70 protein-coding genes and 1 tRNA gene are annotated in these 84814 nt (G+C 58.3%); 43 read left to right on the top strand and 28 right to left on the bottom strand.

The annotated features are described in order from the left end of the window. Nucleotides 1-127: IS66 family insertion sequence element accessory protein TnpA (tnpA, locus tag L1249_RS17685; protein WP_442908429.1), on the bottom strand; the 127-nt coding region annotated here is incomplete at its 3' end. 924 nt (nucleotides 128-1051) lie between these two features. Here tnpA and L1249_RS09825 point away from each other — a divergent pair. Continuing rightward, entirely contained in the window at nucleotides 1052-1906 is an 855-nt protein-coding gene (locus L1249_RS09825) for a UTP--glucose-1-phosphate uridylyltransferase (protein ID WP_235253541.1), read from the top strand. 66 nt (nucleotides 1907-1972) lie between these two features. Continuing rightward, complete coding sequence (gene cysQ, locus L1249_RS09830; RefSeq protein WP_235253542.1) at nucleotides 1973-2737, top strand: 3'(2'),5'-bisphosphate nucleotidase CysQ; 765 nt, start codon at nucleotides 1973-1975, stop codon at nucleotides 2735-2737. Between the two features lie 218 nt (nucleotides 2738-2955). On the opposite strand, the gene rfaH is transcribed toward cysQ, so the two are convergent. From rfaH to L1249_RS09865, 7 genes are all read right to left on the bottom strand, one after another. Beyond that, nucleotides 2956-3471, bottom strand: a complete 516-nt coding sequence (rfaH, locus tag L1249_RS09835) for a transcription/translation regulatory transformer protein RfaH (RefSeq protein ID WP_235253543.1) — start codon at nucleotides 3469-3471, stop codon at nucleotides 2956-2958. Between the two features lie 388 nt (nucleotides 3472-3859). Further along, nucleotides 3860-5188: an aminotransferase class I/II-fold pyridoxal phosphate-dependent enzyme gene (locus L1249_RS09840; RefSeq protein ID WP_235253545.1), complete on the bottom strand. Its 1329-nt coding sequence runs from the start codon at nucleotides 5186-5188 to the stop codon at nucleotides 3860-3862. Then, nucleotides 5185-12510 (bottom strand): type I polyketide synthase, encoded by a 7326-nt coding sequence (locus L1249_RS09845; protein ID WP_235253547.1) that lies wholly within the window; start codon nucleotides 12508-12510, stop codon nucleotides 5185-5187. Before L1249_RS09845 ends, L1249_RS09840 begins: the two co-directional genes overlap by 4 nt. Further along, complete coding sequence (locus L1249_RS09850) at nucleotides 12507-14126, bottom strand: LTA synthase family protein (protein WP_235253548.1); 1620 nt, start codon at nucleotides 14124-14126, stop codon at nucleotides 12507-12509. Before L1249_RS09850 ends, L1249_RS09845 begins: the two co-directional genes overlap by 4 nt. 1 nt (nucleotide 14127) lies before the next feature. Beyond that, nucleotides 14128-14916, bottom strand: a complete 789-nt coding sequence (locus L1249_RS09855; protein WP_089675762.1) for an SDR family NAD(P)-dependent oxidoreductase — start codon at nucleotides 14914-14916, stop codon at nucleotides 14128-14130. Between the two features lie 17 nt (nucleotides 14917-14933). Next, nucleotides 14934-16169, bottom strand: a complete 1236-nt coding sequence (locus tag L1249_RS09860) for a capsule biosynthesis protein (protein WP_089675763.1) — start codon at nucleotides 16167-16169, stop codon at nucleotides 14934-14936. Between the two features lies 1 nt (nucleotide 16170). Beyond that, nucleotides 16171-18189, bottom strand: a complete 2019-nt coding sequence (locus tag L1249_RS09865; RefSeq protein ID WP_235253549.1) for a capsular polysaccharide biosynthesis protein — start codon at nucleotides 18187-18189, stop codon at nucleotides 16171-16173. 225 nt (nucleotides 18190-18414) lie between these two features. Between L1249_RS09865 and L1249_RS09870 the strand changes: the two genes are divergently transcribed. After that, complete coding sequence (locus L1249_RS09870; protein ID WP_235253550.1) at nucleotides 18415-20430, top strand: sensor domain-containing diguanylate cyclase; 2016 nt, start codon at nucleotides 18415-18417, stop codon at nucleotides 20428-20430. Here L1249_RS09870 and L1249_RS09875 read toward each other — a convergent pair. Further along, nucleotides 20427-20678 (bottom strand): EAL domain-containing protein, encoded by a 252-nt coding sequence (locus tag L1249_RS09875; RefSeq protein WP_290443988.1) that lies wholly within the window; start codon nucleotides 20676-20678, stop codon nucleotides 20427-20429. The two genes, L1249_RS09870 and L1249_RS09875, sit on opposite strands and share 4 nt — an antisense overlap. Before the next feature lie 84 nt (nucleotides 20679-20762). Here L1249_RS09875 and L1249_RS09880 point away from each other — a divergent pair, with 84 nt between their 5' ends. Both L1249_RS09880 and L1249_RS09885 read left to right on the top strand, forming a co-directional pair. Beyond that, nucleotides 20763-21710, top strand: coding sequence for an AEC family transporter (locus L1249_RS09880; RefSeq protein WP_044629048.1), 948 nt, complete (start codon nucleotides 20763-20765; stop codon nucleotides 21708-21710). Nucleotides 21711-21775: 65 nt separating this feature from the next. Then, nucleotides 21776-21852 (top strand) — tRNA-Arg (locus L1249_RS09885). Nucleotides 21853-21883: 31 nt separating this feature from the next. Here L1249_RS09885 and L1249_RS09890 read toward each other — a convergent pair. Then, nucleotides 21884-21982 (bottom strand): hypothetical protein, encoded by a 99-nt coding sequence (locus tag L1249_RS09890; RefSeq protein WP_228168672.1) that lies wholly within the window; start codon nucleotides 21980-21982, stop codon nucleotides 21884-21886. On the opposite strand from L1249_RS09890, the gene L1249_RS09895 reads away from it, so the two are divergent. From L1249_RS09895 to L1249_RS09910, 4 genes are all read left to right on the top strand, one after another. Then, nucleotides 21947-22459, top strand: a complete 513-nt coding sequence (locus tag L1249_RS09895) for a DUF333 domain-containing protein (RefSeq protein ID WP_228168685.1) — start codon at nucleotides 21947-21949, stop codon at nucleotides 22457-22459. The two genes, L1249_RS09890 and L1249_RS09895, sit on opposite strands and share 36 nt — an antisense overlap. A gap of 174 nt (nucleotides 22460-22633) precedes the next feature. Beyond that, on the top strand, nucleotides 22634-24319 hold the full coding sequence (locus L1249_RS09900) for a GGDEF domain-containing protein (protein WP_235253551.1): 1686 nt from the start codon (nucleotides 22634-22636) through the stop codon (nucleotides 24317-24319). A gap of 249 nt (nucleotides 24320-24568) precedes the next feature. After that, a complete protein-coding gene (locus L1249_RS09905) occupies nucleotides 24569-25387 on the top strand; it encodes a methyltransferase domain-containing protein (RefSeq protein ID WP_089674813.1) in 819 nt (272 codons plus the stop codon). Then, complete coding sequence (locus tag L1249_RS09910) at nucleotides 25384-26373, top strand: methyltransferase (protein ID WP_089674815.1); 990 nt, start codon at nucleotides 25384-25386, stop codon at nucleotides 26371-26373. The genes L1249_RS09905 and L1249_RS09910 overlap by 4 nt, the downstream gene beginning before the upstream one ends. Before the next feature lie 3 nt (nucleotides 26374-26376). Here L1249_RS09910 and greB read toward each other — a convergent pair whose 3' ends face one another. Next, nucleotides 26377-26910 carry a transcription elongation factor GreB gene (greB, locus tag L1249_RS09915; protein ID WP_074210417.1) on the bottom strand — a complete coding sequence of 178 codons (534 nt, stop codon included), beginning with the start codon at nucleotides 26908-26910 and terminating at the stop codon, nucleotides 26377-26379. A gap of 196 nt (nucleotides 26911-27106) precedes the next feature. Here greB and L1249_RS09920 point away from each other — a divergent pair, with 196 nt between their 5' ends. The 6 genes from L1249_RS09920 (at nucleotide 27107) to cysN (ending at nucleotide 32247) form a co-directional block, all read left to right on the top strand. Beyond that, nucleotides 27107-27751, top strand: a complete 645-nt coding sequence (locus L1249_RS09920; RefSeq protein WP_228168669.1) for a hypothetical protein — start codon at nucleotides 27107-27109, stop codon at nucleotides 27749-27751. A gap of 107 nt (nucleotides 27752-27858) precedes the next feature. After that, entirely contained in the window at nucleotides 27859-28506 is a 648-nt protein-coding gene (locus L1249_RS09925; protein ID WP_228168668.1) for an NUDIX domain-containing protein, read from the top strand. A gap of 12 nt (nucleotides 28507-28518) precedes the next feature. Beyond that, nucleotides 28519-28965 carry a DUF1249 domain-containing protein gene (locus tag L1249_RS09930; RefSeq protein WP_058576390.1) on the top strand — a complete coding sequence of 149 codons (447 nt, stop codon included), beginning with the start codon at nucleotides 28519-28521 and terminating at the stop codon, nucleotides 28963-28965. A gap of 27 nt (nucleotides 28966-28992) precedes the next feature. Then, a complete protein-coding gene (locus L1249_RS09935; RefSeq protein WP_058576391.1) occupies nucleotides 28993-29727 on the top strand; it encodes a phosphodiesterase in 735 nt (244 codons plus the stop codon). Between the two features lie 115 nt (nucleotides 29728-29842). Continuing rightward, nucleotides 29843-30802: a sulfate adenylyltransferase subunit CysD gene (gene cysD, locus L1249_RS09940; RefSeq protein ID WP_044629057.1), complete on the top strand. Its 960-nt coding sequence runs from the start codon at nucleotides 29843-29845 to the stop codon at nucleotides 30800-30802. Then, nucleotides 30802-32247, top strand: coding sequence for a sulfate adenylyltransferase subunit CysN (gene cysN / locus L1249_RS09945; RefSeq protein ID WP_058576392.1), 1446 nt, complete (start codon nucleotides 30802-30804; stop codon nucleotides 32245-32247). The genes cysD and cysN overlap by 1 nt, the downstream gene beginning before the upstream one ends. Nucleotides 32248-32401: 154 nt before the next feature. Here the strand turns inward: cysN and L1249_RS09950 are convergent, their stop codons facing one another. Genes L1249_RS09950 through L1249_RS09960 form a run of 3 tightly spaced genes read right to left on the bottom strand, consistent with a single transcriptional unit; the run spans nucleotide 32402 to nucleotide 34695 of the window. Continuing rightward, nucleotides 32402-33217, bottom strand: a complete 816-nt coding sequence (locus tag L1249_RS09950) for a substrate-binding domain-containing protein (RefSeq protein WP_228168667.1) — start codon at nucleotides 33215-33217, stop codon at nucleotides 32402-32404. A 39-nt stretch (nucleotides 33218-33256) separates the two neighbouring features. Beyond that, a complete protein-coding gene (locus tag L1249_RS09955) occupies nucleotides 33257-33994 on the bottom strand; it encodes an ATP-binding cassette domain-containing protein (protein WP_228168666.1) in 738 nt (245 codons plus the stop codon). Beyond that, nucleotides 33991-34695, bottom strand: coding sequence for an ABC transporter permease (locus L1249_RS09960; protein WP_228168665.1), 705 nt, complete (start codon nucleotides 34693-34695; stop codon nucleotides 33991-33993). Before L1249_RS09960 ends, L1249_RS09955 begins: the two co-directional genes overlap by 4 nt. Before the next feature lie 168 nt (nucleotides 34696-34863). Here L1249_RS09960 and L1249_RS09965 point away from each other — a divergent pair, with 168 nt between their 5' ends. The 4 genes from L1249_RS09965 to L1249_RS09980 all read left to right on the top strand — a co-directional run bounded on the left by L1249_RS09965 (nucleotide 34864) and on the right by L1249_RS09980 (nucleotide 38296). Further along, nucleotides 34864-35745: a helix-turn-helix transcriptional regulator gene (locus L1249_RS09965; protein ID WP_228168664.1), complete on the top strand. Its 882-nt coding sequence runs from the start codon at nucleotides 34864-34866 to the stop codon at nucleotides 35743-35745. A gap of 121 nt (nucleotides 35746-35866) precedes the next feature. Beyond that, complete coding sequence (locus L1249_RS09970; RefSeq protein WP_228168663.1) at nucleotides 35867-36430, top strand: type 1 glutamine amidotransferase domain-containing protein; 564 nt, start codon at nucleotides 35867-35869, stop codon at nucleotides 36428-36430. Then, complete coding sequence (locus L1249_RS09975; RefSeq protein ID WP_058576395.1) at nucleotides 36430-37548, top strand: App1 family protein; 1119 nt, start codon at nucleotides 36430-36432, stop codon at nucleotides 37546-37548. Before L1249_RS09970 ends, L1249_RS09975 begins: the two co-directional genes overlap by 1 nt. Nucleotides 37549-37621: 73 nt before the next feature. Next, nucleotides 37622-38296: a zinc metallopeptidase gene (locus tag L1249_RS09980; RefSeq protein ID WP_058576396.1), complete on the top strand. Its 675-nt coding sequence runs from the start codon at nucleotides 37622-37624 to the stop codon at nucleotides 38294-38296. A 56-nt stretch (nucleotides 38297-38352) separates the two neighbouring features. On the opposite strand, the gene cmoB is transcribed toward L1249_RS09980, so the two are convergent. Both cmoB and cmoA read right to left on the bottom strand, forming a co-directional pair. Beyond that, nucleotides 38353-39363, bottom strand: a complete 1011-nt coding sequence (cmoB, locus tag L1249_RS09985; RefSeq protein ID WP_228168662.1) for a tRNA 5-methoxyuridine(34)/uridine 5-oxyacetic acid(34) synthase CmoB — start codon at nucleotides 39361-39363, stop codon at nucleotides 38353-38355. Nucleotide 39364: 1 nt separating this feature from the next. Continuing rightward, nucleotides 39365-40108, bottom strand: a complete 744-nt coding sequence (gene cmoA, locus L1249_RS09990; RefSeq protein ID WP_228168661.1) for a carboxy-S-adenosyl-L-methionine synthase CmoA — start codon at nucleotides 40106-40108, stop codon at nucleotides 39365-39367. A 114-nt stretch (nucleotides 40109-40222) separates the two neighbouring features. Here cmoA and pgi point away from each other — a divergent pair, with 114 nt between their 5' ends. From pgi to serB, 4 genes are all read left to right on the top strand, one after another. Further along, nucleotides 40223-41926, top strand: a complete 1704-nt coding sequence (pgi, locus tag L1249_RS09995) for a glucose-6-phosphate isomerase (protein ID WP_213262946.1) — start codon at nucleotides 40223-40225, stop codon at nucleotides 41924-41926. A 169-nt stretch (nucleotides 41927-42095) separates the two neighbouring features. Beyond that, complete coding sequence (parE, locus tag L1249_RS10000) at nucleotides 42096-43991, top strand: DNA topoisomerase IV subunit B (protein WP_228168660.1); 1896 nt, start codon at nucleotides 42096-42098, stop codon at nucleotides 43989-43991. 7 nt (nucleotides 43992-43998) lie between these two features. Further along, nucleotides 43999-46251 carry a DNA topoisomerase IV subunit A gene (gene parC / locus L1249_RS10005; protein ID WP_058576401.1) on the top strand — a complete coding sequence of 751 codons (2253 nt, stop codon included), beginning with the start codon at nucleotides 43999-44001 and terminating at the stop codon, nucleotides 46249-46251. Between the two features lie 3 nt (nucleotides 46252-46254). Then, nucleotides 46255-47175: a phosphoserine phosphatase SerB gene (serB, locus tag L1249_RS10010; RefSeq protein WP_054645033.1), complete on the top strand. Its 921-nt coding sequence runs from the start codon at nucleotides 46255-46257 to the stop codon at nucleotides 47173-47175. Between the two features lie 53 nt (nucleotides 47176-47228). On the opposite strand, the gene L1249_RS10015 is transcribed toward serB, so the two are convergent. The 7 genes from L1249_RS10015 to L1249_RS10045 form a co-directional block, all read right to left on the bottom strand. Further along, a complete protein-coding gene (locus L1249_RS10015) occupies nucleotides 47229-48065 on the bottom strand; it encodes a DUF6694 family lipoprotein (RefSeq protein ID WP_323133908.1) in 837 nt (278 codons plus the stop codon). Between the two features lie 186 nt (nucleotides 48066-48251). Further along, nucleotides 48252-48638, bottom strand: a complete 387-nt coding sequence (locus L1249_RS10020) for a Na+/H+ antiporter subunit G (protein ID WP_054641008.1) — start codon at nucleotides 48636-48638, stop codon at nucleotides 48252-48254. Nucleotides 48639-48660: 22 nt separating this feature from the next. Continuing rightward, nucleotides 48661-48930 carry a K+/H+ antiporter subunit F gene (locus L1249_RS10025; protein WP_044629074.1) on the bottom strand — a complete coding sequence of 90 codons (270 nt, stop codon included), beginning with the start codon at nucleotides 48928-48930 and terminating at the stop codon, nucleotides 48661-48663. Further along, nucleotides 48924-49421 carry a Na+/H+ antiporter subunit E gene (locus L1249_RS10030; RefSeq protein WP_044629075.1) on the bottom strand — a complete coding sequence of 166 codons (498 nt, stop codon included), beginning with the start codon at nucleotides 49419-49421 and terminating at the stop codon, nucleotides 48924-48926. The genes L1249_RS10025 and L1249_RS10030 overlap by 7 nt, the downstream gene beginning before the upstream one ends. After that, complete coding sequence (locus L1249_RS10035; protein ID WP_044629076.1) at nucleotides 49418-50929, bottom strand: monovalent cation/H+ antiporter subunit D; 1512 nt, start codon at nucleotides 50927-50929, stop codon at nucleotides 49418-49420. The genes L1249_RS10030 and L1249_RS10035 overlap by 4 nt, the downstream gene beginning before the upstream one ends. Beyond that, nucleotides 50926-51258, bottom strand: a complete 333-nt coding sequence (locus L1249_RS10040; RefSeq protein ID WP_044629077.1) for a Na+/H+ antiporter subunit C — start codon at nucleotides 51256-51258, stop codon at nucleotides 50926-50928. The genes L1249_RS10035 and L1249_RS10040 overlap by 4 nt, the downstream gene beginning before the upstream one ends. Then, complete coding sequence (locus tag L1249_RS10045; protein ID WP_235253552.1) at nucleotides 51258-54089, bottom strand: monovalent cation/H+ antiporter subunit A; 2832 nt, start codon at nucleotides 54087-54089, stop codon at nucleotides 51258-51260. Before L1249_RS10045 ends, L1249_RS10040 begins: the two co-directional genes overlap by 1 nt. Before the next feature lie 160 nt (nucleotides 54090-54249). Between L1249_RS10045 and L1249_RS10050 the strand changes: the two genes are divergently transcribed. From L1249_RS10050 to L1249_RS10075, 6 genes are read left to right on the top strand one after another with little or no spacing between them, the layout of a single operon-like run. Further along, nucleotides 54250-55116: an ion transporter gene (locus tag L1249_RS10050; RefSeq protein ID WP_044629079.1), complete on the top strand. Its 867-nt coding sequence runs from the start codon at nucleotides 54250-54252 to the stop codon at nucleotides 55114-55116. Nucleotides 55117-55129: 13 nt separating this feature from the next. Next, nucleotides 55130-56836, top strand: coding sequence for a 2-isopropylmalate synthase (gene leuA, locus L1249_RS10055; RefSeq protein ID WP_228168658.1), 1707 nt, complete (start codon nucleotides 55130-55132; stop codon nucleotides 56834-56836). A gap of 37 nt (nucleotides 56837-56873) precedes the next feature. Further along, on the top strand, nucleotides 56874-58376 hold the full coding sequence (locus L1249_RS10060) for a DUF3375 domain-containing protein (protein WP_082051429.1): 1503 nt from the start codon (nucleotides 56874-56876) through the stop codon (nucleotides 58374-58376). Nucleotides 58377-58378: 2 nt separating this feature from the next. Further along, nucleotides 58379-59137 (top strand): DUF4194 domain-containing protein, encoded by a 759-nt coding sequence (locus tag L1249_RS10065; protein ID WP_172416288.1) that lies wholly within the window; start codon nucleotides 58379-58381, stop codon nucleotides 59135-59137. Beyond that, nucleotides 59134-62478: an ATP-binding protein gene (locus L1249_RS10070; RefSeq protein ID WP_044629082.1), complete on the top strand. Its 3345-nt coding sequence runs from the start codon at nucleotides 59134-59136 to the stop codon at nucleotides 62476-62478. Before L1249_RS10065 ends, L1249_RS10070 begins: the two co-directional genes overlap by 4 nt. Beyond that, nucleotides 62462-63607 (top strand): Wadjet anti-phage system protein JetD domain-containing protein, encoded by a 1146-nt coding sequence (locus L1249_RS10075; RefSeq protein WP_172416287.1) that lies wholly within the window; start codon nucleotides 62462-62464, stop codon nucleotides 63605-63607. Before L1249_RS10070 ends, L1249_RS10075 begins: the two co-directional genes overlap by 17 nt. Before the next feature lie 261 nt (nucleotides 63608-63868). Here the strand turns inward: L1249_RS10075 and epmB are convergent, their stop codons facing one another. Next, on the bottom strand, nucleotides 63869-64891 hold the full coding sequence (gene epmB / locus L1249_RS10080) for an EF-P beta-lysylation protein EpmB (RefSeq protein ID WP_137093446.1): 1023 nt from the start codon (nucleotides 64889-64891) through the stop codon (nucleotides 63869-63871). A 137-nt stretch (nucleotides 64892-65028) separates the two neighbouring features. Between epmB and efp the strand changes: the two genes are divergently transcribed. After that, nucleotides 65029-65595 (top strand): elongation factor P, encoded by a 567-nt coding sequence (efp, locus tag L1249_RS10085; RefSeq protein ID WP_054641005.1) that lies wholly within the window; start codon nucleotides 65029-65031, stop codon nucleotides 65593-65595. Between the two features lie 99 nt (nucleotides 65596-65694). Further along, nucleotides 65695-66675 (top strand): EF-P lysine aminoacylase EpmA, encoded by a 981-nt coding sequence (epmA, locus tag L1249_RS10090; protein ID WP_228168657.1) that lies wholly within the window; start codon nucleotides 65695-65697, stop codon nucleotides 66673-66675. Nucleotides 66676-66693: 18 nt separating this feature from the next. Here the strand turns inward: epmA and asd are convergent, their stop codons facing one another. From asd to rsgA, 3 genes are all read right to left on the bottom strand, one after another. Continuing rightward, nucleotides 66694-67536 carry an archaetidylserine decarboxylase gene (asd, locus tag L1249_RS10095; RefSeq protein ID WP_137093441.1) on the bottom strand — a complete coding sequence of 281 codons (843 nt, stop codon included), beginning with the start codon at nucleotides 67534-67536 and terminating at the stop codon, nucleotides 66694-66696. A 10-nt stretch (nucleotides 67537-67546) separates the two neighbouring features. Next, complete coding sequence (locus tag L1249_RS10100) at nucleotides 67547-68389, bottom strand: sulfurtransferase (protein ID WP_074210443.1); 843 nt, start codon at nucleotides 68387-68389, stop codon at nucleotides 67547-67549. A gap of 72 nt (nucleotides 68390-68461) precedes the next feature. Further along, nucleotides 68462-69484 carry a small ribosomal subunit biogenesis GTPase RsgA gene (rsgA, locus tag L1249_RS10105; RefSeq protein WP_062361218.1) on the bottom strand — a complete coding sequence of 341 codons (1023 nt, stop codon included), beginning with the start codon at nucleotides 69482-69484 and terminating at the stop codon, nucleotides 68462-68464. Between the two features lie 146 nt (nucleotides 69485-69630). Between rsgA and orn the strand changes: the two genes are divergently transcribed. Continuing rightward, the gene (gene orn, locus L1249_RS10110) at nucleotides 69631-70215 is read left to right on the top strand and encodes an oligoribonuclease (protein WP_128082392.1); all 585 of its coding nucleotides are present in this window, start codon (nucleotides 69631-69633) and stop codon (nucleotides 70213-70215) included. A 3-nt stretch (nucleotides 70216-70218) separates the two neighbouring features. On the opposite strand, the gene queG is transcribed toward orn, so the two are convergent. Continuing rightward, nucleotides 70219-71373, bottom strand: coding sequence for a tRNA epoxyqueuosine(34) reductase QueG (gene queG / locus L1249_RS10115; RefSeq protein ID WP_084812726.1), 1155 nt, complete (start codon nucleotides 71371-71373; stop codon nucleotides 70219-70221). Between the two features lie 130 nt (nucleotides 71374-71503). Here queG and L1249_RS10120 point away from each other — a divergent pair, with 130 nt between their 5' ends. The 11 genes from L1249_RS10120 (at nucleotide 71504) to L1249_RS10170 (ending at nucleotide 84637) form a co-directional block, all read left to right on the top strand. Next, the gene (locus tag L1249_RS10120) at nucleotides 71504-72997 is read left to right on the top strand and encodes a bifunctional ADP-dependent NAD(P)H-hydrate dehydratase/NAD(P)H-hydrate epimerase (protein WP_058576418.1); all 1494 of its coding nucleotides are present in this window, start codon (nucleotides 71504-71506) and stop codon (nucleotides 72995-72997) included. Between the two features lie 11 nt (nucleotides 72998-73008). Then, on the top strand, nucleotides 73009-73506 hold the full coding sequence (tsaE, locus tag L1249_RS10125; protein WP_058576419.1) for a tRNA (adenosine(37)-N6)-threonylcarbamoyltransferase complex ATPase subunit type 1 TsaE: 498 nt from the start codon (nucleotides 73009-73011) through the stop codon (nucleotides 73504-73506). Beyond that, nucleotides 73497-74975 (top strand): N-acetylmuramoyl-L-alanine amidase, encoded by a 1479-nt coding sequence (locus tag L1249_RS10130; RefSeq protein ID WP_442908426.1) that lies wholly within the window; start codon nucleotides 73497-73499, stop codon nucleotides 74973-74975. Before tsaE ends, L1249_RS10130 begins: the two co-directional genes overlap by 10 nt. 74 nt (nucleotides 74976-75049) lie before the next feature. Continuing rightward, a complete protein-coding gene (gene mutL, locus L1249_RS10135; RefSeq protein ID WP_235253553.1) occupies nucleotides 75050-76966 on the top strand; it encodes a DNA mismatch repair endonuclease MutL in 1917 nt (638 codons plus the stop codon). Between the two features lie 33 nt (nucleotides 76967-76999). Beyond that, nucleotides 77000-77938 carry a tRNA (adenosine(37)-N6)-dimethylallyltransferase MiaA gene (miaA, locus tag L1249_RS10140; protein ID WP_058576422.1) on the top strand — a complete coding sequence of 313 codons (939 nt, stop codon included), beginning with the start codon at nucleotides 77000-77002 and terminating at the stop codon, nucleotides 77936-77938. 135 nt (nucleotides 77939-78073) lie between these two features. After that, nucleotides 78074-78322 (top strand): RNA chaperone Hfq, encoded by a 249-nt coding sequence (gene hfq, locus L1249_RS10145; RefSeq protein WP_044629095.1) that lies wholly within the window; start codon nucleotides 78074-78076, stop codon nucleotides 78320-78322. A gap of 36 nt (nucleotides 78323-78358) precedes the next feature. Continuing rightward, the gene (gene hflX, locus L1249_RS10150; protein ID WP_044629096.1) at nucleotides 78359-79669 is read left to right on the top strand and encodes a ribosome rescue GTPase HflX; all 1311 of its coding nucleotides are present in this window, start codon (nucleotides 78359-78361) and stop codon (nucleotides 79667-79669) included. Nucleotides 79670-79804: 135 nt separating this feature from the next. Continuing rightward, complete coding sequence (hflK, locus tag L1249_RS10155) at nucleotides 79805-81073, top strand: FtsH protease activity modulator HflK (protein ID WP_044629097.1); 1269 nt, start codon at nucleotides 79805-79807, stop codon at nucleotides 81071-81073. After that, nucleotides 81074-81958 carry a protease modulator HflC gene (hflC, locus tag L1249_RS10160; protein ID WP_044629098.1) on the top strand — a complete coding sequence of 295 codons (885 nt, stop codon included), beginning with the start codon at nucleotides 81074-81076 and terminating at the stop codon, nucleotides 81956-81958. Between the two features lie 190 nt (nucleotides 81959-82148). Then, the gene (locus tag L1249_RS10165; RefSeq protein ID WP_044629099.1) at nucleotides 82149-83342 is read left to right on the top strand and encodes an ATP phosphoribosyltransferase regulatory subunit; all 1194 of its coding nucleotides are present in this window, start codon (nucleotides 82149-82151) and stop codon (nucleotides 83340-83342) included. Continuing rightward, nucleotides 83342-84637 carry an adenylosuccinate synthase gene (locus tag L1249_RS10170; RefSeq protein WP_044629100.1) on the top strand — a complete coding sequence of 432 codons (1296 nt, stop codon included), beginning with the start codon at nucleotides 83342-83344 and terminating at the stop codon, nucleotides 84635-84637. Before L1249_RS10165 ends, L1249_RS10170 begins: the two co-directional genes overlap by 1 nt. Nucleotides 84638-84814 lie beyond the last annotated feature (177 nt).

The following is an 84814-nucleotide window of genomic DNA, read 5'->3' on the forward strand; positions in this document are numbered from 1 at the left end:
TGCGCCAGTTACAGAAACTGGCGTAGCCGATGTTCTCTTGTTTGCAGAACTTCGAAGCTGACAGACCACTGTCACGCTGCTGATTGACCAGAGCCTGCCACTGTTCGGGTGTGCGGTGCTTTCTCATGGGGGTAACCTCGTGTTGGAAAGTGTGAGGTTACTGTAGGGCGATTTTCAGCAGGGTGGCAGAACGTCGTGGAATGAACGCTTACCTCGCTCTTTCGTTACGCCGCGCTACGGGGCGGTCAGACACTCGTAGCGCGTGGTAAGCGGAGCGCACCCGCGAAGCACTCCGCCAGGAGTGCCGATGGTGGTACCTAGGTATGATCATTCACGGTGGCCTTATCCAGGCGGCTACCCGCCGCCTTCGCGGGTGCCTCCTTCGCTCGTTGCTCTCGCTCATTCGTTACGCCGCGCTACGGGGCAAGCACTCCGCTCTAATGATCCGCGGCACTCTAGGTAGGAACCCGTAGCGCGGTGTAAGCGGAGCGCACCCGCGAAGCACTCCGCCAGGAGTGCCGACGATGGCACCTAGATGTGATCATTCACGGTGGCCTTATCCAGGCGGCTATCGCCGCCCTCGCGGATGCCTCCTTCGCTCATTGCTCTCGCTTATTCGTTACGCCGCGCTACGGGGCGGTCAGACACTCGTAGCGCGTGGTAAGCGATAGCGCACCCGCGAAGCACTCCGCTAGGAGTGCCGATGGTGGTACCTAGGTATGATCATTCACGGCGGCTTTATCCAGGCGGCTACTCGCCGCCTTCGCGGGTGCCTCATTTGCTCGTTGCTCTCGCTCATTCGTTACGCCGCGCTACGGGGTAAGCACTCCGCTCTAATGGTCCGCGGCACTCTAGGTAGGAACCCGTAGCGCGGTGTAAGCGGAGCGCACCCGCGAAGCACTCCGCTAGGAGTGCCGATGGTGGCAGCCAGGCTCGCGCCGGTAGCTGCGTTCCTGCTATATTGTTCGGCATGTCTATTGCATATCGTTTGGCGTGGTTTGTTAGTTGAAAGTTCACATTGGAAAGCACGCTCAATAAAAGGACGTTAATGATGACTCAAGTACGCAAAGCGATTATTCCAGTGGCCGGGTTTGGTACGCGCCTGCTGCCAATCAGCAAGGCGATTCCTAAAGAGATGGTGCCGGTGGTGGATCGCCCGTTGATTCAACACGTAGTGGAAGAAGCGCTGGCCGCGGGCATCAATGAAATCATTTTGGTCACGCGTGCCGGAAAATCGGCCATTGAAGACCACTTCGATGTCCACTTTGAACTCGAACACTCGCTGGCCAGCAAGGGTAAAAATGCGTTGTTGGAAACCCTTTCGGCCATTTCCCCTAAAAAGCTGAAAGTGACCAGCGTTCGTCAGCCCAATGCGAAAGGGCTAGGCCATGCCATTTACTGCGCTTCCCACCTGTTAGACAAAGACGAGCCGTTCGCGGTGATACTGCCGGACGTACTGGTCAAACCCCAGGTAGGCAGCAGCGCGTGTGATTTAGGCAGTATGGTCGAGCGCTGGGAAGCCTCCGATGCGTCGCAAATCATGGTAGAAGCGGTGCCGCAAGAAGACGTTTACCGTTACGGTATTGTGGATTGCGACGAGCCAGCGGCGGGAGAAAGCGCTACTATGCGTGGCGTAGTGGAAAAGCCCAAACCGGAAGACGCGCCGTCGCGCCTGTCTGTCATTGGCCGCTACGTGCTGCCGTACCGCATCATGGAGCTGCTACGCGATCAGCCGCCGGGTGCGGGTAATGAAATCCAGCTCACCGATGCCATCGACCGCTTGATGCAGGAAGGGCAAACCGTGCAGGCGTTCCGCATGCATGGCCGCACCTTCGATTGCGGACACATCGAAGGCTGGCTGCAAGCCAATACCACGCTCGCTCGGGAAGCGGGCTACGACGTTTGACGAGCTGTTGAACGATGAGTGTTTGAAAACCGTCCTATGGGCGGTTTTTTACTATCTGGGGGGAGTATGCGGGAATTACTCGAACAGGTGTTGGCCATTGCCAAGGATGCTGATCGCGCCATTATGGCCGTGTATGCTCGTGAGTTTGATGTCACGCTTAAAGAAGATAACAGCCCGCTCACAGAGGCGGATCGAGCGGCGCATCAAGTGATACGGCGCGGCTTGGAGGCGCTATCGACGACGCTGCCGATCTTGTCGGAAGAGGATATAGAGGGCTTTTCAGGCGTGGGGAATGAGGGCCGCTATTGGCTAGTCGACCCGCTGGATGGCACCAAAGAGTTCATCAAGCGAAATGATGAGTTTACGGTGAATATTGCGCTGATTGAAAACGGTGTGCCTATTTTGGGGGTCGTCACGGCGCCTGCGCTGGGGACGGCTTATATCGCCGCAGGCGGTATGGGGGCTTTTAGAATCGACGCTGATGGACAGCGCCATGTGATTCAAGTGGCCGGCAAACCTTCACCAGGAAGGGCATGGCGGGTACTGGGCAGCCGCTCCCATGCAAGCCCCGCCTTGTCCGCTTGGTTGGAGACGCTGGGCGCTTATGAGATTCAGCCCATGGGAAGCTCCTTGAAAAGTTGCCTGATTGCGGAAGGTAAAGCCGATGTGTACCCACGGTTAGGCCCCACTAGTCTCTGGGATACCGCTGCCGCCCATGCCGTCGTGCGTTATGCAGGTGGTCGAATAGAGACCCTGGAAGGGCAGCCGCTTAGCTACGCCAACCCTGCCGAGACCTTGAACCCCTCCTTTGTTGTATGGGGATATTTGTAGCGCGGCGTAAGCGGAGCGCACCCGCGAAGCACTCCGCTAGGAGTGCCGATGGTGGCACAGAGCTTTGATGATTCACGGTGGCTTGATCAGGCGGCTATCGCCGCCCTCGCGGGTGCCTCATTTGCTCGTGCCTCACAAGATACGTTACGCCGCGCTACGGTTGATCATTCACCGTTTACCATCATTCGCCATTCGCCATTCGCCATTCGCCATTCGCTTCACCGCTTTTCCAAGCTTTCAACCGGTAGTTCTACGTGTTGTGGGCGTTGAAGGACGTTGAGCAATACGATGGCGCGTTCTTCGCCTTTGCAGCGGGTGAAGATGGCTTCTAGATCTTTGAAGGGGCCGTCGGTGATGGTGACTTTTTCGCCAGCGGTGAAGTAACTGTGGCTGCCTTCTTGGCGATGGGGTTGGGCACGCAGGGTGTCGACGAGGGCGTCGGGGACGGCGATGGGCGTGTTGCCAAAGGTGAGCAGGCGCAGGACGCCACGCGTAGAGCGGATGGGCCGCCAGTTGCTGACGACCTGGTCTAAACGGATGAATAGATAGTAGGGAAACAGCGGCTCGGTGACGGTAGTGAGCTTGCCTTGCCGTTTGCGTTTTACATCCAGCACCGGGTGAAACACCTCGTAGCCTTGGTTGGCGAGGTGTTCGGCGGCGCGGAAGGATTCGCTGCCTTTGCATTGAATGACGTACCAGTGTGCAGTGCTGGTCTCGATGGTTTCTTCTGCCATGTTGCTACCTTCCTATTGCCCAGGTGGTTCTTCAGGTTAATGTGCCACCTTCCAGGCGGCTATCGCCGCCCCCGCGGGTGCCTCTATCGCTCGTTGCTCTCGCTCTTTCGTTACGCCGCGCTACGTGGCTCCATTGCACTTAAGCGGGCACCTGTAGCGCGGTGTAAGCGATAGCGCACCCGCGAAGCACTCCGTTAGGAGTGCCGAAGTTGGCACTGTGGTGTGATGATTTGCAGTGGCATCATCCAGGCGGCTATCCGCCGCCTTCGCGGGTGCCTCATTTGCTCGTGCCTCGCAAGATTCGTTACGCCGCGCTACGGTGTTGGCATTCACCATTCACCATTCACCATTCACCATTCACCATTCACCATTCACCTCTCACCACCATTCACATCCCTTCGGCTAACAGCTTCTCCAGTACCTCTAGCGTCTCGTCGATGTGCGCTTGGGTGTGTTCGCAGGAGAGGAAGAAGCGCAGGCGGGCGCTTTTTTCCGGCACGGCGGGGTACAGGATGGGCTGTACGTTGATGTCTCGCGCGAGCAGTGCGTTGGAGAGGTGCGCTGCCAGTGGCGAGCTGCCAACGATGACGGGAACCACGGCGGAGCCGATGCTGTGGCCGGTATCCATGCCGCGTGCTTGCGCCTGTTCGAGGAAGTAACGGGAGATGGCCTGTAGCTTGGCGACCCGCTCGGGTTCCTGGGCCATGAGTTCCAGTACCTTGAGCGAGGGGGCGGCGACCTGGGCGGGCATACCAACGCTGTACAAAAAGCCCGGTGCGAAGTAGCGCAGCGTCTCGACTAGAGCAGTGCTACCCGCAATGTAGCCACCGCAGCCGGAGAGCGTTTTGCTCATGGTGCCCATCCAGATATCGACATCGGTGGGGTCGATGGCAAAGTGTTCCCGCAGGCCCAAGCCGGTTTTGCCCATCACGCCGAAGGAGTGGGCTTCATCCACCATGAGCCAGGCTTGATGGCGCTGTTTGAGGGCAATGAAGCGCGGCAGGTCGGGTATGTCGCCGTCCATGCTGTAAAGCCCTTCGATCACCACCAGGACGCGCTCGAATTGATGGCGGTGCTGGACAAGCAATGCCTCCAAAGCGTCGGGGTCGTTGTGGCTGAACGACATGCGCTTGGCCCCGGAGAGCTGGGCACCGACCAACGAGCTGTTGTGGATGTACTCGTCGTGGAGGATCAGATCCTTGGGGCCTAGCAGGTAGCCTAGCGTGGAGACGTTGGTGGCGTGACCACTGACGAAGGCCACGGCATCTTCCACGGCATACGCCTTGGCGATGGCCTGTTCCAGCTCGCCATGAATGGGCCGTTCGCCCGAGACCACACGGCTGGCAGATACCGAAGTGCCGTAGTGCTGGGCGGCCTCGCAGGCGGCGTGGATGACCCGCGGGTCGCCGGAGTAACCCAAGTAGTTATAGCTGGCAAAGTTGATGCAGGTGCGGCCATCCATCACGCTCGTGGCCCCCGCCAGGCCGTCGTGCACCTTGAAGAACGGCACCTGCAAGCCCAGCTGTTGCGCGCCCTGACGCATCATCATGAGCTGCTGATAGCCTGGGTGCGCATCGAAGCGCGTAAAGCGCTCGGGCACGGAACGGGTTGCCCCTGCGCTGGTGGCAGGGGCAGTGGGCTGGCTGGCTCTTGCGGTAGGGCGCTTGCGCGCCTGTTCCAGTAGCTGGCGTTTTAACTCAGAACGCTTGGCGGTCATGGTGTCTCTGTCGCTGGGGAGGATGCGGGCTCACTGGTAATGCCGTCCGCGCCGTGGCGGGCGGCCAGAGAGGCTAACGCATCTTGCGGCGACTCTTCAACGTCTTCATCGTGCTGGTGGAGCTTCTGGATCAGCACGCCTGCCAGCTTGTCGAGGGTGGAGGCTTCGCTGAGGACCATGACCGGCACTTGAACGCCCAGGCGGTTCTCGATGGCGGTCATCAGTTCCACGCCCATCAGCGAGTCGAAGCCCATGTCGTACACCGAGCGGTTGACGTCGATCTTCTCTTCGTCGATGAGCAGAATGCTGGCAAGCTCGGCGCGCAGCAGTTCGGTGATGGTGCTGTGCAGCTCTTCTGGCGAGAGGTCGGCCAGCAGGGCGCTGATGTCGTCGTCGTGGTCTAGGCTGCCGTCGTCATCGCTGGCGCGGGCAATTTCGTCGAAACGCGGGGTGTCGGAGGTGGGCAGGAAGCGCGCCAGTGCGCCCCATTCCAGCTCCAGCACGCCCAGGCTTGGCCCGGGGGTCAGCAGCATCTGTTCCAGCACCTTCAGGGCGTCGTCGGAACGCAGCGCCGAGCCTCCCAAACGCTCTTGGAGGGCATCGCGGGTGCGGGTGTTGCGGGCCAGGAAGCCGACGTCTTCGATGGCACCCCAGCGTACGCAAGTGGCCGGTAGACCTTGGGCCCGGCGGCGGGCCGCGAAGGCTTCGAGCCAGTGGTTGGCAGCCACATAGTTGGCTTGGCCTGGGTTGCCGAACAGGGTGGTGGCCGATGAGTAGAGCACGAAGAAGTCGAGGGTGTCGTTGGCCGTCAGCGCCTCTAAGTGTTTGGCACCGTCGATCTTCGGTGAGAGCACGTTTTGAATCCGCTCGGCATCCAGGTTGCGAATCAGGCCGTCATCGATGACCGTGGCGGCATGCACGATACCGCGCAGCGGACTGAGCTCGCGTTTGGCGCGCTCGAGTACCTGTGCCAGGGCATCGCGGTCGGTAATGTCGCATGCCGCCGCCAGTACGTTCACACCTTGCGCTTCGAAGTCAGCCACGGCTGCTTGCGCTTCTTCACTGGCCGGGCCGCTGCGGCTGAGTAGAATCAGCTCGCGTGCGCCTTTATCGACCAGCCATTGTGCGGTTTTTAGGCCAAAGCCACCCAGGCCGCCGGTCACCAGGTAGCTGGCATCGCTGGGTAGCTGCATGCTGGCGGTGCCTAGCTGCTCCTGGCGCGGCGGGGCAATGGGCTGCTCGTAGGTGACGACGACCTTGCCGATCTGGCGCGCCTGCTGCATGTAGCGGAAGGCATCGATGACTTGGCTATGGCTAAAGGCGGTAAACGGTAGCGGGCTCAGCGTGCCGTCGTTGAACAGTGCCATCATTTCGCCGAACAGGCGCTGGGTGAGGGCCGGTTGCACTTTCATTAGCTGGTCGGAGTCGATGCCGAAGTAGCTCAGGTTGTTGCGGAACGGCCGTAGACCGATATGGGTATTTTCGTAGAAGTCGCGTTTGCCAAGCTCCAGGAAGCGACCGAATGGGCGCAGTGCGCGCAGGTTCTGGTTGATCGCTTCACCTGCCAGGGAGTTGAGGACGACATCGACGCCCTCACCCTGGGTGTCTTCGAGGATCTCTTCGGCAAAGGTGAGCGAGCGGGAGTCGTACAGGCGCTCTTCGCCCATTAGGCGGAGGAAATCACGCTTCTCTTCCGAGCCCACCGTGGCGTAAATCTCGGCCCCCATCCACTGGGCGATTTGTAGCGCGGCAATGCCTACACCGCCTGCAGCGCCGTGAATCAGCACTTTTTCGCCGGGTTCTAAACGCGCCAAGTGTTTTAGCGCGTAGTACACGGTAAAAAAGGTCGTCGGGATGGTGGCGGCAGCGGCGTAGCTGACGCCTTCGGGCAGCGGGGCCACGGCGTGCTGGCTGGCGACCAGGCGGTCGCTGAAGCTGGCAGGGCCGAAACCGACCACGCCTTGGCCGGGAGTCAAGTGGGTGACGTTGCTGCCGACGGCCACGATTTCCCCGGAGAACTCCAGGCCCAGCGTGGGGCCAGCAAAGCCGTTTTCGATGGCTTCATCGGAGAGCAGCCCGAGGGTATACATGACATCGCGGAAGTTGAGGCCGGTCGCTTTGACGCGTACCTCGACGTCGTCAGCGCCAAGCTCGGGCAACTGGCGAGGCCGCCACTGTAGCTGGCGCAGCTGGCCGGGCAGGGTGAAGCCGAGCGTCATGGCTTGGCGCGGTGCGGGGTTGCTGGCGGTATGCGGATGCGGCGCGGGCAGGGTACGCAGGCGGGTGGCAAAGCGGGTGCCTTGCGGGTCAATGACCAGCTCATTTTCACTATCCGGTTCCGCAATAGAGGCCGCGAAGGTGGCGAGCGCAGACGCACTGGGGGCATCTGGCAAGTCAACGAGGGTGACGCTGTGGCCCACGGCCTCGTTGGCCAGCGAGCGGCCAAAGCCCCATAGCGCGGCGTCGTCGGCACGCTGGTAACCTTGAGTGGTCAGCCATAAGGTCACATGGCAGCCTTGCGCGTCCAGGCCGCTCGCTTCCAGCGCCAACGACCACTGCTGCGCGGCGAAACAGCGCTGCGTTTGAGCCTCGGTGGTCGTGCTGCCTAGCTCACGCAGATCGAGCACGTTCAGTGCCGTCGGTGTGTCGGTGAGGTCGGCCAGCGCTTCATTGAGTAGCGTTTGCGGTGCTGCGTCGCTGATCCGACGCCATACGCGGTGGCCCGTGTGGTGGCTTAGATGCTCCGCCAGCTGTGCAGCAAGCGCTTCTCGTGATGCATCGGCTACCACCAAGGTCTGCGCGCTGGCTACCTGCGCGTCGGTGTCACCAAGCTCTGGGTGTTGCGCATGCAGCAAGTAAGCGCCCGCCTCCTCTAGTTCGATAGGCGCGGAAACGCTCAGCCCCTGGTGGCTCAGCCACTCGATCAGCGTGCTCTGTTCGAGCGCCGCTTGGTCGATACCCGGCGTTGCCAGCAGGTCGTCCAGCCAACGGCTCGGATGAAGGCCAATCACCATGATCTGCGCGCCGGGCGCCAATTGCGCGGGTAGGGCCTCGATCAGTTGGCGTGTGCGTTCGGGTTGGGTGACATCTGCGCTGACGAACGCAAGCTGTGCCTTTTGCGCGGCTGTCAGCGCCGGTAGCGCCTCGTCTAATGACTGAATGTCCATCAGCGGGTAGCGCTCTTGCAGCTGTTCCGCCTGGTGGCGCGCCGTGTCGCTCGTGGTGAGCGCGCGGTAGCGATAACGGTCGTTCGTAGCCGGGGCGCCGTGGGCAAGCTGTTCCAGCAAGCGCTGGCCCAACGCGGGCGCGCAGGGGCCTGCTTCCAGTAGATTGAGGTGCTGTCCATCCGGCAAAGTAGCCAGAGAGGCGTCCATCAGCGCGCCTAGCTCGCGCGCCAGTACTTGCCAGCCATTTTCACCGATCAGTACCCGGTTGATGCCAGCCAAGTGCTCGGCACTAATGCCCAGGCTTTCCAGCGTATCACGGCCATTGAGTAGCGGTTCACGGTGCAGGCCCAAGCGGCCGACGAGGTGAATGGGCGCGAAGTAGTCGGGATACTCCTGCACCAAGAGCTGCCAAATGGTCTCTGGCGCTGGGGGTTCGTCGTCGCCGCCGCCATTAGCCTGCTGGACGAAGGCCTCGCTAAGGCTATCGAGCAGGGGGGCAACTTCTTGCGCATAGCGCTGGCCAGTGCTGGCGGTGTAAGCATCGCTCAAGCCCATCAGGCGCGTCAGTGCGTCTGCGGGAAGCGGTAGCGCGGCGGCTTTCAGCGGTGCGGGCGTGAGCTCCACGTCTAAATAGCTAAAGTGTTGGTGGTGCGCGCGGTTGAGGCGAATGGCCTTGAAGCGTGTTTGGCTCAGCACCGCCACGGCGCGGCCTTGGGCATCGTAAAGCTCGAAGTCCGCCGTGAAAGAGTGCGGAGCGCGCTTGCCCATGACCGCACGCGCCAACACCGGCGCGCCTGCCTCGGCATTGACCTGAATGCGACCCACGCGCACCGGTACAAAGGCGAGCTGGGCGGCAAATTCACTGTGCTGTGCCAGCAGCGGAATAAACATCTGGAAGGCGCTATCCAGAATGCCGGGATGCACATGTAGCGTATCTAACTGTTCAGCCACCGCCTCGGAGAGTTTGATTTCCCCAATGACGCTATCGCCCTCGATCCAGCCGCGTTGAATCGCCTGAAACGCTGGGCCATAGTGCAGGCCAATGCGTTCGGCCATGTGCAGATGCTCGTCTAGGGTATAGTCAGCATCACGTTTGGGTAGCGCTGGCGCCCTGCGGTTGAGCAGGAAACCGCGGCTTTCGCGCATCCGGCGTGCCACGGCATTGAGCTGCCACTCGCTTCCCGTGGCGGGCTCACGGGAGTGGATGGCCAGACGTCCATCATCGGGGTCGAGGGTGAGACGCATGGTACGGCCATTGGGGCCGTCCAGCAGCAGCGGGGCGCGAATTTCCAGCTCCTCGATATCGAGAACCGGCGTCTCTTTCTGCTGTAGCGCGGCGGCCAGCGCCAGCTCGACGAAGCCCGCGCCGGGGAAGACGGCCCCTTCACCCACCACATGGTCGGCCAGCCAAGGCTGCCGCTTGGTGTCTAGCTGGCTTTCCCAGGTGTGCTCTTGCTGCGCTAATGGGTAACCCAGCAACGGGTGCTGGTAATAGCGTGATAGCAGGCCTTGGCCGTCGTTGGTGCCTTGAACCCATAGGTGAGTGCGCTGCCATGAGTAACGGGGCAGCAGGACGCGCTGGCCCTCCACGGGGAAGAAGCGCTGGCTGTTGACGCTTAATCCGCTGAGTAGCAGCTGGCTGAGCGTGCGGTTCAAGCCCTCTAACCCTGGCTTGTGGCGCTCGATGGTGCCGAAGACTAAGCCGCTGCGCTCTTGCTGGCGCAGCGATTCGTTGAGATAGCGGCGTAAGATCGGGTGCGCCCCGACTTCGACGAAGACGTTGTAACCCTGCTCGATGAGGGCGGTCGCTGCGCTATCGAAGAGCACCGGCTCGCGGATGTTGAGCCACCAGTAGTGGGCATCCAGCGTCGTGCCTTCGGCCAAGGCTCCGGTGACGGTGGAGAAATACGGAATTCGAGAGGGCTGCGGCTGAATATCGGCCAGCGCTTCCATCACGCCTTCCTGGATGCTGTCCATGGCGGGACTGTGGAAGGCGTAATCCAGCGGCAGGCGTTTGGCAAAGGTGCCTTCGGCGCTCAGTGCGGCTTCCAGCTCGCTAAGCTGGCCGCGGTCGCCTGCTAGGGTAATGCCTTTAGGGCTATTAATGCCTGCTAGGCTTACGCGGTCAAATGCTGGTTTGGCAAGCCAAGGGGCGATCTCTTCAGCGCTCATCGCCACTGCGGTCATCTCACCTTGGCCGCGGGTTTTGCCCTGATAGTCGCTGCGGTAATAGATGACTTTGACCGCATCTTCCAGGCTGAGCGCGCCGGAGGCCCAAGCGGCGGCAACTTCGCCCACGCTGTGACCAAATACGGCAGCAGGGGTAATGCCTTGGGCTTTTAGCCACTCGGTCAGTGCTACCTGCAGGGCAAACAGCGCAGGCTGAGCGATTTCGGTGCGTACAAAGCGGCTCTCTTCGCCTTCTAGCTGGTTACGGCCTGCTAATTCGTCACGCAGTGAAAAGCTGCCGTAGCGCTGGAACAGGGCGTCGACGCGGTCAATGGCAGCAGTGAAGTCGGCGTCGGTATCCAACAGGTCGTGGCCCATGGTTTCCCACTGGCAGCCGTTACCGTCATAAACGAACACCGGGCCCCTGGCGTTGGCGAGGCGCTCCAGCGTCATGACCTGGCTGGCTTCGCCTTCGGCAAACTGACGCAGTGCCGTGGCTGCTTCTTCTGCACTGCTGGCAAAGCAGAGTGCGCCGTGGCTGTGCTGCTCACGGTGATGGAACAGCGTATGGGCGATATCGTAAAACCCTTGGCCAGCTTCCTGAAGGTGCTTAGACAGGGCAAGGGCGTTTTCCGTTAGCGCTGCTTCGCTACGGGCGCTTAAACGAATGGGCAGCGGGGCATCCGGTGTTTGGCGAGGCGCTGCGGCTTTTTCCGGTGCACTTTCCAAAATCACGTGGGCGTTAGCACCACCAAAGCCAAACGAGTTAATGCCAATCACCAAACGGCCTGTGGGTTTCAGCGGCTGGGCTTTGGTGACCACGCTCAAGTTCCATTCGTCGAACTTGATGCGCGGATTCAGCTTGCGAATACCAATGGTCGCGGGCACCTCGCGGTGCTGCAGGCTATAAAGCGCTTTGGCAAGCCCCGCCACGCCCGAGGCGGTTTCCAAGTGGCCGACATTACTTTTTACCGAACCAATCGGCAGCGGCGTTTGCCGATGTTTGCCAATCGCTTCGCCAATGGCGCGGGTTTCGATGGGGTCGCCAACGGCGGTGCCGGTACCGTGGGCTTCTAAATAGTCGATCTCATCGGGGGAGATGCCCGCTTGCTCGTAGGCGCTGCGCATCAGGGCAACCTGAGCGCTGGGGTTGGGCACGGTCAGGCCGGATTTGTGGCCGTCGGTGTTGACCGCCGACCCGGCTACCACCGCCAGAATGTTATCGCCATCGGCAACGGCTAGGTCGTAGTCCTTGAGCAGGAATATCCCAGCGCCTTCTGAGCGCACGTAGCCGTTGCCCGCTTCATCGAACACTTGGCAGCGGCCGGTGGGCGAGAGCATGCTGGCTTTAGAGAAAATGATAAAGCCGTAGGGGTGCAAGTGCAGGCTGATACCGCCCGCCAGTGCCATGGTCGTTTCACCGCTGCGAATGGATTGGCAAGCCTGGTGAAACGCCACCATGGAGGACGAGCACGCGGTGTCCAGCGACATACTGGGGCCATGCAAGTCAAACACATAAGAGAGTCGGTTGGAGGCGATGCTCGAGGTGTTGCCCGTGGCGGTCGAAGCATCAATAGCCGACATGTCATCGGCTAAACGGTAAGAGTAGTCAAGACTGGCGACGCCCAGGAAAACGCCGCACTGGCTGCCACGCAGAGTGCTGGGCACAATGCCGGCGCTTTCCATGGTTTCCCAGGCGAGCTCTAGCAGCATGCGCTGCTGCGGGTCCATATTGGCCGCTTCGCGTGGGGAAATACCGAAAAACGCTGCGTCGAACCCGCTGATATCGCCCAGGCTACCCGCAGCAAAGGTGACGCTGGTGCCAGGGTGGCGTTTATCTGGGTGCCAAAAGGCTTCATGGCTCCAGCGATCTGGGGCCACTTGGGTGACGAGGTCTTTTTCGGCTTGCAGGTCTTGCCAGAACGTTTCAGGGGTGGTGCCGGGGAAACGATGGGCGGCACCGATGATGGCCACACGTTTAGTCATTCTTGCTCCTGAGGTTCTGGTTCTGCCTTGATCACATCGTTACTTATATCGCGTCCAAACACTTGTTTAAATAGCCGGACGCCAAGTTCGTTGGCTGCTATTCCCTGCAGCGGTTGCTCGGCAGGCATTTGGTCAGGCGGTGTTGGTTGCGTTGACCATATCATGTATGGGGTGCTGCCCGTAGGGGGCATGAAGTACCCATACGCATCGGGCAGTATAGGGACGTGGTCGCCATACCAGCTCAGTATTCCAGGCCTCGTGCTCTCGTTTAGCGCTGTTTTAACGCTTGCCAGCATTTGATCAGCTTCACCTAAATGGTGCAAGTAAACGGCGAGCTCCCGCAGATGGCCTGGAAGCGGCCACGCGGCGTTCGGCAGCGTATCGGCCAAACGTGCCTGTTGGGGCGCTTCCAGATGCAGCGGGCCGTGGTTTTCCATGGTGATCACAAAAATAAATAGCGGCCTATTATCGTCATCTTTCAGCAGGCGTCCAACCTTTCGTGCCACGGCTCGGTCGCCTATGTACTGCCCGTGCTTATCGCTGCTGCTAAACGCGCTGATATCGATAAAGGTATCAAAGCCTAGCTGCGGAATGACCTTGTCGCGCATGTAAAAGGTAGCGGGGTAAGGGTGCACGCAAATAGTGCGGTAACCCTGCGCGCGAAAAGCGCTCGCCACGCTGGGCAGCGGGTAACGGCTTAGCGTGCGGTAGGGGTTGAACTGGCGGGCACCCCAGGCGCTGGGTGCCAACCCCGTGAGCACGGCGCATTCGGTGCGTACGGTATTGGCCCCCCAGGCCGGCACGCTCAACTCGCCCTTTTCGACGGCCTCGGTAAAGGTGGCATCGAAATGTTGCAGTAGCGTCGGCGCAACCTCTGGACACCATGGGCGCGGATCGAAAAATGATTCGCTCTGGACCAGGACGACATTGGGTCGCTCGGCGCTATCTGGTGAAGCGACGGCACTGGGCTGGCTGGCAGCCGCGTAGGGGGATGCCAAAGGGTCAGGCGGTGACGAGCGCATCAATGCTACCCCATAGGCCCAAAGGCTGGCATATAGCCCCACGCGATGTAGATCCTCGACCGGTTGCAGGGACATGGCGCCGAGTGAGCGTAAACCAACGGCTACCAGCACCGCCCCGAGCCCGGCGAGCAGTCCGTTGCTTTGTAAAAAGAGCACGGTGCTCCACTGGCTAACCAGCGACGGCTCCACATAGAGAAAGCTGCCAATGGCGATGGCCCCCGCGCTGCTGGCCGCGATGGCGAGGCCAATGCCAAAAAACGGGACATAAAGCCGTGGGTGCAGGATGGCGTCCCAGAAGTACTCGAAGTCGTGGCAGATGAACGGTTCGTTGAGCGTTTTGGACTTGGTATTGCTTGACTGGACCACCACGAGCTGGAGTGACAGCACGAAGACCACGGCAAACCAGGGACGCTGGAGCAGCAGCGTGAAAAGCCCAAATAGCAGTAGCCAACTGCCGAGATGGATCACATTGGCTGCCATCGGCCGCTGCCAGAGAGGAGCAGGCCGTGGAGACAGCAGCGCTTCGAACGCTAGGCTGAACACTAGCCCGATGAAGAGCGGCAGGCTAAGCGATAGGAGCAGGTGGCCAAGCATCTTACCGGCCTCCTACATGATCGAAACCCAGTCGTTTGATGAGCCACTGCGACACGCCTGCTGGCAAGACGGCCAGCCACCAAGTGCCGAAGTTGAGCGGAAACGGGAAGCTGACTCGCGCACGGTTGGCGCGAATGCCACGAATGATCACTTTGGCGGCTCGTTCGGGTGGCCACTCAAAGGGCTTGGGGCCAGGCATGGCATTGCACATGGGGGAGGTGACGTAGCCGGGCATGACGACCGTTACCCCGATGCCGCAGGGGGCGAGCAAGCCGCGCAAGGCTTCGCCATACGCTTTGATGCCCGCTTTGCTGGCACTGTACGTGGGCGTGCTGGGTAGTCCATGCCAACCTGCCAGTGAGCTAATGAATACCAGTTGGCCGCTACCCCGTGCGCGCATGGCGGGTACCAAGTGCTGCGCCATGGCAATGGGGGTGGTGAGGTTGATGTTCAGCAAGGCTTGAACATCGGCCCAGGGCTCGAGCTCGCCCAACTGCTCAGGATGTGTGTTCTTGCCTGCGTTGGCGATCACGATATCCGGCAACTGCTCGGCACGGAGCGTGGTGAGCCACTGCGCTAGTGCCTCCTCATCAGTGAGGTTGATGGAGGAGAGCGACACGTCAGCCCCTTTTTCGCGACAGGCGTTAGCCACGTCCTCTAAGGCGCTGACGTTGCGTCCATGCAGAATCAGATGCGTCTGGGGCGTCGCATACGCCTTGGCGAGCGCTCCGCCGATGGCCCCCGTGGCGCCGGTAATCAGCACGCGGCGTGTGTGTGGTGTCTTTGTCAAGTACGTTGCATCAACACTCACAGCAGCTTCTCCAGAGGGGATGGGCAGGCCTCTAATATGTGCGCAGCATTATTGACCGCAAGATCGATACTGGGCTGGCAGTAAAAACCGCCGTTTACCTGGGCGGTATGCATCACGGTATTGCGAAAATAGCCGAACAATTCGGCACTGGGCGGTGGTGGCTGGTGCCAAAACTCCTCCAGCGCGCCTTCGTAGGTAAGCCCTGCCAGATTATAAATGGGGTCGCTGAGCGCAAAGGTAGGGCAGTGTGATTCCAGTGAGACGATGCCCACGGTACTGTTCACCGTGACGGTGCCCACTGCATGCTTGATCAGCGCATTCAGATCGCCGGACTCGAGGTACACGATGCGCCCGTTTGAGCCGTAAAAGTTTGAGAGCCGTTCAATGATGCTGGGGTAGTTCACCAGCCCCATGTCCAGCGGATGGTTCTTGATACATAACAGTGCATCGCTGGGTGCATGTTCAGCGAACGACCCCATCACGTGGTCCATGACCTCTTCCATATTGGCATAGGGCGAGTGGTCACGAATTTGGGCGTCTGTGTTGAGCTGTAAGGGCAGCATAAAGTATGGCTTGCCACTTTCGATCAGCGTTTTGATCCGTTCAGCATCGCGTTTTTTCCACTGTTTGAGCAGCGTAAAGCGCTTGATATAGCCTGCATACTCCACTGGTGCGGTAATGGGGGCATGGTTGCGGTAGCGCGGTGCCACGATGGGATTGGCTAGCCCTGCGACGTGGTAGGCCACATCGTGCATAGCGCGGATTTTAAACGATGAGCGAAAGCGTACCGGAGAAGGAAGCCCAGGTAACGCTTTGCCTGTTTCATAAAACCAGGTGGGATCGCGAGGCAGCAGCGAGTGGCCGTTGACTCCCTCACGTTCCAGCGTGATCCAAAAGGGGCGGAAGTAGCCCTCTTCAAACACGTGGGTGCGAATGCCTGCGGCCGGGGCTTGGTCGACCGCTGGGCGGTGCACGGGACGCCGGTCGCCGAACAGGACTTGGTCGGTAATGCCGTAGCGTTGCCATAGAGAGGTGACGTAGGCGGGCAGCTCGCTCAGAGGGCCACGAAACAAGTGGCTATGGCTGTGCGTGCGCTGCCAATAGAGGAGGTCGCCCGCGTTGAAGTGTACTTTCACCACGCGGTGGCCGTCGTCGGTGAGGCGGCGGGCTAAGCGTTGGTAAAAGGGCGAGCAAACGCCTTGTAAGAATAAGAATGCGCGCTTCTGCTTCAACTCAATGGCTTCCAATCAACAAGTTACGATAGCAGCGATAAAGGCGCTGCTTCCATGTAAGTAGCGGTGTTTGTGCAGTAGATTGTTGTAACTTTGCCCGCTCCAATAGGCTGACGACGGTCTCGGCATTGCAAAGCTGACCAGAGGTGGGGTCGATGTAATTGGGGTACAGCAATAGCGTGCCAGCAACCAAGGCATCCAAGGTGAGTGTACGGTTACGCCTTGGGCAGTGCATGGTATCGTGCGTTAATCCCCAGCCTGCGTAAAATGGCAAACCATAGGTCGTCACTTGACGATGACGCAACAGGGCTTCAAAACCGGTCAGCGAGCTCATTGTATGCACGGCATCCACGCGCTCTAGCAAAGCGGTGATGTCGACGTGGCTGGCGTCCAAATCATACAGACGTTTGGCATCAGTATCGAGTTTGCCCACTCGAGCCCCGCTGATCACATCAGGGTGTGCTTTGTAGATGATGAAAGCGTTGGGCTCGGCTTCTCGAACGACTTTGAGTAGCGCGCTATTGGTGCTGATGTCTGGTGAGCCGGTGGCGATAGAGGCATCGCTCTCTACTTGGCCGGGTACCAGAATGATCGTTTGGTTGTCGGGAAGGACGACGTCAGCCGCCCCAGGCACGTTATATTTCGATAGCTTCAGGGTAACGAGGCGCTGGCGCAATTCGCCGGCCCTGGCCAGTAAGTCATCGCTAAATTCATGCTCGTTGAGCAGCGTTTCCAGGTCGCTTGGCTGACTGGGGTCGTAATAAATACCGTGGCGATCTATCACCAGTGACAAGGGGTGAGTGAGGTCGACACCCAGGCCTACCGAGCGGATAAAACCGTCTTCCATGCGCCAAAGATGAGGCAACAGTTCGCTGTGCTGCGTTTTGAAGGTGCCGTCGATACGGCTCGACCATACCAGCAGCCGTTGAGGCTCGACGGCTTGATGGGGGAGTCTCTTTTGATAACGAACGCGGGCAGCAGGGCCCAGAAAATCGCTGATGAAACGTCGCTTCCAAGAGGAGAAGCCGCAAGCGAGCCATGCGCCTCTCAACCGCTCTTGTTGACGCTTTTGGTCAGCGATGAGAGATATCGTCTCTTCCAGCGTGGATGGCTGGCCCGTGTAGGGGTTAGCGTAACGGCAATAGCGAAGATAGGCCGCCGCGAATACTTCTGGCAATGTACGAGTGCGCGTACGCCGAGGGCAGGGGAGTTGGTCTTGGGTCAGGCCCCAGCCAGCATAGAAAGGGGTGCCAAAGCAGTGGACACGTTTGCCCGCCATGAGCGCTTCGAAGCCAAGCTGGCTAGTCACCACATACACATCGTCGACTTGGTCGAACAGGGCCCAGGGGTTGATATCTTCGCTGATGACCTGGCAGCGCGGGTGCTGAAGAGCGCTGGTAAGGTGCCCTTGCTTTTTACCCGCAATCACATCGGGATGAATTTTGACCAGCACTTTGGCCTGGGGGTGATAGGCCAGTGCATGCTCCAGCATGGCTGAAAAACTGGCGGCGCTTGCGCCACCATACTCGATGGATGCATCCCCCGCCGTCTGGTCGACCACTAATACGGTGGCGCCACTAGCGTTTAAACGCTTGTCCGGCGCATGGTTATATTTCGATAAGCGATAACGCCTTAGTAAGGCGATGCAGTGTTCGGCCCTGGATACTTCTTCCGTCGAAAAGTCGGCGGTCGCTAGCCACTGCTCTAGGTCGCTGGGTCGTGAGGCGTCGTAGTAAATGCCGCTGTAATCCACTACGAGACTATGCGGTTGGTAACCGGCACTACTAAGCCCTAAAGAGCGTAAAAAACCATCTTCCAGGGCGACGTAGGGAAGACGACGCTTGTTGGCGTAGCGCCTCGCTCGGCGGCTGGTAGGTTTCAACCCCCATCCAATGACGGCGTCTGGTTGGGCACTGAGGGGACGAAGCGGAAGGACGTCGTCGAATTCTCTTAAAAATGCGGCGAGTGGTGTGATGCTGCCAATGCCTTTAGAGGTGTAACCCGCCGTACGTTTTGCCATGGAGTGTGCCGAAATGTTTTGTCGGGTGGTTTGCGAGATAGGCGGCGAACATACGTGAAATAAGCGTGGTTATCAATTCGCACACGCTTGTCTTAGAAAATAGCTAAGTTGATTTGTCTCAACGCGCACATTTCAGTTGTTTTTGATAAGTTATTTCTTTCGAGCCATGATAGCGTCTGAACTCGCGAGCCTCACTCAAGGAAATTAACGAAATAGGGATTTCTGGTGCGCCTAGCCCCCCCGATCCATCGACTGATTACGTTTCGTTCGCTAAAAAGCCGGCTGCTGCTGGGGCTTTCCTGTGCGCTGGCCATTTTGGCGGGGGCCGTGCTGGGCATGGCGTGGCAGGTCGGCAAAATCATGGTGCACGAGACCAATATCGCCCACCTGCGCTATGAAGCCGATTTGCTGGCCGATGAGATTACCCAACAGATCAACCAGCGCATCAACGCACTACAGCGGTTGAGCGGGGTCATTGGGCTGTCAGACGATCCCACCTGGTTGAATTACGAGCTGCAGAAGAACGACTCCCTGCTGACTTGGTTCGAAGGTTTGATGGTCAGCGATGAGAACGGCGTGATTTTGAGCGACTGGCCGAGCGTGGTGGGGCGAGTGGGCCTCGAGACCAAAGACCTCGAGTATTTCAAAATGGTGCGCGGTATTCGCCGCCCCTACGTGAGCGAACCCTTCGTGGGCCGGGCTAGCGGTATGCCGCTGGTGCTCATTAGCATTCCCCGCTTGGATGAAAACGGGCGTTTTTCGGGCTTTGTCGGTGGCATCGTCAGTCTCAAGAGCAGTGGACTCTTCGATCGTTTGAGCAGCATTCGTTTGGGTGACAATGGCTATGCGGCCGTTTCGACCGCCTCTGGCAAAATTCTTTACCATCCTGATCACGAGTTGGTGAACGCCGAGATCAGCAACGTCCAATTGAACCCGATGTTAGAGCTTGCGCTGGCGGGTTGGAGAGGGGAAGGGGTTGCCGAACTGTCGAGTGGTCGCGTAGCGCTGCAAGCGTATGCCCAAGTGTGGCCAGCCGATTGGATAGTGGGCCTGTTTTTGCCCACCACTCAAGCACAGTTACCGCTCGCGGGGTTCATTTACAAGCTGCTGGGCATTTGGTTCGTCCTGGCGCTACTCATGATGCCGCTCTTATGGTGGCTGCTGGCTCGCATTCTCAAGCCATTGGACTATCTTGAATCGCAAATTGGTGAAGTGGGTAAGGGCGAGCGCGCGAGTCTCGATCTCGCCACCAGCATGCAGGAGTTGCAGCAAGTCGCGATGACTTTCAACCGCGTAGAGCATGAGCGCCAGCAGTTGGTCGGCCATTTGCAAGAGCGCCAGGCGTTTTTGGATTCCGTATTGAGCGCTACACCCCAGGGCATGTTCGTTGCCAATTTTGGCGGTAAGATCACTTATATGAACCCGGCACTGCTGGAGATGCTGGATATCCCTCCCGATATGCCCATGGAGGTGTGGATGGAGCAGGTGCACCCTGACGACCGAGAAGGGGCGAGGGACATGTGGGTTCACAGCTTGAAAACTGGTAGCGATTTCGTGCGCCAACTACGGTTCGTGCGCAGCGACCATGAAACGCTGTGGCTGGACATTCATGCACGGGTGGTCATGTTGTCTCAAGGGGGGCACTCGCTGGGCTTGGTCGGGGTCGTGAAGGACATCACTGAGCGTCGCCAGCAAGAGGCGTTGCAGCGCTGGGAGGCAGAGCACGACCCGTTGACGGGGTTGCTCAATCGACGTGGATTCGAGCGCCGGTTGGAAGAGGCATTCGCCGACTTCCAGAAGACCAGCACGCCCTCTGCGCTGCTTCTCTTCGATCTGGACCATTTCAAGCCTATCAACGATGAGGGCGGCCACGCGCTGGGAGACGAGATGCTCCGCCGTATCGCTCAAATCGTGGCCTGGGAAGTGCGTGGCAGTGACCATGTGGCGCGCCAAGGGGGAGATGAGTTTGCCGTGCTGCTGCCCAGCTGTACGCTGGGACAGGCCGAACGTATCGCAGAGTCGTTGCGTCAATCGGTGAGTGAGGTGACCGTGACCCATGAGGGCAAAGAGTACAGCGTGACGCTCAGCATCGGCGTGACGACCTTCGATGAATGCGACGAAACGGTGGATGTGGCGATTTCCCGGGCAGATGCGGCCAGTTATGAAGCCAAAGGGGAGGGGCGAGATGCCGTGGTGGTCAAATTGCCCGAACAGTTCGACCCCATAGAGCTATTCGGTTAAGACGCGTCTGGGAAACCTTCCCGCTGCCAAGTGATCAGCCACTGGGGGAGCGCTTCGGCGGGCACGGGGCGCGCGAACTTCTTAGCCAAGAAGACGATACTCTCTACGATCGTACGATCATCTTCGCTCGCCAGCATATCGCGAACGAAGTCTCTATCGACTTTGATCAACTGCACCGGCAGGCGGTGAAAGTACGCCAGCGACGAGTAGCTGGTGCCGAAATCGTCCAGCGCCACGTCGATCCCCAGCCGTTGACAGACTGTCTAGCGAGTCGACAAATCTCAGTCAACGGTAGAGTATAAGAGGATGCTGATTCGACTGAGAGCGCCTTCGTGGACTTACTTGAACTCTTTACACGCACCCTAGACGTTACCCTGCCCGTTTTTGCCATGGTGTTCATCGGGATTGCCTTGAAGCGCCTGGGCTGGATCGATAGTGCCTTCATTTCGACCGCCTCGTCTCTCGTGTTCAAAGCTACACTGCCCACGCTGATCTTTCTCAGCCTAGTCAAAGCTGACTTGAGCGTTGCTCTAGATGTGCCGTTGCTGCTCTTTTTTGCCCTCGCCACGTTGGGCCAGTTTTTGCTGAGTTGGGGTTGGGCGCACCTGCGCGTGCCAAGAGCCGACCGTGGCATTTATGTTCAAGGAGCGTTTCGCGGAAATTGTGGGGTCGTAGGCTTGGCCTTGGCGGCGGGCATGTACGGCAATTATGGGTTATCCGCCGGTAGTTTGCTGCTGGGGGTGGTGATCGTGATGTATAACGCGCTCTCCGTTGTTGCTTTGGCAGCCTATCAGCCCGGCCAAGCGACCGATTGGCGGAGTTTGCTGGGTCATATTATTAAAAATCCGCTGATTCTTTCGGTGTTCGCTGCGCTCCCTTTTACCGCTTTCTCGGTGTCACTGCCCAGCTGGGTGATGACCTCGGGTAATTACTTTGCCTCGCTCACGCTACCGCTCGCGTTGATATGCATCGGCGCAACGCTATCGGTATCCAGCATGCGAGAGGGAAGTCAAGTGGCGCTCAGCGCCAGCAGTATGAAAATGGTGATTTTACCCGTGCTTTCCACATTGGCTGCGTGGCTGATGGGGTTTTCAGGGAATCAGCTCGGCCTACTGTTTCTTTTCTTTGCCAGCCCCACTGCTGCCGCCAGCTTCGTGATGGTCAAAGCGATCAATGGGAACGTGGCCTTGGCCGCTAATATCATCGCCATGACCACGCTCATGGCCAGCGTGACCGTGACACTGGGTATCTTCGCTCTTCGCCTGCTCGGTTGGATATGACCTCTGCCGATGCAAAACCGCGGTTGGCCGGGGCGGATCAAACCGCTATACTATGCGCCCCGTAAGTCCCTGTAGCTCAGTAGGATAGAGCAGCCGCCTCCTAAGCGGCAGGTCGCAGGTTCGACTCCTGCCAGGGACGCCAAACGCCCCCATATCTTCTTCATTTCTAACGACTAGCGCGGCGCGCCTAGCGTTTGCACCCAGTAGTGCGTAAATCGCGAGTCACTATCTTCTGCATGCGCCATGCCCATATCGGTAAAGGCATCGTTCATGAGGTTGCGGCAGTGGCCTGGCTTTCGATCCAGCTTTTGATGGCTGCGTCGGCGGAGGAGGCGGGCGCATGCGTTATCCAGAGCGTTGTCATCCACGCGATCGAACAAAGCGCCCGGGCAGCCGGGCGCTTCATGAACGGCTTATCCACTGAACTTCTCGTTTTCGTCCAAGTTGGGTGTCGCGTCTTTTTTGAGATTGGCTTTGGCGATTTCGTACAGCTGGAACGTTTTGCTCTCTTTGGCTTTCCAGTGCCCACCCATTTCTACTTTTTGCCTGCCACCAATTTCTCCATATACAGCAGATCGTTGATGAGCGTGGCAAGCCGCTGCACGTTGCGCTGGGTGGCAGCTGCGGCGTATTGCGTCAGCCTGGGCGGCGAGCGCCTCACCCGCGAAAGCGCTTTGGGAACGGGGCGTTACTGTCGACTGCCGGATCGAAAACGAGTGGCATTTATATCGAACAGAGCGATTGGATAATGATTAACGCCACCAACGAATAGGCGTTTGAAACGCATCAAACGTGCTATCAACGCAATTTTGAGTGTATAAGGTTAGCGTTAATAAAAAATAGGGTGAGCTGGTGGGTCACGCCAGCTAGGGGATCGGATGGGTACGTTCAACGTCTTGTTGCGCTTTTTATGCGTAGGAATAATGGCTTGCTTGCTGTTGCTGTCCGGTTCTTTGGCCTACGCTAGCGCGCCTGCACCGCTGACCGATTGGGAGTATCGCTGGGGAGATGCTCCTTTAGAAGATGACGCGCCTTGGAGCCCCATCGATTTTCCTTCTAACCCACCGGAGCGCAACGGCCAGAAGTCCGTTTGGTTTAAAACGGTCTTGCCAGAGGGAGAGTGGCGTGACCCAGTGTTGCACATTACCAGCATTAACTTGGTGGGGCAGATCTACCTCGATGGCACGCTGATTTATCAGCATGGCGATATGGAGGAGCCTCGTTTCATCGGTTGGCCGTGGCATTTGGTTCCGCTGCCGGAGAATTCGGCGGGCAAGACGCTGGCGCTGCGTATCTACTCCGATTACACCAGCATCGGGCTGTGGGGCGATGTAGAAATCACCGATCGTATCGATGCGCTGAAGGGGATGCTCCACGCTTCGGTACAGGACCTTGCGGTGAGTGCCTTCAGCCTGCTACTGGCGATGTTGGCAGCGATTTTTGCCATGATTGGGCCTGAGCGTCGGGGCTTTTTCGCCATCGCGCTGTTTGCGTTTTCGTCAGGGTTGATGCTGTTGGCAGAGGCCCCCGTTCGGCAGCTGTTGGCAGACGCGCCGCTTACCTGGGACATTTTAAGAGCCGCCAGCTACTTTACACTGCCCATTGCCATAGGCTTGTTGCTGAGCCACTGGTTGGAGGGTGTACCAAAGCGCTGGATGAGGCGTTTATGGCAGCTCCATTTGGCGTACCTCGTGGTTTCGATTGGTCTGGTCGCACTTGGCGTGGTGAACTTGGCACTGACGTTCCCCATATTCGATGTGCTGCTGTTGCTCACGCTCCCCCTCATGCTTCTGCTGGCGCTGCTGCGGGTGCGTCGTTTGAATTTGGAGCAGCGACTGTTCGTCACTAGTTTCCTGCTGTTTGCGCCACTTCTGTTGCTGGACATGTTGGTGGCGCACGAGCTGATACCTCGGCGCGACGTGCCACTGAGCTATGGGGCGTTGGGCTTCTCTTTGGCTATCGTGGGGATTTCGCTGTGGCACTACCGTCATACGCAGCGTCAGCTTGCTTCGGCCAACCAGACGCTAGAAGCACAGGTGACGGCGCGGACAGCAGAGCTAGATACCTTGGTCGAGCAGCTCAAGGGGCTCTCGCTTCAGGATGCCCTGACCGGTCTCAATAACCGTCGCCATTTCGACGCCTTGCTACATCAGGAAATGGCGCTCGCGCAGCGTAAGGGAAGCCTGCTTTCGCTGCTGATGATCGATATCGATCATTTCAAGAAAGTGAACGATAACTTTGGCCACGACGCTGGCGATGCCGTTTTGATCGAGGTCGCGGCGCTGTTAAAGAAGCATTTTCGCGGTACGGACGTGGTGTGCCGGTTGGGGGGCGAGGAGTTCGTCGCACTCCTACCGGGCACCGGAGCGGCCGAGGCCCAAACGCGTGCCGAGAAACTGCTGAAGGCACAGCGTAACCAAGCGTTGAGTCACCTTCATCAGCCGCTTGGACGCATTACGCTCTCTTGCGGAATCGCCACGTATCCAGCTCACACCATGGACCCTAAAAGGCTACTGCGCTTGGCCGACACAGCGTTGTACAAAGCTAAGAATAACGGCCGCGACCGTTGTGAAGTATGGGAAGGGGCCGTGTCGTCCAGCGAGCAGTAGCTAGCGGCTATGATGCTCAGCATATACGTAATGGTGAGCGTAAAGAGAAAAAAGCCGTTGGCAGCTGCCAGCGGTGGTGCAAGCCGCCAAAGTGCTGCCCTCCAAACAGTCGTCTGCGGGTGAGTGGGAGCAGTTCTAGTCCTGCTGTGACCATCGCGCCTTGGACTGCTCAACCATGCTGCCTGGGGTGCGATTTTCCTGACGATAACGGGTAAACTAGCGCCCCTTTAAACTGTGGTGGCTAGAGGCATGCACCCGACCTACGAATTAACCGACGCTGGCGACCGCTACTTTGATGGCTTGGCAGATAAGTTCTCTCGCTCGCTCTACCAAGCACCCCGGGGCGAGCTGCGCCTCGCGATGCTGGATTATCTTCTGCCGCAAATGCTGCACTTAAAGGCCCAGCCGGTGCTGGATGTCGGCGGTGGGTTGGGGCAGCTCTCCGGTTGGTTCGCGGCACGCGGTCACACTGTCAGCATGACAGAGCCTTCCCACGATATGCTGGCCCACGCTAAGGCGTGGCACGCTGAGCAAGAGGCCGCTGCGGTGTGGCCACCGGGGCAGCTTCGCTATGTGGAAGCTCCTCTACAGGCGCTGCCGAGCCAAGCGCCCGGCCCCTGGCCGCTGATCACCTGCCACGCGGTATTAGAGTGGTTGGGCAATCCCGAGCACGCGCTGCAAACCCTGGCAACGCTGCTGGCGCCTGGTGGTCAACTCAGCCTGATGGTGTTTAACCGCGACGCGCTGCGCTTTTCTAACGTGGTGAAGGGCAACTATCAAAAAGCCTTGAGTGACCAGTTAGAAGGCAAGGGCAAGCGCCAGCGCTTAACGCCGATCTCCCCAGTTACCCATGATGAGATTTGCCAGTGGGTGGGCCAGAACGGCTTACATATCGAGAGCGTTGCGGGCATCCGTATTTTTCAGGATTACGTGCGCCAGGCCCCAGAGAAGGCAAGCGATCAAGCAGCACTGCTAGCGCTTGAAAAGCAGTACTGCCAGCAAGACCCTCATTGGCGCTTAGGCCGCTATTTACTTTATACCGTTACCAAACCTGAGGCTGATGTATGAGTGCACAACTGCCCGCCTGCCAACTGCTTGAACGTTACTATGGGCAGGCCGCCCGGTTATGGCCTGTCGCGCCCCCGGAAGATACATGGCTGTTAACCCACTCCGCCGCGATGGTGAGCGACAACGTCGCTCTGCGGCAGCAGTGGCAGGCCAGCGGACGCCTAGCCGTTAGCCCTTTCGAGCCGTTCGACTACCTACCCGACGGGCAGGTGGTGCTGTTCTGGCCCAAAGCCCACCAGCTAGGCAAGTGGTGGCTTGAGTGGCTTTGCCACGTGCTACCTGACAAGACGCCGCTCGATATCGTCGGTGAGCACCAAGGGGGCATCAAACGTGTTCCCAAGATGCTAGACGAGCTGGGCATGAGCTGCGACAAGCTCGATAACGCCCGCCGCTGCTCGCTGTTTGCCACCCGCACGGTGAAAATGGAAGCGCCCGAAAGTGCCTGGCAAACCTTTGATGCCCTGGATATGCGCTTAGTGAGCCATCCTGGCGTGTTTGGCCATGGCAAAGTCGACGAGGGAACGCAGCTACTGCTGCAAGCCCTTGAAGAAACACTACCGAAAAAAACGCTGAAAGTGCTGGATATGGGCTGCGGCGACGGCATTATCAGCGCCTGGCTGGCTAAACGTGGCCATGCGGTCACGGCTGTCGATGTCAGCGCCTTTGCCGCCGAAGCTTGCCGCCGTACCCTTCACGACAATGCGCTGGATGGCACGGTGCTGGAGAGCGACGTTTACTCCGCGCTGGAGGGCGAGCGGTTTGATGTGATTATTAGCAACCCGCCGTTTCATCAGGAGCGAGATATTAGCTATGGGCCTAGCACGCGGTTAATCGACGAGGCGCCGGAGCATCTCAATGCAAAAGGACAGCTCATTCTGGTGGCCAATGCGTTCCTGCCTTACCCTGAGCGGCTGCAGCGTGCCTTGGGTGGCTTTGAGACGCTATCCGATAACCGCCGTTTTCGGGTGTATCGCGCTACTAAATAGCTGTTACGGATGGCCATAGCGAATGGCCGTCACGGTATAGAACGTTTCGCCGTTGGGCGTTAGCACCGTGACATCGTCGTCGACCTCTTTGCCCAGCAGTGCCTTCGCCAGGGGGGCGTCGATGCTGATCCAACGCTTTTGGGTATCGAGCTCATCGTGGCCGACGATACGAATATCCAGCGTTTCTCCCTCTTCATCCTCCAAGCTTACGTACGCGCCAAAAAAGATTTTATCGGTGTTAGCGGGCAGACGATCCACCACCTGCAGTTCATCAAGCCGTTTGGTTAAATAGCGGATGCGGGCAATGACCCGGTTTAGCTCCTTTTTGTTATAGGTGTAATCAGCGTTTTCACTGCGGTCTCCAAGCGCGGCGGCTTCGCCCACTTTCGCTGATAGCTCAGGGCGTTTTACCCGCGAAAGGTGATCCAAAATGCCGCGCAGACGGGCGGCACCTTCTGCAGTAATCAAATGACTTTTCGGTTCTTGGCGAGGATCTTTGGCCGGATCCCGCCAGCGGGTCATGTTGCGACCTTTCATAAGCCAATCTTCTCCTTAAGTGCCTTGTAAGGCTTTCCTACCAGGGCATCAAGCTTACGCTACGGGAAGGTTTTATAACAAAGTCGCGATTCTCTGGCGAATCATTCAAACGTTCGTTACATTGTCTAAGTAAGCCGATACTTGGCTTGAAGAGGTTTATAAATACAGTCGTTACAACAACAAACCTGGAGTGACTATGCGCGCTATTCCATTATCTCGCTTATTAATCGCCGCAGCCCTGGGCAGCACGCTGGCCCTGGCGCCTCTCAATGCCTCAGCATTTGAAGGGGAGGTTTTCTCGCTGAAAAACCGCTGGGAGCATACAGTAACGGAAATGCCTGCCAACCAGAGGGAAGGTACGCTAAAAGCGCTCGCCAGCGAAGCCGAACAGCTAGCAAGCCAGCATCCTAATGAAGCCGAGGTGCTGATTTGGCAGGGTATTGTGCTGGCCTCTTACGCCCGCGAGCGCGGCGGTTTGGGGGCTTTGGGTACGGCCGGTGACGCTCGTGATGTGCTGGAGCGTGCCATTGAGATCGACCTCACCGGTGGCAACGGCTCGGCCTATGTCACGCTGGGCGCATTATATGACCGTGCCCCAGGTCGCCCGCTGGGATTTGGTAACAGCGATACTGCCGAGCGCATGTTCCAGCGTGCGCTTGAGCTTCGCCCCGACGGCATCGACGTGAACTACTACTACGCGGCGTTTTTAAAAGAAGAGGGCAACACTCAGGCGGCACGGGAGCATGCCCAGCGCGCGGTGAACGGCACGGCCCGAGAGAATCGCCAAGTGTCAGATGAAGCGCTACGACGGGATGCCGAGGCTCTACTCAGCCAGCTCTAACGTAGCCAGTATCCTTTCGATGACGATGACACGCGGTTAATCACCGCATTGGCATTCCCGGTGGGCAGCATTGATAATAGTTCGATTGTTATCATCGGGAGTGCCGTATGGGCCCTACGCTTGGTCGTGATGATGTCGAACTCATCCAACGCGACACCCTTTATCAAGGTTTTTTTCGCCTAGAAGCACTGGAGTTGCGCCACCGGCTGTTTGAAGGCGGCTGGAGCGCTACTATGCGCCGAGAAGTGCATAACCGTTTCGATGCAGTGGGTGTGCTACTGTACGACCCGCACCGTGATGCCCTGGTACTCATCGAACAGTTTCGCGCTGGGGCAATTGACGACCCGACCTCCCCCTGGAAATTAGAACTCGTGGCAGGCTTGGTAGATAAGGATGAATCCCTGGAAGACGTAGCCCGTCGCGAAGCCATGGAAGAAGCGGGTTGCCAAGTGGGGCAATTAACCAAGTTGCATACCTACTACCCAAGCCCGGGTGCCTGCAACGAACGTGTGACGCTCTTTTGCGGGTTGGTGGATACTCACGGCTTAGGCGGTGTGTATGGGGTCGAAGATGAGCACGAAGATATCCGCGTGCACATTGTAACGTTTACCACCGCTTGGGAACTCCTAGAGCAGGGAAGACTCGACAACGCCATGTCTTTGATTGGGCTGCATTGGCTGGCGGGGCAGCGGGCATCGCTGCGTGCCGCGTCTCAACGCGCCGCCCTCTCGAATACTGACGCCAAGCGAATCTAGTAAGGAGTCATCATGGCAAGAGCCGCCTACGTCACCGATTTAAAAACCCTGCAGGGCGAATGTAGCGCTAACTATCTGCGCCTGCTGCGCCTAGTAGGGGATATGGAGAGCGGTCAGCGCCGTGATATCGCACTACGCAGCGACCATCAGCACTTTGGTGACCTGCATTTAGCGATACTGCAGGAAGCGCCCTATACCACCCTGGTAGAAGTGACCCAGAGCGGGCCGCTGGACGCAGTGATCGAAGGCCCGCGCATGCGCGTACATCTCTACCATGATGTGCGTATGGCGGAAGTGGTCGACTTTCAACGCGAGCGCCATTTTAGCGGCCGCTATCGCTACCCCAATGCCCGCATGCACCAGCCGGATGAAAAGCTGCAGCTCAACTGCTTTTTGGGTGAGTGGTTGGCCCACGGGCTGGCCCACGGCCATACCGTGGACATGCCCGAATTGCGTTGATGGAATGTCGTTAATGGAGCTACTGTCATGAGGCTGATTCAAATCACTGATTCCCATCTTTATGCCGATAAGCAGGCACGCTCCCGGGCGGGAATTCCCTGGCAGCAGTTTCAACGTGTGCTGGAGGCTGTGATTACTGAACGACCCGATGTCGTCGTGTTCACGGGTGATATCAGTCAGGATGAAACCGCCGCTTCCTACGCCCTTGCTTGCGAGGCGCTTTCGGCGCTGCCATGCCCGTGGTTCTGGATTGCTGGCAACCATGACCAGCCAGAGCTGATGGCCGCCGAACATCCGCTGTTAGAGGAGGTGGACTTGGAGCAATGGCGCTTACTGCTGCTCAACACCCAGGTAGTGGGCAAACCCCACGGCGAGCTGGGGAGTGCTGCCTTAAGCGCTTTGGCAGAACGGCTTGAGCAAGACGACCGGCCAACCCTTATTGCCATGCACCACCCGCCTGTGGACGTAGGTGCTGCCTGGATGGATGCCATTGGCTTGCAAGACCGCGACGCTTTTTGGCAGTTACTCAGTGCCTATCCGCAGGTGAAAATGATCCTGTTTGGCCATGCTCACCAAGCCTACGCCCAGCATCATCAAGCAGCTGGCACCGATATTGGTGTCTACGGTTGCCCCGCCATGGCTGACCAGTTTTTGCCGGGAGCGGAGCAGTTTGCCATCGATGAAGCCTCACGCCCTGGCTATCGCGTGGTCGACTTCAACGCTCACGAGTGGCAGACCTGGATTGAGCGTGTGGTTGTCTAAAGAGCCTGTTAGGCGTTATAGGTATAAAAAGATAGTTATTAATTCTTTTGGGTTATTATTGGCATAGCGTTACCCTACCCATAAAAGCAAGCACCGTTTTGTGAGGGAGTAGGTAATGAACCAGTTTTCTGCGCCGTCGGCAGCGACGCAAGAGGTGCCCATCGCACCGGATGCCGCCCGACTGACCCACCTGAAGCAGCTCGAAGCTGAATCGATCCATATCATCCGGGAAGTAGCGGCAGAGTTTCGCAATCCGGTGATGATGTACTCCATCGGTAAAGACTCCTCGGTGATGCTGCACCTAGCGCGTAAAGCCTTTTACCCTGGCACGCCGCCGTTTCCGTTGATGCACGTGGACACCACCTGGAAATTCCGCGAAATGATCGCTTTCCGTGACCGTATGGCGGAAGAGGCGGGCATGGAGCTGATTGTGCACACCAACGAAGAGGGGCGGGCAGCTAACATCAACCCCTTTGATCACGGTAGCGCGAAGTACACCGATATCATGAAAACCCAGGCGCTCAAGCAGGCGCTGGACAAGTATGGGTTTGATGCTGCCTTCGGCGGTGCGCGTCGTGACGAAGAAGCCTCCCGTGCCAAAGAGCGCGTCTACTCCTTCCGCGACAAGTACCACCGTTGGGATCCCAAAAATCAGCGCCCTGAGCTTTGGAACGTCTATAACGCCAAGGTCAATAAAGGCGAATCGATTCGCGTCTTCCCGCTTTCCAACTGGACCGAGCTGGATATCTGGCAGTACATCTACCTTGAGTCGATTCCGATTGTGCCGCTGTACTACTCCGCCAAGCGCCCGGTGGTTGAGCGCGACGGTATGCAGATCATGGTGGACGATGACCGCCTTCCATTGGCCCCAGGCGAGGTGCCGGAGGAGAAGTGGGTGCGTTTTAGAACCCTTGGCTGCTACCCGCTCACCGGCGCGGTGGAATCCACGGCAGCAACGCTACCGGAAATTATCCAAGAGATGCTGTTGACCAAAACCAGTGAGCGCAGTGGCCGTGCCATCGACCACGATCAGGCCGGCTCCATGGAGAAGAAAAAGCGTGAGGGGTACTTCTAATGGCGCACCAGTCAACGTTAATTGCCGATAACATTGAGCAATACCTGCACGAGCACGAAAACAAAGACCTGCTGCGCTTTATTACCTGCGGCAGCGTCGACGATGGTAAATCCACCCTGATCGGGCGGCTGCTTCACGACTCCAAAATGATCTTTGAAGATCAGTTGGCAGCGATTACCAAGGCATCTAAAACCAGCGGCACCACTGGGGATGCGGTGGATCTTGCTTTGCTGGTGGACGGCCTACAGTCCGAGCGGGAGCAGGGCATTACCATTGATGTGGCTTACCGCTTCTTCTCCACAGAAAAGCGCAAGTTCATTATTGCCGATACCCCTGGGCATGAGCAGTACACCCGTAACATGGCGACCGGTGCCTCCACCGCAAGCTTGGCGATTATTCTGATCGACGCGCGCTACGGCGTGCAGACCCAGACACGCCGCCACAGTTTCATTGCCGACCTACTGGGCATTCAGCACTTAGTCATTGCGGTCAACAAGATGGATTTGGTGGGCTTCTCAGAAGCGCGCTTTAACGAGATTGTCGAGGAGTACCGGGCGTTCGCTAAGAACCTGCAAGCCCCGGATATCCGCTTCGTGCCGATGTCGGCACTCAACGGCGACAACGTGGTCAACCCCAGCGAGCAAACGCCCTGGTACTTTGACGATAGCCAGCGCTACGGAGGCAAAACGCTGATCGAGCTGCTGGAAAGCGTCGAAATCAGCCGCGATCAAAACCTCACCGACCTGCGTTTGCCGGTACAGTACGTTAACCGCCCGAACCTGGATTTCCGTGGCTACTGCGGTACGCTCTCGGCAGGCGTGTTGCGCCCTGGCCAGGCGGTCAAAGCGCTGCCGTCGGGTAAAACATCCCGCGTGGCCCGCATTGTCACGTTTGATGGCGATTTAGACGCGGCGTACCCAGGCCAAGCGATTACCGTCACTCTGGAAGATGAGATTGATATCTCCCGTGGCGACTGGATCGTGAGCGCCGATGCTGAAATTCCGCTCTCTAACGTGTTCAACGCTGATATCGTGTGGATGCATGAAGACGCTCTCACGCCCGGCAAGCTCTACGACATCAAGCTCGCCACCCGCGACTTAGCGGGGCAGGTGAGTGCCATTGAGTACCAGATCGACGTTAATACGCTGGAAAAGCACGCTACCGATTCACTGGGGCTGAACGCCATCGCCCGCTGCGAGGTGGAGTTAACGGCGTCCATTCCGGTAGACGACTACCGTACTAGCCCGGGTACCGGCAGTTTTATCGTGATTGACCGTTTGACCAACGTGACGGTAGGTGCCGGTATGATTCGCGGCGTGGCTAACGCCCGTGAACAGGCCGCTACCACCGATTGGGCCGCCTTTGAGCGTGACCTGAACGCGCTGGTACGCAAGCACTTCCCCCATTGGGAAGCAAAGGATGTTCGCGAATTGCTGAGCCGCTGAGCTGACGCCGCGTTATCTAAATCATAGCCCTAGAATCATAGTCCTAAAACCATAGTCATAAAACAAGGCCTGCTGCACTTGGTGCAGCAGGCCTTGTTGCGTTTGCCTCAGTGGCGGTGTATGCCAATACCGCCAAAGGCTCTTCTGCAAAAGACTACTTGGCGTTAGGGAAAAACAGCTGTTGGCCGCCTACCTCGAAGTCAGCAATCGCCTGCTGACCCTCCTCAGAGACGAGCCACTGGTGCCACTGAGCGGCTAAATCATGCTTTAAGTGCGGGTGGCGTTCTTCCGAGAGCAGCAGGCTGCCGTACTGGTTAAACAGCGCTTCGTCACCTTCGAACAGCAGTGTGAGGTTTTGCGGATTATCGAACGCGACCCAGGTGGCGCGGTCGGTAAAGGTGTAGGCGTCCATACCCGCAGCGGTGTTTAGGGTCGGGCCCATGCCACTGCCCAGCTCGCGGTACCACTCGCCTTGGGGTGTCACGCCCGCATCTTCCCACAAACGCAGTTCGGCGCGGTTCGTGCCGCTGTCATCGCCTCGTGAGGCAAATGGTGACCCGCTCTCGGCGATACGCGCAAAGGCGTCTGCCACGCTCTCGCTGTCGCTAATGCCTGCCGGGTCGTCGCTGGGGCCTACGATCACGAAGTCGTTATACATGACGTCCAAACGCTCCGTGGCGTAACCGTCCGCCACGAGCTGCTCCTCGCCTGCCGTATCGTGTACCAGTAGGCTGTCAGCATCACCACGGCGGCCGATCTCAAACGCTTGCCCAGTGCCCACGGCCACCACGCGCACGTCGATGCCGGTGGCTTCGGTGAACGTGGGGATAATGGCATCGAACAGCCCTGAGTTCTCGGTGGACGTTGTGGAGGCGAGTGTAATGAAGTCGTCATCCGCGAGTAGCGAAGCACTCCAGGCCAAGGCGGTCGTGCATACGCTGGCGGTGATAAGCGTGGTCGTTGTCTTCACGGTCTGCTCCTTTGGGTCTTGTTCAACACTGAGTGGGGGTCACCAAACCAGTTCTCCCCGGATAAACGCCCTGGCCTGCGAGGAGGACGGGGTGTCGAAAAATCGCTTGGCGCTGGTGTGCTCCAGCACCTGGCCGCCGTACATAAACAGCACGTCGTCGGCGAGCCGCTTCGCCTGATGCAGGTCGTGGGTTGTCATGACGATGCGCGTCCCGCTCTGGTGAAACTCATTCACTGCATCTTCCACCGCCTTAATGGCGGCGGGATCAAGGGCGGAGGTGGGTTCATCCAAAAACAGCACGGAAGGGGTTAACAGCCAAGCGCGGGCCAGGGTTAGCCGCTGCTGCTCGCCGCCAGACAGCACCCGCGCGGGGCGCTTGGCCAGAGCTGCTAAGCCGAACTTCTCCAGCGCCTGCCAGGCGAGTGCTTTGCGCTCCCGGCGAGGCACGCGTTTGACGGCCAGGGCGTAGATCAGATTATCGATCACCGAGCGACGCAGCAGCACCGGCCGCTGAAACACCATGGCCTGCACGGGAGGTACGCCTTCCCAGCTAACGTGGCCGCTGCTAGGGCGGAGTAGACCGTGAGCCAAACGCATGAACAGACTTTTACCCGCCCCGTTAGGCCCCATGATCAACGTGCGCTGACAGCCAGACAGCGTGAGGGTGGTGGGCACCAACAAGGCGTGTCCACGATGGGTAAAGCTCGCCTGCTGAAAGTGCAGGGCTGGCACATCGGCCTGTGAGGTGAAAGAGGAGGTAGTGAGCGGTGCATTCATCCTAACCGCCTCTTGGCCGCTTCACTGACCGCATGGGCCAGCGCATTGATGAGGGTGACCAGCGTCAGCAGTACGATGCCTAGCCCGAGCGCCAGGGGAAGATCCCCCTTGCTGGTCTCCAGCACGATGCTGGTGGTCATCACCCGAGTCACGCCGTCGATATTGCCGCCGACGATCATCACCGCGCCCACTTCGGCGCTGGCCCGGCCAAAGCCCGCTAGAATCACCGTCAGCAGGCCAAAGCGCGCATCCCACAGTAGGGTGGGCATCATGCGTAGCTGGGTCAGCCCCAGCGAACGTAGCTGCTCGGCGTACTCATGGTGCAGGGCTTCCACCTGCTGGCGCGTCAGCGCAGCGATAATGGGAAACACTAGGATGACTTGAGCAATTACCATGGCACTGGGCGTGAACAGCAGCCCAAACGAGCCTAGTGGTCCTGCCCGGGAGAGCAGCAAATAGACACATAGCCCCGCCACGACCGGCGGTAGCCCCATCAGTGCATTGAGTACGACGATCAGTCCGTTACGTCCAGGAAAACGCCATAGGGCGAGCGCCGCTCCCACTGGCAGCGCCAAGGCGCTGGCGATTAGCACGGCGACCAGCGACACCTGTAAAGAGAGCACCACGATGTCGATCAAATCTGAGTCCATGCCCAGAATCAGCGCGAGCGCCGTATAAAAAGGGTTATCACTTGCTGACATAAGTACCTGATGTAGAAGCGTTGGGTCGCGCACATGCCAGTGCGATGGCCACGGAAGAAACGGGTGAGCAAAGTGTATTCAGTAGGCTGCATAGTGTACGTTTACTTGATGTTATGCATTGGCTACTGAAATATATGCAGCCATACGCAGCTAAATGCAGGGTGAGCGATGCCAAACGACTATTTGACTACCGCTGAGGTGGCGGATTATCTGCGTTTGAAAGAGCGCAAGGTGTACGACCTGGTGCGTCAGGGCCATATCCCCTGCAGCCGTGCGACGGGAAAGCTGCTGTTTCCTCGACAGCATATTGATATGTGGGTGCTTAGCCACTTGGAAGGCGACCAGGCGCAGCGGCAGCCGCCTCCGCCGGTATTGGCGGGCAGCCAAGACCCGCTGCTGGAGTGGGCTGTGCGAGAGAGCGGGAGTGACTTGGCCTCGTTGTGTCAAGGCAGTGGCGACGGCGTGCGCCGCTTGCTGAAAGGCAGGGCGATGCTAGCGGGGATCCATCTGCTCGACGCGGCTTCTGGGCGCTATAACGAACCTGCTGCGTTGGGCCTAGGCGGAGTGCGCGATCTGATCGTGCTGCACTGGGCCACGCGCCGCCAGGGGCTGCTCTTGGCGCTGGGGAATCCATTGGACATTCGGTCGGTAGGCGACATTGCCAAGCGCAAAGCCATGCTTGCCCACCGCCAGCCGGGCGCAGGGGCCGCGCAGCTCATGAACTGCTTGCTGCAGCAGGCGGGCATTGTGCCCGAAGCGCTGAGATGGGCGGCACATCCTGCGCTCAGCGAGGACGATTTAGCGCTGACCATTGCCCAAGGTGAAGCCGATGTTGGGCTGGGGATGGAGTCTGCCGCGCAACGCCAGCAGCTGGACTTTATCCCGCTGGTGGAGGAGTCGTTTGATCTGGTGATGCATCGTCGCAGCTACTTTGAGCCTGCCGTCCAAGCCTTGTTTGAATTTGCCAGAGAGCCCCGGTTTGCCCAGCGTGCGAGTACGCTAAGAGGGTATGATGTGAGCCAGCTAGGCCGCGTGTTGTACAACGCTTAAGCGCGTAGCGACTAGTCTGATTCGGCCTCTACGCTTGACGATTGTATAAGATGCGCCACACTGGAGAGGTGTTGTAGACGTAACCTCATCACGAAAAGATCATCACGAAAAGGAGAGCACGATGAATCAAACACTGAATGGTAAACGTGTTGCTATTTTAGCCACCGACGGTTTTGAAGAGTCCGAGCTGAGCGTGCCTCGCGCGGCGCTCCAAAAAGAGGGTGTTGAAGTGCATATTGTCTCGCCGGAAGGCAAGGGCATTCGCGCTTGGGCAGAAACCGACTGGGGCGATACCTACGAGGCCGACAAGGCACTGGCAGACGTTAGCGAGTCCGACTACCACGCCCTGGTACTCCCCGGCGGCCTGTTCAACCCTGACGAGTTGCGCCTGAACGAAGACGCCCTGAGCTTTGTAAAAGCGTTCTTCCAGGCGGGCAAGCCCGTCGCCGCCATTTGCCACGCGCCGTGGATTTTGATTAACGCTGGCGTGGTCGAAGGGCGCAAGATGAGCTCCGTGCCGAGTGTCGCCCAAGACCTACGAAATGCGGGTGTGAACTGGGTGGATGAGCCGGTAGTGGTCGACAGTGGCCTCGTGACCAGCCGCACACCCAAAGACCTGGATGCCTTCAACGCCAAGCTGCTGGAAGAGCTGCAGGAAGGGCGCCACTCGGGTCAGCACGCTTAATGGCGTGGTATCACCAGTGGGCAAGCTTTGCCAAAAGGCTTGCTCACGTTGTTGCAAAACCGATGAAGCGGGACAGTGGTCGCAGCGGGATGATGGTGCACCCCTACCGCGGTTACGGTTCCCAGCGGGAAATATTTGTGATGGGCCGAGTGTTCCGCCAAGCGGCACTCGGCCGCGCCATTCCTAGACGCGGTATGCTGCGCGATACCGCCGACGTCGCGCGGCGAGTGTTCCGGCGTGGCCTCGCCAATGCCAAAGTCGATATTCGGGTGGAGGGCAATGAGCTCTGTTTAACCACCGACCGAGACGGTTACTTTGATGCCCACCTGCCGATTAGTACGCCTTTGCCGGTCGATGTTTCCTGGCATCGCGCCGATATTTTGGTCCATGCCGAGGGGCACCCACCGATCCGTACCAGCGTAGAAGTGTACGTACCGCCTCCTGAGGCGGACCTGTTGGTGATCAGCGATATCGACGATACGGTGATGTTCACCGGCGTGGCGGAAAAGTTCAAAATGCTTTACCGACTGTTTGTGCGCAAGCCCCACCGACGGACGGCGTTTCCCGGTGTAGCATCGCTCTATCAGGCGCTTTACCGTGGGCAGACCGAAAAGGCCGAGCGGCCGATTCTTTATGTTTCTCGTGGCCCGTGGGCGATTTATGAAATGTTGGAAGCTTTCTTCCAAATCAACCGGATTCCAGTGGGCCCTATTCTGTTTTTACGGGAGTGGGGGATCTCATGGCGTAAGCCGTGGCCCCGTCGAGCGGAGGATCATAAGCGTGACCTGATCGACCGCATGCTGGCGCTGTATGACGACATGCCCTGCATTTTGATTGGCGATAGCGGCCAGCACGACCCGGAAGTCTACACGGAGGTCGTCAAAGCTTACCCGGATCGGATCAAAGCGATTTATATTCGCCGCGTCGACAGCGACCCCCAGCGGGAAGCCGCCATTCAGCGTCTGCGCGATGAGTTAGCCCATACCGATTGTGAGCTGGTCTTGGCCGTAGATAGCATTTTGATGGCAGAGCATGCCCACGCCAAAGGCGATATCTCCGCACGTGGGCTGCAAGCGGTTCAGCGCGATGTCGAAGCCCATCGCAACGAGCCTGACTAAGCTGTGTTCCCCCGCCATTCGTGGTAAAAATGAGCGTTGATGTCTCTCTTACTTGGCGGGTTCCGGTGTTGTGATGCTCATCCTCTTAATTGTGCTGGCGTTGGCTATTTTTGTGCTGCCCAACCTATGGGCAAAATGGGTATTAAAGCGCCATACCCGAGGGCGTGATGATTACCCAGGTACCGGTGCGGAATTGGCCGAACACCTGATACGCCGTATGGGTGTGGAGGGCGTACGGGTAGAGCGCACCGAACAGGGCGACCATTACGACCCTGAGGCACGCTGTGTACGCTTAACGCCCGATCACTACGATGGCCGTTCGCTTACGGCGGTAACCGTTGCCGCCCATGAGGTGGGCCATGCTATTCAGCACCATGAAGGTTATGCGCCGCTGCTGGCCCGCAGCCGTTTGGTGCAAGTGGCGCAAAAAGCGGAAAAGCTAGGCGCTATTTTGATGATGGCCGCGCCGTTTCTGTTCCTGCTGACGCGGTTACCCGGTGGGCTTGCGATGATAGTCGTCATGGCGGTGATTAGCTTCGGCACCGCCGCGCTGGTGCATCTGGTCACGCTGCCGGTGGAGTTCGATGCTAGCTTTAACCGCGCGCTGCCGCTGCTAAAAGAGTACGTGCCGCCCGCCGATATGGCCGGTGCCCGACACGTACTCACCGCCTGCGCCTTTACCTATGTGGCCGCGTCGCTAGCCAGCGTGATGAACCTGGGTCGCTGGCTGGTGATTTTAAGGCGCTGATTTAAAAGTGCTGATTTAAAAGTACTGGTTTAAAAATGGTGGGCGGCCATTACTCACTATTCCGGCTTGTTTGCCAGGATCACCGCGCGGCGTGGGGCGGGGTAGCCTTCTATGGTGCGGCTGCGGTCATCCGGGTCGAGGAAGTCCGCCAGCGACTGATAGGTCATCCACTCGGTGGAGCGCTGCTCATCGAGTGTCGTCACCGCTTCATCTACCACCCGTACATTGGTAAAGCCGCAGCGCTCTAGCCAGTGGCACAGTGCTTTGGAGGAGGGCAAAAAGTAGACGTTGGGCATCGCGGCGTAGCGCTCGCCGGGTACGAACACGGTCTGCTCGTCGCCTTCCACTACCAGCGTCTCCAGTACCAGCTCACCGCCAGGGGCCAGCGCGCCTTTTAGCTGCTGCAAGTGCTCGAGCGGCGAGGGGCGGTGGTACAGCGCGCCCATGGAGAACACCGTGTCGAAGAAGCCCAGGTTCTCCGGTATGTCCTCGATACCCACCGGCAGAAACTGTGTACGTCCTTCATCGGCGTTGCCGACAAAGTGGCGCACCGCCTGAAACTGCCAGTAAAAGCGTGGGGAAGGGTCAATCACCAACACGAAAGCCGCGCCTGCACCCGACATACGCCAGGCGTGGTAGCCGCTGCCGCCGCCCACGTCCAGCACTTTGCGGTACTTCAACGGCGCGAGATGCGGCGCGACGCGTTGCCATTTCCAGTCAGAGCGCCACTCGGTGTCGATTTCGATACCACCCAGGTTGAACGGTCCTTTACGCCACGGGGCCAGCTTGCGCAGCAGATTGAAGCACTGGCGCTGCTGGCTGTCGGTGAGATCGATGTCTACCGTCAGCGTGTCGCTGTTTAGATCCACACGGCGCTCTTCCGGCAATGGCGGCAGCTTGGCCACGGCTTTTTCCCAGGCGGAGAGATCGCCATGACGCTGGCGGTCCAGCCCGTTGGCGAGCTGTTCCGGAAGCTTGGCAAGCCAGGGCGTCAGCGAGGCGTCCTGGGCGGCTTGGTCCAGAAACGCTTGATACAGCACGCGATGATCGTCGGGGAGTAGCGCCACCTTAACCCTCCTTGAAAGCGATCAGCGAGGTGAAGTTCAGGTACTGGAACCAGGTCATGGCGCGGGGAAAGCCTGCCAGCGACAAACGCTCGTGCAGTGCATCCAGCGTGTCAGGAATCAGCACGTTCTCAAGCGCGGTGCGCTTTTGACTGATCTCCATATCGCTGTAGCCGTTGGCACGCTTGAAGTCGTGATAGCGTTCGACCCTCCAAGCGTTATCACGCTCGTCGGCATCGACGGTCTTTTCCGACAAGATCAGCACGCCGCCGGGCTCCAGGGCAGCGTACAGCCGCTTGAGCAGCGCATCACGATCGGCCGGTGGCAAAAACTGCAGCGTAAAGTTGAGAATGATCATCCCCGAAGGCGCATACTCGTAGGTACGAATATCGGCTTCTTCCACTTGCATGGCGTGGTCAGGGCACTCATCGAGAAAGGTCTGCTTCGCTCGGGCGGCCATGGCCGGGGAAAGGTCGATACCGGTATAGCGGAACGCATCGGCGGGTAGCGCGCCTGCCAGGGCGAGTCCGGATGCGCCCAGCGAGCAGCCCAGATCATAAACATGGGCGCCGTGGCGCAGATGGCGTTTGGCAATCAGGCTCAGCATGCCCAGAATTTGGCCGTAGCCGGGCACCGAGCGGCGGATCATATCGGGGAAGCACGCGACCACCTGTTCATCAAAGGAGAACCTAGCCACCTTGTCTAGGGGTGTTGAAAAGATAGCGTCGCGGTAAGATGCATCACTCATGGGCAAGCCAGGATGGTTAATGAGGCTGCGTAGTTTACGCGCCCTTGTTAACGCAGAACAGGCCTGATCAACACAGATTCCTGCCTCACGGAGCGACGCCACAGGAGAAGGCACATGGCTTCAGCAACAGCAACTCCCGATACGCTACCCGCTTGGCAAACGCTCTCACAGCACGCCCAGGCGCTTAAGCATGTCCACTTGAAAAACCTGTTTGGGGATGACCCTGGCCGTTGGCAGCACTTTACTCGTCAGGTGGCGGGGCTCACCCTTGACCTTTCCAAGCAGCGTTGGGACGACGATACGCTGGAGCACCTGCTGGCGCTGGCCCAAGAGGCGGGCGTGCCCGGGGCCATCGAGGCGCTGCTGAGCGGTAAGCGGGTGAACGTCAGTGAGAACCGCCCAGCGCTGCATACTGCGCTGCGTTTGCCCGCAGATGCCCACTTGGAAGTCGAGGGTGAAGATATTGTGGGGGCCGTGCATGACAGCCTGGCGCAGATGGAGCGGCTGGTGCAGCGGCTACACGCAGGCCAGTGGCGTGGGGCCACCGGCAAGCCGATTCGTCACGTGGTGAATTTGGGGGTGGGAGGTTCGGATTTAGGGCCGCTGATGGTGACCCATGCTCTCGCGGACTATCGCCCCAGCGATATTCACCCGGTGGAGGTGCATTTTGCCTCCACGATGGATGGCTCCCAATTGGCGGACTACCTCAGCCGGTTCAACCCTGAAACCACGCTATTCGTGCTGTCGTCCAAGTCGTTCACCACCATTGATACGCTCTCCAACGCCAACACGGCCCGCGATTGGCTAATCGGGCGGCTTACACAGCACGCCGACCTGCCAGAAGTCAGCCCCCATGCCAAACCGATCAGCGCAGAGCTGATTGTGCGCCAGCACTTTATTGGTGTATCCGCCAGCCCTGACAAGATGAGCGAGTGGGGGATTACCCCGGACCACCAGCTGATGTTTTGGGAGTGGGTCGGCGGGCGCTACTCGCTGTGGGGCACCATTGGGCTGCCGATTGCGTTGGTCATTGGCATGGAGAACTTCCGCGAACTGTTGGCGGGCGCCCATGCTATGGATAGCCACTTCCGCGATGCGCCACTGGAGGACAATCTGCCGGTGTTACTGGGCTTGGCAGGTATCTGGAACGTTAACTTTTTGGATATTCGCGCTCACTCGATTCTGCCCTACGACGGGCGGCTTGAGTACTTTGCCGCCTATCTTGAGCAGTTGGAGATGGAGTCCAATGGCAAATCGGTGACGCGCCAGGGCCAAGCGGTGAACTACTCCACCTGCCCGGTGCTGTGGGGCCAGTTGGGCCCTAATGCCCAGCATGCGTTTTATCAACTGCTTCACCAGGGCACGCAGCCGGTGGTGTGCGATTTTATCGCGCCGCTTAAGCGTTACGATGAGGTCGAAAATCTGGATACCCGCCGCCATTTGAAGTCGCAGCATCGCTTGGCGCTGGCCAACTGTTTTGCCCAGTCCCGTGTGCTGATGTTGGGCGACGATGCGCTGGAAGAGGATGGCCCTCGCCCCGAACACAAGCGCTACCGGGGTAATCAGCCCTCTTCAACGGTGCTGCTGGATAAGCTCACGCCTGCCACGCTAGGGTCGTTGATAGCGCTGTATGAACACAAAGTCTTCGTGCAGGCCGTGATTTGGGATATCAATCCCTTCGACCAGTGGGGGGTTGAGCTTGGCAAACAAATTGCCACTGACACCCAGGCCATTATCGACGGTGAAAAGAGTATCAGCCGTATGGATGCTTCCAGCCGTGGCTTGATTGAAGCGTTTTGGGCCGCCGAGCAGGAGTAGAGTGCTCAATTCATATGGCTGGATATACAGCTTTTTGGTTTTCAGCTATCCTATGTGCTTTTCCAAGCGGCCCTATTTTAAGAGTACTCAAGAGGCCGTCCTGTGACGGCTCCTATTGAAGCCGACAGTACGCTTTTGTTCAGTATGTTTTTTCAGGAACCGACGTTACATGACCCAGTTTGATGCCTCCCAGTACGGCGCGAGTTCTATCGAGGTCCTGTCAGGGCTTGAACCGGTGCGTAAGCGCCCGGGAATGTATACCGATACCTCGCGGCCTAACCACCTCGCCCAAGAGGTCATCGACAACAGTGTCGATGAGGCGCTCGCCGGGCACGCTTCAAACATCAGCGTGGTACTCCATAGCGACGGTGCCATTGAAGTGCAGGATAACGGCCGCGGTATGCCCATCGACCTGCACCCGGAGCACGGTGTGTCAGGGGTCGAGCTCATTCTTACCAAGCTCCATGCGGGTGGTAAGTTCTCCTCTTCGAGCTATCGGTTTTCTGGCGGCCTTCACGGCGTGGGCGTGTCGGTGGTCAATGCGCTGTCACGGCGTTTAGAAGTCGAAGTGACCCGAGACGGTGCTCGCCATGCCATTGCCTTCGAGCACGGCGAAAAGGTCGAAGAACTGCATGAAATCGGCAAAGCCCCCAAGCGCGCTACTGGCACTCTGGTACGCTTCTGGCCAGATGAGAGTTATTTTGACAGCCCGAAGCTGGCACTTTCCAAACTGAAACACCTGCTGCGCGCCAAAGCAGTGCTTTGTCCCGGTTTAGCGGTCACGCTAGTAGAGCCGGATGGCACCAAAACCGAGTGGGCCTACGCTGATGGCCTGCGCGACTACTTGGCTGAAGCCACCGATGGCTACGAAGTACTGCCCAAAGAGCCGTTCGTAGGCCACTTCAGCGACGATGAGCACGGTGTGGACTGGGCCATTCAGTGGCTGCCTGAAGGCGGTGAGGCGCTGCTTGAGAGCTACGTCAACCTGATCCCTACCCCCCAGGGGGGCACCCACGTTAACGGCTTTCGTTCTGGGCTGTTAGACGCCCTGCGAGAGTTCTGTGAATACCGCAGTCTGCTGCCCCGTGGCATCAAGCTCACCGCCGATGATTTGTGGGAGCGTGCTTCCTTCGTGCTTTCGGTGAAAATGCTTGACCCACAGTTTGCCGGCCAAACGAAAGAGCGACTTTCTTCGCGCACCATTGCCGGGTTTGTATCAGGCGTGGTGAAAGACGCCTTCTCGCTGTGGCTGAATCATCATATCGAGCAGGCCGAGCAGCTAGCGGAGATGGTGATCAGCGCAGCCCAGCAGCGTCAGAAGAAATCGAAGAAGGTCGCGCGGAAGAAAGTGACCTCCGGCCCGGCACTGCCCGGCAAACTGGCGGACTGCTCTGGCCAGGACCCAGCGCTGAGTGAGCTGTTTTTGGTAGAAGGTGACTCGGCAGGCGGCAGTGCCAAGCAGGCGCGTAATCGCGACACCCAAGCCATCCTGCCTCTGCGCGGGAAGATCCTCAATACGTGGGAAGTCGAAACCCACGATATCTATGGCTCTCAAGAAGTTCACGACATTGCCGTGGCGATTGGTGCCGACCCCGGCAGCGCCGACCTTGAAAAGCTGCGCTATCACAAGATCTGCATCCTGGCGGATGCCGACTCCGACGGGCTGCACATCGCCACGCTGCTCTGCGCGCTGTTCGTCAAACACTTCCCCGCTCTGGTCGATGCCGGGCATGTTTTCGTGGCCATGCCGCCGCTCTACCGGATCGACCTGGGTAAAGAGGTGCATTACGCCCTGGATGAGAGCGAGAAAGCCGCCATTTTGAAACAGCTAGCGAAAAAACGCGGCACCCCCAACGTGCAGCGCTTTAAAGGGCTAGGGGAAATGAGCCCGTTGCAGCTACGTGAAACCACCATGGCCGTGGAAACCCGCCGTCTCGTACAGCTCACGCTGGACGAGGGCGACGGCACCCTGGAAATGATGGACATGCTGCTCGCCAAAAAGCGCGCCAGCGACCGCAAGAAGTGGTTGGAAGATTACGGTAACTTGGCAGACATTGAGGTATGACCCCCCGATGACCATGGATATTCAGGTAGCGGAGGGCGACGTCGAGCGTCTGTCCCTGCGCGATTACACCGAAAAAGCGTACCTCGACTACTCGATGTACGTCATTCTAGACCGCGCCTTACCCAACATTGGCGATGGCATGAAACCAGTGCAGCGGCGGATCATCTACGCCATGCGCGAGCTGGCGCTGCATGCCAATGCCAAGTACAAGAAGTCAGCGCGTACCGTCGGTGACGTACTGGGTAAGTTCCACCCCCACGGAGACAGCGCCTGCTACGAAGCCATGGTGCTGATGGCGCAGTCGTTCAGCTACCGCTACCCGTTGGTGGATGGCCAGGGTAACTGGGGTAGCCCAGACGACCCCAAATCCTTCGCGGCGATGCGCTACACCGAGGCCAAGCTTTCCAAATTTGCCGACGTGCTGCTGAGTGAATTGGGCCAGGGCACCGTGGAGTGGGCGCCCAATTTCGATGGCACCATGCAGGAGCCGGTAGTATTGCCCGCGAGGCTGCCCCACGTGTTGCTCAACGGCGGCACCGGCATTGCCGTGGGCATGGCCACCGATATTCCACCGCATAACGTCTCGGAAGTGGTGGAAGCCACCTGCCACCTGTTGCGTCACCCCGAGGCCACCACGGCGGACTTGATGGAGTTTGTGCCTGCCCCGGATTTCCCGACGGATGCAGAAATCATCACACCGAAAGCGGATCTGCGTAAGCTCTATGAGACTGGCCGAGGCTCGGTCAAATTACGCGCCCGCTATGTGCGTGAAGACGCCAATATCGTCATTACCGCCGTGCCTTACCAGGTCAGTGGTGCCAAGGTGTTGGAGCAGATCGCCGGGCAAATGCAGGCGAAAAAGCTGCCCATGGTGGCCGACCTGCGCGATGAATCGACCCACGAAGAGCCGACCCGCCTGGTGATTGAGCCGCGCTCGAGCCGTGTGGATGTCGAAGCGCTGATGGCGCACCTGTTCGCCACCACGGATCTGGAAAAGAACGTGCGGGTGAACATGAACGTGATTGGCCTGGATGGCCGTCCACGGGTGATGCCGCTGACCGATATGCTGGGTGAGTGGCTGCGGTTTCGCCGTGCAACGGTGCGTCGCCGCCTTGAGCACCGTTTAGGCAAAGTGGAAGATCGCCTGCATATTCTAGAAGGCCTACTGACCGCTTACCTGAATATTGATGAGGTGATCCGCATCATCCGCGAAGAGGATGAGCCCAAGCCTGCCCTGATGAGCACCTTTGGCCTGACCGAGCGTCAGGCTGAAGCCATTCTTGAGCTGCGTCTGCGCCATCTTGCCAAGCTGGAAGAGATGAAGATTCGCGGCGAGCAGGATGAGCTGGAAAAAGAGCGTAAAACCCTGCAGGGGCTGCTGGGTAGCGAAGCCAAGCTCACCACGCTGATCGAGAAAGAGATCCGCGCAGCGGGTAAAGAGCACGGCGACGAACGCCGTTCGCCGCTGGTGGAGCGCAGCGAGGCTAAAGCGCTCTCCGAGGTGGAGTTGCTAGGTGCCGACCCGATTACCGTCGTGCTGTCGGATAAAGGCTGGATTCGTGCTGCCAAAGGCCACGATATCGACCCCGAAGGGCTCTCCTACAAAGCGGGGGATCGTTTCCGACTAGCCGCTCGGGGTAAAACCAACCAGCCGCTGGTGCTGCTGGACGATACAGGTCGCGCCTATACCCTGGCGGCGCACAATTTACCCAGCGCCCGAGGGCAGGGAGAGCCGGTAACCGGTCGGGTGAACGTGGCAGCGGGGGCGCAGATGGCGGGTCTGATGCTCGCGCCGCCCACCCAACGCTATCTTCTGGCCAGCGACGGCGGCTATGGGTTTGTGGCCCAGCTCGAAGCGCTCACCGGCAAAAACAAAGCGGGTAAAGCCGTGCTCAGCGTGCCGAAAGGCTGCAGCGTCATGCCGCCCGTGGAGGTGCCGGAGGGCGAAGGGCTGTGGGTGGCGTCGGTTTCCAACGAAGGGCGGCTGCTGCTGTTCCCGCTAGACCAGTTGCCCGAGATGGCCAAGGGCAAGGGCAACAAGATGCTCGATATCCCCGGCCCCCGGGCGGCGCGGCGCGAAGAGTTCCTGCGTGATATCGCCATTGTGCCGGAAGGCGGAGAGCTGATCATTCATGCGGGTAAGCGCAAACTGACCCTCAAGGCGGATGATCTCGCGTATTATCGTGGGGAGCGTGGCAGAAGGGGCAGCAAGCTGCCGCGTGGTTTCCAAAAAGTTGATCGTTTAGAAGCAGGGGAGTAACGGATGGCACGCGGGGATGTTCTGTTAACCGTATTGGCACCGCGCTTAACGGCGGATATTGAGTCGCACATGGCCGCGCTGATGGCGCAGTTTGGCCTGCAGGAAGAGCACCGTCAGCGGCTTGCCGATACGGAAAAAGGCGAGCCTATCGACTGTGTGGAGCTGCACTTGAGCGGCGCATCCAGTGAATTAACCTCCCTTCGCCATGCGGCGCTGGAGCTGAGTGAAACCCTCGGTGTGGATATGGTGGTCCAACGGAACCAGCGGGGCGGTGTCGCACCCCGTTTGGTCTGTTTTGATATGGACTCCACGTTGATTAAAGCGGAAGTGATTGATGAGCTGGCGCGCCGTCACGGGGTAGGCGACGAGGTGGCGGAAGTCACCGAGCGCGCCATGCGCGGCGAGCTGGATTTTAAGGCCAGCTTCCGCGAGCGCATGAGCAAGCTGGAAGGCCTGGATGAGTCGGTATTGGCGAATATTGCTACTGAACTGCCGCTGATGGATGGCGTTGAGCGTCTGATGGCGAACCTGAAACGTTTGGGGTTCCGTACGGTTATTTTATCCGGCGGTTTTACCTACTTTGCCCGTTACCTGCAGGAGCGGCTTGGGTTTGATGAAATCCACGCCAACGAGCTGGTGATTGAGAATGGCAAAGTTACCGGTGCGGTCCATGAGCCAATTGTCGATGCCGAGCGTAAAGCCGCGCTACTGCAGCAAATTGCCGAGCGGGAAGGGGTAGCCTTAGCGCAAACCGTCGCCGTAGGTGATGGGGCGAACGACCTGAAGATGTTGGCGAAAGCTGGCCTAGGCGTGGCGTTCCGCGCTAAACCCCTCGTGCGTGCCGAAGCGCGTCAGGCGATCTCCGTGGCAGGGCTGGATGGCGTGCTGTATCTGCTGGGCTACGGTGAAGCCGACTTGATTTAACCACCGTGTACTCACCTAGTAAGCAAACGGCGGTGCTAAGCACCGCCGTTTGCTTAATTCGCCGCTCTTTGCGGATTTACTCCGCCATATTCAGCGCGCAGTTCCTCAAGCCGCTCGGCCTCGTTATCGGTTAACGCGGGGGCATCCCATAGCGGTTCACCTTCGCTATTGTTAACCCCGAGCAGTGTTAGTGTCAGTACGGCATTACGCGGTATTTGATCGTTGCCCCAGGGGCCAAAACGGTTAGGGGCGAGGCTCCAGGTGGCGCTTTCCCCTGGCGCTAGGCCGCCGGAAATAACGTAGTAGAATGTTTCATCCACCCAGGCCACCTCGCGGTTAGGGCTTTTCAGTACGCCGTGCAGCATGAGCTCTGCAACCGCGCGGTCAGAGCCGTTCGTCACCGTTAGCTCAATCACCGGTTCCAGTGCGCCGTAGGGGCTGGTGCTGATGTAGTAACGCGCATTATCAATGCTGATTTGCGCTAAATGCTCTTGGGCGCGCTGGGCGCTGTCCTGTTTGGCTTCTAGCCGGTTAAGCGTGCGCAGTGCTTGCTCCCGCTCTCGTGCACGCCGCTGGCGCAGCATCTTGTCAGCGCGCTCAATAATTTCGTCGCCCGTTAGCCCGTGCATATAGGCATTAGCCGATTCAGCAATTTCAGCAGCGTTCATGCGTTGGGGGTTAAAGAGATCGATACCGTTAAACGATGACATGGCTATGATCTTCAGCGCGGTATCAAACTCGTCGCGCTTATAGGTGGGCAGCGACTCACGCACTTTCTCGATTGAGACCACCGCTGCAGGCATGGAGCTCGTATCGACTTTCGGGTCGGAGCAGCCTACGAGTACCAAGGCGGATAATGAAAGTGCAGATAGCCTGAGTAGGCTCCACATAGATGTACCTCACCACAAAAAATCAATCGGCAAGAGCTTACCGGAAAGTGGCATCCGCCACTACTTTCTCTTGAGAGCAGATCATGCGTGAGGCTGACACTTTTGGTGCTCGCTCAGCGGTTTAGCATAGCGGGCAATAAAAAGCGCTGGCGGTTGCCAGCGCTTGAGCAAATAGGGCAGCGAAGCTTAGCCGTGCCCTTTGTCCGGGTGAGGTACCGGCTTTTCGCCGACCTCTTCAGGGCGCAACTCGACCGGTTTGCCCTGGGTTTTTTGGGTGTGCTTTAACTGCATATGCAAGCCGGTTTTGGCCAGCAGGTGAGCGCTTACTGGGGCGGTAATAAACAGGAACAGCGTAATCAGCAGCTCTTGGATATCCGGCTTACCATCGACGCTCCAAAAATACCCCATGGAGGCAATCAGCATGCAGCCGATGCCCAACGTAGTGGCTTTAGTAGGGCCATGTAGGCGCATATAGAAATCGCGCAGGTGGGCCATGCCTAGCGAGCCTATAAACACAAACACGCCTCCGGCTATTAACAGTAGGGAAATCAGCGCTTCAACTAAGAATGGCATAAACGCACCTCATTGATCGGGCTCATTCAATAATATCCCCGCGTAGAATGTACTTGCACACGGCTACCGTACTGATAAAGCCGAGCATGGCGATCAACAGCGCTGACTCAAAGTAAGTCTTGCTGTTGAGCCACAAGCCGAGCAATACGATCAGCGCGATGGAGTTGACGTACATGGTGTCCAGCGCCAGTACCCGGTCAGGGAGATCGGGGCCTACGGTAAGCCGATAAAGGTTCATTAGCAGGGCCATCACCACCAGCGCTAAGGTGATATAGAGCGCAATACTCAGCATTCGTAAATCTCCTTGAGCGGCCGTTCGTAGCGTTCGCGTATTTGCTCAATGAGCGCTTCTTCATCATCCACGTTCAGTGCGTGAATCAGCAGGGATTTGCCATCCATTCGCAGGTTGGCCGAAACGGTGCCCGGGGTCAGGCTGATCGTGCTGGCCAGCAGCGTGATGGTAAAACGCTCCTCCAACATCAGAGGATACTCGATGAAGTGAGGCTTTAGCTTGCGCCATGGGTTAGCGATCAGGTACGCGACCTCAAAGTTGGCGGTGACGATATCGCCCAATACCCGCAGGCCAAAACGCAGCAGCATCATAGGCTTGCTGATCCGTGGCCGAGCATCCCAAAAGCGGTGGGTTAACAAAGGGATCAGAATAGCCAGCGCACCCCCCAGAACGAGCTGGCCAAAGGCGTAGCTGCGCACCAGCAGCAGCCACACCAACAGCAGCAGTATCGAAAGAACTGGGGTGGGCAGCCATTTGCGAGGGGTAATCATGGCGTCTCTCCTGCATCGGGCAGCAGCGTTTCAATTAGCAGCTGTGGGTTGGCGAGCTGCTCGCCGGTGGCTTGGGTGTAGCTGCTCACCGGCCCGGCAAACGCCACCAGTAAAGGCGCGGCGCTGAGTAGCCAGAGCATACCGAACCATTGGTAGCGCGAAAGAGGGCTACCGCTGGGGCTGCCCCGGTGGCTGCGCCAAAACAGCGTAGAGCCTGCACGGGAGAGCGCGATGAGTGATGCTAGGCTGGCGAGCAGCAGCAGTGGCCATAGCCACACGCGCTGAGTGCCTTCTGCGGCTACTAGCACCATCGCTTTACCCAGCGCGCCTGAAAGGGGTGGCATCCCCACCACGGCAATCGCACCGATGAAAAAGGTGATCGCCAGGGCGTTACCCTGAACCAGCGGGCGCCCTTTGACGATGCGCGTACCCGGCTTGCCGCGCTGCAGGCCAATCATCTCAGCCAGCAAGAACAGGCCACCGGTGATCAGCGTGGTATGGATCAGGTAGTAGAGCAAGGCAGAGGTGGCCTCTACCGAGCGCATGCCCACACCTGCCAGCAGCGTGCCGACCGAAATCAGCACCAAGTAGGCCACCAGCAGGCGTAGGTCGCGAGCGGCCATCACACCAACGCCAGCGGCTGCCAAGGTGGCTAGCGCTAACCACCACACCCAAGGCTGCTCAAGCGCCACAAGTCCGCCAGCCTGCTCGCCAAAAATCAGCGAATAGACCCGCAGAATGGCGTAGATGCCCACCTTGGTCATGATCGCAAACAGCGCTGCCACCGGGGCAGGGGCCGCCGCATAGGCGCGGGGGAGCCAGAAATAGAGCGGCAAAATAGCGGCTTTGAGGCCAAAGACGACCAGCAGCATTAGCGCGCCTGCGGTCACTAAGCCCTCGCGCTCGGCGGGCAGGCTAGCAAGCTTATAGCCCATATCCGCCATATTGAGCGTGCCGGTGGCCCCATACAGAATGCCCACGGCAATCAAAAATAGCGACGAGCCCGCTAGGTTAAGCACCACATAGTGAACGCTTGCCTGAATGCGCGCTTTGCCGCCACCGTGCAGCAGCAGCGCGTAGGAGGCCAGCAGCAGCACTTCAAAGAAGACGAACAGGTTGAACAAGTCCCCTGTCAAAAACGCGCCGTTGATGCCTAGCAACTGCCACTGAAACAAACCGTGGAAGTTGCTGCCTTTTTCGTCGTCTCCACCGCAGGCAAACACCACGGCGCCCACGGCGAGAAGGGACGTGAGCAGCACCATCAGCGCGGAGAGGCGGTCGAGCACTAGCACTACGCCAAACGGTGGCTGCCAGTCGCCTAGGGCGTAATAGGTGATCTCACCGCTGGCGGCTTGGCGCACCAGGGCAATCGACACCAGCAGCAGAAGCAGGGTGGCAATAACGCTCACAGCGCGCTTGTAGTGCGCCAGCCCCTGGCGCTGGTAGAGCAATAAAATACCCGCGACCAGGGGTAGTACCACGGGCAACACAATTAGATGCTGAATCATTCGCGGTCTTCCTTTTTACCATCCACGTGGTCGTTACCCACTTCGCTGCGCGCCCGCATGGCAAGAATGACGACGAACGCCGTCATGGCAAAGCCGATGACGATAGCGGTGAGAACCAGCGCCTGGGGCAGCGGGTCGGCAAACTGAGAGCCTTCGTTCACCAGCGCAGCACCGTCCGTCGTCAGCCCGCCCATGGAGAACAGGAACAGGTTGACCGCGTAGGAGAGCAGCGTCAGGCCCACAACGACCGGGAACGTTCTTCCACGCAGCGTCAGGTAGAGCCCGCAGGAGGTTAAGATGCCCGTAGTAATGGCGTAGAGCATTTCCATTAGTGGGATTCCTTTTCATTCGGCGTGTCGTGGGTGTCTGACGTTTTCGGGTCGGTCACCGGGCGGTGTGGTGTCGTCACCTTACCCAGGTTGGCCAGAATCATCAGCGTGGCACCTACCACTGCAAGGTACACACCCAGGTCAAACAGCAGGGCCGTGGCAAGCTCGAACGTGCCAATCAGCGGCAGGCTGAAATACCCAAACGACGAGGTCAGGAAGGGATAGCCCAATAGCCAGCTGCCTAGCCCGGTGAGCGTGGCAATGGCCACACCGACCACGGCGACCGGCTGGAAGGGGAAGTTCAGGCGCTCCTGCGCCCACTCAACGCCCCGCGCCATGTACAGCAGGATCAACGCAACCGCAGTGATCAAACCGGCAATAAAGCCGCCGCCGGGTTGGTTATGGCCGCGTAAGAAGATGAAGGCCGAGACCAGCAGCGCCAGTGGTAGTAGCGTCATTGAGATAGACGTCAAAATGGCCGGGTAGCGATCCGGCGACCAAGCACGGCCTTCACCGTCGCTGTGGGGCATGAACAGACGCAAGCGGTTGAGCAGCTTGAAGATAGCCAGGCCTGCAATGGCCAGTACGGTAATTTCGCCCAGGGTATCGAAGCCCCGGAAGTCGACCAAGATGACGTTGACTACGTTGTAGCCGCCGCCACCGGGTTTGCTGTTCTCCACGAAGAAGTTGGAGATCGATAGCGTTTCTCGGGTCATCACCGCGTAGTTCAAGCTGGCGACCACCAGCCCTAGCGCACCGGCTAGCAGAATATCGCGCACGTTGCGCAACGGGCTCGATTCGGTGGGGGGGTTTTGTGGCAAGAAGAATAGCGCCAGCATCAGCAGAATCATCGTGACGACTTCTACCGACAGCTGAGTGAGCGCGAGATCAGGTGCCGAGAAACGTGCGAAGGTGAGGGCGACAAAGAGCCCTACTACTGACAGCATCAGCAGCGAAATTAAGCGGTAGCGGTGAGTCGCTGCGGTGGCAATACCACCAAAAATTAGCATGCCCGCGCCTAGCAGCACCACGCCATCTATCGGCTGGTTACCTTTTGTGCCGGTCAATTCTTGGACGCTGGCAAGGCCGATCAGCCCCATCAGCAGGGCAGCACCCAGCAACCATCCCATATAGCGCTGTAGCGAGTTGCCTTCCAGCTTAGTGATGACCTGCTCGGCCCGGTAGCCCACGGTAATGATGAACCGCTCGAATACGCGGCGCGCATCCACACTGGCGAAGGGCTGCACAAAGCGGCGCAGATCAGCATGACGCCAGTACATGGCTATGCCCGCTGCAAAGGCTAGCAAGCTCATCATCAGCGGCAAATTCACGCCGTGCCAGATGGCGAGGCGGAACGACAACGGTTCGCCCAAAACGGCTTGGGTGGCTAGCTCTAGAATGCCTGTCGCGAAAAAGGCAGGGAATAGCCCCACCAGCACGCAGAGCGTCACCAGCAGTTCCACGGGCAAGCGCATCAGGTGGGGCGGCTCGTGGGGGGATTTAGGCGTTTGCTCGCGGGCTGGCTTATAGAACACCGCATGAACCAGCCGCAGTGAGTACGCGACGGAGAGAATGCCGCCCAGCGTCGCCAGGGCGGGCAACACCCAGCTCAAACCGCCGAGTACTGGAGTGGCGAGGGTTTCGGTAAAGAACATCTCTTTCGAGAGGAAGCCGTTAAACAGCGGCACCCCCGCCATGGCGGCGGCGGCCAAGGTGGTCAGCAGCGCGGTGACGGGCATCGCCTTTCTGAGCCCGCCAAGCTGCTTCAGCTCTCGGGTGCCGGTTTCATGGTCGATGATGCCCGCGCTCATGAACAGCGCCGCTTTGAAGGTGGCGTGGTTAAGGATATGGAACAGCGCGGCCAACACGGCCATGGGGCTGCCAATGCCCAGCAGGACGGTGATCAACCCCAAATGGCTGACGGTCGAAAACGCCAGAATGCCTTTCAAGTCGGTTTTGAACAGCGCAAACCACGCGCCGTAAAGCAGCGTGATGGTACCTACCAGCGGCACGACCACGCTCCACAATGCGCTATCCGCAATGGCGGGATGCAACCGGGCCATTAAGAAAATACCCGCCTTTACCATCGTGGCTGAGTGCAGGTAGGCAGAAACGGGCGTGGGAGCCGCCATGGCATGGGGAAGCCAGAACTGGAACGGGAACTGTGCGGATTTGGTGAATGCGCCCAGTAGTACAAGCCCGAGCATGAGTGGGTAGAGCGGGTCAGACACAATGAGTGCGCCACTGGCCAGCACGTCATCCATGCGGTAGCTACCTGCCATATCGCCCAGCAGCAGTAAGCCTGCTAGCAGTGCTAGGCCGCCTGCACCGGTCACGGTCAGCGCCATGCGCGCGCCTTTACGGGCATCGCTGCGGTAGGACCAAAAGCCAATTAGCAGGAAGGAGGAGAGACTGGTCAACTCCCAAAATAGCCAGAGCAGGATAAGGTTATCGGACATCGAGATGCCGACCATCGAGGCCATAAACAGCATCAAGAAGGCGTAAAAGCGTCCAAAAGGCTCATCGCTTGCCAAGTAAAAATGGGCATACAATAGAATCAATAGCCCAATGCCCAAAATGAGCAGGTTGAAGAGCAGCGACAGGCCATCGAGACGAAACGCAAGCTCCAGGCCGAGTGCGGGCATCCAGGTGGCAGCAAAACGCAGCGCTTCACCCTCCATCAGGGCAGGTATTTGCAGCAGCGTAAGTAGCAGTGCTGTTGCTGGCAGTATGCCCGTTGCGAGCGAGCACCAAGTGCGGCCGCGTTGGGCAGTCAGTGCCGGCACCAGTACGCCCAGTAACGGCAGTAAGGCGATCCACAGCAGTGTCATGAGGTCATCCAGCGCAAAAAATCAAAAAAATCGCCAGAGCAAAGAGGGTTGCCCTGGAGGCGAAGATACATCAAGTGAAACAACAGGATATCACTTGTATGGAAGGTGTGTAATTTTAGTATAAAGTGTCGACGTTAACCGTTTAGAGACTTCTTGTTCCATGAGTGAACCCTTCAATACCTGGCAAGCCCGCTTTGAAAAGCTGCGTAGTAACAAGCTGTTCGAGACCGTAGTGATCGCCATCATCGTGCTGTCTGCCATGACCATCGGTGCCCGCACCTACGATGAGGTCAGTCAGTTCGAGCAGTGGCTGACCTATCTGGACGTCGCCGTCACCATCTTCTTTCTGGTGGAACTGCTGATTCGCATGGCCGCCGAACGCAATCTGACCAACTTCTTCAAGAAGGGTTGGAACATCTTCGACTTCCTGATCGTCACGGCCAGCCTCATCCCCATGGACGACTCTGAGATGGTGCTGCTGGCACGCCTGCTGCGCATCTTCCGGGTGCTGCGTCTGGTGTCGATGATTCCCGAGCTGCGCCTGCTGCTGGTGGCGTTGATCAAGTCCATTCCACGGATGGGCTATGTGGCGCTGCTGATGTTCATCATCTTCTATATCTACGCGGCGGTGGGCAGCTTCATCTTCCATACCGTGGATGAGCAGCTGTGGGGCAACATTGCGCTGGCCATGCTGACGCTGTTCCAGGTGGCCACCTTCGAGAGCTGGGCCACGGCGGTGCTGTATCCCACCATGGAGCAGTACCCCTACGCCTGGATCTACTTTCTGACCTTCATCTTTTTGAATGCGTTCATTTTCCTGAATATGATGATCGGTATCGTGTTGGACGTGATGCAGAAAGAGAGCGCACAGATTGATTTAGAAAGCGGAGAAGGCGAAGCTGCAGAGATACAGGGCCTGCGTGACGACGTGCGCGCACTGCGCAGCCAGTTGGATCGCATGGAGTCCGCCCTGCAGGCGGCCGCGCAAGCCAGTACTGGGCAAGCAAAGCCCGACCGCGACGAATAACAGGAGAGCCACGATGATGATGAAGGACCCCTCTAAAAAGTATCGCCCTTTCGTGGCGGTAGACCTGCCCGACCGTCAGTGGCCCGGCCAGCGTATCGACACGCCGCCCATCTGGTGCAGCGTCGACCTGCGCGATGGCAACCAGTCGCTGATCGACCCCATGGATCAGGAGCGCAAGCAGCGGTTGTTCGACATGCTGCTGAAGATCGGTTTCAAAGAGATCGAAGTGGGCTTTCCTTCTGCGTCGCAAACCGATTTCGATTTCGTGCGCTCGTTGATCGAGCAGGACAAGATTCCCGACGACGTCACTATCCAGGTGCTGACCCAGGCACGGCCGCATCTGATCGAGCGCACCTTCGAGGCGCTGAAGGGCGCCAAGCGTGCCATCGTGCACGTCTACAATGCCACCGACCCGATGTTTCGACGGGTGGTGTTCAACGTCGACAAGGCTGAGTGCGTGCAAATTGCCGTGGACGCCACGGCGCAGATACGTGACTTGATGGCGGCCAATCCGGAAACGAACTGGACTTTCCAGTACTCACCCGAGCTATTCACCACCACGGAGATGGATTTCGCGGTCGAGATCGTCGAAGCGGTGATGGACACCTTTGGCCCCAGCGTCGACAACAAAATGATCGTCAACCTGCCAGCCACGGTCGAAGTCGCTACGCCCAACAACTACGCTGATCAGATCGAGTGGTTCTGCCGCCATGTGAAAAAGCGCGATACCTTGATCGTCAGCGTGCACCCGCACAACGACCGCGGCACCGGCGTCGCGGCGGCCGAACTCACGTTGATGGCGGGAGCGGATCGCGTCGAGGGCACGCTATTTGGCAACGGCGAGCGTACTGGCAATGTCGATATCGTGACACTGGCGATGAACATGTATACCCAGGGCGTACACCCTCAGCTCGATTTCTCCAATATCACGCCAATCATGCGCGAAGTGGAGTACTGCAACCAGCTGCCGGTTCATCCGCGCCACCCTTACGTGGGCGACCTGGTGTTCACGGCGTTTTCCGGTTCGCACCAGGATGCCATCAAGAAGGGCATGGCCGAGCGTCGCGCCAACCCAGAAGCCCCCTGGGACGTGCCGTACCTGCCCATCGACCCCATGGATGTCGGGCGCAGCTACGAAGCCGTGATTCGCGTCAACAGCCAGTCAGGCAAAGGCGGCATCTCCTATCTGCTGGAGCAGGAGCACGGTATCGAGCTGCCCCGCAGGCTCTCCATCGAGTTCAGCCAAGTGGTGCAGGAAGTGGCGGACCGCACCGGCAAAGAGATCACCTCACAAATGATCTACCAAGCCTTTGCCGATGAGTATTTAGAGCAGCGGTCACCGCTGGCACTGGTGAATCACCGTCTTTCCTCCGAGCCAGATAGCCCCAAAGTCGCGCTAGAGGCCATTGTCGAAAACGGCGGCCAACGCCAGACCCTGACCGGTGAAGGCAACGGCCCGCTGGCCGCGTTTATCAAGGCGCTGGTGGCGAGCGGCCAAGAGGTCGAAATCATTGACTATCATGAACACTCCCGCGGCCAAGGGGCGGATGCCGAAGCGATCGCTTACGTGGAAGTACGCATTGATGGCAAAGCCGTGTTTGGCGTAGGTACCGATGAAAGCATCACTAGCGCCTCCATGAAAGGCGTGCTGAGTGCCATCAATCGCCATCACTCTACCCAAGCGCCTGCTGCCAATGTGACGGCGGAGTCGCTGGGGTAGATAGCGCTTAATACTCAACCAGCTTAGATGTATCACTATGGATAGTAACCCCCAGCAACGCACACGCCACTACATCGCTGCTCGCAAGCAGCACCCTGCCTGGCTGTTGCTGGCATCCCCCCGAGCGCCTCTGGTGCTGGGCTGCCTGACCTCGTTGTTTGAGTTTAGCGAAGATGGTATCGCCGAGTCAGACGCGCTAGAGGCGCTGTCGCAAATGCTGGGGCGTTATGCCGAGCAGGATGAGTACGCCATTGATCCTGACAATACGCGACAGCAGGCTGGGCGTGAGCTGCGCGAGTGGATACGTCGGGGCCTGGTCACTGAGCGTGGTCAACGGTTGTATGCCACCGATGCCTTGTCGTCGGCGATTCAGTTTGTCGATTCGCTGGACAACCGCATCATGACCTCTACTGCGTCGCGGCTGTCGGTGGTGCAACGGGAAATCGAAAGCCTGGAAGTAAGCCTCAACCCCAACCCTGAGAGTCGCAAAGCAGCGATTCGGCGCAAAATCCAACAGTTGGAGGGCGAATTGGCCGACGCGGAGGCTGGTCATGTGCCGGTGCTTTCGGAACAGCAAGCTATTGAAAATATAAGAGAAGTGTTTCATTTGGCCACTGGGCTGCGTGCCGATTTTCGGCGAGTGGAAGACTCCTGGCGAGAGGCGGATCGCCAACTGCGCCAATCGATCATGTCCGAGAAGTATCATCGGGGGGATATTGTCGATCGCTTGCTGGATGGTCAGGAGGCTTTGCTGGACACCCCAGAGGGCCGTGTGTTCGATAGTTTTTTGCAACAGCTACGCCAAACCGCCGCGCTGGATATGATGCGCCAGCAGCTACGCACTATTCTCGTCCACCCCGCTGCTGAGAAAGCGCTTGGTCGGTTACAGCGGCAGGATCTTAAACAGCTGGGCATGCGGCTGGTTCTGGAAAGTCAGTCCGTATTACAAGCCAGAGCGCGCAGTGAAAAGGATGTCAAAGGCTTCCTCAAGACCGGTTTGGCGGCCGAACACCACCGCGTCGGACAGTTGCTCAATGATATCTTTCATACCGCTCAGGCGCTGGATTGGCAGCGCCAGAAAGTGCGTCGTTCAGAGATGTCAGCGCTGCCGCCGCTGGGCTTTGCCTTGGGCAACTTATCGGTGATCGAGCGGCTGCGTTTCAAGGTGCTGGAAAACGAGCAGGAGGAGACGCTGGATTTGGCTCAGCAGACGAGCGATTTGAGCGATGTCGAGACTGAGTTCTGGGATTCTCTGGATGGGCTCGACCGCGACGCTTTGGTGCAGGAAACACTGGCGCTGCTGGCGGCAGAAGGGCGCCCACTCACCCTGCTGGAGCTCGCCGAGCGCCTGCCGCCCAGTCATGACCTGGAAACCTTGGCGCTCTGGCTGGGCATGGCGCGGGAAGCTGGGGTTGAGATAACCGGGCAGGATGTTCAGGACGTAGTCATTACCGATGATGAACAGTGCGATTGGCTATTCAAAGTGCCGCTGGTTTCCTTGAGTGAGCAGGCGTTGCAGGGCATTGAGTGGGAGTTTTAAGTATGGCGGGTGTTTTTGATCAGATTGTTGGACGCCAGCAGGCAGACGAGGTGAGTGAAGAGCAATCGCCTCCAGAAGGGAAGGATTCGTCCCATTCAATGGCTGAGGAAGGGCTCGCAGGTACCGACGGAGAAAATAGCGCGCGTACCGACGTCAAACTGCGGGAAGTGGCTCAAGAGCTGCTGCGTATGGGGCTGCTGGAAGAGAGCCTGCGCCCGCATCTTTATCGAACGGCCCTGGCCTCCATGGAGAGGCTCAATGCAACGTTAGAGCCCCTGGATTTAATTGCCCGCGCCGATGAGATCCGTGGGTTGGTATTTCTGGCGGTGCGTCATGAGGATGGCGATGTGTTTCAAGACGAGTGGTCGCATCCACTGGTGCGCAAGCAGCGGCTGAATATGGAGCAGACGCTGCTGGTGGCTATTTTGCGTCAGCACTTCATCGCTTACGAGCAGGACGCTGGCACGGGCGCCGGTGACGCCATGGTGGCGGTTGACGAGCTGATTCCGCATATGCAGGTGTATTTGGGGGAGAGTGGCAGCGAGGCCCGGGAGCGCACGCGCATGTTGCAATTATTGGATCAGCTCAAGGGGCATGGCCTGGTCTCGGCGCCGGACAGTCACGAGCGGGTAGTCATCCGGTCAATGATCGCTCACCTGGCCAACCCGGAGAACCTCACTGCCTTGCTGTATGAGTTAAAGGCAAGAGTCGCCGCGGAGAGTAGTGACCGCCAGGACAGTGACAAAGAGGGGATGCCATGATCACGGCAACGCCTAGCCAGCCTTCGCTGCTGGATGAGGAACAGGCGACCGCCTGGCAGTTGGCTCCCACCTATATCCTGCAAACCCTGGAGCTGTTCAACTGGGGTGGCTTTGGTGGTATGCACAAGGCTGATATCGACGCTCAGGGTAGCGCCATCATTGGTCCCACTGGCAGTGGCAAGACCACGCTGGTGGATGCATTGATGACCCTGCTCACGGCCAATCCCAAGTACAACCTTGCCTCTACCGGTGGCCATGAGAGTGACCGGGATCTGGTCTCTTACGTGCGCGGGGTGAGTGGCCCCGGCGATGGCAGTGAGGGGCAGTCGCATATTGCCCGGCCCGGTAAGACCGTGACGGGGCTGGTGGCGACGCTCAGTAATGGTGAAAGCCTGGTGCGTATCGGTGCCCTGCTGTGGTTCGACAGCACCAGCATGTCGCCCTCGGATATGAAAAAGCTCTGGTTGTTCAGTACTGCCCCCGAACATACTCTGCATCGCTGGCTGACACTGCAGCAGGAAGGCGGTATGCGCGCCTTGCGCCAACAGGATAAGACAGACACCGGTATCTGGACGTACCCCAGCAAAAAGGGCTTTTTAGCGAGGCTGCGGGACTTTTTCGAAGTGCGTGATAACGCCTTCAACTTGCTCAACCGAGCGGCAGGGTTGAAGCAGCTAAACAGCATTGACGAAATTTTTCGCGAGTTAGTGCTAGACGATAACGCCCAGTTTCAGCGCGCCCGGGAAGTCGCCGATAGCTTCGATGACCTCACCGCCATTCATGAAGAGCTTGAAATCGCCCGCCGCCAGCAGCGCTCTCTGGAACCGATTAAAACCGGTTGGGATAAGTACCTGCACAACCAAACGCTACTTGATGACCAGGAAACCCTCAGCCGGGTACTGCCGGTGTGGTTTGGTGAACAGGCTCACCGGCTGTGGAAGGCCGAAGCCGAGCGTCTTCAGCAACAAACCCAGCAGGCCGAGGCCGAGTTGGCAGCCGCTGAGGAGAGCTGCACTCACCAGCAGCGTACCTGTGAGCGTTTAAATGAAGCTTATCTGCGTCTGGGCGGTTCGGATATTGAGACCCTGGAAGCGCTGGTCAAGGCAAAGCAAGCCAACCTGGAGCGCTGCCAGCGCCATGCGGCAGACTACCAGCGATTGGCACGCTCGCTCTCCTTTGACGATGCCCTCAACCGTGAAGCGGTCGCCACCAATCAGATGCTGGCTGCCGAGCAGTTGCGCGAGGTTCAGCAGGCGCTTGACGCCGCCAAGCAGGCGGCCTTTGAGCAGGGCAGCCAATGCTATCGGATGGAGCATGAGTGCACGGAGTTGCACAAAGAGCTGGCCGAGGCGAAAGCGCGCCCAGGGTCTAATATCCCGGGGCGCTTTCAACAATTTCGCTCCCTGCTGGCCGAAGCGTTGGCACTCGGCGAAGACGACCTGCCCTTTGTCGCCGAGCTGGTACAGGTAAAAGCGGACGAGCAAGCCTGGCGCGGCGCGATTGAACGGGCGATGGGTAGCCACCGGTTGCGTATTTTGGTGCCGCCGGAGGCCAGCCACCAAGCGCTAGACTGGATCAATAGCCGCCACAATGCGCTGCATGTACGACTCCTGGAAGTGAAACCGCCCGCCAGCCAGCCGCGCTTTTTTGAGGATGGCTTTACCCGCAAGCTCGACTACAAGGATCACCCCTACCGGGAAGCGGTTAAGGAGCTTTTAGCCGGGCTGGACAGGCACTGCGTTGGCTCGCCGGAGAGGTTGCGAGAGACTCCCCATGCCATGACGGCGGAAGGGTTGATGTCGGGCAAGGCACGCTTTTTTGACAAGCAGGATCAGAAGCGGCTAAGCGACGATTGGCAAACTGGCTTTGATAACCGTGACCGGCTGGCGGCGTTAAGCGCGCAAATCAGCGAAGCAGAAGCGCGCTTACAGAGCGCCAGGGCGGAAGAGGAGCAGGCGAAGGCCTCACTGGCTGCGCTTGAACAGCAGGTAGTGCTGTTAACCAGGCTGGCAGCGTTGGACTATGAGGAGATCAATGCGCCCCAGGCCGAGCGTGAATGGCAACAGCAGCGGGACAAACTGGCCGCCTTGACCGCACCCGATTCCGATGCGGCGACAGCCAAACGCCAACTGGAGCAAGCCCGCGATGAGTTGGCCACGCTGGAGCAGCAAAAAACGCAGTGCATCAGGCAGTGTGCCCAGTTAAACAACCGGCTGGAAACCGCCCAAAAAGAGCAGCAGCAGGCGTTTCGCAAAAGCGAAGCAGGGCTGAAGGAGGCGGAGCGCACCCTTGCTGATGGCCATTTCTCTCCCCTTGATCAACGGCAGCTTGCCAATGTTGATGAGCTGGAGCGCCAAGCTACTACCCAGTTGCAACAGCAACTGACCACCTTGCGGACGACCCAAAGCCGAGTGGAAAAAGAGTTGGTCAAAGCCATGTCGGATGCCCAGCGGGAAGACCGCGGGGCGCTTTCTGAGGTTGGGCGGGAGCTCGACGATGTGCCCGACTACCTGGCCCGACTCAAGGTGCTCACCGAAGAAGCACTGCCCGACAAGCAGCAGCGTTTTCAGCAATACCTCACCGACTCTTCCGATCAGGGCGTATCACAGCTGCTGGCCACCATCGAGGGGGAAGTAGAGCGGATCGAAGAGCGGTTGGAAGACCTCAATAACACCCTGCGGCGGGTAGACTTCCAGCGCGGCCGTTACCTACAGTTAGTGGCCAACAAGGTGGTGCATGAAAGCCTGCGCACCTTTACCCGGGCCAATACGGCGCTCGCCTCGTCGCGGTTTGTCGAGGATGGCGGCGAAAGCCAGTACAAGGCGTTGCAATATATTATCGCCCTGCTGCGCGATGCCTGCGAACGCCAGCGCACCCTCGGCGCGCGAGCGCTATTGGATCCGCGTTTTAGGCTTGAGTTTAAAGTCGCCATGATCGACCGGGCCGATGGGCGTGTGATTGAAACCCGCTCGGGTTCCCAGGGCGGTAGCGGTGGCGAAAAAGAGATTATCGCCTCCTATGTGCTGACGGCCTCGCTGAGTTACGCGCTGTGCCCCGACGGCAGCCCTCGGCCGCTGTTTGGCACCATCGTGCTGGATGAAGCCTTTTCGCGCAGTTCGAATGCTGTAGCTGGGCGAATTATTGCCGCGCTCAACGAATTCCACCTTCATGCGCTGTTTATTACCCCCAATAAGGAGATGCGTTTGCTGCGCAAGCACACCCGCTCGGCGGTGGTGGTGCATCGCCGTGGTAATGCCTCCAGCCTGACGCCGATCAGTTGGCAGGCGCTGGATGCCGTGCGTGAAAAGCGGCGTGAGGCGCGCAATGAAGTCCCCGAGTGAGATCGCTGCTCGCCTGGCTAAGCAGTGGCAGCAAGCGTTCTGGCGGGTAGAGCGATTGTTATCCTCGGAGAGTTGGCCGCTGGTGATCCCCATTGGCAAACCCAGCGGCCGCCAGTTTGCCGATCAAACCGGTCTGGTGCAGGCCCATGTGCAGCGCTGGCGGCAGATAACCGTTGGTGAGGTGGTGTTTCAAGATATCAACTTCCGCGCTGCTGCTGAGCCGGTGTCACTCCCCGTGCAGTGGGTGTTGCACACGCCGTCTGAATGGGCCGCCGCTACGGCGGATGGCGACGTGCAGCAGGAGTTTGCGCTGCTGGAAACTCTGGTAGGCAGCGTCAACCAGCGTTACTGGGAGGTGCTGGTTCGCGAACGCGCCCTCTGGCGCAATAAGTCTGTTAGCGAAATCACTGCCGCTGCAGCGCTGGCGGACTCGCTTTCTCCGGGGATGGCAGAAGGTCGACCATTAAGATTGCTCAACGGACTGAGGGTGGACACCAAGTTTATCGAGCGCAACACGGTGTTACTGACACGCCTGCTGGATGAACGCTACGACGGCATGGCTAGCCAACAAGGCTTAAACGGTTTTCTGGATGCCCCCGACGATAAAGATCACTGGCTGCTGGTGGTGCCCTTGGAGAAGGGGTTGCTGCCTTTTAAGCGTCAGCGCATCACCGCCAGAGAACTGGCGGATACTTGCCTGCCGGGCTCGCGGGTGGTGGTGGTCGAGAATGAGCAGTGTGAGCACTTGCTACCCGGCATGCCGGGTACAGTGGCGATTCTTGGCGCAGGGCTAGATGTACACTGGCTATCAGGTGAGGCGCTAAAAACAAAAGCGGTCGCCTATTGGGGCGATATGGATACTTGGGGACTGCTGATGCTGGCCAGAGCGAGGCAGGCACTGCCTACGATTACTCCGCTGATGATGAGCGAGGCGCACTTCAAGGCATTTTGCCGTGACTGCGCCGTGCCAGAGCCGGTTCAAGCCGAGCTGCCGAGCAGCGGCCTGACTGAGCATGAAGTGGCTTTTTTCCATTTGCTTAAAGCCCAACCACAAGGGCGCCTGGAGCAGGAGTATCTACCTTCACAAGACGTACAGCGTGAGCTGCTGGGGTGGCTGGGTCGCTGTTAAGGGCTGCTAGTACGCCAGTCTGGGGTCGAGGGGGAACTGCTCGACTGAAAGTTTAGATGCCGGGTTAATAGCTATCGCTGGCTATTGAGACCGTTAATTTGGGTGCTCTTGCCTGCCATGCGGCTGAGCGTTAAAGCAGTCAATCAAGCTTTGGGGAAGCGCCCTGATGCTTCTTTCAAAGAGCTAGGATAAATAGCTAAGTGCCATAGATAACGGCACTTGGCGTTGTCGTATGCCCTGACTTTCTTAAGATCATCGGGATCACAAAGGCGTCTTGCTCATCTTACCTGGCACTTCACGCACCAGCCGTGGCATGAGAAAGCCGGGTAAGTGTTCCAATAGTGCTTGTATGAGCGCTTGCGCCTCTTTGTCAGGCACGTCAAAGTGCGCGGCGCCCTGAACTGGGTCGAGTACGTGGAGGTAGTAGGGCAGCACGCCTGCTTCAAACAGCCGTTCCGAGAGGGCTGCGAGGGTAGGCACGTTGTCGTTAATGTCCCGTAATAGAACGCTCTGGTTTAGCAGCGTGACGCCTGCCTGTTTTAAGCGCGTGCAGGCATCCACCACGGCTTGGTCGATCTCATTGGCGTGGTTGATATGCAGCACGACGACTTTTTGTAAGCGGGTGCTGCCTAACCAGCTTAGCAGGCCTTCATCCACACGGTCGGGAATGACCACGGGCAAGCGGGTGTGAATGCGCAGCCGTTTTAGGTGAGGAATGCTCTCTAGCTGTTCGACCAGCCACGCCAGCTGCCGGTCGCTGGCGGCAAAGGGGTCGCCTCCTGATAGGATGGCTTCGTGAATCGAAGTGTCGGCACGTAGGTAGTCCAGGGCTTCCTGCCACTGGGCGCGGGAAGGCGAGTTCTCGCTATAAGGAAAATGGCGGCGAAAGCAGTAGCGGCAGTTGATTGCGCAGGCTGGGCTTGCTATCAGAAGTACCCGGTTTGCATATTTATGGATCAGCCCTTTGACGGGGCGGTGGTCGGCTTCCTCTAACGGGTCTGTGACGTAGCCCGGTGAGGCCAGTGTTTCATCGCCTATAGGCAGCACTTGACGCAACAGCGGGTCATTAGGGTCGTTGGGCTTAATGCGGGCAAGGTAAGCGTCGGGCACGCAAATATCGAACAGACGATGTCCGGCCTGCGCTCCGGGCAGCCATTGGGCGTCTAAACCAAGGCGTTGGCAGAGCGTGTCGGGATCACGAATCGCATGAGAAAGCTGCTGCTGCCAGGAGGTCGAAACCTGGGCATGGGCGTGGTGACCAGCGATAATGATGTTCTCCTGCAAAAAGCCCTCCTTCGGGTTATCATGCGCGCACTTAGCGGCGTTGCTATTCGCAATGACGCAACTGACGGTAACGTAAGTGGCTGGCAGATCGCCGCACGTACGACATAGACAATTGAAACAGACCATTGAGAGGCATTATGGCGAACTATTCTACCAACGAATTCAAAGCAGGTTTGAAAGTAATGCTCGACGGCGACCCCTGTTCGATCGTTGAGAACGAGCTGGTGAAGCCGGGTAAAGGCCAGGCGTTCAACCGCGTGAAGCTGCGCAACCTGATGACAGGCCGTGTGGGTGAGAAAACCTTCAAGTCTGGCGACTCTTTAGAAGGCGCTGACGTCATGGATCTGGAAATGGAGTACCTCTATACCGACGGTGATATGTGGTACTTCATGAAGACCGACGGCTCGTTTGAGCAGTATGCGGTAGAGAAAAAAGCGCTGGGTGATACCGTCAAGTGGCTAAAAGAGCAGGTACCTTACATTCTTACCTTGTGGAACGATAAGGCCATTTCCGTAACGCCGCCTAATTTCATCGAGCTGGAAGTCGTAGAGACTGACCCGGGCCTAAAAGGCGATACGGCGCAGGGTGGTTCTAAGCCTGCTACGCTATCTTCGGGTGCTGTGGTTCGCGTGCCGCTGTTCATCAATCAGGGTGAAGTGCTGAAAATCGACACCCGTTCTGGTGAGTACGTATCACGCGCTTAACCGCGCGATGATAAAAGCGGCAGACATAGTCGCTTAAGCATTTCGTTCATAAAGCCACGCGATACTGTTGCGTGGCTTTATGTTGTTAGGGAGAAGGGAATGACACTGAACTGGCAGCCAACGGCAACGATGGGCACCTTGCGCGAGCGCGCACGTTTGATCGCGACGGTGCGCGCCTTTTTTGCTGCTCGGGGCATATGGGAGGTGGAGACGCCAGTGCTCGGCCAAGGGGGCAGCACCGACGTGCATCTAGTGTCGCTATCGTCGCTTGCCCGCACCGATAAAGGTCAGCGCAAGCTATGGCTGCAAACCTCGCCTGAGTTTCATATGAAGCGACTGCTGGCGGCCGACAGCGGCCCCATTTTTCAGCTGGCAAAAAGCTTTCGTGATGGCGAAGTGGGGGCTCGGCACAATATCGAATTCACCATGCTGGAGTGGTACCGCCCTGGTTTCACGCTGGCGCAGTTGATAGAGGAGACAACGGCGCTGGTGGAGCACGTATTGCCCCAGTCACCTGGCCCGGTGGTGTACTACCGTTATCGCGAACTCTTTCATCGCCACTTGGAGGTAGACCCGTTCACCACGTCGCTGGTCACGCTGCGGGCGCTAGCAGCAGAGCGGGGCAATATGTCGGCCCAAGCGCTAGCCGAGGAGGGGCGCGATACTTGCCTGGATCTGCTCATGGGAATGGTTATCGAGCCAACCTTAGGGCAACAGGAGCTTAGCGTAGTCGTTGACTATCCTGCGAGCCAAGCGGCGCTGGCGCGACGTCATCAGGATGCCGATGGCGAATGGGTGGCCTCTCGCTTTGAGCTATACCTGAACGGTATCGAGCTCGCCAATGGCTACGATGAGTTGACCGATGCCGAGGAGCAGCGCCAGCGTTTCGATGCAGATAATGCCGAGCGTCGCCGGTTGGGGCTACCTGAAGTAGATGTCGATGCTCATCTACTGGCAGCGCTAGAACAGGGGCTGCCAGCCTCTTCCGGCGTGGCGCTGGGGCTGGATCGTTTGATCCAATTAGCGCTGGGTAAAACGCGCCTGGAAGAGGTCTTGGCGTTTTCGACGACTAACTGCTAACAACGCGGCCAGCCTGGCTCAGGGCGTTGGGATAGCGAGGCTCTGCCCCATTTGCACTGTTGCCCCTAGCGCGTGGTTGCCAAACGCCACGGGTTTAGCGAAACACAACACGACGGTGGAGCCGAGCTTGAAGCGGCCCATCTCAGCACCTTTCTCCAGCACAATCGGCTGCCCGAAGCGCATGCGCTGAGGGTGGCCCGACAGCGGTGTTACTTGCCCAGACCAGACGGTTTCAATGGCGGCCACAATCATGGCGCCGACCAGCACCATCGCCATAGGGCCGTGCTCGGTATCAAAGATGCACACCAAACGCTCATTGCGGGCGAACAAGCCGGGCACGTAGTTGGCGGTGGCTTGGTTGACCGAAAAGAGTCGCCCCGGCACGTAGATCATTTCCCGCAGCGTGCCGGTCACTGGCATATGCACGCGGTGGTAGTCGCTTGGCGAGAGATAAACCGTCGCGAAGCTGCCGTTCAAAAACTCATCAGCTAACGCTTTGTCGCCGCCCAGCAGGGTTTGGACGGAAAACGTATGCCCTTTTGCCTGCACCAGTTTGCCCGCCGTGGTGAGGCGGCCAAACTGTGAAAGCGTGCCATCCGCAGGGCTCAGTAGACCTTCGCCCAGTGGGCGAGCATCCGCTTTCAGCGCGCGGGTAAAAAAGTCGTTGAATGTGGCGTAGGCGGTGGGGTCTGGCTCCAGCGCCTGGCTCATATCCACCTTAAAGCGCTTGATAAACGCTTTAATCAGGGTGTCTTTCACCCAGGGGTTATCGCACTGGGCAAACTTACCCGTCAGGCGCGACAGCGCGTGTTGAGGCAAGGGGTATTGAAGTAGTGAAAAGGCTTTTTGGGAGAGGGTCACAGTAATATCTTCATTTCTCGATGGGTGTATCGTCGCGGTTGCCCCATTCACCCCAGGAACCCGCGTAGCCGCGTATATTAAAGCCTAGCGCTTTACCTACAAGCCAAGTAAAGCTGCTGCGGTGGTGGCTTTGGCAGTGGGTGGCAATTTCCTTATCGGGAGTGAGCCCTAGGGCATTAAGTTCGGTCATGAGCTCGGCGTAGTCGCGGATTCTCAGCGCCCGGCTGCGATCCATGGCGTCTAGCCAATCCATGTTCACTGCACCAGGAATATGTCCCAAGTGTTTGTTGTTGCCGCGTTCGCCGTCGTACTCCGCTTTGGAGCGGGCGTCCCAAATGGCAAACTGTTTGTTGCTGAGCTTCTCTTTGATCTCATCGCAAGTAATGGCGGCACTAGGGTTGAGAATCTCAGCGTGGTATTCGCTTGGCGTTGGCGCGGTGGGCTCAGTGCTCTCTTCCAGGCCTGCGTCGCGCCAGGCGTGAATGCCGCCGTTTAGATAGGAGTAGCGGGTGTGGCCGATCAGCTCCAGTGTCCAGAGCAGGCGAGCTGCCCAGCCGCCGCCTTCGTCGTCGTAAGCCACTACATGGGTGTCGCGGGTTAATCCCAGCGCGCTGAATAACTTGGAGAGAAACTCCACCGACGGCACGTCGTTCGGCACTGGGCCTTCGCCGCGCATCAAGTAGCGAAAATCCAGATAAATGGCGCCGGGAACGTGGCCCTGACGGTAGCTTTCGCCATTGGCGGGCACATCGATAATCAGCAGTTCAGGCGCCTGTAAGTGCTCTTGTAACTGCTCCGGCTCCACGATGAGTGGCAATAGATTGTGTTCTGATGAGTGGCTGGCGGTGCTCATATCCGGCTCCCTTAACATTAAGACAACTGCAACGAGGCTAACGGCGGTGTTGCCCTGGTCATTGTAGGTTCGTCACTGCGGATTCAAGCTATCGAGAATACGTCGATAGCTGGCGAAACGCTCTGGATGAATCTTGCCTGCCTCGACGGCGTCCAGTAAAGCGCAGCCCGGCTCATTGCGGTGGCGGCAGTCCCGGAAGCGGCAAAGGCCCAAATAGGGGTGGAACTCGATGAAACCATCGGTCACTTCCTGCTCGTCCAGATGGATCAGGCCAAACTCGCGAATGCCGGGCGAGTCGATAAGTTCGCCATTGCTTACTTCGTCGCTGCGCATGGCATAGAGACGCGCTGTGGTCGTCGTGTGCGTGCCTTTACGCGAATCTTCCGATAGCGCGCCAATACGCAGGGTTTCGTCGGGCAGTAGTAGGTCAATCAGCGATGATTTCCCCACGCCACTTTGGCCGACGAATACCGAGGTGCGGCCCGCGAGCTGCTGGCGCAACTTATCCAGCCCTTCGGGGTTGGCCGTGGTGGTGCGTACCACCGGATAGCCTAGCTGGTGATAGCGCTCCAGCAGCTGACCGAGTTCGCCGCCATCGTCTGGCAGTAAATCGGTTTTATTCAGCACCAGCACAGGCGCGATGCCGGTAGCTTCAGCGGCTACCAGATAGCGGTCAATCAGGTTGGGGTGGGGTGCAGGCTCGACGGCGAATACAATCAGCAGCTGATCAATATTAGCGGCTACCGGCTTAAGCTGGCCGCGTGGGTCAGGGCGCTTCAAAATACTGTCGCGCTCTTCACGGGCAACCACCACGCCAGAGCCATCCTGGCCTGCCCGCCAGATCACTCGGTCGCCGGTTACCAAGCCATCAAGGTTGGCGCGCAGGTGGCAGCGTATAGGTGTGCCGTCGGCGTCACGCACTTCCAGCGTACGGCCAAAGTGGGCCATCACTCGACCCGGCTGCTCTGGGCCGTATTCGCCTGCAGAGAGCTTTTCGGTATCCTTGGAATCGCGCTTTTCAGCGCGCTGGGCGCGTTCGGCTTGAATCTTCTCGACTCGCCACTGCTGCTGGCGGCTTAATTTACGTTTGCTCATGACCACCTGATGATCGTTACAATAGACGTCATTGTACCCACCAGGGCGGTCAACTGTCCTGTATGGGGTGCGGGTTAGCGCAATATAAGCGACACTTTTACTTTATTCGCCGATGTCAGGGCGAAACTGGCCAAGGAGTGAATGCAATGAGCGAGCAAAGCGGCGCACCGCGTAGCGACCTGTTGGTATGGATTGATTTGGAAATGACCGGCCTGGAGCCGGATAAAGAGCGCATTATCGAGGTGGCGACACTCATCACCGATGCTCAGTTGAATGTCGTGGCAGAAGGCCCAGTGATCGCCGTCAAACAGCCCGATAGCCTCTTGGCCGGAATGGACGATTGGAACCAGAAAACTCACGGTGAGTCTGGGCTGGTGGCGCGGGTGAAAGCGAGCACCATCGAAACTAAAGAAGCCGAGCGCCAAACTCTCGATTTTTTACGCCAGTACGTGGTGGCGGGCTCTTCGCCGATGTGCGGCAACAGTATTCATCAAGACCGCCGCTTCTTGGAGCGGGAAATGCCCGACTTGTGGGCGTTCTTTCACTATCGCAATTTAGATGTGTCCACGGTTAAAGAGCTGGCGAAGCGCTGGAACCCCGGTGCGCTGGCGGGCTTCAAGAAACAAAATGCCCACTTGGCGATGGATGATATCAAGGAGTCGATTGCGGAGCTTGCCCATTACCGCAGCACGTTTTTGCGTATTGAAGGTGGTGGCGACGAAGAGGAGTAGCCCTCATGCGCGTGTCGCGATACGCGCATCTCGCTTATGGCGCTGCTCGTCGAGCGCCCAGGCAACGTGTTCGCGTACTAGCGCGCTGGGATAGGCACGACGTGCCCACAGCGCTGCCTCGACGGCATCACTCCACGGAGCATTGCCTAACCCGACGGCAAGATTACGTAGCCAGCGCTCATAGCCAATGCGGCGAATGGGGCTGCCTGCGGTTTTGTCCAAAAATTCCTCTTCGCCCCAGCTAAACAGCGCAATAAGCGATGCGCGGTCAAGGTCGTGGCGTGGGGAGAAGTCCTCTTCTTGGGTGATTTTTGTGAAGCGCGTGAACGGGCAAACGAGCTGACAGTCATCGCAGCCATACACGCGATTGCCCATGGCGCGACGGTACTCCACGGGAATCGCGCCGTGCAGCTCAATGGTGAGATAAGAGATGCACTTGCGCGAATCGACGACCTTATCGTCCACGATGGCCCCTGTGGGACAAGCGGTGCGGCAAGCGCTACAGCTGCCGCAATGCTCTTGCGCAAAAGGAGCATCGACAGGCAGTGGTAGGTCGGTATACAGCTCCCCAAGAAAGAATAGCGAGCCCGCTTTGGGATTCAGCAACATGGCGTTTTTACCGAACCACCCTAAGCCTGCTTTTTGGGCGAGCGCACGCTCCATCACCGGGGCGGAGTCGACGAAGGCGCGAAAACCAAATTTTCCTACTTCTTGCTCGATGTGCTTTGCTAACTGCGCCAAGCGTTTGCGCATTAATTTATGATAATCACGGCCCAGCGCGTAGCGGGAGACATAGGCACGGCTGGGTTGGCCAAGCACCTTGGCACTCTCTACTTCGGCGGGCAGGTAGTCCATGCGCACGCTGATGACCCGGCGGGTGCCGGGTTCCAGTTCGTCAGGTCGCGTGCGTTTGGTGCCGTGCTTCGCCATAAAGCCCATCTCGCCGTGGTAGCCTTTATCCAGCCAGTTGGTGAGGTGCGATTCGTGGTCGTTTAGATCAGTGTCAGTGATACCCACCTGCTGAAAGCCCAGCTCGCGCCCCCACTGTTTAATCAGTGCGGCAAGCTGGCGAAGCTGTTCTGCGGATAGCCGTTCGTGAGTCGGGTGTTCACGCGACGGCTGGTTGCGAGACAGTGAAAAAGTCGTGGAACTTGGCATGGTCAGTCAACGGTGGTGCGTTAAGCGCGCTATGCTAACGCATTAGCCTCTGCCACAACATGCCGTGCGTGCCTAAGCTGACACTGGCTGTGTTTAAGCGTTGATTTAGTACCCTATTTAAGGAGCAATCGTGTCTACGTTGAGTACCTCTTCGCTACGCCCCCTTTATAAGGCGTCTCAAGTGCGCGAGCTGGATCAGCGCACCATTGCAGGCGGTATAGAGAGCTTTGCCCTAATGCAGCGAGCCGCCTCTAGCGCTTGGCACAGCTTTCGTTCCCGCTGGCCTCAGGCGCGCAGTGTCACGGTGCTTTGCGGCGGCGGTAATAACGGCGGCGATGGGCATGTATTGGCGGCGCTGGCCATGCAGTCGGGGCTTAAGGTGCAGCGCCTTTCCCTCAAGCCGCGAGACGCGCTTTCTGGCGACGTTGCCCGTGCCGCGGAGCTGGCAACGGCCGCCGGGGTAGGGTTTGAAGAGTGGCACCCGCACACTACGCTTGCCGGTGAGGTCATTGTCGATGCGTTGCTGGGTACCGGACTTTCCGGCGAGGTCGAAGGCAGCATTAAGCAGGCCATTAAAGCGATGAATACGGCATCTCAGCCAGTGCTGGCGCTGGATATCCCGTCGGGTATTTCAGCCGATACTGGCGCGATGTTAGGCACAGCAGTGGAAGCCACCTGCACGGTAACCTTTATTGGCGACAAAATTGGTCTGCATACCGGTGATGCCCCGGCGTATACCGGCGATATCGATTTTCGCCCGCTGGGCGTCAAAGCCCAGGCATTTTTTGATATTCCACCTACCGCTTGGCGGCTGGATGATGCGCTGCTAGGCGAGGCTTTCACTCCACGTTCTCGTACTAGCCATAAGGGCAGCTTGGGGCATGTGCTGGTGATGGGCGGTGCGCCGGGCTTTGGTGGCGCAGCGCTGCTGGCTTCCCAGGCGGCTGCACGCTTGGGTGCCGGTAAGGTAACGTTGGCCACGGCACACGAACATATCACCGCAAGCCTAGTGCGCTGCCCAGAAGTCATGGCGCGGGCGGTGCGTGGTGGTGCTGATGCGGCAGATTTGCCTGCCTCAGCGGATGTGGTGGTGATTGGGCCAGGGCTTGGGCAAGAGTCCTGGGGGCAGGCGATGTTTCAAAGCGCGCTTAAGGCTTCTTCACCGCTGGTAGTGGATGCCGATGCGCTCAACCTGTTGGCAAGCCGCTGGCCAGACCTCCGCCGGGATAACTGGATACTCATGCCTCATCCTGGTGAGGCAGCAAGGCTGCTGGGGTGCTCTGTGTCTGATGTCCAAGCCGACCGGCCTGAGGCTGCCCGTGCATTGCAACGCGCTCGTGGCGGTATAGTGATATTGAAAGGAGCAGGCAGCCTGATTGCCGGGCCGAGCGGATTGGTGGTTTGCCCTTACGGGAATCCAGGCATGGCGAGTGGCGGGATGGGAGATGTATTAAGCGGTATGTTAGGCGCTTTGGTGGGGCAGTTTAATAGCCTGGAGCAGAGCGCATGGCTGGGTGTGATGACACACGCTTTAGCGGGGGATGAAGCCGCTAAAGCAGCGGGCGAGCGTGGCCTGTTAGCAAGTGATCTGGCATCCTATGCACGAGTGTTAATTAACCCGTGAAGGCGGCCAACATGCAGGTGCAATTGAACGATGAAGCGGCCCACGTCGCTTTTGGCGAAGCGCTGGGTCAAGCGCTAAAAGGTCACGGGCGTGTTTATTTAGAAGGCGACTTAGGGGCAGGTAAAACGACCTTAACGCGCGGCATTTTGCGGGCCTACGGTTATCAAGGGGCGGTGAAAAGCCCCACCTACACCTTGGTAGAGCCTTATGAGCTTGGCAATCAACGTATTTATCACCTTGATTTGTATCGCCTAGCAGACCCGGAAGAGCTGGAGTTCATCGGTGGACGCGATGTGCTGGCCGACGATGCGCTATGTCTGATTGAGTGGCCGAGCCGAGGGGAGGGCTGGTTGCCCGCCCCAGATCTGCGTATTCAACTGAGCGTTGCTGAAACTGGACGCGTCGCGCTATTAAACGCCGGTAGTTCTCTTGGCGAAGATGTCATAGAGCAACTGGCGCGTCAGTGTGTCGGGATGCAACAGGAGTGTGGTGTGATTCAATGGATATGAAAAGCCCACTGGCTCGTTTAATAGGTCAGTTAGCAACTGGCTGCGCGGTTTTATTGGTAGGTACCGCTACTCTGCAGGCGGCCACCGTTGAGAGCATGCGACTCTGGGCAGCACCCGATCATGCTCGTTTGGTGTTTGATCTTACCGCTGCCGCAGAGGCCAATGTGTTTTCATTAGAAAACCCATCGCGCCTAGTCATTGATCTTGATGAGAGCCAGCTGAATACCGACGTATCAACACTGCCGCTAGATGGCAGTGCGATTGCGGAAGTGCGAACCGGCGTGCGGGATGGTGGTGGCCTGCGGGTCGTGCTTGAGTTGAATCGTGATATTGAGCCGCGCCACTTTACGCTACCGCCTAATGATCAGTATGGCCACCGTCTTGTGGTGGATTTGGAGTACCCTGGCGAAAGCGCTGTGGAGAACCCTATCGACCCTATTGAGGCGATGATTCGTGACCAGGAGATGCTGGCGCAGCGCTCGGCTCAGGCCCAGTTGACCGGTGTGGAAGCTGACGTTTCTACACCTACGCCCGCGCAGCCTCCCGTCGAGGTTCAGCCCGCTCAGCCTCACCCACAGCGTGACATAATTATTGCTGTTGATGCGGGGCACGGCGGCGAAGATCCCGGTGCGATTGGCCCATCGGGTACTCGTGAAAAGGATGTGGTGTTGGATATCGCCCGACGGCTGGCTGCTGAGGTGAATCGAACCCAAGGCTTCAAAGCTGTGTTGATTCGTGACGGTGACTATTATTTGGGTTTACGCCAGCGTACTCAGCTTGCCCGCGAGCAGAAAGCTGACTTCTTTGTATCGGTACATGCCGATGCGTTTACCAGTCCAAGGCCCCAGGGTAGCTCGGTTTATGCGCTTTCACAGCGGGGGGCAACGTCAGAAACGGCTCAGTGGCTGGCGGATAGCGAGAACCGCTCCGACTTGATTGGTGGCGTCGATGGCAGTTTGTCGCTGCGTGATAAAGACCAAGTATTGCGCGGGGTGCTGCTGGATCTCACCATGACGGTTACGCTCAACGACTCGCTCTCGATTGGCGGGCAGGTGCTTGAGCAACTTGGGCGCGTGAACCGGTTGCATAAATCGCGGGTAGAGCAGGCGGGCTTCATGGTGCTGAAATCGCCGGATATTCCCTCGCTACTGATTGAAGTGGGCTTTATCTCAAACCCAGATGAAGAGCGCCGCCTGCGCGACCCGGTGCATCAGCAGGGGCTAGCAACGGCCATTTTCAGTGGCTTGCGCAATCATTTTCAGCGTAACCCGCCCCCAGCGAGCCTGCTGGCGTGGCAGCGCGATAATCAGCGTAGCCCTACCGGAAACGAGTACCGCATTCAGTCCGGCGATACGCTATCGGCGATTGCGATTCGCCACGGCGTACCGGTGAGCCAGCTAAAGCAAGCGAACGACCTGAATGGCGATGTTATCCGTGTGGGTCAGGTGCTGCGTATCCCCAGTTCTTAAGCCGTTGTTTAAGCGTCTGGGCTAGAAACGGGTGCTTAAAAAATCGTTTTGATGATTAGCTTCTGAGGTGTTGGTTGACTGAATTAAGCTCGCTGTCTGGCCGTATTCATGTGCTCGACCCCCGCTTAGCGAACCAAATCGCGGCGGGGGAGGTGGTCGAGCGCCCCTCGTCAGTGACAAAAGAGCTGATTGAGAACGCCATTGATGCGGGCAGTCAGCGTATTGAAGTAGAGATCGAGCAGGGCGGTGCCCGGCTGATTAAAGTGCGCGACGATGGCATCGGTATTGGCGAGCAGGACTTGCCGCTGGCGCTGGCCCGCCATGCCACCAGCAAAATCAGCAGCCTGGAGGATCTAGAAGGCGTTAGTTCGCTGGGTTTCCGCGGCGAGGCACTAGCATCTATCAGCTCCGTCTCGCGCCTAGAGCTAGTCTCTAATGCTGACGAAGACCCCCGCCAGGGGTGGCGGGTAGTGGCGGAGGGCCGTGGCATGGAGGCCAGGGTAACGCCCGCGCCGCACCCCCGAGGCACCAGTGTTTCTGTGCGCGATCTGTTTTTTAATACGCCAGCGCGGCGCAAGTTCTTGCGCACTGAAAAGACCGAGTTTGCCCACGTGGAAGAGGCGTTTCGTCGTCAAGCGCTGTCGCGCTACGACATTGCCTGGGTACTGAGGCACAATCAAAAAGTGGTGCACCAGCTGCCGCCGGGCAATACGCCCACTGCGCGCGAGCGCCGTATTGCCTCCCTGCTGGGCAAGAACTTTATCGAACACGCCCGCTATATCGAGCGCGAAGCAGGCGGCCTGCGCCTAAGCGGCTGGGTAGGTCTTCCAACCCATTCCCGCTCTCAGGCAGACCAGCAGTACTTTTTCGTGAATGGCCGAGTCGTGCGTGACCGCTTAGTGGCCCATGCGGTGCGTCAAGCCTACCGGGACGTGTTGTATAACGGCCGTCATCCGGTCTTTGTGCTTTATCTTGAGCTTGACCCCGACGTGGTTGATGTCAACGTTCATCCCACCAAACATGAAGTGCGCTTCCGCGATGGACGCATGGTGCACGATTTCCTCTACTCCAGCCTGCACCACTGCCTGGCGGCCTCCAAGCCCGCCGAAGAGGAGCCAGCGGCGTCAGACACTCAAGCCAATGAAGTGGTTGAGCCCACAGTGTCTACCGAGGTAGAGCAGCCTGAGCCGCGCTGGCAACAGCAGGGCATGCCGCTATCGGAAGGGTCGGATCGGCACCCCGGCGCCGAGCGCGTGCGCCGTTTTATGCAGGGGTATCAGGCTCTTCATCCTGATCACGAAGAGACGCTGTTAACGCCTCAACCAAGCCCGCCCGGCCAGCGCCCAGTTGCTAACGAAGTGCGCGAAGCGCCGCTTGCTATGCCTGCCCACGATGCCACCGCGGCACCGCCGCTGGGCTTTGCGTTAGGCCAGTTGCATGGCGTGTATATCCTGGCTCAAAACGCCCAGGGGTTGGTGTTGGTCGATATGCATGCGGCTCATGAGCGGATCGTATATGAACGCATGAAAAACCAACTGGCGGCGGCTAAAGGGATCGATACGCAGCCGCTGTTAGTGCCCGTATCGCTAGCGGCGAGTCGCAGCGAAGTGGCTACTGCAGAGAGCGAACGTGACGCTATTGCTCAGCTAGGCGTTGAGTTGGATGTGGCAGGCCCCGAGACGCTGCTGGTGCGCCAACTGCCCGCTCTGCTGGCTCAGGCCGACCCTGAAGCGCTGGTGCGTGAAATGCTTGAAGAGCTAGCTCGATTTGGCCGTACGCATCAGGTAGAGGCGCGTATTCATGAGTTGCTGTCTACCATGGCGTGCCATGGCAGCGTGCGTGCCAATCGTCGTTTAACGCTCGATGAAATGAATGCCCTGTTGCGCGATATGGAACGCACCGAGCGCAGCGATCAGTGCAATCACGGTCGCCCTACTTGGACGCAAATGAGCATGCAAGCGCTCGACCGACTTTTTTTACGTGGCCAGTAATGATGAAGACAATAAACGGAGTGCGGTAAACAGATGGCTGATACACGCCCCTGGGCGATATTTTTGATGGGGCCTACTGCCGCTGGAAAAACCGACGCGGCAATAGCGCTCCACGAGCAGTTAGGTCACGAGCTCATCAGCGTGGATTCCGCCATGGTCTACCGGGGAATGGATGTGGGCAGCGCTAAGCCCAGCGCTGAGGAGCTTGCGCGGGCACCCCATCGGCTTATTGATATTCGCGACCCTGCCGACCCTTACTCCGCGGCAGATTTTCGTGAAGACGCCCTGCAAGAGATGCGGCAAATCAGCGCGGCTGGGAAAGTGCCGCTGCTGGTAGGCGGCACAATGCTTTACTTTAAACGCTTAGTGGAAGGTGTCGCGAACCTGCCTTCTGCGGATGCCGCTATTCGTGAACAGCTTGAAGTGAAGCGACAAGCCGAAGGCTTAGCGGGCTTGCATCGCGCACTCGCTGAAGTGGACCCGACTTCGGCGGCGCGTATTCATCCTAATGACCCCCAGCGGTTAATGCGGGCTTTGGAAGTGTTTTACGCCAGCGGTCGACCCATGAGTGAACTGTGGGCCGAACAGCAGCCTGAAACCTTTCCGTGGCGGGTGTTGTCGATAGCGCTAGCGCCTAATGATCGTAAGATACTTCATCAACGTATTGCCCAACGTTTTGAAACAATGTTGGGTGAGGGCTTGATAGATGAGGTGGCCGCCCTCAGAAAGCGTAATGATATTCATCTTGGCTTGCCATCGATGAAGAGTGTTGGCTACCGTCAAGTATGGGAATATTTAGACGGCGCTTACGATCAGGGCGAGCTGGTGTCACGAGGGGTCATTGCCACTCGGCAGCTAGCGAAGCGTCAGCTCACTTGGTTGCGTAGCTGGCCGTCACTTAACTGGATAGACTCGCAGCAGCCAGACGCATTGGATAAGCTTCTGAAATTCGTGCGTGACAGCGGTGCTTAGCGTAAGATAGTGATTTCGAGTGGCCGGCGAGCGCTTTTGACACACCGGGCCTTTCGGGCAACAAGATTGCGGCGTAGCACCAGTAGGGCACGCCATTTGATAACCAACCCCAACGACAGTTTTAGGGAGAGCAACATGTCCAAAGGGCAGTCCCTTCAAGACCCGTACCTGAACATCTTGCGCAAGGAGCGCATTCCGGTCTCTATTTTCCTGGTAAACGGCATTAAGCTGCAGGGCCAGATTGAATCGTTTGACCAGTTTGTCATCTTGTTGCGCAATACCGTCAGTCAGATGGTTTATAAACACGCTATTTCCACGGTAGTGCCTTCACGCAATGTGCGTTTGCCGGCACAAGACCCTTCAGCATCTGATGCTGAACTCTAACACTGCTGGATAGCAAGAGAGTCCACGAGGTATTGATTGTTTTTTGAACGCCCAGAAGCCGGTGAAACGGCAGTTCTTGTTCACGTAGATTTCTATGATGAGCAGGCGCGTGAAGACCCGGGTGAGTTCTTGGAGCTCGTGCGCTCTGCTGGCGCAGAGCCCGCGACATTGCTCACAGCCAGCCGACAGCGCCCTGATTCCCGTACGTTTATTGGGTCAGGTAAGTTGGATGAGCTGCGGGCAATGCTCGCAGCTCATCAAGCGGAACTGGTGATCTTCAACCACAGTTTAAGCCCTTCCCAGCAGCGTAACCTTGAGAAGGAACTCAAGTGTCGTGTCTTGGATCGCACCGGTCTGATTCTCGATATTTTTGCGCAGCGGGCACGAACACATGAAGGTAAGCTGCAAGTAGAGCTTGCCCAGCTTGAGTATATGTCCACACGCCTGATTCGCGGCTGGACACACCTTGAGCGCCAAAAAGGCGGCATTGGCCTGCGCGGTCCTGGCGAAACCCAGCTAGAGACTGACCGACGGCTGCTGCGCGGCCGCATTAAATCTATTCATAAACGGCTCGATAAAGTACGCAGCCAGCGCGAGCAGAATCGGCGTGCTCGGGCTCGGGCGGAGATCCACAGTGTTTCGCTGGTGGGTTATACCAACGCGGGTAAGTCGACGCTGTTTAACGCGTTGACCAGCGCTGAGGTTTATGCGGCTGATCAACTGTTTGCTACCCTGGATCCAACGCTCCGTCGGCTTGAAATCGAAGACGTTGGGCCCGTTGTTATGGCGGATACGGTTGGTTTTATTCGCCATTTGCCGCATAAGCTGGTGGAGGCCTTTCAGGCGACGCTGCAAGAAGCGGCCGAGGCAACTTTGCTGGTGCATGTCATCGATGCAGCTGACCCAGACCGAGAGCTAAACGTTGAGCAAGTCGATAATGTGCTCAAAGAGATCGGTGCTGACAGCGTGCCGGTGCTCAAAGTCATGAATAAAATCGACAAGCTAGACAGCGCCCCGCGCATTGAGCGCGACGGCCATGGCGTGCCAGAGGTAGTTTGGCTGTCTGCTCAGCAGGGCCACGGGCTTGATCTATTGCATGAAGCTTTGACCGAGCGCCTTGCCAATGACGTGATTGGTTTTTCGCTTACACTGTCACCAGAGCAGGGTAAGTTACGCGCTGGCTTGCATGAGCTTAACGCCGTACGCGAAGAGAGTTTTGATGAGCAAGGGCGCTCCGTGTTGGATGTGCGCTTGCCCAGGCGCGACTTTAACCAGTTGATGGCTCAACTGGGTGAGCGTGCCAATACCTATTTACCAGAAGCATTACGCGAATCTGACGAATGGTAGCCCATCAAGTACCTACTCCACAGTCATTGACTGTGGAGTTGTGGTACACGATTGATATAGCAACAATATCAAAAGCACCCGGCCTTGCATAAGCACAAGGCAAAGTGCAGGTGAACACCTTAGTGGAGACGAAGTATGGCCTGGAATGAGCCCGGTGGTGGCAACCAGCACGACCCCTGGAGTGGTGGTGGTCGACGTGGTAACAGCGGCGGCGATCGCGGTGGGAGCAATGGTGGTGGCAATAACGGCAATAAAGGTGGCAACAATCAAGGGCCACCCGATCTTGACGAAGCGCTGAAAAAATTCCAAGACAAGCTGAACGGCATGCTTGGCGGCGGCAATAAGAAAAGTGGCGGGGGCGGTAATGGTAAAAGCGGGGGCGGTAAACCTCGCAATTCCTTTGCGTTGCCGGGCCTCTTGATTATTGTTGCGCTTGCCATTTGGGCTGCCTCAGGCTTTTACTTGGTTGACCAGTCTGAGCGTGGGGTTGTACTGCGCTTTGGTGAGTACCAAGGCATTGTTGAGCCAGGCCTGCAGTGGAATCCACCGCTGATTGATGATGTGCGCATGGTAAACGTAACACGCGTTCGTTCCGTCTCTCAGACCCAGTCCATGCTGACTCGCGACGAGAACATCGTTGAAGTGGAAATCTCTGCGCAGTACCAAGTCGCCAACCCGCGTGACTTTGTACTTAACGTACGTAATCCCGCTCTCTCTATTGAGAATGCGCTGGATTCTGCACTGCGTCATGTGGTCGGTGGTACGGATATGATTGATATCCTGACCTCTGGTCGTGAGATTTTGGGTAGCTCGGTGGCGAGCCGTCTGCAAGCATACTTAGATGCCTATGGTGCCGGTATTCGTCTGCAAACCATCAACATTGAATCAACATCTGCACCTGCACCGGTTATTGATGCCTTTGATGATGTTATTCGTGCTCGCGAAGATCGCCAGCGGACCATCAACGAAGGTATGGCTTATGCCAACGCGATCATCCCAGCTGCACAAGGCCAAGCTCAGCGTGTTGTAGAGCAGGGGCAGGGTTACCGGGAGTCGGTAGTCGCTGAAGCGCAAGGTCAAGCCAACCGTTTTAATGCGCTGTTAACTGAGTACCGTAATGCGCCAGAGGTCATGCGTGAACGTATGTATCTGGATGCAATTGAAGAAGTGTTTGGTAGCACGCCCAAGGTGCTGTTGGATGTGAGCGAAAATGCTCCGCTGATGTACCTGCCGCTAGACCAGATGCGCGGTAACAGTGGTAGTGACAGCAGTTCAACGACTGATAGCAGTGGCGATAGCAGCAGCGATGCGATTGATCCGCGCGTGCTGGAGTCGCTGCGGGGCAGCCAAAGCAGCTCCTCATCGTCGTCTAGTAATAACCCTATCCGCAGGGAGGGCCGCTAAATGATTAATAATCGATCCCTGCTTATCGTAGGTGGCTTGGCCGCCGTGGCGTGGCTAGCAAGTAACAGCCTATACGTAGTGGATGAAACCGAGCGTGCGGTGAAGCTGCGTTTTGGTGAAGTCATCGAAGAGAATATTCAGCCGGGCCTGCATGCCAAAATTCCGATTGCTCAGACAATTCGTAAATTTGACACGCGTTTGCTGACACTGGATACCGATACCAGCCGTTACCTGACCCTTGAGCAGAAAGCGGTAATCGTAGACTCCTACGTAAAGTGGCAAGTGATTAACCCCACTCGCTACTACGAGGCGACCGCAGGTGATGAGATGATGGCGATTCGCCTGATTCAGCCACGCGTCGATGAGAGTCTGCGTAACGAGTTTGGTCGCTTGAACCTTCAGGAAATCATTGCCGAGCGCCGTGATGACCTAATGACAGGCCCGACAGCAGAGCTTGACGAGCTGATGCGTGAAGAGCTCGGCGTGGCGATTCGCGATATCCGTATCAAGCGTATCGACCTGCCGGAAGATGTCTCTGCCGCTGTGTTCGAGCGTATGCGTTCAGAGCGGGAGCGTGAAGCCCGTGAGTGGCGCGCCCAGGGTCAAGAAGAAGCTGAGCGTATTCGTGCTAACGCCGATCGCCGCCGTCAGGTTCTGCTTGCTCAAGCTAACGAGCGCGCCGAAACCCTGCGTGGTGAAGGTGACGCCGAGGCAGCTGCGATCTTCTCCCAGGCTTACGGCCAGGATCAGGAGTTTTTCGCTTTCTGGCGCAGTCTAAACGCCTATCGTGAAAGCTTCTCTGGCGATGGCAACCTGCTGGTGCTTGAGCCGGATAGCGACTTCTTCCGCTATCTGCGTAGCGCAGTGCCTAATAGCGCTGAGTAATGGCGCGGAACCCCGTCAAGCGGTGTGCTTGGCGGGGTTCATCTAGCGCATAAACGTGATAGACTTTATCTACCGGGCGTCGCCCGGTTTTTTTGTGGCCCTCGTTTCGTGAACGTTTCCACGCAGCGCCTTGTGAGGCTGTTGGTGGTGTCGTCAGAAGGGGCCTTCATCGTCTCGCAGGATTGTTCACATGACCATCGCTGACCGCTGGCTATTGCCCGACGGCATGGATGAGGTGCTGCCGCCTCAGGCAAGCCGCATGGAAGAGCTGCGCCGTGCGCTGCTTGATCTTTACCATTGCTGGGGCTACGACCAAGTAATGCCGCCGCCGGTGGAGTTTTTGGACTCCTTGCTGACAGGTACCGGCACAGACCTCGACCTTCAAACGTTCAAGCTTACCGACCAACTGACGGGCCGCATGATGGGCGCATCTGCCGATGTGACGCCTCAAGTTGCGCGTATGGATGCTCACTCCCTAAAACGCCAAGGCCCGGTGCGTCTGTGTTACTGCACCAATGTGCTGCGCGCAAAGGCCGACCAGCATCAGGGCGGCCGAAGCCCCGTACAGGTTGGTGTGGAGCTGTTTGGTCATGCAGGCTTAGAGGCTGATAGTGAAATTATCCACTTAGCATTAGCAAGTCTGCATGCGGCGGGCGCTGATGAAATTCACCTGGCGTTGGGCCACATTGGTATTTACCGTAGCCTTGTAGAGGCCGCTGCACTCAGCGATGAGCAAGAGCGTGCGCTATTTGAGGCCTTGGCGTTAAAATCACCGGGTCAGCTAGCAGAGCAAGTGAACGACAGTGTGAGCGATCCTGTGCTGGCCGATATGCTGATGGCCTTGGGTGAGTTACATGGCGATGCCAGTGTGTTGGCCCAGGCCCGCGAGCGCTTTGCAGGTGCGCCTGCGCCTGTAACTGCAGCCCTCGACCAGCTAGAAGCGCTTTATAAAGGCGTTCTGGCGCGCTTTGATGTCTCGCTCTATTTTGATCTGGCAGAGCTGCGCGGCTATCAATACCACACCGGTATGATGTTCGCGGCTTACGTGCCGGGTTATGGCCATGCGCTGGCCAAAGGCGGGCGCTATGATGATACCGGGCGCGCGTTTGGCCGTGCACGGCCTGCCACCGGTTTCTCGATGGACCTGAAACAACTGGCATCGCTGGCACTGGCTTCACCCAGCCGGGGTGCAATTTGGGCTCCTGCCCAAGAAGAAGAGTCGCTTAACGCTGCCATTGTGGCGCTGCGTGAGCAGGGTGAACGCGTAATTCAAGCGCTGCCTGGGCAGCGTACTGGGCCGGCGGAGCACAGCTGTGACCGCCGTCTTGAGTTTATCGATGGTCGTTGGCAGACAACGACCCTGACACAAGAGACGAGTGCATAATGGGTAAGAATGTCGTAGTCCTGGGTACCCAATGGGGTGATGAAGGCAAAGGCAAGATCGTTGACCTGCTCACCGAATCCGCCTCTGCTGTGGTGCGCTTCCAAGGCGGCCATAACGCAGGCCACACGCTGGTCATCGACGGTGAGAAAACCGTTCTTCACCTGATTCCTTCAGGCGTGCTGCGCCCTGGTAAAACCTGCGTGATTGGCAACGGTGTTGTGCTCTCGCCGGAAGCGCTGATCAAAGAGATCCGCGAGTTGGAAGCGAAGGGCGTGCCCGTGCGTGAGCGCCTGCGTCTTTCTCCGGCGTGCCCGCTGATTCTGCCTTACCATGTGCGCCTAGACCAAGCGCGTGAGAAAGCCCGCGGTGTTGCCAAAATCGGTACTACTGGTCGTGGTATTGGCCCGGCGTACGAAGACAAAGTGGCTCGTCGCGGCCTGCGTTTGGGCGATATGCTTCATCGCGAGCGGTTTGCCTCCAAACTGGGTGAAGTGCTCGACTACCACAACTTTGTACTGGTGAATTACCACGGTGAGCCGGCGGTAGACTTCCAGGAAGTGCTGGATAGCGCCATGCAAATGGCCGAGGAGCTGCGTCCGATGGTCAGCGATACGGTCAGTATGGTTCATGACCTGCGTAAAGCCGGTGAGAATATCCTGTTTGAGGGTGCTCAAGGCTCGCTGCTGGATATCGACCACGGTACCTACCCCTATGTGACCAGTTCGAACACCACCGCGGGTGGTACGGCGACTGGTTCTGGTGTCGGTCCGCTCTACCTGGACTACGTGCTGGGTATTACCAAAGCCTATACCACTCGTGTCGGCTCCGGCCCGTTCCCCACCGAGCTGTTTGACGATCACGGCCGTCACCTAGCTGAGCGTGGCCATGAGTTTGGTGCTACTACGGGCCGCCCGCGTCGCTGTGGCTGGTTTGATGCCGTTGCCTTGCGTCACGCGGTACAGATCAACTCGGTATCGGGTATCTGCCTGACCAAGCTGGACGTACTGGATGGCTTGGAAAATATCCGCGTGTGTGTCGGCTACCGCAGCAAAGATGGCGACGTGCTGGATAACCCGGTGGATTCAGAGGGCTACGAAGCGGTAGAGCCGGTCTATCACGATCTGCCAGGCTGGAAAGAGTCCACGCTGGGCGCTAAGAAGGTGGAAGACTTACCGGCTAATGCCCGTGCATACATCAGCTTCCTCGAAGAGCAGGTAGGCACCAGCATCGATATCATTTCTACCGGTCCCGATCGTATTGAAACCATCGTGCTGCGCAACCCGTTCGAAGGCTAGGTCGTACACCTTCAGGTGATACTAAAAGGGCGGCTTGGCCGCCCTTTTTCGTGGTGCGCCAGGCATGGCGCGCAGCGCCAATTAGGCGCTATCCGGTCCGCCGTGGTGGTTGGCCGGATGACTTGGGGGTGAAAGTCCCCTACGGACCCTGATAGCGGGAACCGTTAGCTGAACAGC

The sequence above is a fragment of the Halomonas sp. Cn5-12 genome, from assembly GCF_021532545.1.
GTDB lineage: Bacteria > Pseudomonadota > Gammaproteobacteria > Pseudomonadales > Halomonadaceae > Vreelandella > Vreelandella aquamarina.

Coding starts and splice junctions, on each gene's coding strand:
- L1249_RS09825 (WP_235253541.1), top strand. CDS start 1,052: ATGACTCAAGTACGCAAAGCGATTATTCCAGTGGCCGGGTTTGGTACG.
- cysQ (WP_235253542.1), top strand. CDS start 1,973: ATGCGGGAATTACTCGAACAGGTGTTGGCCATTGCCAAGGATGCTGAT.
- rfaH (WP_235253543.1), bottom strand. CDS start 3,471: ATGGCAGAAGAAACCATCGAGACCAGCACTGCACACTGGTACGTCATT.
- L1249_RS09840 (WP_235253545.1), bottom strand. CDS start 5,188: ATGACCGCCAAGCGTTCTGAGTTAAAACGCCAGCTACTGGAACAGGCG.
- L1249_RS09845 (WP_235253547.1), bottom strand. CDS start 12,510: ATGACTAAACGTGTGGCCATCATCGGTGCCGCCCATCGTTTCCCCGGC.
- L1249_RS09850 (WP_235253548.1), bottom strand. CDS start 14,126: ATGCTTGGCCACCTGCTCCTATCGCTTAGCCTGCCGCTCTTCATCGGG.
- L1249_RS09865 (WP_235253549.1), bottom strand. CDS start 18,189: ATGGCAAAACGTACGGCGGGTTACACCTCTAAAGGCATTGGCAGCATC.
- L1249_RS09895 (WP_228168685.1), top strand. CDS start 21,947: ATGCGCCATGCCCATATCGGTAAAGGCATCGTTCATGAGGTTGCGGCA.
- L1249_RS09890 (WP_228168672.1), bottom strand. CDS start 21,982: ATGAACGATGCCTTTACCGATATGGGCATGGCGCATGCAGAAGATAGT.
- L1249_RS09900 (WP_235253551.1), top strand. CDS start 22,634: ATGGCTTGCTTGCTGTTGCTGTCCGGTTCTTTGGCCTACGCTAGCGCG.
- L1249_RS09905 (WP_089674813.1), top strand. CDS start 24,569: ATGCACCCGACCTACGAATTAACCGACGCTGGCGACCGCTACTTTGAT.
- L1249_RS09910 (WP_089674815.1), top strand. CDS start 25,384: ATGAGTGCACAACTGCCCGCCTGCCAACTGCTTGAACGTTACTATGGG.
- greB (WP_074210417.1), bottom strand. CDS start 26,910: ATGAAAGGTCGCAACATGACCCGCTGGCGGGATCCGGCCAAAGATCCT.
- L1249_RS09920 (WP_228168669.1), top strand. CDS start 27,107: ATGCGCGCTATTCCATTATCTCGCTTATTAATCGCCGCAGCCCTGGGC.
- L1249_RS09925 (WP_228168668.1), top strand. CDS start 27,859: ATGGGCCCTACGCTTGGTCGTGATGATGTCGAACTCATCCAACGCGAC.
- L1249_RS09930 (WP_058576390.1), top strand. CDS start 28,519: ATGGCAAGAGCCGCCTACGTCACCGATTTAAAAACCCTGCAGGGCGAA.
- L1249_RS09935 (WP_058576391.1), top strand. CDS start 28,993: ATGAGGCTGATTCAAATCACTGATTCCCATCTTTATGCCGATAAGCAG.
- cysD (WP_044629057.1), top strand. CDS start 29,843: ATGAACCAGTTTTCTGCGCCGTCGGCAGCGACGCAAGAGGTGCCCATC.
- cysN (WP_058576392.1), top strand. CDS start 30,802: ATGGCGCACCAGTCAACGTTAATTGCCGATAACATTGAGCAATACCTG.
- L1249_RS09955 (WP_228168666.1), bottom strand. CDS start 33,994: ATGAATGCACCGCTCACTACCTCCTCTTTCACCTCACAGGCCGATGTG.
- L1249_RS09960 (WP_228168665.1), bottom strand. CDS start 34,695: ATGTCAGCAAGTGATAACCCTTTTTATACGGCGCTCGCGCTGATTCTG.
- L1249_RS09965 (WP_228168664.1), top strand. CDS start 34,864: ATGCCAAACGACTATTTGACTACCGCTGAGGTGGCGGATTATCTGCGT.
- L1249_RS09970 (WP_228168663.1), top strand. CDS start 35,867: ATGAATCAAACACTGAATGGTAAACGTGTTGCTATTTTAGCCACCGAC.
- L1249_RS09975 (WP_058576395.1), top strand. CDS start 36,430: ATGGCGTGGTATCACCAGTGGGCAAGCTTTGCCAAAAGGCTTGCTCAC.
- L1249_RS09980 (WP_058576396.1), top strand. CDS start 37,622: ATGCTCATCCTCTTAATTGTGCTGGCGTTGGCTATTTTTGTGCTGCCC.
- cmoA (WP_228168661.1), bottom strand. CDS start 40,108: ATGAGTGATGCATCTTACCGCGACGCTATCTTTTCAACACCCCTAGAC.
- pgi (WP_213262946.1), top strand. CDS start 40,223: ATGGCTTCAGCAACAGCAACTCCCGATACGCTACCCGCTTGGCAAACG.
- parE (WP_228168660.1), top strand. CDS start 42,096: ATGACCCAGTTTGATGCCTCCCAGTACGGCGCGAGTTCTATCGAGGTC.
- parC (WP_058576401.1), top strand. CDS start 43,999: ATGACCATGGATATTCAGGTAGCGGAGGGCGACGTCGAGCGTCTGTCC.
- serB (WP_054645033.1), top strand. CDS start 46,255: ATGGCACGCGGGGATGTTCTGTTAACCGTATTGGCACCGCGCTTAACG.
- L1249_RS10015 (WP_323133908.1), bottom strand. CDS start 48,065: ATGTGGAGCCTACTCAGGCTATCTGCACTTTCATTATCCGCCTTGGTA.
- L1249_RS10020 (WP_054641008.1), bottom strand. CDS start 48,638: ATGCCATTCTTAGTTGAAGCGCTGATTTCCCTACTGTTAATAGCCGGA.
- L1249_RS10025 (WP_044629074.1), bottom strand. CDS start 48,930: ATGCTGAGTATTGCGCTCTATATCACCTTAGCGCTGGTGGTGATGGCC.
- L1249_RS10030 (WP_044629075.1), bottom strand. CDS start 49,421: ATGATTACCCCTCGCAAATGGCTGCCCACCCCAGTTCTTTCGATACTG.
- L1249_RS10035 (WP_044629076.1), bottom strand. CDS start 50,929: ATGATTCAGCATCTAATTGTGTTGCCCGTGGTACTACCCCTGGTCGCG.
- L1249_RS10040 (WP_044629077.1), bottom strand. CDS start 51,258: ATGGAAATGCTCTACGCCATTACTACGGGCATCTTAACCTCCTGCGGG.
- L1249_RS10045 (WP_235253552.1), bottom strand. CDS start 54,089: ATGACACTGCTGTGGATCGCCTTACTGCCGTTACTGGGCGTACTGGTG.
- L1249_RS10050 (WP_044629079.1), top strand. CDS start 54,250: ATGAGTGAACCCTTCAATACCTGGCAAGCCCGCTTTGAAAAGCTGCGT.
- leuA (WP_228168658.1), top strand. CDS start 55,130: ATGATGATGAAGGACCCCTCTAAAAAGTATCGCCCTTTCGTGGCGGTA.
- L1249_RS10060 (WP_082051429.1), top strand. CDS start 56,874: ATGGATAGTAACCCCCAGCAACGCACACGCCACTACATCGCTGCTCGC.
- L1249_RS10065 (WP_172416288.1), top strand. CDS start 58,379: ATGGCGGGTGTTTTTGATCAGATTGTTGGACGCCAGCAGGCAGACGAG.
- L1249_RS10070 (WP_044629082.1), top strand. CDS start 59,134: ATGATCACGGCAACGCCTAGCCAGCCTTCGCTGCTGGATGAGGAACAG.
- L1249_RS10075 (WP_172416287.1), top strand. CDS start 62,462: ATGAAGTCCCCGAGTGAGATCGCTGCTCGCCTGGCTAAGCAGTGGCAG.
- efp (WP_054641005.1), top strand. CDS start 65,029: ATGGCGAACTATTCTACCAACGAATTCAAAGCAGGTTTGAAAGTAATG.
- epmA (WP_228168657.1), top strand. CDS start 65,695: ATGACACTGAACTGGCAGCCAACGGCAACGATGGGCACCTTGCGCGAG.
- L1249_RS10100 (WP_074210443.1), bottom strand. CDS start 68,389: ATGAGCACCGCCAGCCACTCATCAGAACACAATCTATTGCCACTCATC.
- rsgA (WP_062361218.1), bottom strand. CDS start 69,484: ATGAGCAAACGTAAATTAAGCCGCCAGCAGCAGTGGCGAGTCGAGAAG.
- orn (WP_128082392.1), top strand. CDS start 69,631: ATGAGCGAGCAAAGCGGCGCACCGCGTAGCGACCTGTTGGTATGGATT.
- queG (WP_084812726.1), bottom strand. CDS start 71,373: ATGCCAAGTTCCACGACTTTTTCACTGTCTCGCAACCAGCCGTCGCGT.
- tsaE (WP_058576419.1), top strand. CDS start 73,009: ATGCAGGTGCAATTGAACGATGAAGCGGCCCACGTCGCTTTTGGCGAA.
- L1249_RS10130 (WP_442908426.1), top strand. CDS start 73,497: ATGGATATGAAAAGCCCACTGGCTCGTTTAATAGGTCAGTTAGCAACT.
- miaA (WP_058576422.1), top strand. CDS start 77,000: ATGGCTGATACACGCCCCTGGGCGATATTTTTGATGGGGCCTACTGCC.
- hfq (WP_044629095.1), top strand. CDS start 78,074: ATGTCCAAAGGGCAGTCCCTTCAAGACCCGTACCTGAACATCTTGCGC.
- hflK (WP_044629097.1), top strand. CDS start 79,805: ATGGCCTGGAATGAGCCCGGTGGTGGCAACCAGCACGACCCCTGGAGT.
- hflC (WP_044629098.1), top strand. CDS start 81,074: ATGATTAATAATCGATCCCTGCTTATCGTAGGTGGCTTGGCCGCCGTG.
- L1249_RS10165 (WP_044629099.1), top strand. CDS start 82,149: ATGACCATCGCTGACCGCTGGCTATTGCCCGACGGCATGGATGAGGTG.
- L1249_RS10170 (WP_044629100.1), top strand. CDS start 83,342: ATGGGTAAGAATGTCGTAGTCCTGGGTACCCAATGGGGTGATGAAGGC.